The organism is Flavobacterium sp. 28YEA47A (assembly GCF_041262125.1).
Taxonomy (GTDB): domain Bacteria; phylum Bacteroidota; class Bacteroidia; order Flavobacteriales; family Flavobacteriaceae; genus Flavobacterium.
Genome location: NZ_JBGCCI010000001.1, coordinates 115,343 through 230,685, shown reverse-complemented (window position 1 = coordinate 230,685; position 115,343 = coordinate 115,343). Strand labels below are relative to the sequence as shown.

Genomic DNA, 115,343 nt, shown 5'->3' with positions numbered 1-115,343 from the left:
TGATGAAAAAATTGGGCAGCTGGTGCAGTTTACAGCTGACGGGACCATAACCGGGCCAGCTGCCGGAGATAATTTTATCGAACAAATCAAAAAAGGAAATGTAGGTTCCATATTGAATGCGACTACCGTTAAATATACAGCCGAACTCCAAAAGATGAATCTTGACAATTCAAGGCTCAAAATACCATTGCTCTTTGGATATGATGTGATCCACGGTTATAAAACTATTTTCCCGATTACTTTGGGAGAATCGGCTTCATGGGATTTGAATGCTGTTGAGTTAGCAGCGAAAATTTCTGCTGCCGAAGCAGCTGCCGGCGGCGTTCACTGGACGTTTTCTCCAATGGTAGATATTTCCCGCGATCCGCGTTGGGGAAGAGTATCCGAAGGTGCCGGAGAAGATACATATCTAGGCTCAAAATTAGCAATTGCCCGTGTGAGAGGTTATCAGGGAAATGATCTTTCGGCAATCAACACCATTTTAGCCTGTACAAAACACTTTGCAGCTTATGGAGCTGCCGAAGCCGGACGCGATTACAATACAGTAGACATGTCAGAAAGAATGCTAAGAGAAGTTTATCTGCCGCCATTCAAAGCTACTGTTGATGCCGGAGTCAGGACTTTTATGACTTCCTTCAATGAAATTTCAGGAGTTCCGGCTACCGGAAATAAATTCCTGGTTAATGGAATTCTAAAAGACGAATGGAAATTTGACGGCTTTGTCGTAACCGATTATACGGGAATGAACGAAATGATACCTCACGGCTATGCAAAAGATGAAAAACACGCGGGCGAATTGGCTCTGAATGCAGGTGTTGACATGGACATGGTTGGCGGAATCTACATGAAGAACCTTAAAAAATCATTATCAGAAGGAAAAGTTACCGAAGCCCAAATTAATGATGCCTGCCGAAGAATACTCGATGCAAAATACGATTTAGGCTTGTTTGAAGATCCATACCGATACAATGATGCCAAAAGAGAAAAGGAAGTAACCTATAAAAAAGAATATTTGGATGCTGCTTTGGATGTGGCAAACAAATCACTGGTATTGCTTAAAAACAACAACAATACACTTCCGTTGAAAAAAGAACAAAAAGTAGCATTTGTTGGACCGTTAATTAGTGATGAATACAATATTATTGGTTCTTGGGCGGCATCAGGCGACAGACACGGATTTGCCGTTAGCGTTGAAGAAGGAGTAAACAAGATCATCACAGACAAAAGCAAGATCAGTTTTGCAAAAGGTGTTGAAATTCTGGATAAAAAAAGAGACATGATGCAGGCTGCTATCGACAATGCAAAAAAAGCAGACGTTATCGTTGCCGTCATGGGCGAATTTGAAAATATGACAGGAGAGGCCGCTTCACGTACCAATATTGACCTGCCTGGAATCCAAAAAGAATTTCTGGCAGAATTAAAAAAACTGGGCAAGCCAATTGTTTTGGTGTTGCTAAACGGACGACCTCTGACATTAGAATGGGAAGACCAAAACATGGATGCTATTATTGAAGCCTGGTGGCCTGGAACAAGAGGTGGTGATGCAATTGCACAAACGCTTTATGGAATCAGCAACCCAAGCGGGAAACTGCCAATGACTTTCCCTAGAAATGTAGGACAGATTCCATTGTATTACAACCATAAAAGTACCGGACGTCCGTATTTAGGAAAAGCAGACAACGAACAAAAATACAAATCACGCTATATTGATGTAGATAATTCTCCTTTATATGAATTCGGTTATGGACTAAGCTATACAAACTTCACCTATTCTAACTTCAAAATTTCTTCACCTAAAATCAACTTCAATCAAAAATTAAAAGTTACAGTTGAGGTGGGCAATACAGGAAATTATGATGGAGAAGAAGTAGTTCAACTATATATTCGTGATAAAGTAGGATCTGTAACCAGACCGGTAAAAGAATTAAAAGGCTTTCAGAAAATCTTCTTGAAAAAAGGAGAAAAGAAAACGGTTGAATTCGAAATTTCTTCCGAAGACTTGAAATTCTACGGAATTGACATGCAATTTGCTGCTGAGCCTGGAGATTTTGAAATCTTTGTCGGCGGTACATCGGCGACAGACATGAAATTAGAGTTTGAGTTAGTTAAATAATTTTTTTTGTGAGTTTTAAAAAGCCCTTTAGGTTTCTCTAAAGGGTTTTTTTCTAAAACCGATTAGCTACCTTTAGCGAAATTTTTACATTATGAAAAACATCTTTACCCTATGCCTTCTCGTATTCGCAGGATTTTTAAATGCACAAACAGTCCAATCTCCATCTAAAGAAATTACTGTCGCTTTTAAATTAACAGCTAATGGACAACCGTCTTACTCAGTAACCTACCAAAACAAGCCTGTCATAAAAGAAAGTCTGTTGGGAATTACTTTGAAAGATACGGAAGCATTAGATTCAGGATTTGAAATAACAAATACCCAAAACAAAAGCGTTGACGAAAGCTGGAAACCGGTACTTGGCGAACAGTCCGTGATTCGCAATAAATACAATCAGGCCATTTTTTCATTGGTACAGAAAGCTACGGGAAGAAAACTGGACATCGTTTTCAAAGTATACAACGAAGGAGTTGCCTTTAGATATGAATTTCCAAAACAGGACAAGCTGAATTATTTTATCATTTCTGATGAAAAAACAGAATTTAACCTGACAGGAAACCATAAGACTTTTTGGATTCCGGGTGATTATGATAGCCAGGAATATGTGTACAACGAGACAAAATTATCAGAAATTGATAACGACAAATTAAACCTGAACAATGGTATAGCCGTAAAATCTATCGGAGGACGTTATGTCGTTCAATCGCCATTGATGATGAAATCGGCAGATGGCCTTTATCTTAATATTTTTGAAGCAGCCGTAGTCAATTATCCGGTAATGCATTTGGATGTTACTACCTCTAACTATAAAATAAAATCGCATTTGGTGCCTAACGCTATAGGTGATAAAGCCTATTTGCAAACTCCGGCAGTTTCTCCATGGCGTACGATTATGGTAAGTAATGATGCAAGAGCTATTGTCAGCTCAAAAATGATCTTAAACCTGAATGAACCATCCAAAATAGATGATACCTCATGGATTAAGCCTATGAAATATGTAGGCGTTTGGTGGGAAATGCATGTGGGTGTTTCAACATGGGATTTGAGCGGTACGCAAGATGCATCTCAAAAAAGCGTAGGTAAGAAGCCTCATGGCGCTACTACAGAAAACACAAAACGTTATATCGATTTTGCTGCCAAGCATGGTTTTGACGGTGTATTGGTTGAAGGATGGAACGTAGGTTGGGAAGATTGGTTTGGAAATTGGAAAGAAGAAGTTTTTGACTTCACAACACCATATCCGGATTTTAATATACAAGAAATCAGCGATTATGCCAAGTCAAAAAATGTAAAGATGATTATGCACCATGAAACTTCAGGTTCTGTTGCTAATTATGAAAGACGTCTGGACAGAGCCTTGAATGTAATGAAAAAATACGGCTATCCGGCAGTAAAAACTGGCTATGTTGGAAGAATTATCCCAAGAGGCGAATTCCATGACGGACAGAGTATGGTGAATCATTTCAATTATGTTCCGCAAAGAGCGGCAGAATATAAAATTATGGTCAATTCTCATGAATCATCACGTCCTACTGGTGTAAGCAGAACATGGCCAAACTATATTGCTGCTGAAGCTGCAAGAGGAAACGAATTCAACGGTTGGAGTAACGGAAATCCGCCAACACATGAAACTATTCTTCCTTTTACACGTCTTTTAGGAGGGCCAATGGATTATACGCCGGGCGTTTTCGAAATCAAGATGAGTCATTATGATCCTAGTAAGACAGAACAGGTACATACAACGCTTGCCAAACAATTGGCACTCTATGTTACGATGTATTCACCATTGCAAATGGCTTGCGACCTGCCAGAGAATTATGAAAGATATGCAGATGCTTTCCAATTTATCAAAGATGTTGCAGCAGACTGGGACGAAAGTAAATATCTGGAAGCAGAACCGGGCGATTATTTGACGGTTGCCAGAAAAGCCAAAGGAAGTGAAAACTGGTTTGTTGGTGCAATTACAGACGAGAATCCTAGAAATACTACAATTTCACTAGACTTCCTAACACCTGGAAAAAAATATAAGGCTATTATTTATCAAGACGGAAAGACAGCCCATTGGGAGAAAAACCCAATCAATTATGAAATCAAGACGATTGACGTGACTTCTAAAAGCAAATTGAAGTTAAATATGGCAGCTGGTGGCGGGACAGCAATCAGCATCTTTCCGGTAAAGTAAACTATGAAATGATTTTTTTTAAAAGACAAAATTTAAAGAAAGTAACTAAAGCAGTAAGTCTTGTGGGAATCTTGCTCGTTTCAGGGCAAGGTTTCTCGCAACAAAAAACGTATTGTAACCCTATCAATATAGATTATGGATATTGCCCGATTCCAAATTTTGTAACACAAGGCAAACATCGTGCAACAGCCGATCCGGTAATCACAAATTTTAAAGGAGAATACTATCTGTTCTCAACCAACCAATGGGGCTATTGGCACAGTTCTGATATGCTCGATTGGAAATTCATATCCAGAAAATTTCTCCGTCCTGAGCATAAGGTTTATGATGAACTCTGTGCGCCATCGCTATCCTTTGTAAATGATACGCTATTGGTTATCGGTTCGACGCATACTAAAGAATTTCCGCTATGGATGAGCAAAAATCCAAAAACAGATGATTGGAAAGAACTCGTACATAAATCAGAAGCAGGAGCATGGGATCCGCAAATCTTTTGGGATAAGGAAAAAGATGAGGTTTATATGTATTACGGATCGAGTAATTTGTATCCGCTATATGGCGTGAAACTAAACCGAAAAACCTTCCAGCCTGAAGGCGAAAGGGTTCCGGTTTTGGCGCTTAATGACGATGAACATGGCTGGGAACGATTTGGCGAATATAACGACAATACTTTCCTGCAACCTTTTACCGAAGGTGCTTTTATGACGAAATATAAAAACAAATACTATCTGCAATACGGAGCACCGGGAACCGAATTTAGCGGTTATGCAGATGGTGTTTATGTGGGATCAAATCCGTTAGGACCATTTGAATACCAATCCCATAATCCGTTTTCCTATAAGCCGGGTGGATTTGCAAGAGGAGCCGGGCATGGAGCCACGTATCAGGATACCAATAATGACTATTGGCATGTGTCTACAATTGTAATTTCGACAAAGAATAATTTTGAAAGAAGAATAGGAATCTGGCCTGCCGGTTTTGATGAAGATAATGTATTATATTCGAATACGGCTTATGGCGATTATCCGACTTTTCTTCCGTCACAGAAAAAGAACCATCTGGATGCAAATTTCTCAGGATGGATGCTTTTAAATTACAACAAACCGGTTCAGGTTTCTTCTACTTTGGGAGGCTTTCAGCCTAATTTTAGCAATGATGAAGATATAAAGACGTATTGGTCGGCTAAAACTGCGGCAAAAGGCGAATATCTGATTTCTGATTTGGGAGAAAAATCCACAATCAACGCCATACAAATTAACTATGCCGATCAGGACGTGGAGCTGATGGGCAAGCCGGAAACAACAACAGGACATAAGTATATTATTTATTCCTCAAACGATGGCAAGAATTGGAAAATAGCCGTCGATAAAAGCAAAAACACCAAAGACGTGCCACATGATTATATTGAATTAGAAAAACCGGTAATTGCCCGATATCTGAAATTAGAAAACATCCAGATGCCAACAGGAAAGTTTGCCATAAGCGGCTTTAGGGTTTTTGGAAAAGGAGCAGGGCCAAAGCCCAATGCGGTGCAAGATTTTGTTCCGTTACGAGCCGAAGCCAGGAAAAAAGGAGAGAGGAGAAGCGTCTGGTTCAAATGGCAACAAGAACCTAATGCAGATGGATATGTTATCTATTTTGGAAAATCGCCTGAAAAACTATACGGTTCGATAATGGTATATGGCAAAAATGAATACTATTTCAGCGGATTAGACCGCTCAGATACTTACTATTTTCAGATCGAGGCTTTCAACAATAACGGGATAGGTCCCCGATCCGAAATAAAAAAGTCAGAATAAGAAAAACTTTGTGAAAAAAGTTACGCAAACGTTGTATTTTGATTAAAAAACGACTTAAGAAATCGTTTTCGTTAATAACTAAATTATAATCTGTTGCCAGGTGTTTTCATATAAATGTATATTTATCAAAAATTAATTGTTTTTATTAAATAGAATCCTATTTTTTATTGCTTTAACTAAACTATCTTAATAAATGAGTTCAGAAACTAAAACAAATTATCCTGCGCTGTATACACTAATTACAGTGTTTTTTTTCTGGGGATTTATTGCTGCCGGAAACAGCATCTTTATTCCTTTCTGTAAAAACTATTTTTCATTAGACCAATTTCAATCACAGCTGATTGATTTTGCTTTCTATACCGCTTATTATCTGGGTGCGCTCCTGCTTTTTATCTTTGGAGCCATAAACGGAAAAGACCTGGTAGGCAAATGGGGATATAAAAGAAGTATAGTGTACGGATTGTTGTTTTCAGCATTAGGAGCCGGAGCTATGATAGTTGCAGTTGAAGCGAATGTATATGCAGGAATGCTAGTAGGATTGTTTATTGTTGCCTTAGGTTTCTCATTACAACAAACAGCGGCAAATCCTTTTGCTGTTTTGCTAGGTGATCCGAAAACAGGTACCAGCCGTCAGAATTTAGCGGGTGGAATTAATTCCTTTGGAACGACAATCGGGCCAATTATTGTAGGTTTCGCCCTATTCGGAACAGCAGCAGCAGTTAGCGATGACCAGATTAAAGGATTAGGTTTAGATAAAGTAATCCTGTTATATGTTGGAGTAGGAATCTTATTCTTAATAGCAGCAAGCGTTTTCTTTTTCTCGAAAAAACTTCCATCCGGAATTTCAAACGAGCCGATGGAAAAAGCAAATAAAGCCATGACGACTTTGATTATCATGACCGGTCTTTTGGCAACAATGTTTGCACCTGTTTTTAACAGCTATAATTCACCGGAAGCAAAAAAGATAGTTGAAATTGAAAAGTCAATCGAACCGATAACGAAAGACATCAAAAAGTTAAGCGATAATCTGGTAAAGATTAAAAAAGACAAGGTACTTTCTGAAGAAGAAAAAAATTTCGCTTCTGAAGCAATCAAAAGCGAAATCAAAGTATTAGAATTAAGCGTAGAACCACAACATAAAGAAATTCAGGAAATCAGACATCCGCTTGAAAAATACAGGATGTATTGGTTGGGTGGAGCTTTGTTAGTGATCGTGGGCGGACTTTTATTCGCTAACCGCAGTGCACAAAAGAAAAATGATGGCTGGGGCGCTATGAAATACCCGCAGTTAGTTTTAGGAATGCTGGCTATCTTTACCTATGTAGGAGTTGAGGTTGCTGTAGGAAGTAACTTGGGAGAACTGTTAAAACTGCCTGAATTTGGAAGTTTCCAATCGTCTGAAATTGCACCTTATATCTCTATGTATTGGGGAAGTTTGATGATTGGCCGTTGGGCAGGAGCTATCAGCGTTTTTAACCTGACTGCAAGCAAAAGAAAACTAGCCCTGATTATTGTTCCATTAATTGCTTTTTCGGTTATCATCGGTGTAAATACATTGGCACAGCAGGATATGTCATCACTATACTATTATGTAATCTGCGTATTATTGCAGATTTTGGTTTTCTTCCTAAGCAAAAACAAACCGGCCAGAACATTGATCTTGTTTGGACTGATGGGCGTTATTGCAATGCTGGTAGGATTATTCTCTACCGGAACAGTTGCAATTTATGCTTTCCTTGCAGGAGGATTGGCATGTAGTATTATGTGGCCATCTATTTTTACATTATCAATTACAGGTCTTGGAAAATATACAGCACAAGGTTCTGCCTTTTTGGTAATGATGATTCTAGGTGGAGGAATTATTCCGCCAATACAAGGAAAACTATCCGATATTATCGGAATCCACGCTTCGTATGTAATACCGGTAATCTGTTTCTCATACCTTACTTTCTTTGCGATTGCCGTAAAAGGAATACTGAAAAGACAGAATATTGACGTTGATGCAATTGAAGCCGAAGGAGCCCATTAATTTATTCTTAATGAATTCATAATAACGAATCCGAAGCAGATATATTCCCTACATTTGCTTCGGATTTTTTACTTCTCATGAGACTTTCAAAATACTATCTGGCAGCCATTACAGCCTTTACAATCTGGGGATTTTTCAGCTTGGCTTTAAAGCCTTTGCATCTGTATCCGTCATTGGATATTTTATTTTACAGAGTATTTCTGTGTGTCGTTCTCATGATGGGAATTAATCTTCTTTTTAGAAAAAAGACATTAAGAGAAACGAAGGAAAATTTCAAGCTGATGTCGGCTACTCAAAAAAGAAATGCTGTACTCCTTACTTTAGGAGGTTCGTTGCTATTATCAGCCAACTGGTTTTTCTTTATTTATGTAATGAACCATGTTAGCGTAAAGGCGGCTTCGTTTGCTTATCTGGTCTGCCCGATACTCACGACTGTTTTTGCCTATTTTATACTAAAGGAAAAATTAAATAAATGGCAATGGACAGCCGTAGGATTGAGCGTTTTTAGCTGCCTGTTATTGTCTTTTAATCATTTTATGGATATTTTTTACAGTCTGATTGTGGCAGCTACGTATGCTTTGTATTTGGTTTCACAAAGAAAAAACACGGCGATCGACAAGTTTCTGTTACTTACCTTACAGCTAACCACGACAGCAATTATCTTATTGCCTTTCTATCCGTTTTATAGTTCTGAAGTTCCAACGGCCTTTAACTTCTATTTTTATCTGGTTATCATTGTGGTTTTGTTTACAATCATTCCACTTTTCCTGAACTTATATGCACTGAAAGGAGTCAATTCGTCAACAGTAGGAATATTGCTTTATATCAATCCGCTGATTAATTTTTTCCTTGCTATTTTTTATTACAAGGAAGACATTACTACGTTTCAAATCATTGCCTATTCCTTAATTCTGCTGTCGATTATTATTTTTAACAGCAAGCACATCTTCAAACTGAAAGCAAAAGAACTACTGGCGAAAGATGTGTAATTCATTTTATATCCCGATTTTTGCATCATGAAAAAAGTATATTTAGACAATGCTTCCACAACAGCGTTACGACCTGAAGTTATTGAGGAAATAGCCCATGTTTTGCAGGAAGAATATGGAAATCCGTCCTCAACGCATAGTTTTGGTCGGTCAGCTAAGAACATACTGGAATCTTCAAGAAAATCGATTGCCAAGCAGTTAAATGCATCGGCACAAGAAATTATATTTACTTCCGGCGGAACCGAAGCAAACAACTGGATTCTTCGTTCGGCAGTAAAAGATTTAAAAGTAAAAAGAATCATCACGAGCAAGATTGAGCACCATGCCGTACTCAATACGGTTTTGGCCTTACAGGCTGAATATGGTATTGAAGTAGATTTTGTCAATCTGAAATCCAATGGCGAAATAGCTATCAATCATTTGGTAGAACTGCTGTCTGAGGGTAAGTCTACATTAGTAGCCTTAATGCATGTGAATAATGAGACAGGAACCGTTTTAGATATAGAAAAAGTAGCCAGGTTATGCAAGCAATACAAGGCTTATTTCCATTCGGATACGGTACAGTCTGTAGGAAAGACAGAAATGAATCTCCAAGAGGCAGAAGTCGATTTTATTGTTGCCAGCGCTCATAAATTTCATGGACCTAAAGGCATAGGATTTGCTTTTATAAGAAAAAATCCAGGCATAAACCCGATGATTTGTGGCGGCGAGCAAGAAAAAGGACTTCGTGCCGGAACAGAAGCTGTCCATAATATTGCCGGTATGGCAAAAGCTCTTGAAGTTTCTTATGAAAATTTAGAGTTGGAAAGAAAACATATCCAAAACCTAAAGGATTATTTTGTTGAAAAATTAAAAATCGAATTCCCAGATTTTAAAATAAATGGCAATCCGGAAGGATTTTACAATATCATCAATGTCTTATTTCCTTTTTCTGATGAAAAGACGTCTATGATTCTTTTTAGTCTTGATATGAAAGGAATAGCTGTTTCCAGAGGAAGTGCCTGCCAATCCGGAAGCATCAAACCATCACACGTATTAAAAGAAATGCTTTCGGAAGAAGACTTGAAAAAGCCCAGCTTAAGAATATCATTCAGCCATTTTAATACACAGGAAGACATCGACTTGCTGATAGAAGCCTTAAAAACAGTTTAATATTGTTAAAAGCCCCAAAACCCAAAATCTCAAATAGCATTCATAAAAAACGTTTTGAAATCCAAAACGTTTTTTTTATTTATTCTTTCTGCAAATCAAAAATCTCAAACCTCAAATCTTTAACACTAGATTCTAATTAATTTTCTAAGTTTGTGTAAAAACAAACTTTATGAAAAGAGTACTAATTACTTCGATGGCTATTTTTGGCTTTATTGTTACTTCTTCCGCACAAAACAAAGGGAAAATAGAACTAGGACTTAATATTGGATTGAACTCTTCTAATGCCAGTACAACATACGATTCGGCTGATCCGAGTATAGGTTTTAATTTAGGAGCATCAGCTGATTATTATTTTTCTAATAGCTGGAGTCTTAAAGCAAAATTGATTTACGACAGAAAAGGTTGGGATAATGATCTTATAGAGGTTACTGATCGATTTGATCCCGTTTCACGATATGCAAGAACAGATATCAATTTAGATTATCTTACTGTTCCTGTAATGGCAAGCTGGCATTTTGGTAACAAAAAGAACTGGTACCTAAACTTTGGCCCGTACATAGGCTTTTTGGTGAATGCAAAAGATACGAGATTTGATACTGATATAAAGCAAAGTTTTAATAATGTAGATGGTGGTCTTGCATTCGGAATAGGCGTAAAGATTCCGGTATCGGACAAGTTTAAGGTTTTTATTGAATATGAAGGACAAGGCGGTATGGCTGAAATTTTTAAATATAATAGATATGATGATACTATTGTGAATATAAGAAACTCCTTCAACGTAGGAATAAACTTTTTACTTTATTAATCAAAGCAAATCAGATAGTAGTAGGCAGAAAGCTGTAAGCGTAAATCAGAAATCAAAAATCAGAAATCGTATTTGCCACAGATTACAGGATTCATACAGATTTTTTATTTACGAAACCCAAATCAAAAATCTAAAATCCTAAATCAAAATAGATTCATAAAAAAAACCGTTTTGAAATCCAAAACGGTTTTTTTTATTTATCATTCCTGCAAATCTTAAATCAAAAATCTAAAATCTGCAGTCCTAAATCTTATAAATGTATCACTTCGCCATAAGCATCAGCAGCAGCTTCCATAATAGCCTCGCTCATTGTTGGGTGAGGATGGATTGACTTGATGATTTCATGACCTGTAGTTTCTAATTTTCTTGCTACGACTGCTTCAGCAATCATATCGGTTACACCAGAACCAATCATGTGGCAGCCTAACCATTCGCCATATTTAGCATCAAAAATAACTTTTACGAAACCATCAGGAGTTCCGGCAGCTTTTGCCTTACCTGAAGCAGAGAAAGGAAACTTACCAATTTTTAATTCATAACCTTTTTCACGTGCTTGTTTTTCTGTCAAACCTACAGAAGCAATTTCAGGAGTAGCATATGTACAGCCTGGAACGTTTCCGTAATCGATTGGCTCTACATGTAGGCCAGCAATTTTTTCAACACAAAGGATTCCTTCTGCAGAAGCTACGTGAGCCAATGCCTGTCCAGGAACTACGTCACCAATAGCATAATAACCAGGAATGTTAGTCTGGTAATAAGAGTTAACTACAATTTTATCTCTGTCTGTTGCAATTCCAACTTCTTCAAGTCCTATATTTTCAATGTTAGATTTGATTCCAACCGCAGAAAGCACGATTTCAGCCTCAAGGATTTCTTCTCCTTTTGAAGTCTTTACAGTAGCTTTTACGCCATTTCCAGAAGTATCTACTTTTTCAACAGAAGCGTTAGTCATGATTTTGATACCTGCTTTTTTCAAAGAACGCTCAAATTGTTTTGAGATATCTTCGTCTTCAACCGGAACGATGTTTGGCATAAACTCAACAATGGTAACTTCAGTTCCCATAGCGTTGTAGAAATGTGCAAACTCAACTCCGATAGCTCCAGAACCAACAACAATCATTGATTTTGGCTGTTCAGATAATGACATAGCCTGACGGTAGCCAATTACTTTTTTACCATCTTGTGGAAGGTTAGGCAATTCGCGTGAACGTGCTCCAGTCGCAATAATAATATGGTCTGCAGAATATTCTGCCGTTTTTCCATCTTTACCAACAACATCAATCTTTTTTCCAGGTTTTACTTTTCCGGTACCTTCAATAACATCAATCTTGTTTTTCTTCATCAAGAATTGGATACCTTTGCTCATTCCGTCAGCAACACCGCGTGAACGTGAAATAACAGCATTAAAATCCTTGTCAAATTTTTCAACAGTCAAACCGTAGTCAGAAGCATGTTTTAGGTAATCAAAAACCTGTGCTGATTTTAATAACGCTTTCGTTGGGATACATCCCCAGTTCAAGCAGATACCACCTAGATTTTCTTTTTCGATAATGGCAACTTTAAAGCCTAATTGCGATGCTCTGATGGCTGTTACATAACCTCCAGGTCCGCTTCCTAAAACAATGATATCGTATTTCATTAGAATGTAATTTTTTCTTGTTATTTAAGAGTACGAAAATAACTAATTATTTGGTTATGGAAAAGTTTAGCTGTTGCAAAGTTTCCACAACCGCTGTTAGTATTAATTTTTCTTTTTTGTGGTAATTCTTATAAAAGCAAACAGGATTAATGTTTGCAGCAAAACATTTATCAAAACGAGCATAAAACCGAAGTTTGCAGAGCCATCAGCATAAAACGGATAGCTTTTGTCTATCAGATAGACAGGAAAGCTCAGGAAAATAATAATTAGATTGGACAGATTGACTAAAAACCGACTTGAAGATTCTTGAATAATATAGGTGCATGAAATGGAAATAATTATTTCAAGAATAATTACAACAAAAAGAAGCTTGAAAAATAGTTTCATGAATATTGTATTAGCTCTCAACTGCAAATTGAGAATAGTATAGGTTTTTATAGTAACCTTCTGCCTTGTTGATTAGTTCGTAATGCGTTCCTTGCTCAACGACATTTCCTTTTTCCATAACAATAATCTTGTCAGCATTCACAATAGTTGCCAATCGGTGAGCGATTACGATAGAAGTTCTGCCTTTGGTAATAGTTTCTGTAGCTCTCTGAATCAGATCTTCTGAATACGAGTCGATAGATGAAGTTGCTTCATCAAGAATCAATATACTCGGATTGCTGACAAAAGCCCTTAAGAAAGCAATAAGCTGTCGCTGTCCAGAAGAAAGCATTACACCACGTTCTTTTACGTTATAATCATAACCATGTGGCAATGTCATTATAAAATCATGCACGCCAATTTCTTTTGCTGCCTTAATAACGTCTTCTCTTGAAATATCCGGATGTTCAAGCGTGATGTTGTTATGGATAGTATCGGCAAAAAGAAACACATCCTGAAGCACTACGGCAATCTGGTTGCGAAGGCTTTTTAGCGTAAAGTCTTTTATGTTGGTACCGTCAATCAATATTTCGCCTCCGTTAATTTCATAAAAACGGTTGAGCAGATTTATAATTGTAGATTTTCCTGCTCCGGTAGCTCCAACTATTGCGATAGTTTCTCCTTCCTTGACATGAATATTGATACCTTTTAGAACTTCTTCCTTGTTGGTATAGCTAAAATGTACATTGTTGAAATCGATATTGCCTTTAAATGTAGGTGCAGTAACTTTTCCTTTGTCCTGAATATGTCCTTCCATATCCAAAACTTCAAAAACACGATTTGCCGCAATCATTCCCATTTGCATCTCATTGAATTTATCCGCAATCTGGCGCAATGGGTTATAAAGCATTCCGATAAACATGGTGTAAGAGAACAAATCTCCAAAAGTTGTCGTTCCGTTGCCTGCCAGGATATTCATTCCGCCATACCAAACAACCAATCCTAAAGAGATAGAAGAAACAATATCGGCAATAGGAAAGAATATGGAGTTGTACCAAACGTTTTTGACCCAGGCTTTTTTGTGCTTGTCATTGATTACCTTAAATTTTTCGTATTCTATGTCTTCTCTGGAAAAAAGCTGTACGATTTTCATTCCGGTAACGCGTTCCTGAACAAAAGTATTCAGGTTGGCAATCTGTGTTCTTACTTCTTCAAAAGCCACCTGCATTTTTTTCTGGAAAACACGCGTAGCATACACCAGAATAGGCATAGCACACATTACGATAATTGTGAGTTTCCAGTTCATGTAGAACATAAAAAGCAATACAACTACCATTTTCAAGAGGTCACTTATAATCATAAATAATCCCTGGCTGAAAATTTTTGAAATGGATTCGATGTCGAATACAGAACGGGTTACTAATTTCCCGACCGGTTCATTGTCAAAATATTTCATTTTAAAACTCATCATGTGTCCGAAGAGTTTTACCCGGATATCTCTGATAATGTCCTGTCCGAGCCAATTGGCAAGGAAAACGAAATAAAATTGGGAAATTACTTCAACAATCAGGGCGGAGCCCATTAATAAAATAAAAAATAACAGACCGGTAGCGTCTTCCGGTTGTATGTAATTGTCAACAGTCCGTTTTAGCAAAAAAGGACGGAGTGCAGCGAAAACAGATAAAGTAACCGCAAAGAAAATAACCCAATAATATCGGGTTTTGTACGGTTTGGTGTACTCCATTATTCGCCTGAATATCTTGGTATCTGATGCTTTCATTTCTTTTTCTCGAGGCTATTTTTTGTCAGCGGCATAGTGCCACAAATATAAGGATATTCTACTTTGGTTAGAAACAAACCGTGGGCTGGGGCAGAAGCTCCGGCTTCATTTCGGTTTTTACTTTCAATGATTTTTCTGAAATCGTCCAGACTTAATTTGCCCATGCCAACATTTACCAGTGTTCCTACAATGGCGCGTACCATATTGCGAAGGAAACGGTCGGCAGTAACGGTAAAAACCAGTTTATTTCCTGTTTTTGTCCAATTCGCTTCCATGATTTTACATTGGAAGGTCTTTACATCCGTATTTACTTTTGAAAAACATTGGAAATCGTCGAATTCAAAAAGGATATTTGCAGCCTGGTTCATTTTTTCCACATCAAGATTATGATGGCAATACCAGCTTAAAGGCTCTTCAAAAACGTCTTTTACGTTAGTGATGTGGTATTCATATGTTCTTTTTACCGCATCAAATCGGGTATGCGCATCATCAGTAACCGTATGGATTTTGATAATGGCAATATCTTTTGGGAGATACGAATTCAGCTTGTTTTTAAAAATATCGGCTTCAAAAGAAATATCGGTATCAAAATGAGCAAACATCTGTTTGGCATGAACACCCGTGTCTGTTCTTCCGGCACCTGTAATTTCAACAGTGCTTCGAAGCAGGACAGAAATAGCCTTGCCCAGCGTTTCTTGTACAGAAGGAGCGTTAGGTTGTTGTTGCCAGCCGTGATAATTTTTGCCGTTGTAAGCAAATTCGATGAAATATCTCAAGGTGAAGTGAATCCAAAGTTTTGAAGAACAAAGATAGTCATAAGTTTTATAGGTGCGAGAATGCAAGGTTTCAAATTTTTCTTAAAGTTATGAACCAAAAGAGTTTCACTTTTTAGATTTAAGACCCGAGAAACTTTGTAATTTTATCCGCCTAATATGAATAATTGATGAAAAAAATTCTTTTGCTTTCCGATACCCACGGCCATATCGATGATACTATTTTAAAATATGTCGATCAGGCAGACGAAGTATGGCATGCTGGTGATATAGGCGACCTGATTGTAACAGATACTTTAAAAAAACATAAGCCATTGAGGGCTGTTTTTGGGAATATCGATGGTGATAAGGCAAGAATGGAATTCCCGCTTAATAACCGCTTTATGTGTGAAGGCGTAGATGTCTGGATTACTCATATTGGAGGCTATCCGGGAAAATACAGTCCGGCTGTAAAAAATGGAATTGCTTTAAATCCTCCAAAGCTTTTTATAACCGGACACTCGCATATTCTAAAAGTAATGTTTGACAAAAAACTGAACCTGCTCCACATGAATCCCGGAGCCTGTGGTATTTCTGGTTTTCACCAGATAAGAACAATGCTTCGTTTTGTTATTGAAGGCGATAAGATTAAGGATTTGGAAGTAATTGAAATAGGGAAGAAGTCTTAGTAAACTATTTAGGGATCTGAAGCTTGATGTAAATCAGGGTTCCGGCGTTGATTTTTGAATTAATAGTAATAGAACCTTTTAAGTGTTTGATCCTTGACTTTATCTGTGTAAGTCCAAAGCCGTCACTCAACAATTCCTTGCTGGTATCAAAACCTTTACCGTCGTCTTCAATAGTAAGCAAAAGTTGGTTGTTGTTTTCCTCTAGTGTAATATAGGCTTTGGAAGCCTTGCTGTGCTTTATGATATTATTGAAAAGTTCGGCAGTAATAAAATACACACGCATTTCAAATTCTTCATTATAGCGTCTTCCTTGTGGAACATAACTGGAATATTCAAATTGAAGGATGGAGTTTGAATTCTTCTCACACAAATCCTGTAAGGCATGAAATAGTCCAAACTTGGCCAATAGGGGCGGAATCAATTCATGTGATAAATCCCTTACGTTATCATGTGCTTCTTTTAGTATAGCCCTGGTCTTTTGAATCTCTTCGGAATTTTCTGTAGGATTATTTGCGGCATAAGCAGAAAGATGAAGTCCCGCCGACGATAAAAGGGCACTGATGCTGTCATGCAATATAGTAGCGATGTTTTTTCGTTCAATTTCCTGGCCGTCAATAGTGGCGTTGATAATGTTCTGCTTGATTTGCCTGTCCAGATCGATAAACTTGTTTTTCTGTTTCAGTCTTAAGTTTTGGTAGAAGAAATAAAATAAGATGGTACTAAAAGCAAAAAGCGCAATAAAAATCAGGATTATTTTTTGGTTGTTTTTTTGCTTTTCCTCCATCAATCGCTGCTGTTCTTTATTCTCATTCTCGATTTTTTCAATCTTGTATTTTGTCTCTATATCTGAGATGGCTCGTTTGATATTATCTTCATAAATTGTTTCGTTGACATGAAAATATTTGTTCATGTAATTGATAGCGCTTTTATAATTCCCCATCATTTCATAACCGTAAGAGAGGTTGAGATAGGTATCGCTAACATTTTGTGAAACAGTATCGCTTGGGTTTATTTCCAATATTTTCAAATATTGTTTGATCCCTTTCTTATAATTTTTTTCAACCGTAAGAGAATGATAGCCAAGATTGCTTAAGCTTGTTACAATACGTTCTGTGTTTTTACTTTTTTCTGCATAGTAAGCACAACTATCAAGATATTTTTTTGCCAACACATAATTTTTCTTATTTGAATAATATGTATAGTAATTATTATAACTCGATGAAAGTCTGGAAAAGTCTCCTGACTTTTTCGCACTTCTCATTATTTTACTCATGTAAAATGTAACACTGTCTGAATTTAAATAAAAAAGAGCTTTATAGAGCCTTTGATAAACGAATAAATCATCACTTAAAAGATTATTCTTTTTTCTTAAATTTAAAGATATTTCATAGTATTTTTTTGCTTTTTTGAAGTCCCTAATAGAAGCATAACGATGACCAATATCCTCCATGATTTTTATTCGCGACTCAACTATATGATGGTTTTCTGCAATTTTCAGAGCCTTGAATAAGGTCTCAAAAGATTTCGGATTATCATTAAGCATAAAATAGATGTCAGCCTTTTTGAGGCTGACATCGCAATACTTTTTATAATCCTTGTTTTCCAGATAAAATTTAGACTTCTCTCTTGAATATTTCAAACCTTTCAAGTAGTCTTTATTGTCTATATAGTAGGATAAAGAATCTTTGGTTTTATCTTGAGCAGTTGCAAATCCGGAAAATAAAATGAATAGTAGTATTGTCCAAAATGACGATTGAAAATTAGGACATTTTAAGATCATCTATTCTCAATCTTGGTTTTTTTGTTACTGGATCGCCATCACCAATTCCACCGCCGCCGCTGTTTCCGTCAGGAAGTTCAAAATCTACATTTAGGATGTTGTCTATACAAGAAAAATATTCGTAGTATTCTACAAAATCTGTTGAAGGGCTTTTCTCATACGGTTTTAAATTAACGGCAATAATGTTAACTTCATAAGGATCTACAAAGGTGGTGTACTCGCAATTGTCTGGAATTTGAAAAGCTACTTTAAAAGTTTCGTCCTCTTTTCCAATACCATAGTTTTTTAAGAATAATGACATAGTTTCTGATTTATAGATTAATTAATTAAGTTATGTTTCAAGGCGTATTTTACCAATCCGATGGTTGTTTTTACATTAAGCTTTTTGATCAGGTTCTTGCGGTGGGTTTCTACAGTATTAGTACTGATATTGAGTTCTTCGCCAATTTGAGTACCGCTATATTCCATAGTGATAAGTTTCAGTACTTCCAGCTCTCTCTCTGTGATTGAGGAAAGTGGCATGGCTTCATTAATGTAGCTTTGTTGTGGTATTTTGGAAAAAGACTCAAAAATCCGATCCCGTATGGATTGCGAAAAATATTCTTCACCATTTGCGACTGCATTTATGGCTTCAATGATATTTTCTCCTGCACTTTGTTTGCTAAGATAACCATTTGCTCCCAATTTTAGCACTTCTTTTATGATTTTTACATCATCATAACTGGAAAGGATGATTACTTTGCAGCAAAAACCTTTTGTAGCGAACTCACGAAGCACTTCAATACCGTCTTTTTTGGGCATATTGATATCCATTACAAGGACATCTGCCTTGCTCATTTGTACATCTTCAATCAGATTTTCGCCATTTAGTGAGTATCCGGCAACCTCAAATTTAGGATTAGTCTTCAACATTGAGAGCATGCCGTCAATGAGAACTTGGTGATCGTCAGCGAGATATATTCTAATTTTTGTGTCCATTTATGGGGTAATTGGCTTAACCAAATTTAACCTTTTTTTTGAAGTAATCCCATAGCAAATTAATTTACCTTACAAAATGCTGTAAAAATCGATGAAATACAAAAAAAGCCCGAACAAGGTTCGGGCTTTCTTACGCACTAAATAAAACTAAGTTTATAGGTTTATCTCAATCGATCCACTGATTTTACGAGATCTTCATCCTTTTTTATGGCTTTGTTTGCAAGCACTAAAAAAACGATAGAAAAAATAGGTAGAAACATCCCAATACCCTTCTTTGAGGTCGCCACCTCTCCGGATAAGCTTAGCGAATGATATACAAATAATCCTAATAAAATTAAATTCAATATGATGTTCAATCTGCACAAGACAAATTGCAGTTTTCTATTCTTAAACAAAAAAATAGTAATCAGGGAAAGCAAAGCGCTCAATGTAAACAGACTTATATCTACCAGATGATCTGCCGCAAATGTCTTTACACCGGTAGAAGAGGTTTCCAAAGGGAAAACAAATGGCAGATTCCCCATAATAATAAAGGCAATCACAAGATAGATAGTCTGTATTCTCTGAATCATTATTCATTGATTTGTTCCACAAAAATATATTTTCTTTTTCATAAATACTATTGCGTGATTAAAATTTATTCGTATTATTGCATAAGAAATCCGTAAGCACTTCATTTAGCGGGTTATCCATTTTCAAAAAAAATAGAATCACAACTACTCTTTCAAAGATTCCAAACAATTAATTCAAAACATGCATGTTTGATATTTCTGTATTAAAAGAAATGAAGCTGTCTGAGCTTCAGGATATTGCTAAAGCAACAAAAAAAATAAAGATTAACGGAGTAAAAAAAGAAGCCCTGATATATCAAATATTAGATTATCAGGCAGCAAATCCTGAAGTTATTCCGGCTCCAGCGGCTGAAACAGAAGCTAAACCAAAGAGAGCGAGAATAATCCCTGAAAAGAAACCTAAAGCTGCTATAGAAAATACAAATACTCTTTTTTCTGAACCTGAACCGGCTGCCGTAAAAGAACAGCCAATACAAGAAAAAAAGAGACCTGTTGCAAAGCCAGCAATCGCTGCAAAAACGGCAGAAACAAAAAGCCCGGATGCTATTGCAGCTCCAGCACAAAAAGACAAAAAACAGCCCCGATTTAATAAAAATAATTTTGAGAAACCTCAAGCTGCTAAAGAAGAAATAACTGAAAAAGAAGCAAATGAAGTAACTCAGCAGCCTGTTGAAAATCAATCGGCTCCTTCTCAAAAAGGTCAGGAAAAAACTGCAAGGCAACAACCGCAGCAGAATCAAAAGCAGAATCCTAACCAAAAACAAAATCCAAACGGAAATCAAAATCCAAACGGAAATCAAAATTCAAATGGTAATGGAAATCAAAATCCTAACCAAAATCCAAATCAGAATCAGAACCAGAATTCCAATCCCAACGCTAATCCTAATTTCAAGAACAACAAAAAGACTAATTTCAGAGATGCTGATTTTGAATTTGACGGCATAATTGAAAGTGAAGGTGTTTTAGAAATGATGCCGGACGGTTACGGATTCCTGCGTTCATCAGATTACAACTATTTGGCATCTCCTGACGATATTTATCTTTCTACTTCTCAAATACGACTTTTCGGATTAAAAACAGGTGATACCGTAAAAGGTGTTGTACGTCCGCCAAAAGAAGGTGAGAAATATTTTCCTTTAGTAAGAGTGTTGAAAATCAACGGACATGATCCGCAGGTTGTAAGAGACCGAGTTTCTTTTGAGCATTTGACACCACTTTTCCCGGATGAAAAATTTAATCTGGCAGGAAAACAAAGTTCTATTTCTACACGAATTATCGATTTGTTTTCTCCTATAGGAAAAGGACAGAGAGGAATGATCGTGGCGCAGCCAAAAACAGGTAAGACAATGCTTTTAAAAGACATTGCCAATACCATTGCTGCAAACCACCCGGAAGTATATCTTATTGTATTATTAATTGACGAAAGACCTGAAGAGGTAACCGATATGCAGCGAAGTGTTAGGGGAGAAGTAATTGCTTCAACCTTTGATGAGCCTGCAGACAGACACGTAAAAGTTGCCAATATTGTTTTGGAAAAAGCAAAAAGATTGGTAGAATGCGGTCATGATGTAGTGATCCTTTTGGATTCAATTACCCGTCTGGCAAGAGCTTACAATACTGTTCAGCCGGCTTCAGGAAAAGTATTGAGCGGTGGTGTGGATGCGAATGCATTACAAAAACCGAAACGTTTCTTTGGAGCAGCAAGAAATATAGAGAATGGTGGATCGCTGAGTATTATTGCAACTGCCTTGACAGAAACAGGTTCTAAAATGGACGAAGTTATTTTTGAAGAATTCAAAGGAACCGGAAACATGGAATTACAGTTGGACAGAAAGATTGCCAACAAACGTATATTTCCGGCTATCGACCTTACTTCGTCAAGTACCAGAAGAGACGACTTGCTTTTAGACGAAGGAACTATACAGAGAATGTGGATTATGAGAAAATATTTGGCTGATATGAACCCTGTTGAAGCGATGGACTTTATCAATGACCGTTTCAAAAAGACAAGAAATAATGAAGAATTCCTGATTTCGATGAATGACTAATCAGAATAAAAATAAAAAAAACTCCAATTGCTAAATTGGAGTTTTTTTATGTCCTTATTTTTTTGTTGCGACAATACTATATACCATCGGAATTTTATTTCCTAAATGTTTGATACGGTATTTACCGGGTTCAAACTCTTCTGTCATGCTGAAACAATCATAAGGAGAATAGTCATATTCTCCAAAAGAATTCAGTTCTAAGCCGTTTGTGATAAGGCTGTTAAGGGTTTCACTGGTGGCGTGGTTCCAACTGATTGTTTTTGATGAAATTGGAGCCTCCTTATCAGCATAGGTGCCATTTACAATTTCTACTATTGGATCTTCCTTGAAATAATTATAGCCTATCCCTTCAAAATTATCATCAAACATCCAGACAACCGGATGAAAATCTACCATAATAAATTTGCCACCAGGTTTTAAAAACCGTTGGATGACCTTAGCCCATTTATCTAAATCCGGTAACCAGCCAATAGTTCCGTAACTCGTAAACACAATATCAAATTCTTCGCTGAGATGTTCTGGCAAGCTGTATACGTCACAATTAATAAAAAGTGTGTCTAAGTTTAATTGGTGTGCTATTTCCCTTGCCTTATCGATTGCTTTATCAGACAAATCGACTCCAGTAGCTTTTGCTCCAAGTCTGGACAACGACATTGTATCTTGTCCGAAATGGCATTGCAAATGAAGGATTTTCTTGTTTCTGACATCACCAAACAAATCCAATTCAATCTGTTTTAGCGTATTGTTTCCTTCTAAAAAACCTTTCTGGTCATAAAATTCTGAGCCTATGTGGACTTCTGTCTTTTTATTCCAAGTTTCCCTGTTTATTTCTAAGTAATTATCTTCCATTGTTTTTTTTAATAAATATATAAAAAAAAGCCTTTCTGGTTTTCAGAAAGGCTTTCTTATGTTACTATTGGTAAAAGTTAGTTCACGATTACTTTTTTGGTAGCCATCTGATTTTGAGAAGCCAATTTCAAGAAATAAAATCCTGAAGGAAGATTCTCCAATGTGTATGTATTGTTTTGTGAAGCAGGATTTTTGATTTCCTGAACAATCTGCCCATTGATATTAATCAATTGAATTTCATCCAAAACAATATCTGAATCAATATTGATTTTATGATTGCTTGCCGGGTTTGGATAAACTGAAACGGCAGAAAGCGGATTGAATTCATGCGTTGAAAGCGATGGCCAACGGTTTTCTGCTACAGGGCCTCCCCAGATTATTGTTGCCAGATATGGGTTATCGATAAAAGGATTTCTATTTCCTTGTCCGTAAGCATTGCTGGCATTACCTAAATAAGTATTTCTATTGTCTTCGTATTGTGATACAGGATCTTCTGCATTCCATTGAAGAAATAAATCAATCATGTTAGCATCTGATGCTACAGGAGTTCCTACGCCAACATTTTTTGGAAGGCATCTATTGCCATATCGGAGATACATGTACATCATCATACGGGCAACATCGCCTTTCCATTCATCACCAGGATACCATGTTGATGAAGTAATATCGCGTGAATTTCCAGAACCGGCTGTGAATTTTTCACTTCCTCTGTCGCCATTTCTTTGTACATCGGCAGCTCTCAGGTGATGTGCATCTGCACCAGGCCCTGAAGTTCCTAAGTCCGGAGTTCCCAACGATTTTGCATACGTATGCTCTCTGTTCCATTCGCAAGTAGCGCCACCACCATCACTGTTTTTACTTCTGCGTCTGTGGTCGTTATCGTCAGCCTGAGACGATGGACAGATTGAATTACTGAAGCCATACAAAAGCAGGACATTCGTGTTTGTGGCATCGGCCGGGTCAAGATCGATAATTTTGATAGCTTGTTCTGCACCATCATAACTTAAGTTTCTGGTGTGTGTCGATGTAATTTTTTGCGCAAGAGCCGTTTTTAAAGCCATTCCTGTTTGACTAAAGTCAAATCCATTGTAGTAAGGAGCAGGCGCACCGGCTTGAGCAAAGGCAAAAGATGCAGTGAACACCATTGCCAGAGTGTAAAATTTCTTCATTAAATTATAATTAAGGGATGGCAAATGTAATTGGTTTCCCCTATAGAATTTTAAAATTTAACGTATTAAATCAACAAAAAATGCCTGATTTTTAAAAATCAGGCATTTTTTGTAAGAATTATATGTAAATGTAACGTTAGTTTACTATTACTTTTTTTGTAGCCGATTGGCTGTCAGAAGTCAGTTTTAAGAAATAGAAACCAGAAGGAAGATTTTCTATAGTATAGGTCTTACCTTGTGATGACGGATTCTTGATTTGCTGCATGATTTGACCGTTGATATTGATTAGCTGTATTTCATCCAATTGCAATTCTGTATCGATATTGATTTTGTGATTGCTGGATGGATTTGGATATACAGTAACAGCTGCAAGCGATTCATATACAGGTACTGAAAGCGGTGCGCCCCAAATCATTGTTACATAAGCATTATTGTCAATATATGGGTTTCTGTTGTTTTGACGTGCATAAATAGCATTGTTTCTCGCTATTTCTTTGGCACTTACAGGATCTTGTTGGTTCCATGTAAGCAAAATATTTAAGAAAGTAGGAGAGAATGTTCTGTCACTTGAGCCATCGAACATTGCTTTTGCGGTAGATGAAGATGAAGTGTAAAAACCTGCCAATTGTGTTTCATAACGCGTTGCAAAGTAAAATAGAAGCCTTGCGAAATCGCCTTTATATTCATCAATAGGTTCAAAAACAGTAGAGGTATATCCTGCTGAATATCCCGAGTTAAGATTGTTTCCTAGTTTAGAACCGTTTTGTGAAGTATATGTAGCATTTTGTACAACTCCAAAAGGATAATCATCTCTTCGGGCGTTGACTACTTTGTCTGTAGGTAATACAAAGTGCGCATCTGAATACATGGGTACAGTTCCATTACCGAAATAACTTTGAGGAACGGTATGCTCACGGTTAAAGAAAATACATTCTGTTGTTGCATTTGTTCCGTTGTCTTGGTTTCCGCCATCCGCTACTGTACCAAAAGTAAAGTCGCAGTTGGAGTACATATCCCAAACCTTACCATTCGCTTTTTTATCAGATGTCTGATACGTAGTATAAAGACCGGCATAACCTCGGTCATTATGGTTTTTGATAATATTGTAAAGCTGGGTTTTTAAGGTATATCCTGTACCAGTTGCAGTATTATAATAGCCGGCCGGAGCTTGGGCAAATCCTATTGTCGCTACAAGCAGTAATAGGAAGGAGTAGCTTTTTTTCATTTTATGATTCTTTTTTTTCTTTTCGTTCAAACAACGCCATATAAAATCCGTCAAACCCTGATTCTGAGGCCAGGATCTTCACATCTTTAACAAAGGTAAAGTTTTTCCCGGTATCCGTTGTTAAGAAACGTTTAACTTGCTCCTGATTTTCAGAAGGAAGGATAGAACAGGTAGCATATACCAATTTTCCTCCAGGCTTTACTATCTTGGAATAATTCTCTAAAACTTCAGCCTGTACTTTTCGAATATTGTCTATAAATTCAGGTTGTAATTTCCATTTGGCATCCGGATTTCTTTTTAATACGCCCAAACCGCTACATGGAGCATCAATTAAGACTCTATCCGCTTTTTCATGTAATTTTTTAATAACTTTAGTGGTATCAATAATTCTATATTCGATATTGAAAGCACTGTTTCTTTTAGCCCTTAGTTTTAATTGCTTTAGCTTACTTTCGTACAAATCCATGGCAATTAACTGACCTTTGTTTTCCATCAAAGAAGCCAGGTGGAGCGTTTTTCCTCCAGCGCCCGCACAGGTATCCACAACTCTCATTCCTGGTTTTACATCCAGAAAAGGAGCTACTAATTGAGAACTGGCATCCTGAACTTCAAAAAAACCTTCTTTAAAAGCATCGGTCAAAAATACATTGGCTCTTTCTTTTAGTACCAAAGCATCAGGTTGATCTTTTAAAAACTCGGTTTCGATATCCTGATCCATCAAAATTGCACGAAGCTTTTCTTTGGTGATTTTTAGAGTATTCACTCTTAAAATGACTTTTGCAGGTTGGTTTTGGGCTATAATTTCTTTAGACCAAAGTTCTTCACCAAGTTCTTTTATACCTAATTCGTCCATCCAATCCGGTATAGACTCTTTGTATTTTCTAATTTTGGAAAGCTCATCAAAGCGGCCTTTTATTTTTCTTTCAGGAGTTCCTTCCAGCTGTCTCCAATCTGGAATAGGGTAACCTCTTAAAACTGCCCAAACAGCAAAAACTCTCCAAAGGTCATCTCTGTCAAAAGGTTCTTTTACTTCTGCAATTTCCATGTATAACCTTTTCCAACGAACAATATCGTAGATAGTTTCCGCTACAAATTTCCTGTCACTGCTTCCCCAACGTTTGTCTTTCTTTAAGGCTCTTGCAACAACCTTATCTGCATATTCTCCTTCATTGAAAATAGCATGGAGGGAATCAATGGTCGTATAAACTAAATTTCTGTGTAATCTCATTTTATGTAATTGAGGGGCAAAGGTATCACATTTTTTGCTTGTTGCCAACGTACAAAGGTACAATGAAAAAGGCGATCATTTTTTGACCGCCTTTAAAAAAAATCTATTTTATTTTAACCTCTGGAACCTCCGCCTCTTGAGCTTGAATTTCCTCGTGATCCGCCTCCATCATTGCTTCTTGACTGTTGTGGAGCACTTTGTCTTGGAGCTGAATTGCCTCGGCTTATATTTGTATTAGAAGGAGCACTGTTTCGGGTTGGTGATTCAGTTCTACTAGGTGTAATTGTTCTGGTAGGCGTTTCATAACTTCTTGTTGGCGTAGTTCGGGTGTTTTCTACTCTGGTAGGAGTTTCAACACGAGTACCTGTAGTTCTTGTTGAATTAACAGGAACTGTTGTAGCTTCAGAACGTGTTGTATTTCTCGTTGATGAATTCAGATTACGATCTGCATTTCTAACTTCATTCGTTCTGGTTTCATTTGTTCTTGTCTGGGTAGAATTACCTTTGTTTATTGTTGCAGAATTTCGTGTCCCTGTTGTCATATCACGTGTTCCTGCCGCATTACGTGTTCCGTTTGAATTACGTGTTCCGTTTGAATTACGTGTACCCGTCACGTCAGCATTTCTGGTTGATCCGCTTCTTGATTGAACCAATTCATAACGGTTGCTCACATTGTTGTTTCTTTGGGCAAATGATCTGTTAGGATACAGTCTTTCATATCCGTCAGAACGTCGGCCATTGTTGTATATTGATGCAGCTCTTGGATTTCTTCCTGAGTTTACATAATAATAGTTGTTATGTACATTTATATGGGTATGAACATTTCTCTGATATCTGTAAATCGGATAAGGATTCCAGGTATGGTAATAGGTTGGATAATAACTCCAATACCACGGAGAATAGTAAGGTCTGTAATGATTTGTCCAAAATACATTAAAAATTATAGGTCTTGTGACATATACCGGCTCATAGATATAGTTTGTTCCATACATATAAACGTCACCTACTACCTGAACTTGTACATTATTGTTGTTATCTCTCTCAACTTCAATGGTTGCGACATCTTGATAAACATCACGATCTAAAACAGATTGGATAATTATCACGTGGATATTGTTTTCTACAGTTTCGATAACTCGCAGATAATCTACTTTATTGTCACCATTCAGGTCAAGATTTGAAATCTGCGCTTTTGGGTCGTTCAACCTTCTTTCAAAATCTGCCAAATCCTTAGAATCTCCAAAGATGGAAGCTACGGCTCTAAGATCAAGGTTGTCGCTAATATCACGGCTATTGGCTGTGACTGTCGTCCTGTCTTGTGCCTGGATTTGTGTCGCAAATAAAAATGCGAATAGGGCAGATGTTATAAATTTTGCTTTCATGATTTCTACTTATTTTAAGTGTTCTTGACTGATAATATTTTTCTTTACATGCTAATATCCAATATCCGTGCCAAGTTTTTTATTAAGACTAGTATAGTTTTAAAAACCCAGTAGGAGTAAGGCCTGAATTCTTCTTAAATAATTTTGAGAAGTAGGCATAATCATCATACCCTAAGGATTCCGCAATGGCCGAAAAATTATTTTTAGTATGTAAAAATCTTCTTTTTGCTTCAAGGATAATCCTATCCGTGATAACCTCAGAAGCTGTTTTTCCAATTGTATTTTTTGTAATTCGATTTAAGTGTTTTGGACTGACGTTCATCCAATCTGCATATTGCGAAGGTGATTTTTCTGTGATATAATTTTTTTCAATGAGATCTTCAAATTGTTGAAATTTTTCAGAATAAGTGCCTGATGTTATGGTTTTTGGAGCGTTTTCTGTTAAATATAATCGCGATAGCTCGATGTAAATAATATCTATATAGCTTAAAATAAGCTGCTGCTGAAAAGGTTTATCACTTTGGTATTCCATCAAAAGCTTTTGGAATAAAAATTCTGTTTCTTCTTTCTGCTTCTTGTCTAAAGCTATATGAGGCGTATTCTGGATGGAATAGAAAAACGGGAACTGGTGCATTCTGTTGTGAGAATAGTGCAAATCGTAAAAATTAGCAGTATGTGAAAAAATATAGCCGTCAATATCTTCAGAAAGTTCCCAATGGTGCGTTTTGCCGGGAGCAAGAAGGAACAGGCTTCCAGGTTTGATTTCGTAGGAATTAAAATCGATTTCATGTCTTCCTGAGCCTTTTGTAAATAGTATGGTCAGGTAAGAATTGTGTTTGTGTGGCCTTGTAATCTTGCTGTGGTTCTCTAAAATATGTGGCGGAATCTTATTGACATAAAAATCCTTTTGGCCTTTGCCTAGCTGTAATTGGCTGATGTCTAAAACGCTGATCATTTCCATATCATAAAGATACAAATAAAACTCATATAATGTCCGAATAGTACAAATATTAGCGTAATTAACCTATTGTAAGATGCTGATTCCTTTCGGAACTTTGTCCTAATAAAACAATAGAGTTATGTCATTCTTAAAAAATGTAATTCAGAATAAATGTCCCAATTGTGGAAAAGGTAAAGTGTTTAAAACAAACGGTAATCCGTTTTTGTTCCAGATGCCCGAAATGCATCCTGAATGTTCAGAGTGTGGCCATAAGTTTGTAAAAGAACCTGGTTATTTCTTTGGAGCGATGTATGTGAGCTATGCGTTGGCTGTTGCAGAAATGGTAGCTACATTTTTTATTTCAAGATTGTTTGTAACGAGTTTGGTACACAGTCTTTTGTTTATCGTTGCTGCAGCATTCCTGCTTTGTACGATTAATTTCAGGTATTCCAGATTATTATGGATTTATATGTTTGACAGTAAGGCTAAGGCTAAAGCTAATTAGCATAAAATACTAGAGAATAATTTTAATTTTTTGCCGCAGATTACAAAGATTTCCACTGATTTTTCGACATGAATCATTTTAATCTGTGTTAATCTGTGGCATTATAGTATCAACAGATTTATTTGTAAATCATGTTAACTAGCTCGAGTTGCTTTTTTCTTGAATTTGCGACCATACCAGATTAAGAATCCCGTTACAGGAAGCATTCCGCAGATAAGGCTTGCTATGAAAGCGATTATTTTGCCGGGAATTCCGAGGATTGCCCCAACATGCAGGTCATAATTAGCCGTAATTAATTTTTCTCCGAAATTTTTTTCTGAATGGTTTCTGTTCAAGAGAATTTCTCCTGTTTTTTGTGCAAAACGCATTTCGTGTGAAACATAATAAGTGTTTTCGTTTTGCTGCACATAAATATCCACGGTTGCTAAAGAATCGGTTGGTTTTCTTAAACTGAAAGCATCGGCATCAGGATAAGCCAATTTTGTTTTCTCTAAGGCAGTTTCCATCACATCAGAAATTTTCGGAAGGTTTTTATCGGCTTCTTTTGCTATAACTTCAGGTCGTTCAGTAGTACCGGAACCTACTGCATAAACACCCGCCTGAAACCAGGAAAATGCCCAAACCATTCCGGTAAAAGCGATGATTAATGCAATTGTGGCTATATAGAATCCGAAAATGTTATGGATGTCATAGTTTTTTCTTTTCCAATTTGTCGTCTCTTTCCATTGGAATCGAAAACGCTGTTTGCGTGCGGCTTTGTTTTTTGGCCACCATAAAATAATTCCGGTAATAAGCATGATGACGAAAATAAATGTCGACCAGCCAACAATTTGCTGCCCGAGGCCTATTTCCAGTAAAAGACTCCAATGGATGTATTTCACAATATTGAAAAAGTCCATTTCTTCATCATAAACGGCTACGATTTCTCCGGAATAAGGATTTACATAAATGGATTTATAATAATCGATCGCCCCAAAATAAGTAATTGCATTTTCGTTTCCTTTATAACAGCCAAAAATCCATGCTTTTTCCAGATTGTTAGAAACCTTTACGCTTGAAATTTTAATATCATTTCCGATTTTTTCCTGAGTATCGTCCCAAAGTTTTGAAATAGGAATAGTAGTAGATTCAACTTTTGGAACATACATGGCGTCCTTGCGAAGCGCTTCTGTGATCTCAACACTAAAAACATAAATACAGCCCGTTACAGAAAGCAATAAGACAACTAAACCTGAGGCCATACCGAGCCAAAGATGTATTTTTCCTATCCAATGCTTAAACCCGTATTTGCTTTTCTTTTTTGCCAAGGGAACTATTTTTTTGATTTTTTATTTCTTCTTCCCCAGAAAATGATAAATCCTGTAACTGGCAAGGCTGCTGCTAACAAACTCAATACAAAAGCAATTATCTTTCCGGTCAGGCCAAAAAACTGTCCAGTGTGCAATCCGTAATTCATTTCCTGAAGTTGCATTCCCGGGCTTTTATTCTCGTATAAGTCAGAATTTAGGAGCTGTCCGGTTTTAGGATGGAAATATAAATTGGACTGATGGTCAAAATCCAGAGCATCAGGATAAGAACCGGTTACGATTGCATCTTTTTCACCCTGATACCAAACAAAAAACATTTCATCGTTAGGTTTGGTTTTAAAGGCCTGTGAAAGCGCAATATCCATAGGATTCGCTTTTGATGTAGGCACCAATGTAGAATCGATTACCGGCGTAAAATTGTCTTTAGGATATTCCTGTCCAAGATTTCCAACAAAATACATTGTCTTGTGCATCCATTCATAAGAAAAAGTCAGTCCTGTTAGGGCAATAATCAGCACAAACAGCGAAATATAAAATCCGGTTACGTTGTGCCAATCATAATTCACACGCCGCCATTTAGCGTTCCATTTGATTTTGATCCTGTTTTTTAAATCCTTACGTTTTTTAGGCCACCATAAAATGATTCCGGAAATAAGCATTGCGATAAAGATGATCGTTGAAATCCCAACGACTTGCTTTCCGATTTCAGGAGGCAACCAAAGATGCATATGCAGGTCTTCAATGATGGCAAAAAAATCATCTTCGATGTTTTCCTGCTTTAAAAAAGCTCCGGAATAGGGATTAAAATATAGATTATAAGGTTTGCCATCGATTGTTGAATAAACAATGGCCGGCCTGTCTTTTCCATTAAAAACAACCATATCTGCTGTTGCTTTCGGAAATAATTCTTTGGCCTTGAATTGTAATTCTGAAGCTAAAATATAAGACTTGTTTTCGATGTTTACTTTCCGGTACGCTCTCGTAAGATCTTTGATCTCGTCATGGAAGCAGAAAATTGAACCGGTGATACTCACTATAAACACAATAAGCCCGGAGGTTAGTCCGAGCCATTTGTGTAAGAATCTTATATTTTTTTTAAAACTCATTTAAAATTTATACGATACGCTTCCCATGAAAGTTCTTGGAGCCTGTACGTTGATTGTGGTATAACCGTTAAAATACAATTCGTCTGTCAGGTTATTTACTTTTAGGGAAAGCCTGTATTTTGGTTGGTCATAATACAATGCCGCATTGATAACCGCATATGATGGCAAAGAGAAAGTCTGGACATCGGCATTATTTCCTGAACCGGTTGGGTTTCGGTTGTAAATAAATGTCTTATCGGCATAATTACCACCAAAACCAAAACCTAATCCTTTCAATTTTGTAGTTTGTAAGCTATAACTAATCCAATAGTTAATCATGTTTTCTGGACCTGCTGTTTCTGGTCTAAGTCCATTTACATCGGCTGAAGCATTGTTGATTTTGCTATTGTTGAATGCATAGCCAATGATAAAGTTTAGCCCGGGAATTGGATTGGCTGTTACTTCAGCCTCAAAACCTTTACTGGTCTGATTTCCGTCCTGTACGCTGGTATTGGCTAATTGTCCGGCTCTAAGGATATCTTTAACTTCAATATTATAATAGCTGAAAGTTGCACTTAGTTTGTTCTGGAACGTATTGATTTTTACTCCGGCTTCAAACTGATTGGCCTGTTCCGGGTCAAAAGCTTTCAATTGCGGTGTTCCATTAACGTCTGCCAATTGGTAACCAATATTTTTAAAACTGTTCTGGTAATTTCCAAAAACAGAAACCTGATCTTTTATGACCTGATATACCGCTCCGAATTTTGGAGATAATGCATTTTGGGAAAAAGCACCAGAAGTTGTATTAGCAGCCGGATCAAAATTTCCATCGTTGTTATAGTGGTCAAAACGCAATGCTGCTGAAAGAATAAGCCTGTCGGTTACATTAATAACGTCAGAAATGTAAGCACTGTAAGTTGTCAATGAATTATGCGTCTTATAATGTGTTCCCTGTGCAAATAATGCTTCTGCGGCTTGAGGCGTGAAATTATAATAATTGTCGTTAGCACCTGCATAGTTTACCGTATCAAAATAGAAGAAAGTAGGCAAGTATCCATAACCGACTTTACTTTCTAAACGATAGATATCACCGCCTAGCAAGAATCTGTGTTTCATTCCGAAAAGGTCAAATTCTCCATTGAAGTTTTGTTGGAATTCGATGATGTTGTCTCTTCCGTCTATATTCCATACGTTTCTTGACATTTCATTATTTCCCAATAAGTAAAACCAGGTTTGCGGCCCAACAGATTGGTTAGAACTGGTACTAAAAACAGTCTGTGATTTCCAGTTGTCAGACATCTGGTAGTTTGCCTGTGCAAAAATATTAGCTGTTTTTGTATTCATCATAAATTCGTCGCCTACAAATGATCTTTTCCAGTTCATTTTGATATCACTGGCACTATGAAGTCCCAGACTGTTTGGCGTTTTGTCAAAAGGGATGTAAATCAGCGGCATAGAAGAAGCATCAACATTCGATAGCTCTGCATCGATAGAAATTGAAAGTTTTTCATTTACCTGATACGAGAATGATGGCGCAAAAAAGTAGCTTCTTGTATGTCCATAATCCTGAAAAGTATTAGCGTTATTATAAGCTGCATTTACTCGTAATAAAGCCGTATGGTCATCATTAATTGGCGTATTGACATCTACAGTTAAGCGGTTTAATCCAAAACTTCCTGCCTGATATGAAATTTCCCCACCAAAATTATCGTAAGGTTTTTTTGTCACACGATTGATTAAACCTCCATAAGAAGTAAGCAAGCTGCCAAAAAGAGTTGCAGATGGACCTTTAATACTTTCCACTCTTTCCAGGTTTGAAGCATCAACGTTATTTGTGATTTTTCCGGCAATACCGTTTCTTAACAGGCTTTGCGTAATAAATCCACGGGATGAAAAGTAAGAACCACCATCGCCAACACGACCTGTTGAAGCCCATAATTGATATAAACCCGGAATATTTTTTAAGGCTTCATCCTGATTGACTACTAACTGGTCTTTCATTAATTCTTTGGTAACAACACTGTAAACCTGAGAGTTTTCAAGGTTTTTGATTGGCATTTTTGAAACATAATTACTTTCTGCTTTAGTATATCTGTTGATGTTGCCAGTAATTACGACTTCAGCCAATGTTTCATTTTTGCTACTCAATAGAATGTTTTCCAAAGTTGTTGTTACATTTTCTGAAATAATAAAAGCTACTTCTTTAGAAGTATAACCTACAAAAGCAATTTTTAAGGTATAATCACCCGGCTTTATATTTTGTATTTCAAATTTACCATCAGAACCGGTTTGTGTTCCGAATCTTGTGCCATTTACCGTAACTGTTACTGATTCAAGTGGTGTATTGTCTGTTGAGACAACTCTACCATTTAAAGTTCCGTTCTGTGCAAATGCAATGGCGCTAAAGAGAACAATGGAGAGTGTCATTATAAACTTATTCATTGTAAGTGAGATTTGTTTGAGTTTAAAAATTTGATGCAAAAGTAATTCTCAAAAAATAAGCAGACAAGATTTATTTAGAACAATTAAAAATAAAAACAAAGATTTGTAGTTTTTTTAAAATATAAAGAGTATAATTGTGTTAATAGTTTTTTTATTCTTTATATCCTGCAATATGTTTATCGAATGTTTTTCTTTTATGAGAAAATGTTTTTTTAATGTTTTGATTATGTGGATTTAAGGTAATCTTGCGTTTTAGATAATAAATGCATTTCAACGAATTTTTATGCTTTTTGCTGGTTGTCAGCGGCGATTTTGAGATTCTTATGAGTTCTTTTGTTTCTTTGTACCTCTAACCAAAAACAACTATGAGAAAAATACTACGTATTTTTTTATTGCCCCTTGTATTTGCCCAATGCAAGCATGAAATAATAACACCAGAAAAAAGCAATTATTTTTCAGGTGTTATGATTGATACACTTTGGCAGGATAATTTTAGTATAAGGGCAATTCTGATTGACAATGATAAGATATGGTATGCCGCTGATCAGGGAAAATACGGATATTATAATTTAGCCTCAAAAGAAAAATTTCAAAAAGCGATTTTCAGAGACAGTATCCATCCTGAATTCAGAAGCATTGCAAAAAATAGCAACGCTATTTTTGTGATGAGCGTTGGTACTCCCGGATTACTTTATAAGGTAGCAAAAGATGGTTCTGATACAAAGCTGGTCTATAAAGACGATCACGAAAAGGCATTTTTTGACTCGATGCAATTTTGGAATGATAAGGAAGGCATAGCAGTTGGCGATCCTATTGGCGACTGTTTTTCTATAATTATTACTAAAGATTCAGGAAATACATGGCAGAAAATACCATGTGATAAACTTCCAAAAATAGCCGAAGGAGAAGCTGCTTTTGCAGCCAGCAATACAAATCTTATCGTAAAAAATAATATGGCATGGATTGTTTCAGGAGGAAAAAAAGCACGGATTTTTTATAGTTCAGATAAAGGAAATTCATGGGAAGTTGCGACAACTCCAATTATTCAGGGTGAAGTCATGACAGGTATATTTTCTGCCGACTTCTATGATGAGAATATTGGATTCATAGTGGGAGGAAATTATGAAAAGCCGGAACTGAATTCAAAAAACAAAGCATTGACAATCAATGGCGGTAAAACCTGGACATTAATAGGTGAAAATACAGGTTTTGGCTATGCTTCCTGTGTGCAATTTGTCCCTGAATCGGGAGGAAAGCAGCTAGTGACAGTAGGCTATTCAGGATTGCAGTATTCTTCAGATAATGGAGCTACCTGGAAACAGTTTTCTAAAGACAAAGACTTGTATACGATTCGTTTTATTGATAATCACACAGCAATTGCTGCCGGTAAAAACAAAATTATCCGCATACTATTCAAAAAATAAAGCCCTATTTTTTAGGGCCTTTATCTTTATATTGTCGTAATAGTTTTCGGTTAAAATCGTCTTCTGCTTTTTTCAGTTTTAAGATTTTTACAGGCGATAGTATGGATTTCAAACTACTGACCAGTTTTCTCCTGTTTTGGAACAATTCGTTTTCATAATCTTCCATCTGGTTGATAACTGCTAACGCTTCTTTATCCGTCATGGAATCAATAGCGTCAATTTTTTTCCCCAAGGCGCGCATTTTCTGATGCTTTAATTCGAATTGTTTTTCATCAAAAGCATTATAAACAGGCCAGAATTTTGCAGCTTCATCAGCAGTAAGCGAAAGTTCCGTAGTTATAAAAGCCGTTTTTAAAGACTTGATTTGTTCTCTTTTATCGTCTTGGGCAGAAGCGGTCAATCCAAAAACGAGCAAAATAAGAAATAGATTTTTCATAATTATTCTGTTAAGTAGTTCTCTAAATTAGTATTGTCAGACAAGGCGCTTTCAACAACAGCATCATCAATTTTCAGGTCAGATTCCAAAGCCTCGATATCTTGTTCATCAAGAAGATTCACCAGATCATATTGGCTTATATTGGATTGGTAGGCCAGATAATTTTCTAGGGCTTCACCATCAATTGATGGATTGTTGCTGGATTTGTTTAGAAAAGGAATTGAAATTCCAATAACTAGTACAGCTGCAGCAGCCACAATCCAATTGCTTCTTCTCTGAAAAATAGAGCGTACCGGTTTTTCATCGGCATCGATCCTCGCAAGCATCTGTTCCGAAAAATTTTCAAAATAGCCTTCGGGAGTTTTAAATCCCGGCTTTATTTTTGGTCCGTTTTCTAAATTAAATGAGTTCATATTCTTTTGACTTTATAAAACCGAAAAGGTTTAATGTTTGAGCATATATTCTTCCACTTTCTTTACAGCATAATGATAAGAGGATTTTAAAGCGCCTACAGAAGTGTCCAAAATTTCAGACAGTTCTTCATATTTTAATTCTTCAAAATAACGCATCTTAAAAACCAGCTGCTGTTTTTCCGGTAATGTTGCAATAGCTTCCTGAAGTTTTAGTTGAATTTCATCACCTTCAAAATAATCATCGGCTTTTAGGCTTTCGATTTGTTTTTGCTGGAAATTTTCACTGGTCATGCCATTTCGTTTGGCCTTCGCATTCAAAAAGGTTATGGCTTCATTGGTTGCTATCCGATACAGCCAGGAAAACAATTTGCTTTCTCCTTTAAAATTTTTCAGATGCTGAAATACTTTCAGAAATGTATTTTGCAAAACATCATCGGCATCATCATGGTTTAGGACGATATTACGAATATGGCTATACAAAGGCTTCTGATAAGAAGACAACAGTGTTTGAAACGCCTTATTCTGCGTTTTCGGATCTAAAAGATCTTTTATGAAAGCCTGTTCGTCCAGCAAAAGCAATTTCTTTATAAGTAAGACTAAAGATAAGCGAAAAGGTTTAATCTATCAGGATACTTTAAGAAAATAGGAATTACAAGGTGATAAACCCTACCATAAAAAAGCCAGGCAATAGGCCCGGCTTTTTAATATTTGATACTTTTTCTATTCTATGACTTGAGCTTCTCTAACAACAGGTTTGGCAGGAGTTGCCGCTTTTTTAGTGCTTGTTGGAGGCGTAGTAGTTGTACTCGTAGAAGTTCCAGTAGCAGCTGGATTTGGAACTGCTTCTGTTGTGGTTGATTGGCCAACCGGAACATAAATTTCAGTTACCCATTTTGATGGATTTTTAATCTGGGCGGCAGAAGTTACATAAACTTCAATATAGCTCCCGGATTTATTTTCTGTCAGGTTGTTCTTTTTGATATGAGCCAAAGCTTTATCCCAGGCTTCTTTTCCGTGTGAATAGTCGCCTTTTAAAGTTGTTTTTAGAGCCTGGAAAGGTTCAAGCTTGCCGCTGGTATAGTCGCTTCCTTCTGCAGTAAAAATTTCTTCGCGCATTGGAAGGCATACAGAGAGGCTTGCCTTGTTGTTCGGAACATCATAAACATTATATAAGATAAAAGGACTTCCAGTCAATGCAATGTTGTTGTCTTTAAAAAAGCGAAGCATGCTTGGCAATATCAATCCTACATTTTTTTGAACCTCCGAAATCTTACAGGTCACTTTTTGCTGGAAATAATAACCTCCTGATTTTTGGACAACACCATCTACCTGTATCGAATAGGTATTGATTTCAAAGGAAATTACCTTGTCAAGTTTAGCAAGTGTACGCTCCTGCATGTTGCCAATCATTTTTTCTGCTCCACCTTTTAACACGGCATAGGCTTTATCCATAAAGCTAAGTTTTCCTTTAGAATGCCAAGTGACTTTTGTTCCGCCAACCGTATCTTTAAAAGTTAGGTAGGCTTTACCTTCATTGCCTGAAAAAGTAACTTTTTGGACAATACTGTCATTTTCTTTTTCAAATACTGTTTCGGTCTTTCCTTCACCATAACTGCCTTTCCATGTATAAAATGCACCTTTTCCAATAGTAGTGTCGGAATAGGCAAACTGCATAGAAGGATCGTCGTCTTTCCAGGAACCAAAATCCTCCCAGTTTTTGTAATCGTTGACATAACTGAAGACAACCGATTTTTGCGCCTTGATGACTCTGCTCTGTTCGGATTCGTATTCACCCGGCTGTGTTGCCACATAAACAGTTATTCCGACAACGGCTAGAATAATAAGAAGCAAGATGTATTTCAGTATTTTCATAAAATTTTTTATTAGGCGCTTTTCGTACTGCAAAAGTAAGAAAAATAGTTTGATATCGATTGGAAGATTATCTCGTATCAGTTCCGTTAAGAAATCATTATATTTGTTTTTTAGTAACTAAAACTGAGCATATGAAATTAAAAACCATTGCAGGAATGTTTCTTGCATCGGCGCTACTTGTCTCTTGCGGAAAAGACAAAGAAGAGCCGAAAGAAGTCACGGCAAACACAGGAGATTTTCAATATGAAGTCGAGCAGTTTGCAGATATAAAAGTATTGCGTTACCAGGTTCCGGGTTGGGAAAAACTTACCCTTAAGGAACAGAAACTGGTTTATTATCTGACGCAGGCTGGTATGGCGGGCCGTGATATTCATTGGGATCAAAACTACAAGCACAATTTAAAAATCAGAAAAGCCTTAGAGAATATCTATCAAAATTATAAAGGAGATAAGGCTTCAGAAGATTGGAAAAACTTCGAAATCTATCTGAAAAGAGTGTGGTTTTCAAACGGAATCCACCACCATTATTCCAGCGATAAGATTAAACCGGCTTTTTCAAAAGAGTATTTCCAGACCTTGCTTTCTGAAACAAAAACAACTCTGGCTCCTGAAGTTGTAGAAATATTGTTTAACGATCAGGATGCTAAAAAAGTAAACCTGGACGAATCAAAAGGATTGCTTGCAGGTTCTGCAGTAAACTTTTATGATAAGGGAATTACAGACAAAGAAGCTGAAGAGTATTACAAGACAAAGAAAAGTCCGGATGCAAAAAGACCGTATTCTTTTGGATTGAACTCAAAATTGGTACGTAATGCCAAAGGCCAGATTGAAGAGAAGGTTTGGAAAAGCGGCGGCATGTATGGGCCAGCTATCGATAAGATTGTTTATTGGTTAGAAAAAGCTCAGGGTGTTGCTGAAAATAAAAAACAAGGCGATGCGATTGGCTTATTGATTAAATATTATAAAACCGGAGATTTAAAGACATGGGACGATTATAACATCGCCTGGACAGAAGCTACGGAAGGAAATATTGACTATATCAATGGATTTATTGAAGTATACAACGATCCGTTAGGATACAGAGGATCTTACGAATCAGTTGTACAGATAAAAGACTTCGATATGTCTAAAAAAATGGAAGTGATTTCTTCTAATGCACAATGGTTTGAAGACAATTCGTCTTTGATGCCGGAGCATAAAAAGAAAAATGTTGTAGGTGTTTCCTATAAGGTGGTTGTTGTAGCTGGTGAATCTGGCGATTCTTCACCTAGTACTCCAATTGGTGTCAATCTTCCAAATGCGGACTGGATTCGTGCTGAACATGGCTCAAAATCGGTTTCATTAGGAAATATAGTAGATGCTTATAACCATGCTGGCGGTACTGACCGTTTGAAAGAATTTGCAAACGACAAGGAAGAAATCGAACTGGAAGAGAAATATGGTGAGGTTGCAGATAAATTGCATACGGCACTGCATGAAGTGGTAGGACATGCATCAGGGCAAATAAATCCGGGTGTTGGAACGCCAAAAGAAACTTTAAAAAGTTATGCTTCGACTTTAGAAGAAGGAAGAGCTGACCTGGTTGGATTGTATTACTTATACAGCCCAAAATTACAGGAGCTGGGTCTGGTTGACGATTGGAAAAAAGTAGGTATGGCAGCTTATGACGGTTATATCAGAAATGGATTAATGACACAGTTGATTCGTTTGGAACCGGGAGCTGACATTGAAGAAGCGCATATGAGAAATCGCCAGTGGGTGAGTGCCTGGGTTTTTGAAAAAGGTAAAAAAGATAACGTAATCGAGAAGATTACCCGTGACGGTAAAACGTACTTTAATATTACAAACTACGAAAAACTTCACGAGCTTTTTGGACAGCTTTTGAGAGAAACGCAACGTATTAAATCTGAAGGTGATTTTGCAGCTGGAAAAGCATTAGTAGAAAACTACGGTGTAAAAGTAGACCAGAAACTGCATAAGGAAGTTTTAGAAAGAAACAAGAAATTCAAATCGGCTCCTTATAGCGGATTTGTAAATCCGGTTTTGGTTCCTAAGACAGATGACAAAGGAGAAATCATTTCTTTTGAAATCACACAGCCTAAAACATTTGCAGAGCAGATGCTTTATTATTCTAAAACGTATGGTTTCCTTCCTGAAGAAAACTAACAGAAATTAAAGCATAAAAATCAGCCCCAAATAGGACGTAACTATTTGGGGCTTTTTTATTTAGTTTTTTTTGAAAACATTTTTGTTTATATTTGAACATCTCCCATGCCAAAATAAGTATCTAAAAGCTAATAACATGAAACAGCTTAAACGCACACCTTATTTTTTCGTGTCGGGAATATTCCTCTTCCTAAGTTGCCAGACCGAAGAAATTCCTTTCAATACTACTTTTGAAATTTCCTTAAAACAACAATGTCCAAAAATTGAGTGACATAATGCTGCAGGCAAATTAATTTGAAGTGCCTATTCGATACTATTCAAAATTTAACAACCTAAATATTATACACCACATGAAAAAAAATTATCTTATAATAGCCATGTTATCTCTGCAATCCTTACATTGTCAGATTTCAGGAGGATTAGCTTCTAGCTCAGAAACCTTCTCTTCCAATGGGATATATAAACTAAAATCATTTTCATATGATGATATGGTACCCAATTTAAAGGGAGAATCTTTTGTTGTCTATAATGATAAAGGCGAACGTAAAAATTTCTATAAAATTAACCGCTCGTTTGATTTATGGGATAGTGAGCCCTTTTTTGTGGCAATAAGCAATGATGGAAGAAAAATCATTTATATTAAAAACAAGGTTTATTACCGTGGTGAGGAGCATAAAGATGTAACTATATATCTTGATGGTAAACTTACAAAAACGTATACTACTGAAGAGTTTATCGATTGTGACCGTCAAAAAGAAAAATGTGAAATGTTTTACGAAAATAGAGATCAATTGTTTAAACCTTCTAGGGCAACCTTTTTGGAATACAATGAGAGTGTCACTGAGCAGGATAAATTCCTAAATAAGAATTATGTATTCAATAAAAACGATACAATTTATATTACAGATGGTAGAAAAAAGGTCACTCTGTTTGATTTAAATAACCTGAATATTATTCAGTCAAAAATAAATTTTGATTCTCTCTATCCCAAAATTAAAAATGTTGAGGTAAAGCGAAGCCGTACATCTTTTTATAAGTATCCCTATAAGTATATTACTGATATAGAAGATACTCAAAACATGAAAAAACTATCTCAAATAATAAGTGAAATATCAAATCTAAAGTATATTTCATCACGTGCTGAGGATTATCTTAAATATAAATTGCATAAAATAAAATTATCAGGCTATATGAACCGCAGCGGAAAATTTGAGATAGATAGTATCTCAACAGATCCGATTTTTGATCAGCAAAAAATTATTAACTACATTAATAATACAGTATTCAATACCGATTTCATTACTGAAGGGATTGATAAAATTTATGTTGATAATTTTTATGGTGGTTACAGAAGTTTTGATGATAAAATTGCAGAGAAAGAGACTATAGAAGCGAAGAAAAAAGAGGGGGAAGAATACAAAAAACGCCTTACATTAGATAAAATAGGTAACTTTTATATTCCAAAAAATCTATATGAATGCAATACTGAATTGGATAAAATATTGGATTTTGAAAGCAAAAAAAAGCTCACCGAAGCCAAAGACTCCTCTAGATTTAATTATCATGGCGGGGGATTAGGCATTTGGATCAGAAATAATTGGGGAATCAATGGAGGTTCCCGATTACTTAAATATTTTCAGGATCGGAATATTGGGAAAGAAGCATTTGAAAATGACTTCATATCCGCTACTATTATAGTGCAATATATTAAATGGTTGAAAGGTGACAAAAACGCTTGGGAAAAATGGGAAAAGCAAAATCCTGTTAAAAAAATTAAAGGCAGTAGTAAAACTAAATAAAGGATAAAAGAATTTTGCTTACAAAATAGCCGTATAAAGCCGAAATAACATAATAGGTTTAATGCTTCAAATAAACCTTTATAACAAAAAGTAAACCGATAAAAGCTAAAAAGCCTAATAAAACCAGATAACTTCTTTTGTAAAATATCTTGTGTAGTTTCAAATCTTTTCGGTAGGCATAAATCATCGCTACTATAAATGCGATAACAAAGAAGCCGGCAAAAGTCCATTGACCTTGAGTAAACATAGTGGATAAGTTTTTATGCAAAAGTAATTATTTGTATCCAAAAGTCAGTATTTTGCAGTACCATTTAATTTTTTAAAATCATGCAAAAACAACTCAACGCAGTAAAAGAATTCCACCAGGCATTTGGCCTTGGCGTAAGCGAAACACCAAAAGGAGATTTAGGCGAAAGCAAAAATATGCTACGCTATAATTTGATGAAAGAAGAAAACGAGGAATATCTTGAAGCCGTTCAGAATGACGATAAAATTGAAATTGCAGATGCTTTAGGTGATATGCTTTATATTTTATGCGGAACTATTATTGAGCACGGATTACAACATAAAATTGAAGAAGTTTTTGATGAGATCCAACGTAGTAATATGAGCAAGTTAGGAGAGGACGGAAAGCCAATCTATCGTGAAGATGGAAAAGTGATGAAAGGCCCAAATTATTTTAAGCCTGATTTCTCCCTGATATTGAAATAAAAAAAATCCCGAAACTATTTCGGGATTTTTTTATGAAATTATCTAAAAGCCAGAAAATACAAACCGACCCAAACTGAGATAAAAAACAATCCGGGATAAACGACTGTACTAATGTTCTGCTTTAATTTTTTCGTTATGGCTAAATATAAAACATAAACAATAAACGCAATTAAAAGCCCGATGGTCATAAATGGATATAGCATATTTTTATATTTTTAAAGTTTCTAAATCTTAACCGTCCAGCCAAAAGGATCTTCAGCCAGTTTGTATTGAATATTGGTCAGTTTTTCTTTCAATTTCAAAGCAATAGAGTTCTCTACTTTTGGAAGCTCAAAATATTCGCCTTTATATGAAAATCCAACAATCGGATTCACTACGGCAGCAGTTCCTGCTCCAAATATTTCTTTTAAAGTTCCGTTTTTAGCTGCTTCAACCAGTTCCCAAACCAAAACAGAACGTACCTGCATATCAATACCTTCTTTTTCAGCAAGAGTAATAAGGCTTTTTCGGGTTACGCCATCCAGGATTCTTTCGCCTGCCGGTGCCGTAAACAAAGTATCGTTGATTCTGAAAAAAACGTTCATGGTTCCCGCTTCTTCCAGTTTTGTATGCGTTGCATCGTCTGTCCAGATAATCTGCTGAAAACCGTCTTTGTTTGCCAATTGTGTAGGATAGAACTGTGCAGAGTAATTTCCGGCTGCTTTTGCTGCGCCAATACCGCCATTGGCAGCACGACTGTAATGTTCGGCAATAATTACTTTTACTTCTCCAGAATAATAGGCTTTTGCAGGAGAAAGAATAATCATAAAACGATATTGTGATGACGGGGCAGCTACAACACCTGTGCCTGTTGCAATCATAAACGGACGGATGTAAAGCGTATTGCCTTTTCCTTTTTTAACCCAATCCTTTTCTATTTTTAAGATTTCATGGAGACCGCCTAAAAATACTTCTTCAGGAACTTCAGGCATGGCCATTCTTACCGCCGATTTATTGAATCGGTCAAAATTTTCATCAGGTCTGAAAAGCCAGATAGCATCATTATCGTCTTTGTAGGCTTTCATACCTTCAAATATGGCTTGCCCATAGTGGAATACTTTTGCTGAAGGATCAAGAAGGAAAGGCTCATAAGGCTTAATGACAGGCTTTTGCCATTTTCCATCTTTGAAATCGCAAACCAGCATATGGTCAGTAAAGATGTTTCCGAAGACAAGATTTTCAAAATCCACATCATTTATTTTGGTCGATGATGCCCTAATAATGTCAATTTCGGTATTATTTTGTAAATTCATTGGTTGAGGTTGGTTTAGGTTTTAAATAATTGAAAATCAGCAAATATGATTTATGGTTTGATGCCAATTTCCAATAACACTTATTAATGCTAAATTAATAAAAATTGGAAAGTTTTTGGACAAAAAGGGAATTATATTCCCTTGGGCAGTTGCTTTTCCTGAATTGATCGCCTAAGGTTCAAAATCTTGTATATTTAGCAATGAAATTTAAAATTTATTAATCAGGAAGAGGCTACTTTTGAGGAAACTCTCTATTTTTGTAACGAATTAAAAAACCAATACCAATCATGAAAAATATATTTGTTTTGGCTTGTTCGCTGGCAATTTTTGCAAGCTGCGCCGATAAAAATAAAGAAGTAGAAAAAACGGAAGAAACTATTGAAGCTCCTGCCGATAGTCTGCCTAAGACAGATTCGGTTGCCGTAGCACCTGTAGAAGCAACACAAACTGTTGAAGTTGAAACTAAAACTACAGCTAAACCAGAAGAAGTAATTGAAGTAACTCCGGCTAAAGAAGTCAAAGTAGAGTATGCCTCATTTGGAAATAAGATTTTAGCTGATAAGGCTTTGAGTAAAGAACAGATGTTCCAGAAATACAAGTCTATGAAAAAAGGAGACACGATAGCGGTGAAATTCAAATCGAAAATCAACTCTGTTTGCAAGAAAAAAGGATGCTGGATGAAAATGGAATTGCCAGGTCAGGCAGAATCTTTTATACGTTTTAAAGATTATGGTTTCTTTGTTCCGCTAAATGCAGACAACCAGGAAGCCATCGTAAGCGGAAGAGCTTTTGTTGACGAAATTTCTGTTGCTGAGTTAAAACACTATGCAAAAGATGGTGGAAAATCACAAGAAGAAATCGATAAAATTACTCAGCCAAAAATTACCTATGCTTTCCAGGCTGACGGAGTTTTAATCAGTAAATAATGAAGAAATACCTTTTGATTTTTGGAATTATTATAGCACTTTCAAGCTGTAATAAGAAAGAAGAAGTACAGCCCGTTGTTAAAAAAGAAGTTCCTGAAAAAACCGCAGGAGCAAAAGAGTTTGAGATGTATGAGATGTCTGAAATGGCAGCGCTTATGGAACAGATGTATGTGGATAACCAACGTTTGAAAGAACGTATTAAAAATGGTGATACTATTGGCAAGTTTCCTTCTCATTTTTTAGAAATTCATAAAAGAGCCATGACGGATGAGGCTGAAAACGATGCTTTTTTTAAAGAACAGGCAGCCGTTTTTATTAAAGCCCAAGAGCAGATTTATCAAGATCCTAAAAATGCCAAAGCTCATTTCAACAAAGCTGTCTCAGCTTGCGTTACCTGCCATGAAGTGAAATGTAGCGGGCCGATTCCAAGAATCAAAAAATTATTTATAGAATAACAAATTCATGCGGCTATAATGAAAAGAGAAATTATCCAGACTTCGGATGGTTCGACATCAATTCTGCTTCCTGAATGGAACGAAACCTACCATTCAAAACACGGAGCCATACAAGAAGCTAAGCATGTGTTCATACAAAACGGACTTTCCTTATTTCAGGGTCAGTCCGTTTCCATTTTAGAAATAGGTTTTGGTACCGGACTCAATGCATTTATAACGTATCTGGAAGCGCAAAAGATTCAGCAAAAGATAGAATACACCGGAATTGAAGCCTATCCGGTAGCGGCAGAAGACGTGCTTAAAATGAATTATGTTGCAGAATTGGATGCTGTAAGCGAAAAAGGCATTTTTTTAAAAATGCACGAATCGGATTGGAACCAAACAGAAATACTGTCTCCTGATTTTTCGTTAGAAAAACGGAATATCAAGTTTCAGGAAATAACCGATACCAACCAATACGACCTGATATATTTCGATGCTTTCGGATTTAGGGTACAGCCGGAATTATGGAGTTTGGAAATTTTCCAAAAGATGTATGCGGCATTAAAGCCTGAGGGCATTTTGGTTACCTATGCTTGTCGCGGCCCTATAAAGAACGCAATGATAGGAGCAGGGTTTACAACTGAAAAGCTGCCTGGGCCGCCTGGAAAAAGGGAAATGCTGAGAGCGAGGAAGCTAAGCTGATTTTTAGTGTTTGCAAATCGAAAATTAAATGTTAATTAATACAATACTTTCTGTGAATTAACGTTTTTTTAGGGAATTGAGTGTTTAATTTCTGTAAATTTACCAAACGTTCTTACAAAAGCATTAACCTCCAAATTAAATTTTGACTATGACAAGACCTATGTTTGCTTATACGAAATCTATCCTAGAAAGAGTGAGTTTCGACCCCTTGTTGTTCTGCAAAGAGCTTGAAAAAGCAATAAGATCGCTGCTTCCATATGAAATTGAGCAATTAACGGAATGGCTTTTAAGCTACACAGTCGAAAAACCGGAATTGAAACAATGTCTATTAATTGTTAACAAATAAAAAAAGGAGCCAATCGGCTCCTTTTTTATTAATTCTTTTTTGACAGCGGACTTATGATCTGTACGTTCTGAAAAACGATAGCTCCTTTTACAACACCGGCAATAACCTGGCGCAAAGCATCAATAATGTGTATTTTTAGCTCACTTTTTGGAAATATAAGGCTGACTTCACGTGCAGGCTTTGGTTCCTTAAAATGACGTAATTTCAGTTTGTCTTTTTCTTTTAAATCTAAAGTATGCAAATAGGGAAGGAGCGTAGTACCTAATCCTTCATCAGCCAGCTTAATCAAGGTCTCAAAACTTCCGCTTTCAATCTGGAACGTTGACGATTCAGAATTGTTTACGTTTTTGCACAAGTTTAGGATACCGTCTCTAAAACAATGTCCGTCTTGCAAAAGCAATAGCGAATCCACATCAATATCTTCAACTTCTATTTCTTCTTTATGGAAGCTATGATGACTTTCAGGAAAATAAGCAACAAAAGGCTCATAATACAGGACGATTTCTTTAATTTTCTCATCTTCCAGCGGAGTAGCAGCTATGGCAGCATCTAAATGACCATTTTTCAGACGCGTGATGATTTCCTCTGTATTATGTTCTTCAATAATCAGTTTTATTTTTGGATATTTCTTGATGAAATTATTCAAAAACATCGGCAATAGCGTTGGCATGATGGTTGGAATAATCCCTAATTTAAATTCACCGCCAATAAATCCCTTTTGCTGGTCAACAATATCCTGAATCCTGTCAGACTCATTAACTATGTTTTTGGCCTGCGTTACTATTTTTTGTCCTATTTCAGTAAGCTGTATTGGTTTTTTGCTTCTGTCAAAGATTAAAACGCCTAGTTCGTCTTCAAGTTTTTGGATTTGCATACTCAGTGTAGGCTGAGTAACAAAGCATTTTTCGGCAGCAAGCGTAAAGTTTTTATTCTCGGCTACTGCCAGGACATAATATAATTGTGTGATAGTCATTGTTATAATATTTTGTGATGCAAATATAGAAAACTATAATATTTATTTATGATATGGATTGCCTTATTTTTTGTAACTTTATAGTAGATAATTTTAAGAACCATTAAAAATAACAGAAATGAAAACGAATATTTTAGGACTGCCAGTTAAAGAAACCGAAGAAATATCAAACGATTTAAACATATTGCTATCCAGCTTCCAGGTATATTACCAAAACCTGAGAGGAATACATTGGAACATTAGAGGAAAGCGTTTTTTTGACCTTCACGTGAAGTTTGAAGAGTTGTACAACGACGCGCAGCTAAAAATCGATATGATTGCAGAAAGAGTACTTACAATTGGCGGTAGGCCATTGCATACTTTTGAAGATTATATAAAAAACAACAAACTAAAAGTTGGGAAAAATATTTCTGTCGATGAAGAAGCAGTACATTTAATTGTTACTTCTTTATCGGATCTTCTAAAAATTGAAAGAGAGCTGTTAACAAAATCAGCTGATGCGAATGATGAAGGTACCAACTCAATGATGAGTGACTTTATCAAAGAACAGGAAAAAACAATCTGGATGATGAAGGCATGGCTGGAAGAAAAAATATAAGTCAGTAAAATTTTGGAAAATTAATTCCATGATTTCTATGAAAAATGCAACAACTAAGTAACTTTAGCTGTTGCATTTTTTTTTGCTGTTAAAATTTGATTAAATTAATTTGTCTTGTTTTTAAATAAGGATTGAAATTTCTAATTTCGCGGTTATGAAACTGGCTGTTAAATTAGTATTGTTAATGTTTATGACTTTTATTGTCACTCCTACTGTTGTAGGGTTGATAAAGGAGGACGTTGACACCTCTATGGTTTACAGTATGTCAGAAGAAGAGCAGCACAACCACAATAGCTGTAAAGAATTAAAAGCGGACTTAAAAGTTGCCGACTATCTTACTTTCTCTAATTACACAGAAAGTTCTTCAAGCCTTATCATTTCACAGCATAGCCTGAAACATGATAATGCCGCTTCTACTATATTTTCTCCTCCACCTGAACAGGTTTAATACAATTTTAGGATTTTGAAAACTTCAAAATCTGAGGTCGTGTTTTTTAATACGGCTAAAATCCTTGTATTAAATTTTTTTAGGTATGACAAAAAAAATCAATCTTTTTGCTAACCTTAAATCAGATTTTCCTTCTGGTTTAGTGGTTTTCTTGGTAGCATTGCCATTATGTTTAGGTATAGCCTTAGCTTCTGGAGCGCCACCATTATCAGGTATTATTGCTGGAATCGTTGGAGGTATTGTTGTTGGGTTTTTAAGCCGATCACATATCAGCGTTTCTGGCCCTGCAGCCGGCCTGACTGCAATTGTTCTTACAGCTATCACTGATTTAGGTGCTTTCAATATATTCCTGACTGCTGGATTAATCGCGGGTATGCTTCAATTGATATTAGGTTTTATTAAAGCGGGAAGTATTTCTAATTATTTTCCGACCAATGTTATTGAGGGAATGCTTGCAGGTATCGGTGTTATCATCATTTTAAAGCAGATTCCGCACGCTGTTGGATACGATAGCGATTTTGAAGGTGATGAGACTTTCGCAGAAAATGGAGGAAATGCCTTAGGATCTTTGATGGATTCGTTAGGACATTTGCAATTTGGCGCTATCCTGATTACCTTGATATCGTTGACAATCTTGATTTCTTGGGATAAAATAGCCTTCTTAAAAAGGCTGAAATTGGTTCCAGGAGCTTTAGTAGCTGTTATAGTAGGAGTTGTGCTGAATGAAATCTTTACCGCTTCTGGAAGTTCACTGGCTATTTCTAAAGAACATTTGGTTTCTTTGCCGGTTCCGCAATCTTTTGATGATTTCAAGAATATCATCGTTACTCCTGATTTTTCTGCATTCATGAATCCGAAAGTTTGGATTGTAGGTGCAACAATTGCAATCGTAGCCTCTATTGAAACGCTTTTATGTATAGAAGCATCAGACAGGATGGATTCCCAAAAACGATATACTGATACTAACGTTGAGCTAAAAGCTCAGGGAATTGGTAATATGTTGAGTTCATTTATTGGAGGTTTACCTATGACTTCGGTTGTTGTAAGATCATCTGCAAACGCAAATGCCGGAGCAAAATCCAAGATGTCGGCTATAATTCATGGTGTTTTGTTGCTAATTAGCGTAGTATCTATTCCGTTTCTTTTGAACAAAATTCCTTTGGCAACATTGGCAGCCGTTCTTTTAATGGTAGGATACAAATTAGCAAAACCTACAATAATTATGCATTTCTGGCATAAAGGGAAATATCAGTTTGTTCCTTTTATCATAACATTACTTGGAGTTGTTTTCCTGGATCTGTTAAAAGGTGTTGCTTTGGGTATCGCTATCAGTGTTGTCTTTATCTTGAGAGGTAATCTGAAAAGAGCTTACCGTTTTAGAAAAGAAAAATTTGAAGATGGTGATGTTATCAGAATCGACCTGGCACAAGAAGTATCATTCCTGAATAAGGCAGCAATAAAGACGACTTTGGCTGAAATACCTGAGAATTCTAAAGTAGTAATCAATGCATCTGATACGGTTTATATTGCCCATGATGTATTGGATTTGATTCATGAGTTTGCCACCATCAGGGCAGCTGATGAAAACATTAAAGTAAAACTAAAAGGCTTTAAAAAGGCGTATGAATTGAATGATATTGATGACAAGGCAAACCATGTTTTCTTTGAAAATTATGAAGAAGCCAGAGCCAGAAAGCAAGCCAAAGCTGATTATGACCGATGCATGGCATTAGTCGGAAAAGAAAAAGAAAATTAAAAAGAAATAAAAAGTGTCAGCAGGGCTGGCAAAAATTTAAAAACTATTAATAAAAAAACAATGAGCGATTTTTATAAAAAAATAATTGACGGAAACAAGAAATGGGTTGAATCTAAAATTAATCAAGACCCAAAATATTTTGAGAAATTAGCAGAAGGCCAATCACCACCTTTATTATGGATTGGATGTTCTGATAGCCGTGTTCCTGCAAACGAAGTTATTGGAGCACAACCGGGAGAAGTGTTTGTACACAGAAACATTGCTAATATGGTAGTGCATTCAGATATGAACATGCTTAGCGTTTTGGATTATGCTGTAAACGTTTTGAAAGTGAAGCATGTTATTGTATGCGGACATTACGGGTGTGGAGGCGTAAAAGCTGCTATGGGCAATGATTCTATCGGTTTGATCGATAACTGGATTCGCCACATCAAAGATGTTTACAGACACCACCATCATTACTTAGATTCAATTCTTGATGAAAAGGAACGTTTTGATGCTTTTGTTGAATTGAACGTTAAAGAACAGGTTTATGATTTGGCTAAGACTTCAATTGTTCAGGGAGCATGGAGAAATGGACAGGATTTATGCCTTCACGGATGGGTTTACAGACTGAATTCAGGAATTGTAAAAGACCTGGAAGTAAATTTATGCGGGAACGAAGATTTAGATCAGGTATACCAATTGAAATTCTAAATAAAAAAAGCCTCTTGAAAAAGAGGCTTTTTTTATTCTTCAGATTCCAGATTTTCGTTAAATGTGGAAGGCAGCAGTTGCGGAATAAATTTGATTAATATCGGCAATAACAGACCACCGCCAGGCAGAAGGAAAATAGTCAATGACGGAATGGTTTTGCAGATTTCCAAAAGCTGTTTCTTCACCTTTTTCTTTTCTTTAGCATCCAGGCTTCGATGTGTAGATTGCGTAAGCAGAAGCATCAAATCGCCATTATTGGACAGTTCCTTAGCCAATCGGGTTTTGTTTCTTGTAATCAGTATTTTTACATTCTGTGTAGCCTGGTCGTAAAAATGCTTGACCGGATTGGAATAATTGAAATACGGAATCTCCTTTTTGTACTTATTAATAAAATTATCAGTAGAGGTAATGCTTTCAGTGACAAAATTATCCGGGACATTCATGATTTTAGCCAGTTCATATAAAAAATAAGCCTCATTGCTTTCCATTTCCATATCGCTCCAAAGTGCCATTCCGGCCATATCAATCAGATATAGTTTTTCCAATTTCTGTGTAAAAATATCAAGTCCCAGTGCTTCCATATCCTGCACATTGACTTTTGAGAATTTGGTGTAGCGTACAGATGCTTCAAACAATTTGATAAGCAAATCGTCATATTTCGATTTCTTTAGCTTGGTATTCAGAGCCAGAGAAATAATACTTATGATAGTTTCTTCCAGTTTTTTTAAATAATTATCCGGAATAGAATGGTTCATAAGATATTGCTGAAAAGCCAACACATCTACAAACAGCAAAGCATTTGTCAGGATATGCGAAAAGTTTTTGCTGATGATATCCTCATTTGTCTGTATTCGTTCTGCTATAATCTTTTCCAGATTATGAGAAGGCGTGCTTTCGGGAAGCATCTTATCCAAAAGATTAAAGCCTTTTGGATGCATCTCTTTATAAAAAGCAATCGCTTTTGTAATAAAAATTTTTGGATCAGGATCATGAGTAACCAGACCGTAAACGCGATATAGCGTATTCAATAAGGCAACTTTTGAAAACTCCTCAGAAATCCAGCCTTTGGTATCGATAGGCTGCGGCGTATCAAACGAAACCACATGGCCATAGATAAAACCGGTGTCGCGCGTATTTTTGTAGAATTCCAGCGGATAACCCACAACAGGAAATTGCAGGTACTTTTGTTCTGCAAAAAACTTGTCAATCCAGCCGTGTGCCGAAGGGTTAATCATGATTCAAATTTATGATACAAAGCTATGTTTTTTATTATGAAGTCAAAAAAATAAAACGACTTGTTGGAAGTACTTACTAAACATATAAAAAAGGTTCTGTTTCAAAGAAATTTCGCCTTATAAACTTTGCGGCTTCGCGTCTTTGCGAGCCATTTTTTCAAGCAAAGACGCAAGGATGCAAAGCATGAATTCCTGATAAATGTTTGAAAAACATCAACCCTTAAACTTAAATTACTCATAACAATAAAGGCTTTTAAATGCTTTATGCTTATTTTTAATAGACTAAATAGCACTTATGAACCTAAAATCAGGAATGCCTTTCTGGCTGATCAAAGATGGACTGCCTTATACTTTTCCAAAATTGGATAAAGACATCAGGACTGATGTTGTCATTATTGGAGCCGGCATTTCCGGTGCATTAGTACGCTATTATTTAATCAATGCAGGAATCCAATGTGTGATGATTGATGCCAGGACGATAGGCTTAGGAAGTACTTCTGCCAGTACTTCACTTTTGCAATATGAAATCGATACGCCACTCCATGTATTAACCGAAAAGATTGGAAAAGAAAAAGCAGAGAGAGCCTATCAATTATGTAATTATGCCATTGATAAATTGGAAGAAATAGCAAAAAAACTAAAGATTGAAGAATTTGAAAGAAAAAAGAGCCTTTGGTATGCTGCTTACAAAAAAGATGTGCCTTTATTGGAAAAAGAATTCCAGGCCAGAAAGCAGGCTGGTTTTGATGTCAAGCTCCTTACTGAAAAACAAATTGATGAGCAGTTCGGGTTTAAGGCTCCTTTGGCTATTCTTTCTGCACATGCCGCCGAAACGAATGCTTATGCTTTTACCCATAAATTGTTACAAGCAAAAAAAGGTAGTAATCTTGATATTTACGACCGGAGTCCTATTGTGAAAATCGATACCAGGAAAAATGGGGCAGTCCTTAAAACAGAATCCGGTTTTACAATCGAAGCAAAAAAAGTAGTGTATGCTACGGGTTATGAAGTTGTAGAATTCATTGACAAAAAAATTGTCGACCTGAAATCGACCTATGCGGTGGTAAGCGAACAGTATAACGAAAAGAAGTTTTGGAAAGACGAAGTCCTGATCTGGAATACGGCTAATCCTTACCTTTATGTCAGAACCACGCCAGACGGCAGAGTGCTTGTTGGTGGCAGAGATGAAGACTTCCATGATCCTGATAAAAGGAATAAATTGATTTCTAAAAAGACGAAACAGCTGACGAAAGATATCAATACACTATTTCCATATTTGGACTTTAAACCTGAGTTTAGCTGGACTGGAACTTTTGGAGCTACAAAGGACGGACTTCCTTTTATAGGCATCTACGACAGACTGCCTAATAGCTATTTTGCTTTGGGTTTTGGAGGCAATGGGATTACTTTTAGCCTGATTGCCGCAGAAATCATAACAGACCTTTTGTTAGGAAAGGAAAATAAAGATGCTGACCTTTTCTCTTTTGATCGCATATAATTTTGTTTAAATGGAGCTTGTCTGAATCGTATAACATTATAGGTTAATTCTGTAAGTAGGATAATTTTTTTATTGGGTAATTTAGATAAGTTAGAAAAAATTACGAACCAACTAAAAATCTATATCGTATGAAAAAGCCAACAATTTTTGGAAAAGCAATCCTTAGTCTGGGTGTTTTAGCACTGTCTTTAGGAACAATTTCTTGCAAGAACGAACCCAAAACGGAAGATCCTAAAGAAGTTGCAGAAGACGAAAACGAAGCCAAATTTGACACTATTAAAGAGGCAGAAAAAGACGCTGAAATTCTTGTCGATGCTGCTGATTTTGATTTAGAACAAAGAGAACTGGGCAAGTTAGCGCAGTCTAAAGGTGTTTCAACAGCCGTCAAAGATTTAGGCAAGATGATGGAAAAACATCACAATGAATCTTTTATGAAACTTTCTGCTTTGGCTAAAGAAAAACAAATTTCTATTCCAACAGCAATTACGGAAGACGGGCAGAAAGAATATGATAAGCTCAGCAAAACCGACGCAAAAAATTTTGATAAGGACTATCTGGATCGTATTTATAAAGAACATCATGATGCCATAGGAGATTTTACTCAAGATGCACAAGCAACGAAGAGTGTTGAAATCAAAGCCTACTTGGAAAGCATGATTGTTACTTTACAAAACCATCATGACGAGGTAGCAAAATTGCAAGCCACACTTGCTAAGAAATAATAATCCAATTTAATATTTACAGTCATGGGAAATTTACTTTATACAATTGCCGTAATTCTTGTTATTGTCTGGGCCATTGGTTTTTTTGGGGGAATGGTTACCAGTAGTCTTATTCACGTTTTGCTGGTTATTGCCATCATTGTCGTGCTTTTGAGAGTAATACAAGGAAGAAAGCCTTTAGAATAACCTCTATATAAACAAATAGTCTAACCAATAAAAACACTATCATGGGAAATTTACTTTATACAATTGCAGTTATTTTAGTAATTATCTGGGCATTAGGATTTTTCGGAATTCTTGGTGAAGGAATCGCAACTAATGGCTTGATACACATCTTGCTAGTGATTGCGGTTATTATCGTACTGCTTAGAATTATCCAAGGAAAGAAGCCTCTATAAGTTTTGAACCCGCCAAAAACAAAAAAGCCCGGACAATTTGTCCGGGCTTTTTCCATTTACCAACTATTTAAAACATAACTAAAAACAATACTGATTTTCCTGAATTAATTTGGAAGCAATGGTTTCACGCAAAGCAACCACATTAGGAAGATTGGTGTATTTAGTGAAACGTCTTAAGCCCATAAGCATCATTCGCTGTTCGTCGCCTTCAGCAAAGGAAGCAATACCTTCTTTTCCTTTGGCATTGATGATATCAACGGCTTTGTATAAATATAATTGCGCCATCGCAATTTGTTCTTTTACATTTTCTGCGCCTTTTGATTTTGCCAGTTTTTCCGTTCTTAAGATTGTAGATTCTGCCATATAGATTTCGATAAGAATATCAGCAGCAGCCATTAGCAATTGCTGGTGTTCATCTAAATCCGGTCCGTACTTTTGTACAGCACTTCCGGCTACCATAAGAAATGCTTTTTTCAATTTGCCGATTAGCTCTTTTTCTTCTGCAAACAATTCGGAATAATCCGGTGTATTAAAATCAGGAATTCCCATAAGTTCTTCAGCTACTTTCATAGCAGGACCTAATAAATCCACATGACCTTTCATGGCTTTTTTAACCAACATTCCAACAGAAAGCATTCTGTTGATTTCGTTTGTTCCTTCATAGATTCGGGCAATTCTAGCATCTCTCCAGGCACTTTCCATTGGAGTGTCTTCAGAGAATCCCATACCTCCTAAAATCTGAATTCCTTCATCGGAACAATTTTGTATATCTTCAGAAATTGCCACTTTTAGGATAGAGCATTCGATTGCAAATTCTTCTACACCTTTCAGTTCTGCTTCCTGATGTGAAGAACCTTCTGCTACTCGTGCATTGATTCGGTCTTCAATAGATTTTGCTGCACGGTATGAAGCACTTTCTCCTGCATAGCATGAAGTTGCCATTTCAGCAATTTTGGAACGGATAGCGCCAAAATTAGAAATAGCCGTATTGAACTGTATTCTTTCGTTAGCATATTTTATAGCGCCAGAAGAAACCCTTCTTTGTGCATCAAGACAGGCAGCACCTAATTTGATACGGCCAACGTTAAGAGCGTTCATGGCAATTTTAAACCCATTTCCTCTTTCAGAAAGCATATTTTCAACCGGAACTTTTGTGTCACTGAAAAATACCTGACGGGTAGAGGAGGCACGAATTCCTAATTTGTGCTCTTCTTCATTCATTGAAATTCCGTTAGACGGGTCATTTTCAACAATGAATCCTGTGATGTTTTTGTCGTCTCCGATTCTCGCAAACACAATAAAAAGACTGCAAAATCCGGCGTTGGAAATCCACATTTTTTGTCCTGTGATTTTGTAATGTGTACCATCATCTGATAATACTGCTTTTGTCTTACCTGAATTGGCATCAGAACCTGCGCCTGGTTCTGTCAAACAATAGGCTCCAAACCATTCGCCTGAAGCTAATTTTGGGACGTATTTTTTCTTTTGTTCTTCGGTACCGTATAATGTAATAGGCATTGTTCCGATTCCGGTGTGTGCACCAAAAGCGGTAGAGAACGATCCGGTTGCTCCGGAAATATAGTCACAAACCAGCATGGTAGAAACAAATCCCATTCCCAATCCGCCATATTCTTCAGGAACAGCAACGCCTAATAGTCCCAATTCTCCTGCTTTACGCATACATTCTTCCGTAAAGGCATAGTCTTTATTTTCGAAACGGTTTTTGTTCGGCCAGATTTCTTTATCCACGAATTCTTTTACCGTTTGCTTCATCATTAATTGTTCTTCCGAAAAATCTTCCGGAGTAAAAATGTCCTCACATTTTGTTTCTTTTACCAAAAACTGCCCGCCACGGGTAACGTCTTTTTCGATAGTATCTGCCATTGTATTTTTTGTTTTTTGTTAGACATTAGATTTTTAGATGAGAGAAAATAGATGATAGACTTTAAGAGGATTGCAGGGAATTTTGGAAACCCATAGTCATTTTTTGAAACTCTTCAATTCTATTTTCTAAATCTGTTGTTACTTCATCTGTGATATATTTTCTGTGATTTGCAAGCAATAATTGTGTATGTAATTCGAAAGAAGAACCTAGAGAAATATCTAAGAAATGACTAAACGATTTTGATGTTCTGCTTGAACCTTCGGCAATATTAGAAGGAAGAGAAACACTACATCTGTCCATTTGGCTTTTCAATCCAAATTTTTCACTCTCAGGAAATGTATCCGTCAAGTCGAGAACCATTTTCGTAATATCCATTGCCATCTGCCAAATTTTAAGCCTTTTAAAATTATGTCTCTTAAACTCAGCCATACTCTCTTATCTATCGTCTATCCTCTATTATCTATCTTCTTTACAATAACTCATAAATCCCAGCAGCTCCTTGTCCAGTACCTACACACATGGTTACAATACCGTATTTGTTGCCTCTTCGTTTCATTTCATCAAATAATTGTACGGAAAGCTTAGCTCCGGTACAACCTAGAGGATGGCCTAATGCAATAGCACCACCGTTTACGTTTACGATATCAGGATTGATTCCTAATTCACGGATTACGGCTAATGATTGTGATGCAAATGCTTCGTTTAATTCGATCAGCTCGATGTCGTTTAAAGACATTCCAGCCTGCTTTAATGCTTTTGGAATAGCCTTAATAGGGCCAATTCCCATGATTCTTGGCTCAACTCCGGCAGCAGCATAGCTTACCAGTCTTGCAATAGGCTGTAGGTTCAATTCTTTTACAAGCTCTTCCGACATCACCATCACAAAGGCGGCACCATCGCTCATTTGTGAAGAAGTACCGGCAGTAACGCTTCCGTCTGCTGCAAACACCGGTTTCAGTTTGCCTAAAGCTTCTAGTGAAGTATCAGCTCTTGGGCCTTCGTCTTTGGTAACGGTATAGGATTTGGTTGCTTTTTTCCCGTTTTCATCAACATAGGTTTGGTCAACGGTAATTGGCACTATCTGTCTGTCGAATTTGCCTTCCGCCTGTGCTTTTAATGCCTTTTGATGTGAATTGTAACCAAATAAATCCTGGTCTTCTCTGGATACTTTGAACTGTTTTGCAACAGCTTCTGCCGTCAGTCCCATTCCCCAGTAATAATCTTCATGGCCTTCTTTAGCCACGGCATAATCTGGCGTTGGTTTATAGCCTCCCATTGGGATAAAGCTCATGCTTTCGGCGCCACCTGCAATAATACAGTCAGCCATTCCTGATTGGATTTTTGCAGTAGCCATTCCAATAGTTTCCAAACCGGAAGCACAATAACGATTAACGGTTACTCCCGGAACATCGTCTATCTTTAGCCCCATAAGAGAAATCAGACGGGCAACATTTAATCCTTGTTCGGCTTCAGGCATGGCATTTCCAACCATAACGTCATCGATTCTTTTTTTGTCAAAATCAGGCAGCTCATTCATAATATACTGAATGGTTTCTGCGGCAAGCTCGTCCGGACGCTTAAATCGGAATACTCCTTTTGGCGCCTTACCAACGGCTGTACGATATGCTTTTACGATATATGCTGTTTTCATTTTCTAGTCTCTTTAATCTCGATTAGTTTCTCAATGGTTTCCCTTTGGTCAGCATGTACTGGATTCTTTCCAAAGTTTTTCTTTCGGTACATAGTGATAAAAAGGCTTCTCTTTCAATATCCAAAAGATATTGTTCAGTAACCAATGTCGGTTCAGACAAATCGCCACCAGCCATTACATAAGCCAGTTTGTTGGCAATTTTCTTGTCGTGTTCAGAAATGTAATGCCCGGCTTCCATACTATCTGTTCCAACAAGGAACATTCCTAGTGCCTGTTTTCCTAAAACTTTTACATCTTTGCGTTTTACAGGTTGAGTGTAGCCGGCTTCTGCCATAATCAAGGCGTGTTTCTTGGCTTCTGCAATCTGACGGTCTTTATTTACGACCACCACATCTTTTCCGTGCTGCAAGACACCTAAGTCATACGCTTCATAAGCTGAAGTAGACACTTTTGCCATAGCAATCGTTAAGAAATATTCCTGAAGAACATTTAATTCTACGTCATTTTTTCTGAAAAGGTCGGAAGCTCTTAAAGCCATTTCTTTAGAACCGCCACCACCAGGAATAACACCTACTCCAAATTCTACCAATCCTATGTAAGTTTCTGCTGCAGCAACAACTTTATCAGCGTGCATGCTCATTTCGCAACCGCCACCCAAAGTCATTCCGTGCGGTGCTACGACTACAGGAATACCAGAATAGCGAACACGCATCATAGTGTCCTGGAATAATTTGATAGCCATATTCAGTTCGTCATATTCCTGTTCAACAGCCATCATAAAGATCATTCCGATATTAGCACCTACAGAGAAATTAGCTCCCTGATTTCCAATAACCAGTCCGTTGTATTCTTTTTCGGCCAAGTCGATGGCTTTGTTGATTCCTTGAAGCACATCGCCGCCTATGGTATTCATTTTGGATTGGAATTCCAGATTCAGGATTCCATCGCCTAAATCATGGATTACGGCTCCGCTGTTGCTCCATACTTTTTTGCTTTCGCGAATATTATTCAATATGATAAAAGCATCTTGTCCCGGAACTTTTTTCTGGGATTTGGATGCTCGGTCATAAAAATAAGTAGCACCGTCTTTAATGGTGTAGAATGATTTATTTCCGGATGCTAGCATTTCTGTAACCCAAGCCGCAGGCTCGTATCCTTCTGCTTTCATCAGTTCGATTCCTTTTTCAACACCAACAGCATCCCAAATTTCGAATGGGCCATTTTCCCAACCAAAACCGGCTTTCATGGCATCGTCTATTTTATAGAAATCTTCTGTAATTTCAGGAACCCTGTTGGCTACATAGGCAAACATTCCGGCAAAATTCTTTCTGTAAAATTCTCCTGCTTTGTCCGTTCCTTTTATCAGAACCTTAAAGCGGTCGATTGGCTTGTCAATTGTTTTTGTAAGTTCCAGTGTTGCAAAAGATGCTTTTTTAGGAGCTCTATATTCTAAAGTATCTAAATCAAGTGATAAGATGTCTTTGTCTACTTTTTTATAAAAACCTTGCCCGGTTTTGCTACCAAGCCATTTGTTTTCCATCATTTTGCTGATGAATTCCGGTAACTTGAACAACTCGTGGGCTTCATCATTAGGAACACCTTCATAAAGTCCGTTGGCTACATGCACCAAAGTATCAAGCCCTACAACATCTACTGTTCTGAAAGTAGCTGATTTTGGTCGGCCAATAACCGGTCCGGTCAACTTGTCAACTTCTTCTATAGTAAGACCTAGTTCTTTCACCTGGTGGAAAAGGCTCATAATACCGAAAATTCCGATACGGTTTCCAATAAAAGCTGGCGTATCTTTCGCAATGACCGAAGTCTTACCTAAGAATTGTTCGCCATAATTATTTAAGAAATCCAATACTTCTGCTGAAGTTTTAGGACCTGGAATAATTTCAAAAAGTTTAAGGTAACGTGCCGGATTAAAGAAATGCGTTCCGCAGAAATGTTTCTGGAAATCTTCGCTTCTTCCTTCGCTCATAAAATGAATTGGGATTCCGGATGTGTTTGAAGTAATTAGAGTGCCCGGTTTTCTGTATTTTTCAATTTGTTCGAAAACCTGTTTTTTGATATCGAGCCGTTCCACAACTACTTCGATAATCCAATCAGCTTCTGCTATTTTTGACAGGTCGTCTGTAGTATTTCCGGTGGTAATCCTGTCAGCAAATTTTATATTGTAGATAGGCGAGGGCTTCGATTTCAAGGCATTCGCCAAGTGTTCGTTTACTACCCGGTTTCGGACAGCCTTGTTTTCCAATGTCAGTCCTTTTTTCTGTTCAGCCTCTGTCAATTCTCGAGGAACAATATCTAGTAAAAGTACTTCTACTCCGATATTAGCAAAATGGCAGGCAATGCCCGATCCCATGATTCCTGAACCTATGACAGCAACTTTTTTGATCAGTCGTTTCATTCCTTACTATTATTTGTTTGTTGTTTGCATCTGTTTTTCTTCGGGTATATCTGAGAAGATACTTTTGTCGGCAATCAGCGTATTGATAGTTTCAGCAACTTCAATAAAGTGAAGCAGTTTTTCTTCCGGTATATGTTCCCTGATTTTTTCATTAAATTTAAGTACGGTGTTCTTAGAAAGCTCTCTTTTTTCTTTTCCAAACTTTGTAAGATGTATCAGTACACCACGTCCGTCGACAGGATTTTTCTTTCGGGTTATAAGTCCTTTATCTTCCATAGATTTTAGGGTACGGGTCAGGCTCGTAGGCTCCATGCCCATTTTTGGACCCAATGTTGTTGATGGCGACCCTTTATCTTTGTCAAGGCTGAGTAAAGCAAATCCTGTGGCCATAGTAGCACCATATTTTGCGGCTTCTTCATTATACATTCTGGAAACGGCTTGCCAAGTCGCTCTCAGTATATAGTCTATAGTTTTATCTTTCATATACGAATTAGGTTATTCCAAATATACAAAATAAAATATTATGCATGCATAGTAAATGAGTTTATTTTTATTTTTTAACAGAAAAAAAATATTTTTAAAGTTTTTCTAACTTTTACATGACCATCTAAAAAGAGCTAAGGGATGGATAGTTCGATTGAAAAGGAAAGCATATAAAAAAAGCCAGGCTATAGACCTGGCTGATTAGTTATTTTATAATTCCTTAAGATTATTGAAATGACATTTTCTCTTCTTCAATATCCAGACGACGTAAATGTTTGCGTACGACTTCTTCATTGACATGATGATCCTGATTCCAGTCACGTAGCCATTGGCGTTGTTGGTCGAGTAAGGATAGGTACACCATTTTACATTCTATTACCATCGAAGCATCATCTGGAAGATAATTACTGTCTTCCCATTTGCGAGCCATCTGCTGTAAGACTACCTGTTCTTCGAGTTCTTTTGCAAAGTTGGCTTTCAGATGTTTCAGGCTCTGTTGCGTAAGCTGTTTGTACATTTGGTGGTAGGATTCTTCATCGCTTAACGGATGGTCGTATTCCGGCAGGTTGAATTTTCGGATAATGTAAGGCAATGTAAGTCCTTGCAATACCAAAGTAAGAAGGATGACGACAAAAGTGATAAACAAGATAAGATGGCGTTCCGGAAACGGCATACCATTTTTTAAATGAACCGGTATAGACAAAGCTGCTGCCAATGACACCACGCCTCGCATACCTGCCCATCCTAAAACAAATGGGCCTTTAATGCCAGGGTTTCTGGATTCGGCTACGGGAATAAAATTGCGCGCAATCAAAGTAACGATAACAGCGCCATAAGCAGAAATAATCCTTACGACAATTAGCACTCCGGTAATCAGCACTCCGTAACCTATAGCAGTAGAAAGTCCTATATTACCTATACCGTCAACAATTTCCGGAAGTTCAAGCCCGATAAACATAAATACCAGTCCGTTAAGTACGAATACCAAAGACTCCCAAAAGTTTACAGCCCTCAATCGGCTACTACTTGATAAAAACTGGTGACTCCTTTTAGATAGGAATAATCCGCCACTTACCACAGATAATACACCTGAACTATGTACTTCTTCAGCAACCATATACATAATATAAGGAGCAACGAGAGTGAGTACGATATCCATATTGACATCAGTAGGTAGAAGTCGGTGTGTTTTGAAGAATATATAAGCGATAGACACGCCTATGGCTATTCCACCAAAAACCATCCAACTGAAATCTACAACAGCTTCCCGAAATACAAAATGCCCAGTTCCGATGGCTATTAAGGCAAATCGGAAAACAATTAAGCTGGAAGCATCATTCAGCAAACTTTCGCCCTCCAGCATTGATGCTAATCGTTTGGGTACTTTTACGAATTTTAATATGGCACCTACGCTCACGGCATCAGGTGGTGAAACAATACCGCCTAATAGAAAACCTAGCGCCAGTGAGAATCCGGGAATAAAATAATTCGAAACAATTGCTACAGCAAAAGCCGTAAGGAAAACAATCAGAAAAGCAAAGCTGCCAATTATTCTACGCCATCGCCATAGCTCTTTCCACGAAGTTGACCAAGCCGCTTCGTATAAAAGTGGAGGTAAAAAGATAATAAATATCAATTCCGGATCGATTTTGACTAATGGAGTTCCTGGAATAAAACTGATTGCAAGACCGGCGAGAACTAATAGAATAGGATAGGCGACCTTGATTTTGTTGGCAAGCATTACCAAAAGTACAATTGCCAAGATCACAGCAAGATAAAAAGGAAATTCGTGCAGCATTGAGATTGTTTTGGTACAAATATATATAAATTTGAAAGTGTCTTTTGTAAATGTTAAAAAACACTTTATTTATATTTGATATCATAATATGTATTACAATTAAAAATTGAATAATGACCCTACTCAAAGTGAAGAATAATATTTGGAAAGAATTTGCCAAAGAGACTGGCGGTAGTTTTGTGAAGGGCTATTCGTGGCATTCCGACCGAACAGAAATTGAGCATAATAAATGGCTAATTGTCTTTGATAATTATACTATATGGTCAGGAAAGTTGAGTACAAAAGTGACAAGAATAATTGCCCCGATAATTTCGGCAGATAATTTTCAATTTGAAATTTACAGGGCAGATTTTACCAGAAAAATTGAAAAGTTATTTGGTGCTCAGGACGTAGAGATTGGTTATCCTGAATTTGATAAAGCATTTATTATAAAATCAAATAATGAATTTAAGACAAAATCTCTTTTACGAAATAAGAAAATACGTGATTCTATTGCATTACAAAAGGATGTAAATATCTTGATATCTGATCAAAAAGGAATCTGGGAAGAAAAGCTTCCAGATAATAATTTTGAACTAAACGGTAAGGGATAGCACTGTCTTGAAATCGTTACAGCACCTTTTTGTTGAAATGTTAGATAAATTAGATCAATTACAATTAATTACTCCTAGACGATAATATGGCTTCCTACTAAACTTTCTCCAAATGAACCTTGCCCTAATGTATTTTTCTACGGGATCGTGCTTCCTTCTGAGTTTCTTGCTTTTTTTCCATCCGTTGGGACAAAACAGCAAAGCAAACAGATGGCTTGCCTTTTTTGTATTCCTTATGGGCAGTTCTTTTTTAGGAATTAGTTTTGGAGAAGCAACCGGTTATCTGATTCTATTTATAAATGCAATACAATTTCTAATGGCGCCAAGCCTTTTACTGGCAACGCTTTTCTTTGTAAATCCGACCAAGACTCTTAAACCAAAAGATTGGCTGCATTTTTTACCTTTTCTATTCTATGTGCTTATTGAATGCTTTCTTTTTTCAGGAGATGGAAACCTGATAAGACAAAAACTGTTCAGTATTGGATATACCGATTTCCTTGTCCGTGACTTGTTGCCTATTCAGCTATTAGTATACATCAGTCTGAGTTATTTTGCCTTAGTACGCCATCAAAAGAACTTACGCCTGATAACTGCCTCAGTCAAAGAAATCAATCTCAATTGGCTTCGGTATTTTTTACTGATTTTGGCTCTTGTTCTGATATTCTGGATAAATGATGCTTTGATCGGAATGTCTTTTATGCTAAAAGTAATGCCGATAGCTTATGCAATTTCTGCTTTTTTTCTGGCGTACTTTTCTATCAGACAGCGAACCATTTTCGCTTTTGGAAAGAAAGAATTGCAAGACATTTCAGAGCTTTTTGAGGCACCGCAAAATAATTCAAAGAAATCAGCCCGTCTTGAAAAAAATGAAGTAGAAAGACTATCGGAACAACTGAATAGGCTGATAACTGAAGAAAAGATTTTTTTAGACAATGAGTTAAGTCTTCCGGTTCTGGCTGATAAACTCAAAATCAGTATTCATGATGCATCTTATCTGATTAATGAAGTGACAGGCAATAATTTTTACAGTTATATCAATAGCAAAAGAGTAGAAGAAGCACAACGATTGCTGTTGTCTGACAAGTCCGAAGAACTGAATATGCTGGGCATTGCCTTTGCTTCAGGTTTTAATTCAAAAACCACTTTTAATACGGCTTTTAAAAAATATACCGGTTTGTCGCCAACCCAATATCTAAAGCAAAATAGTCAACGATAAATCGGTTCGGCTGGATAAACACGAACAGGCAGGCAAGTTTTTCAGGCTAATTTTGGCCTTTTAAACTGCTATTTATGAAATCCCTTCTCCTCTTTTTAGTATTGATTTTCTTCGGCATAGAATTATCAAATGCCTGTACAATTTTTATGGCTAACGACGGACGAAACGTCTGGATTGGAAACAATGAAGATGAAGATTCGTCTCTTTCGTATCGATTATGGTATTTTCCTGCTACGGGGAAATCATACGGTTATATGATTTGGACAGAACTGTCGGTCTATGAAAAAATAAACAGCCTCATGTATAAAAATCCGCAAGGAGGAATGAATGAACATGGTTTGTTTCTGGATTACACTGCAATTGATGCAGTGCCTGCTTCCCATGATCCTAAAAAACAGAATAGGGAAGAAGAAGTAGTTACTTATATCCTAAGAAACTGTAAAACGGTCAAAGAGGCTCTGAAATTTATTTCAAAATTTAACCTGACCCGATTGACAGGCGCACAACTTTTCATAGGTGACGCCAGCGGTGATTATGCTACCGTTCATGGAAGTTTTATAGAGCGGAAAACTACAGACAACTTCACACTGACCAATTATTGTATCAAAAACGGGCATCACGAAACTTGCTGGCGTAGGGATGCAGCCAATGATTATTTAGGGAAGAACAATACTTATGCTTTACAAAATATCGTAACTATTCTTCAACGAACAGCCCAAAAGAAACCCAGCAATATTGTGACTAATTATTCTATGGCTGTGGAGCTAAAAAAGAAAAGCTTTCACTTGTACTATAAAAACGATTTTAAAACACCAGTTATAATTTCATTAGCTGAAGAATTAAAAAAAGGGAAACATTTTCAAGATATGGCTTCTTATTTTCCTAAAAGTATTAGTGAGATTATACTCGATAAGTATAGCATTTCGGGTATTGATGGTGCTATTTTAGTCTATGATTCTTTACGGAAATACCATCCAAAAGAATACAATTTTAATAACCATGACGGCATTGAACTAGGGATACAAGCTATAGCGATTGGCAAGGCAAGTGATGGTATTCATTTTCTTGAATGCCTGAAAAAATACGAACCGGAAGATAAAGAAATTGATACATGGCTGGGTGTTGCCTATAGAAAAGAAGGGCGAATTGAAGAAAGCAATCACTATTTTGCTAAAGTATTTGGTACTGATCCTGAAAATTATGTAGCCGTATTACTTGGAAAGCAGCAAAATCAAACCGTAACGTTTCAAATAAATGATTTTGAAGGAGCAGAACAAGTCTTGTTATCAGGCGATTTTTCAGATTGGAAACCGATATCGATGCAAAAGATAAACAACAGATGGATCTGCACTTTTACGCTACCAAAAGGTGAATACCGTTATAAATTTATTGTCAATGGAATTTATCTGGCAGATCAGCTTAATTTATTATACACAGGCTCTGGGCCTTATATTAACTCTATTCTTTACGTTTGGTAATTCTTTTTCAACTGTATTGTCTTAAAAAAAATACTAAAATATTTTGTGCAACCAAAAAGTTGCTTATATTTGCAACTGAATGGTTGCTGATATGTGACAGATTAAAGCAACTTTCTAAATTTTTGCATAAAGTATTTTGCTAACCGGATAATATTGAATAACTTAAATCAAAAAAAAAATGAGAAACAATCTTTTAATGAATTTTACTGTTGATAAGGAAAATAAGAAAATCAGAGTAGAAAGAGAATTTGCAGCAACTCGCGACAGAGTATGGGCTGCCTGGACAAAAAGTGAACTTTTAGACCAATGGTGGGCGCCAAAACCATGGAAAGCCAGAACGAAGTCTATGGATTTTACAGAAGGAGGATTTTGGCTTTATGCAATGGTAGGGCCAGATGGTTCAGAACATTGGGCAAGGGCTGACTTTCAAACCATCAAAGAAGGTGAAAGTTTCTCTACTTTTGATGCTTTCTGTGATGAGAATGGTACCATAAATACGAGCTTCGAAAGGTCGTTCTGGACTAACACATTCAAAGAACATTCCGGGTCGACGATTGTAAATATTGAAATTGTTTATAAAGCATTGGAAGACCTTGAAAAAATTATCGAAATGGGCTTCAAAGAAGGATTTACTGCCGGATTGGAAAATCTGGATGCACTTTTGGAGTCGTAATACGATTTATATAAAGGATATCATGGGCTGCTAGTACAACTTGGCAGCCTTTTTTATATATTAGTAGGACATTGGAACATATCTGAAATCAGCTATAACCAATAGTTTTTTTGAGCTTTACAACAAAACGATTTGGACTTTCTAACAAAACAATAGTTTTGCTTTGTAGTGAACTTTGCAAATAAATAAAGAGACAATTTAATCTATAATTGAAATGAAAGTAATCATTACAGGTGCTACGGGAATGGTAGGTGAGGGCGTTTTGTTAGAATGCCTTGAAAATTCAGCCGTAACTAAAGTGTTGATGGTAAATCGCAAGCCTTCGCCCATCAAACATTCTAAATTAGAAGAACTGATCGTATCTGATTTTATGAAATTGGAACAGCATGCTGAAGCCTTAAAAGGCTATGATGCCTGCTTTTATTGTGCAGGAATCAGTTCTATAGGTATGAATGAAGCTGATTATACACACATTACGTATGATACGACCTTGGCTTTTGCCCAAACACTGGTTTTAGTCAATCCGGATATGGTTTTTACATTTGTGTCTGGCGGACATACAGACAGTACCGAAAAAGGGAAGATAATGTGGGCAAGGGTAAAAGGCAGGACAGAAAATGCGCTGCAAAAGTTGCCTTTTAAAGCCGAATATAATTTCCGACCGGGATTTATGAAGCCTTTTAAGGAACAGAAAAACGTAAAGAGAGTCCTTAAAATTATCATCCCGCTATTCCCAATCTTTTTTCCTAAAAGTTCACTTACTATGAAACAAGTAGGTCAGGCTATGATTAATGCTGTCAAGAAAGGTTATCCAAAATCTATTTTGGAAATAGAAGATATCAGGGAACTGGCAAAATAGTATCATCTTTTTGTACTTTTGATGCTCCTTAAAATCAAACGCTTTTATGAAATACACTGTAGAAATTGAAATTGACCAACCTATTGACAAGGTTATTGAACTGTTTGATAATCCTGATACGATGGGTCAATGGATGGAAGGCTTACAGAGTTTTGAACATTTGAGCGGTACTCCGGGACAGCCTGGCGCAAAATCAAAACTTAAGTTTAAGATGGGCAATCGTGAATTTGAAATGATTGAAACCGTCACGGTACGCAACCTGCCGGAAGAATTTACGGGAACTTATGAAGCCGACGGCGTCTTTAATAGCGTAAGAAATAGTTTTATTAAACTTTCCGATACTAAGACCAAATATGTAACGGAAAATGAATTCCAACTAAAAGGTTTTATGAAAGTGATGGCTTTTCTGATGCCGGGTGCTTTCAAGAAACAGTCGCTTAAATTTATGGGTGACTTTAAAAAGTTTGCAGAAAGTCAAAACTAAAAATCAAGGTTTATTTTCTAAGGAATTCTTTTTTCAAACTTTGCGGCTCTGCGCCTTTGCGTGAAATAGTTGCTCGCAAAGGCGCAAAGGCGCAAAGTAAAATAGGCTTAGTAAGAAACTTTTACTGTATTATAAAAACAGCCAGTTTATCGTAGCATTTTCCTGTAAAGAAACCGACTTGAAAAATGCCTTAGGAGTTAATCCTGTAAATGCCTTAAAATCTTTAATAAGGTGCGATTGGTCATAAAAAGTACTGTCATAGCTCAATGTACCTTTGCTTTTATCCTTATTGGCAAGCTCGGTGTTTTTAGCCATCGTTTCCCTAAATCGTTGTATTTTTTTAAATTCTGAAGGTGTCTTGCCTATGTGAATATGAAACTGTCGCGCAATATTTTGTCGGCTTGTATGGTGTTTTGCCGCAAGCTGTTCGATAGATGCTTCTCCTGCATTTTCTATCAGTTCCAGCACTACATCCTGTATTAGCGGATTTTCAAAACCGATTAGCTTAGACAACCAATATTTTTCAATCTGGTTTCGCTGTTCCTCCTTATTATTTCCATTCAATATTGATTTCATAGTCGCCTCATAATCTTCGAAAGGGGCAAAAGAACTGGAAAAATTTTTAAGATAATACTCTAACGGTTTTGAAATAAAAGCATTCAGTCCTAAAGGCTTAAAGTAAAAGGTAATTTCTCTAATCTTGCCTTCGTAATGTATTTTGAATGGTTTTTTATAATGGCAGATGAGTGTGGAAAGAAAAGGAGTTCCTTTTTTTTCTTCGGCAAAAATACCCGTATTATCAATCATTAGCCGGGTATCATCAATGACAGATACGATACTGAAATTATTCGGGAAAGTAAAATATTCAACCCTAGGTTCATCTCTTTCCTTTTCTAAGAAATAATAACCTTCAATATATTGGGCTAGGATTTTGTTTTTTGGACTGAAATACTGTAGCTGCATAAGGCTAAATTCTGTTTTTATCTGATATGTACGATATGTATTGGGATTTATTTAACGGGCTGGTCGTATTTTCTCAATGCTTTTTTATGTTTTTCTCTAATTCGTTGTCTAAGGCTTTCAGGAGCCAGTACTTCAATTCCTTCAGCAAATCCCATAATCAGCCTTTCAAATTCATAATTGATGTTTAACATCAGGCTGATTACAATACTTCCACCTCTCTGATGTTCTTCAACTTTTTGGGAGTGGTGAAATGGTTTTGTTATTACATAAGGCGCATTATGAGCATCTACCCACAAACGGATATTTCTGACTCTTTGGCCTTCGCTAACCGAAACGCCGATCACGTCTTTGTAGAAATCTTCTGCATTGAAATTCTCTTCAGCATACGGATGGTTAAAATCAAAATCGACTGCTTCGATACGGTCTAATGCCAGGTTGACAATAGGCAACGCTGCTTTTTTCTTACCAACCAAAAACCAGCGGTTATTGAATTCTTTTAAAATGAACGGATGAAAGATAAACTGTTGAGATTCTCTGGATTTAAACGATTTATAAGTAAGTATCACTACAACTTTCTTGATGATGGCCTGGTATAGTATGTCCAGAAAATGCAATCCTTTTAAGTTCTCATTTTTATCCAGATAGATAACAGGTTGGGTATGCGATTTCTCTGCATAAATCTTATCTTCAAGACGCTGTAATATATCGGATACATCATTGAATAAAGAAAAATCTTTAAACTGCTTGAGCATTGAAACGGTTTCGGTCAGTACATTGATATCCGTTTCGGTTAGTGGAATATCGGTTATGGTATATTCCTCGTCTTCATATTTATAATACTTTTTGTCATAGACCACAATAGGCGCATTATAACCTAATTTTTCACTACGCATAAGCTGAATATCGAGCTGAGTGGTTCTTTTGCTTACGGAATTTTCTTTGCCTTCGTATTCAAACAATGCTTTAGAACAAGCCTCCATCAAATCTTCCAAAGTCCATTTCCTATATTGGTTTTGCAGGCATTTATCAATGGTTTTATAACGGATAAGGGCATTCTTGTTTTGAGACATTTTTTCTTAGTTTTAAAGAGTAAGGAAGTAAAAAGTATTTACCAGTTAGCCAAAAATAAAAATTCTTTTTTACTGCGCAAAATAATTGCGTAGTAGTGTAATCATCTTTGTACCATCAAAATAATCTAATAAGGCCTTGTAGCTTAAAGGGAAAAGCCTGTGGCAAAATTTACTGGCCATTGAGTTTACGGATATTCCGGTTAGACCTGCGCGGACTAATGGGTAGAATTTACAGAAGCACCGAAATCGTTAGGGAAAGTAGGGAAGCGTATTTGCAGCCGTAATGCCTGAGAGGGAATGTGAGTTCGAATCTCACCAAGGTTACATTCAGAAACCAATCAAAACTTTTTTGATTGGTTTCGTTTTTTATATATGGTTGCTATCAGCTTTATTCCTGTTTGTTTAGCTTGGAATAATCTGTTAATCCTAGCTTATTGCCAAACGGGTCGTTAAATTCTACAGCTAAGCCGGTCATTATCTCAAATGGCTCGCTCAAAAACGTTACTCCTTTTTGTTTTAGGCCCTCGTATGCTTCCTGTACATTATCTACAGTAAACCAAATAGCCGGTTTTGCATTTTGCATAGTACTAAGAATAATAGCAGGCTCATTTTTACCTACTTTAAAGGCTGTCATACCTTTATCTGAAAAATCAAATTTAATCTCAAGTCCAAGTTTGTCTTTATAAAATTCCTTTGCTTCATTAAGATTTTTGGCAGGAAGAAAAAAGTTGTCGAAGTCGCGTATATTCATAGAATTCAAGATTTAATTTGTGATAAGTCAATACCTAATTTTGTAAACTCAAGTATTCCCTTGTCGGTAATGTAAAAATTTTTGTCATCCGGTTTCTCTTTAGCTAACCAGCCTTTTGCTGTAAACTGTTCTAATAAAAGCATTCCAAGTTTTCCTCCAATGTGTTCGTAACATGCCTTAGCAGGCTTTCTGTCTAATGTCTTGCTCATTTTTTTAATTTTAATTTATTCTAAAATGTTCTAGATTGTTGAATATTAGGATTATTGAAATCAAAATTAATCAAAGTTGAAAAATAGAAACGTGATATTAGTCATACTTTTTTACTTTTAAAAAATCAATAATTCAAGTAAGAGAAGAATAAAAAATTACTACGCAAAATAATTGCGCAGGTGCATGTGCATCTTTGTACCATCAAAAAATGGAAAACATGAAAACACCAATCAACGGAACCGATTTGCTGGAATTGGGATATCCTCAGGGAAGCGTTATCGGGATTGCCCTAAAAGTAAATAAAAAGAGAACTGGCTATACAAAAGACCAGATGTTCGATAGGTATAAAAAGGTATTGGAAGCTCCAGAGGAGTATATCGAAGATGCGCTTTTTGGAAAATTGGCTATAGCATTAATCGAAAAGTTTGCAGAAAAACCAGAAGATTTTATTGCCCTGAATCCAAACCCGAAAGCCTTTTCATCCTATGGACTAAACCATATTGAAGCAGGAGCCATAGATCAGATGAAAATTGCGATGCAATTGCCAGTTACGGTTGCCGGTGCCCTGATGCCAGATGCGCACCAAGGTTACGGATTACCAATTGGAGGCGTATTGGCTACGCAAAATGCTATTATTCCTTATGGAGTAGGTGTGGATATTGGTTGTAGAATGGCCCTGTCGGTTTATGATATTCCGGAAGATTTCTATTATGAGAATGAACACAAATTCAAGAGAGAGCTGATAGCGCATTCTAAATTTGGTGCAGGTCACGGTTTCCAGGGACAATACAGAGCAGATCATGCTGTACTGGAAAGCCCTAACTTTGAAACTAACCCGTTTATCAAGAATTTAAAAGATAAGGCTTGGTCACAACTAGGGTCTTCCGGTGGAGGAAACCATTTCGTTGAATTCGGAATTTTAGAATTTGAATCGGATGATGCCGTTTTGGGTATTTCCAAAGGAAAATATGTTGCGTTGTTGACACATTCCGGTTCCAGAGGTTTTGGTGCTACTGTTGCCGGACATTATACTAAAATTGCAAAAGAGTTATGCCCATTACCGGAAGTGGCAAGAAATCTGGCTTATCTGGATATGAACTCGGAGATAGGACAAGAGTATTGGATAGCCATGAATCTGGCGGGAGATTATGCTTCGGCCTGCCATGAAATCATCCATAATAAGATGCAACAAGCATTGGGTGCTGAGGTGTTGGCGAAAGTGGAGAACCATCATAATTTTGCCTGGAAAGAAATCTGGAATGGAGAAGAAGTAATCGTACACAGAAAAGGAGCAACTCCGGCCGCAAAAGGTGTGATGGGAATCATACCGGGAAGTATGACGGCACCTGGATTTCTGGTTAGAGGAAAAGGAGAAGAAAACGCCATCAACTCGGCTTCGCATGGTGCCGGACGACAGATGAGCAGAGGTCAGGCTTTTAGGACGATTACCAAAAATGAAATGCAGGCCGTTCTAAATCATCATGGCGTAACGCTGATTGGTGCCGGACTGGATGAAGCGCCTATGGCCTATAAAGATATCAACCAGGTCATGGCATCGCAACAGGAATTAGTAGATGTAGTAGCAAAATTTACTCCTAAAATGGTGCGTATGGCAGATGACGGAAGCAGAGAAGATTAAAAATAGCAGGCAATTTCAGCCTGCTATTCTTTTATAAACTTACCATTCCAATTACCACGATCTGTAGAAACCGAAATCTGGTATATTCCCGAAGCTAGTAATGAAACATCTATAGATTTTGGATTTTCGGTAATGGTATAAATTGTCTGTCCCAACATATTGGTAATGGCAATTTTTTGTATTTCCGAATTTTGGCTATCGGTAAATTCAAAATGCAGTTGGTTTTTGGCAGGATTCGGATACATTTTTATGGCTAAAGATTTTGATCTATCCGGAACAGATAATTCAGGAGCTAGCGAACCTTCCTGTGTTTTTGCATACAACCCGATAGTGCCTGTTTTGGATAAGCGAAATTCTACAAAAGCGATACCATTTTCTGAGCCAGAATTGAAAGGAATAATCTTTTCTGCATCAGGCAGGGCATATGTACCGGCAGACATAGAGGCAATTACTGCTGCTGCGGTATTGCTGTCTGACAAGAACCATCCGGCATCTACGATATCTCCGGTAGGTGGTGCGTTTACAACCAGATTGGTATATTCGGATATGGAATAATAAACCCGTACAATAATACCATCATTTGCAGTATGGTTTCCGCTATCGGTAATAGAAACAAGGCGATTGCTGACTCTGGTGCTGTTAGTACCGTTGCTGATTTGGTAATATCCATCGGTAGAAGTAACACCAGGCGGAAGGGTTCCTATATTGTTGTTATTAATTTGTACGTTGGATGGCGAAAAGTTATTGCCATTCGGATTGACAGTCAGCATTTTTCGGGCACGATTTGTTGGATTTGACCAATCGTAGTTACATCCTGAATAGGTCAGCGTTGTCGTTGTACGTGATACTGCCAAAAGCGGAGTTGATGCAGCCAGCGAAATATCACCTGTAATGTTCCAGCCTTTTCCACCGTTGACAACAGGTAATAGGAGGTTGGCACGGGCAGCTGCTCCGTCATTGCAATAATAAAGCCCTGCTGCGCCTAAAACCCGGCTCTGAGGACCATTGGCACTAAATCCGACCAGTGTTGCATCATAATTGGCAATGCTCATGCCGCAATTATCAAGCATACCGCCAAAAAAACCTCCTAAAGAAGAATTTAAATTTAAACGTGCTCCCCATGGTCCCAGATTTTGGTTAAATGCGGAGGCATCTTTAAACATGGCTTCCATAGAAATTGCTGAAGAAATGTCCCAATTGCTAATGTCCTGATTGAAGGAAGTTGCCCCTTGAAACATATTCAGCATATTGACAGCTGAAGAAACATTCCAGTTACCGATATTTTGATTAAAAGCCGAAGCTCCTTTAAACATGGCATTCATATTAATAACATTACTCATGTTCCAATTGCCTATGTTTTGGTTGAAGGCCGTGGCTCCGGAAAATAGGGTTGACATATCTACAACAGCGGCTGTATTCCAGTTTCCGATAGGCTGGTTGAAAGCTGTAGCATCACTAAACATGCCATTCATTGTAGTAACAGCGCTTGTATTCCAATTTCCGATAGGCTGGTTAAAGGCAGTAGCTGCTGTAAACATGCTGCGTGTAATCGTAACAGCTCCCATATTCCAGTTGTTGATATTCTGATTAAAGGCAGTAGCTTGAGAAAACATACCGTCTGCATTAGTAAGACTGGCAGTATTCCAATTCCCGATGGGCTGGTTAAAAGCCCTGGCGGCATAAAACATATACTCCATGTTGGCAACGGCTCCTGTATTCCAATTTCCAATATTTTGATTGAAATTAGTAGCATTGGCAAACATGTTACTCATAGTTGTAACGAGAGCCGTATTCCATGTTCCGATATTCTGATTAAAAATTGTTGCACCGCTAAATAAATAACTCATATTGGTTACGGTAGCTGTATTCCAGCTTCCAATATTGGCCGGGCCATTTAAAGCGATACAAAATTGAAACATCTGGCTCATGTTAGTCACACCTGAAAGTACGGGAACATCGCTTGCCATAATGTTCATAGTGGTACAGCCATAAAAGGCACCAGCAAAGTTTGTCCAGGCAATGTTTCCCCATTGCGCAATGTTTTTCAGTTTTACTTTATCACCTGAATTATTGAAATAGATTCTTGGAAAAGTTCCGGTAATTTTAACCTGATAATTGGTGTTGATTGTCAAACCGGTAAATTGAGCATTTCCGGTAACATTATTCAATGTCGTAATGATGGTTGCCGGAGTATCAAGTCTTGCAATGGTGGCGGTATAGTTATATCCTGTCCCCGTTGTCGGAATTGTAATTGTTGTGCTGGCACCCGTATTCCATTCAGTTATAAACTGCCCGAAACAGGGAAAAGCAGCCATTAGGAAAAATGTAAAAAGAAGTAGTCTTATTTTCATAGGTAGTTTTTGGGTGTAAGTAGGTTTTGTCTAAATATTATTCCTTTACAAATTTGCCTTTCCAGTCGCCTTTATCAGTAATGAGATGGAGTTGGTATATTCCGGCTGCCAAAAAGTTGATATCGACTGACGGATTTTTATACGCCTCATTGTAGACAGTTTGTCCTAGCATATTGCTTATTAAAATCCGTTTTGTTTCAAAATTAGGCGTATTTGGAAGTTGTATGTTCAGGACATTAGCTGCTGGATTTGGGTACAGTTTTATAGTATTTTTCCAAGTGAATTCATCAGTACCCAGACAGCCATCCACAGTAAGTTGTAAAGGCATGGTTATGGTAGTACCACAGGAATTGGTCATCGTGCAAGTATAAATACCGCTGTCTGATACTACAAGATTGGAAATAGAGAGTATGGCGGTCGTTTGTGAAGGCAATACGGTTGAGCCTTTTTTCCAGACATAACTGATGGCATTGGTATTTTGTACGTCAAATACAAAAGGATTGTTCTGACAAACGACAAAAGAAGCAGTATCAAAAAAGTGATAAGAAGGCTTGCGGCAGATTTCGATAAGATCTTTTGGTTCATAGGTATTATTAGCAATTATTTTTCGGTTGACTGTATTTGTTGTCAGGTTAAGTTTGAAGTTTCCTTGACCGCTGCTGCCATAAATAGCACCATCGCTGGCTTTTAGCAATGTGCCATACGGAGCTCTGACCATATCATCTGCAACATAAGAAAAAGGACGAAGGATAGACATGGTTTCTGTGGAAAGGTCGTATTCAAATACGAGACCGTCTGGATTAGGATAGCTGCTATTATTGTTTCCACCTAAGGTACCATAAAGCTTATTGTCGGTGCTTTTGATAATTGGACTAGGATTAGCACCGTTTACAGCATAGTTGAAGTCAAACTTTTTAACCATCGTATTGGTAGCAATTGTATATTCAAAGAGTGTCCCGCTGCCCAATGGAGCTACGCCTTGAGGGCCTATATTAGCTCCACCCAATGCCGTACCGTATAATTTTCCTGGAAGAGCTTCCACCAGTTTGGTTTCATAAATAGTATGAATGACATCAGAACCAGAACCGGGTGTACCAAGAACATAAACTTTAGTCAGTTGGTTGTTTGAAAGATTCAGCCTATAAATACCACCAGGAAAAGGAATATTTTGTGCAGATGGCGCCATAGAAGTTACACCATATAAATTTCCATCGGATGCTTTCATAAGCTCTCCGGTAAATTTAGGATATTGGTTACTGTTATTATAAGAAAAAGGGGGAATGGTTGCAACGATGCTCATTTCTTCCGTATTGATATTGTATTTGAAAATGGAAGAACCGCTATTGGTAATGCCATATAGAATGTTAGGCTGAGGTTCTATAACACCATGCATTGCACCTGTTAATGTTGTAGAAAGTACTTTATATTGGTCGAGTATAAGATCGTATTCAAATAGTACTCCTAATGGTACTCCAGGGCCTGGTATACCGCCATCGTAACCAGTCACACCATATAATTTTCCGTTGGAAGCCTGGAATAGTCGGCCTCTTGGAAACTTTCCCAACATACCGTTAGGATCAAACTCATGCATGGTTTCAGGATTTGAACTATCACCTGCCAGAGCAGTTTTGATAATAACGCCATTGTTGCTTCCGGGAGTTCCTAAAGGCGTCATCCGATAACCCCAAAGTTCTTTTTGGGCATAAGAAGAAGAAAAAATAAAAAACAGGCAAGCTGCAAACAGGGTAATTTTTTTCATGTTGTTCCTCGTTTGGTAGGTTTGTGGCAATGCTAATACTACGAGAAAGCTATTGTATGGCGGGTTCGTGATTTGTGGGCGTGAACGTAAGGTAGTAGCTTAGTTGTAAGGGTACTAGTGCAAACTTAGGCTAATAAATTAAATTTTATGTTTTCTGAAGGATAAATTTTGAGAGAGGAGGATTCTTTCAGAGCCATAATGTAGGTTGAAAGAGAATTTATTTTAAAATATTTTTAAATTTGAGAAATTACTTATTATGATAGACAAAATACTAGATAAATTAAAAACGATAGAAAAAGAAAAAGGTGTAGAAATCCTTTTTGCTTGCGAATCGGGAAGCCGTGCGTGGGGATTTGCATCTCCTGATAGCGATTATGATATACGCTTTATTTACAAACATGATCTTGACTATTACCTGTCACTTTGGGAACAGCCTGATGTGATTGAATTTATGACAGAAGAGGATTTGGATGGCTCTGGTTGGGATTTAAGGAAAGCCGTAAAGTTATTGGCAAAATCCAATGCAACTTTGTTGGAGTGGCTACATTCGCCTGTAATATATTACAGAAATGAAACTTTTATGAAAGAAATATTGCCTTTAGCCGAAGCTTGCTTTTCGCCTGTGGCATGTCTGCATCATTATTTGGGCACGACCAAGAATTTCATGGACGTATGCTCAGTAGAGAAAGTCAAGCTAAAAAGTTATTTCTATGCATTGCGTACAGCATTGGCTGGCAAGTGGATTATAGAAAAGAATACGTTTCCGCCTGTGGCTTTTGCAGAACTGTTGCCTATTGCTCCCATAGAAGTACAAGAAAAGATAGCGGAATTGTTGGATATCAAAGCACAACAAGATGAAGGCTATCTACATCCGAAAGAAGTTTTGATTACAGACTTTTTAATGGAAACGATTAGGTTTAATCAGGAGAATGCTGGGAGTTTGGCTAGTGGAAAGAAGGTAAGCAGGGAGTTGGATAGTTTTTTTAAAAACTGTATTAAATAGAATAATTGTTGAATTAAAATTTATAAATACTGTTTTATATTGCAGAAGAATTTTACAAAGAAGCATGACCATCCAAGACCTTAAATCACAAAACCTAATTCTCTTTGAAGTCATTTCAGGAAGCAAGTCCTTTGGGTTAGATACGCCTACATCAGATACTGATATTAAAGGAGTATTTTACTTGCCCAAAGAAAAGTTCTATGGATTGGATTATATTCCACAGGTTGCTAATGAAACCAACGACGAGGTATATTATGAAATCGGCCGTTTTGTGGAATTACTACTCAAAAACAATCCAAATATTTTAGAAATCTTGGCTACGCCTGAGGATTGTATTCTTTACAAACATCCGTTAATGGAGCGCTTACGGCTAGAAGACTTTCTGTCCAAGTTATGTAAGGACACTTTTGCTGGCTATGCCGTAACGCAGATTAAAAAGGCAAGAGGATTGAAAAAGAAAATCGTGAATCCAATGGCTAAGGAAAAGAAAAGCCTTTTGGATTTCTGTTATATACTGCAAGGTTACGTAAGTATACCGCTACGACAATGGCTGAATGAACGGAACTATCAGCAAGAACGATGCGGTTTAATTAACCTGTCAAATTCACGGGACATGTTTGCGTTGTTTTATGATGTAGAAGGAAACCTGGGCTATAAAGGCATTATCCAAAAAGAAAGCTCTAATGAAGTTTCGCTTTCATCTATTCCGAAAGGGGAAGCTCCTGTAGTTTATCTTTCTTGCAATAAAGATGGCTATTCTAAATACTGCAAAGAATATACGGAATATTGGAACTGGATTGATAAACGCAATGAAGACCGATACCAGACTAACCAGCAGCACGGAAAAAATTATGACAGCAAAAATATGATGCATACAATCCGATTGTTACAAACTGCTGAGCAGATTCTTTCTACCGGAAAGTTAAATATTCGTGTTTTAAATCGCGCAGAGTTGCTGGCTATTAAATCAGGAGAGAAAGAGTATGATGAGTTATTGAGATTGGCAGATCAGCTGATTATCTCAATTGATAATTATTATAAAACGTCAATTTTGCCAGACTATCCAGATGAAAAAAAAGGATTAGAAACTTTGATTGATATCCGAAAAAGTTTGTATTCTTGATTGAATATTTTTGACTAATAGGAATAATCCTTATTACTTTCTCAAAAAAACAATTACATTTGTCCTCGAAATGAATACAATATACCAACATAGCGCACCGTCATTTAGATTAATAAGCGATCGTATTGGAGCAAAGCTTCTGGCGAAATGCCAGGGATGTGGTATGTATTGTAAAGATTTCAAGCAAAATTTGTAATTGATAATCCGAAACTATATAAAAAGCGTCCTGACATCAGGGCGCTTTTTTTGTTTTACAGCTATTTTGAAGACAAATAAGACAGATTAAGCAAGGTTTTGGAAAAAGAAATTAAAGAAAAAACAATAAAAATGATATAAAAACAAGTGCCTTACAAAGCACAGCCTAAAAAAAGTAAAAAAATGTTTCATGCCTAGTATAAAAAATAGAAAATAAGACTTGGAAACTAACCAAATGAGAGACAGTCATTTGAATATTGTAAAGATATCTGCAACCCAGCGGACAGGATTTATTTTGTTTAAAAATAAATGTAATTAATTGATTATCAATAAAATAAATTAAAAAATAATTTGGAAGTTTAATTTTTTCGACTTTATCTTTGCCGAAGAAAAATGGAAGGATTTCTGATTTGAGATTTAAGATTTTTGATTTAAGATATGCCAACTATAAACTATCAACTAACAATTATAAACTATAAAGATATGTTTGCTTTTAGATTACATAACATTCATCAAGCTTTCCCGAGACTGGATAGCAAATTTTATAAAACACAGGTGTATGATCATTACAGGCTGATAGGATAATTTTATCCTGTAGTATGATATGAAGCACCTTTAACGAGGTGCTTTTTTTATGCCCAAAAGAGGGATAGACCCTCTGCCTTCTAAGCAGGTGGTCGCAGGTTCGAATCCCATCGTGGTCACATAAGTTCTGGAAAGGAACTGGCTCATTGGGGTTACTGGCTAACCTTCCTAACTGTCTCTCGGGAGAAAGCTGTGAGTAATCCCATATGAACCGTATACGGTGCTTTTAGTTTATTAGGTAAAACCTCAGATTGTGGTTCTGAAGAACAGGGTTCGATTCCCGAAAGCACCCAAAAAAAACTGGGAAGATAACGAAGGTTGTTTACCCGCCTTGGACGCGGGAGGTCGCAGGTTCGAATCCTGCTTTCCAGACTTATCAATTGCAGGAATGGCGGAATGGTATACGCGGCAGATTTAGGATCTGTTTTTTGAGAGTTCGAGTCTCTCTTCCTGTTAGTTTGAAGCACTAAAGGTATTCGTTCAACTCGAATCTGTTCCACAATGTTTAATTAAAAAAAATACTAATCATGAGAAAAGACATCTTAAAAAGGTTTTTGACAAACACGGATGAAACGGGACGCTTCCTGATGAAGTCTAGGCTAACAGGTATTATTTATTTTGTTGAGCCAATTTATAATGGGAAAACACCCGAATGGGGCGATCTTGATCCGGCAACCAAAAAGCTCACGGGCAATTATGGTTCTAAATATACAGGAGCCGTTACCAAGAAAGAGTCGCTCATAACAGAAGAAAATGGCTTTGTTAATATAGGCTATTTTAAAGGAAGTCCTTTCGGAGCCATTGAACAAAGAGACCGTGAACACCAGAAAAGACTAGGACTTCTATAAATTTAATTCACTGCGCAAAATAATTGCGCAGTAGTTTTGAAATCTTTGTCATGTAATAAAACAATAAGTTCATTGAAATATAAAATAGTTAGCAAGGTCAAGTGTGAGTTACTTCGAATAACCTTCCAAGATAGCACTTACCCGATTACCGGCTAACTTTTTTAAAATTATGGGGCAGTAGCTCAGCGGTTAGAGCAGGTCAGTTTTTGAAATTATCTGAAAAGGTCAACAAAAACTTACTTCTTACACTTTTGATGTCCGGGTCGCGGGTTCGAATCCCGCCTGCTCCACAAATTAATGGTCAATAAAAACTTACTTCAGAAAATTGGTATTTCCGGTTCGAGTCCGGCAAGTTTTTAAATCACCATTAGTTTAGAAGGTCAAGATTAGCTTACTCCTGGGGAAGCCCACCAAATTACATTGATTCAGCTATTCCATTATCTTCAAGAATAAAATAAGGTCAAGTGTTTCTTACTTCAAAACTCTTTCAGGTAGAACCCAGAAACACAATTATCTAATTTAAAACCAAAAACAAAATGAAAACAAAAGAACTATTAAAAATCAGTTTGCGCCAGAATGCAATCTTTATCCCGAATGAATTGATAGCAAACGATAGTAAAGTATTGTCTGCTCCAACAGCAGTATTATTAGCGAATGTTTCGAAACTGGGATTTACTTTTTCAGAAACTTTATTGCATGCTTTGAATAATGTTAATCCAGGCTATAAAATAGAAGTCTTAGAAACTTTAAAAACAGTTTTAGGTATCGATAAAAATTGGACTCCGTTGGTTAAGGAATGGAATGTTCCAACCGGTGAATCTGCTTTTGATCATATTGTTACGATGATTGCTAATGTTTTCAAGACAGACAAAGGAACTACTCTGCAGTGCGGCCATAGTATTCCAAAGAATACTTTTCCTTTAGAAAGATACAATGGCTGCCCGTTTTGTGGTACTCCGTTTGAATTTGGTACTATTGAAAACTTTGGACAGGGAAGCAAATTAAAAGTATTGGAATTGTGGACAGAAAAGCAATTGAATGATTATTTCAATTCATTATTGCAATCTAAGACAGCTCTTGACGCTACTCAGGTGGAAAGCTTGAAAGTATTATTGCATTATTTGCCTTTGCCAAAAGTAGAAATCGGAATAAAAGAGACTTTAGTTTTAGTGATCGATACTTTGATTGAAGAAGATAAAGAAGAAAAAGCAGTTCAATATTTCAAGTCTCCAACAGATATCTTACGATACTTATGGTTCAAGAAAACAGGCTTACTGCAAATCATAGAGCCTAAAACTATCATAAAGAGAGTTGAAGAAAACGGAAAGCATATTTTTATACCAGCAGATAATAGCGCTCAATCTAAATTGATTGCCAAAAAGGATTTGAAGCTTAAATACTCTAGAAAAGAATGTCTGATGGTCGCCAATTGGCTAAACAATTTGGATATGGATGTGCAGGCTATGTGTGAAACCATGCATCCGAAAAGAGGAATGTGGATTCGTTTTATCAGAGCTTTGCGTTTGGCAGAATACGCTAAAAGAAAAGGCTTTGGAAAACTAAGCGAATTGTTGGATGTATTCTATAACCAGGCGTATGATGTTTGGCAGGCAGACGTAAACCGTTACCGTTTAAAAATGGATGTTGAAAAAACATTTGCTTTGCTGAAGCAGCGTCCAGGTCTATTCGCACGTTCTTTATTCTCGAATATGCTTTGGTTTGGTTCTGACGAAACAATTGTCCACTTTACGGAGATTATCGATAAAATTCCTGCAAGGCTACTATTCACACTAAACATGTATGCTCAAAATTATTTTGATAAAAACATACAAAGAAGCGTGAAGCCATTAGGAGGAACTAATAAGAGAATTGGTGCCAACATCTTATTAGGTTTATATGATGAAAAGCAATTAGAGGCGATGAAAAGCCAGATTGAAGATTTGTGTATTCTGGCAATGAAAAAAAGATTCGCTGCTGTTGCAAATGATAACAAGACGATGTATATCGATCCGCAATTATTCAACATTCCTGTTTCTATTGGAGATAGAAGTGATACGGTTCAGGATTTACCTGTTGCCTTGATGGGTACTCGTTACCCAGTTAAAGGTAATGAAGTGAGACTGTTCATGCAATGGGGTAAAGATTTGCCAGCCCAGCATTTGGATATGGACTTAAGCTGCCATATTGCTTATGAAAACAAGTTGGATATGTGCTCGTTCAGCAGATTAAATACAATCGGTTGTAAGCATAGTGGTGATATCAGAAGCATACCGAATAAAATTGGTACGGCAGAATATATCAACATCAATATCGATGAGTTGAAAAAGGCAAGAGCAAAATTTGTGACCTTTACGTGTAATGCGTATAGCAATGGAAACATTACTCCGAACCTTGTTGTAGGATGGATGAATAGCAAATACCCGATGAAAATATCGGAAAGAACAGGCGTAGCTTATGATCCGTCTTGTGTTGACCATCAGGTAAGAGTAACTCAAAACGTTGCAAAAGGTTTGGTTTTTGGTGTGCTGGATGTTGCCAAAAAAGAAATCATTTGGTTAGAGATGACTTTTGGTGGTCAAATTGTCCAAGGTCTGGACTATAAAGGAGTTCAGGCTCTATTATCAAAACTGAGCAGTAAATTGAATATCGGTAGTCTGCTACAACTTAAAGCAGAAGCTCAAGGTTTGGAGATTATCGAATCCTTAAATGCGGATGAGGTTTATGATGCTCAATGGGCGATAAATGCAGCTGCTGTAACGCAGTTATTAATAGATTAAGTTAAAACCACGAATTTGTTTTCAATGAGTTCGTGGTTTTTAAAAAGTAAAACAAAATGAAAACAACAGATAAAATTATAATTATAGACCTTGAAGCGACGTGCTGGAAAGGTCAGATTCCCGATGGGGAAGCAAATGAGATTATAGAAATAGGCTTGAGCCTGTTAGACACGGCTACAGGTGAAATTTCTAAGAGCCAGGGTATTTTAATCAAGCCGCAGCGTTCAACAGTAAGTCCGTTTTGTACGGAGCTTACAACAATAACCCAGGATTTATTGGATAAAGAGGGCGTATTGTTTGAAGAAGCCATTGAAAAACTTATTGACGAATACAATCCGGATTTATATACCTGGGCGAGCTACGGCCAATATGATTTAAATATGCTGAAAAGGCAATGCATGTCCTTTGGCGTGAACTATCCAATGGGCAACGACCATATTAATGTGAAGGTTTTGTTTGCTGAAACAAGAGGACTGTCAAAACCAACAGGCATGAACGGTGCTTTGCATATTCTTGAAATACCACTTGAAGGAACACACCACAGAGGTGTTGATGATGCAAAGAATATTGCTAAAATATTACATTGGTGCCTAAACAACCAATAACAAAAAACCATGAATCATCACGATTCATGGTTTTATAACTTAAAGACATAAAACAAAAATTCAACCGGTTTATGATTTTTTCAATTCCAGCCATTTATCATAGGAAAGTACGCCTAATTCAGGTTGTCCGTTTCCTTCTAAAAGCGATATGAATTCCAATTGGTTGCCGTCAGGATCGTTGAAATAAATAGCCAATGCAGGCATCCATGCAAATACCATAGGTGTTGATGAACCGTTTTTAAGGAAATTATAAGGCTGAAGCTGGTTGTTTTTTAAAAAGAGCTCAGAATGTTGCTGTATAAATTCAATATCACAAGTAAAGGCAAAATGTCGTGTCTGTATAGATTCCTTTTGTTCCCATAGTCCCAACATGGCTTTTTTTCCTTCGCCAATCCATAGGAAGGCTATTGGTCTGGTTTCGTCGTAATGTGCCAATTGTAATCCCAGTATTTCGGTATAAAATTGCACTGCTTTTGCCAGGTCACTGACTTGGACATGGGTTTCGTATAGTCCGGTTATCATAAGAATAGTAATTTATTGATAATCAAAATTAGCTATTCTTCGAGGCATAGAAAGCGCTTTTCTATAATAAAAGTCTATACGACTATTGAGTACAATTAATCAGTTTCAAGCAGACAGAGCGGATTATTATGATAAGCTATTTAAAACAAAAACCGCAAACAGGACGTTTGCGGTTTTTTGTTTTTTAAGCGTCTTTATATATTTTGTCGTACAGGTCTTGGTATTTCTCCTTAACGTTCTTACGTTTTAATTTTAAAGTAGGAGTAAGTTCTCCACCGTCAATCGACCACACTTCAGGTGTCAATTCAAAACGTTTGATCATTTCCCAATGTCCGAATTTTTTGTTGATATCATCAACTTCTTCCTGAAAGCGTTTTTTTACATCTTCGTTGGCAACAATCTCCTTGTTTGTTGAACCAATGGATAACCCTTTTTTAGCTGCCCATTGTTTTACGAAATCAAAATCAGGCTGTATGAAAGCACCCGGCATTTTTTCGCCATCGCCAATAACCATAATTTCGCCAATAAAACGGGACTGTTTCATGGCATTTTCTATCAGCTGAGGTGCAATATATTTTCCACCTGAAGTTTTGAACATTTCTTTTTTCCTGTCGGTGATTTTCAAGAAACCTTCTTCGTCAATTAAACCAATATCGCCTGTATAGAAATAGCCATCTTTGACAGCTTCTGCCGTTTTTTCAGGATCTTTATAATATCCCATCATTATATTTGGGCCTTTGCAAAGAATCTCTCCGTCTTCGGCAATCTTTACTTCAACATTGTCAATTACTTTACCTACAGTTCCTATTTTAAAACCATGATTACGCATATCGTTTACGGCAATCACAGGAGAAGTTTCAGTTAAACCATAACCTTCCATTACAGGAATTTGAGCTGCGGCAAATACTCTTGCCAATCTTGGCTGTAAAGCGGCACTTCCTGAAACCATCAATTCAAGATTATTACCCAAACCTTCTTTCCATTTACTAAAAACCAGCTTTCGGGCAATTCCTAATTGAAATTCATACCACCAGCCATTTTTTCCATAAGGTTCAAATTTGAGCCCAAGCTCGATAGACCAGAAAAAGAGTTTTTTCTTGATTCCGGTAAGTTCGGCTCCTTTGGCATAAATTTTATCATATACTTTTTCTAAAAGCCTTGGAACTGCCGTCATAACGTGCGGTTTGGTTTCTTTCAGATTGTCGCTTAGCTTGTCAATCGACTCGGCAAAATAAATTCCAACACCATAATATTGGTAGAGATATACCACCATTCTTTCAAAAATATGACAGATAGGAAGAAAACTCAATGCCTTACTTTTTCCGGCTTGAAACGGAATTCTTTTTTCACTTCCCAATACGTTGGAAACAATGTTTTTATGGGAAAGCATAACGCCTTTTGGCCTTCCGGTGGTTCCGGAAGTATAAATTATTGTTGCCAGGTCTTCTGTAGTTACGCTTTGTTTGCTGGCTTCGACTTCATTCTGGTTGCTTTCGTCTTTTCCTAAATCCAGTAATTCTGTCCAGTTTTTACATCCTGAAATGGTATTGAAAGAAAAGACATCTTTTAGGTTAGGAACGTTATTTTTAATCGCATTTACTTTTTTCAAGACTTCTTCATCAGAAACCAAGCAGTAAATAGCACCTGAATGATTCAGGATATATTCATAATCTTCTTCAGAAATAGTAGGATATATAGGAACATTTTGTGCTCCGGTCTGCAGAATCCCAATGTCTACAATATGCCACTCGGTTCTGTTGTTTGATGAAATGACCGCAATCTTATCATCTTTTTGTATTCCCATTCTCAAAAGAGCCCTTGAAATGGCGTTCGCTTTTGAAATATATTCGTCAGTAGAAGTTTTCACCCATTCTCCATCATACTTTGTAACCAACGAATCGGGAATGCTGTATTTTTCCTGTTGATGGTAAGGAAAATCAAACAAGCGTGTTATTTTGTTCATTGAGGTAAATTTTACCTGCAAATTATAAAAATATATTAAGAATGCCAATACTTTTCGAGCAGCTATATGCTATTTTAATATAAGTTTAGTAATACGACTTTATCAGGCCGGTTATTTAGTTATTTTCTTCTTAAAATTAGAATTGTGCTATTTTTTGATAGAATAATGCTATAATTCGTAATTAGTAATACTCAAATTTGATAAAACTAAAAAATATTAAATTATGAGCGATATTCTAAAAAGACCCCAGTTTAAAGAAAGATATGATAATTATATCGGAGGGAAATTTGTGCCTCCGGTGCAAGGGAAATATTTTGATAACGTTTCTCCCATTGATGGAAAAGTATTTGCCCAGGCGGCACGATCTACTAAAGAAGATGTAGAATTGGCTTTGGATGCGGCACATGAAGCGTTTAAGTCATGGAGCAAGACTTCGCCTACCTACAGAAGCAATCTGCTTTTGAAAATTGCCCAGGTTATAGAAGATAATTTAGAATACCTGGCTATTGTTGAAACCATTGATAACGGAAAAGCTGTCAGAGAAACGTTGGCGGCAGATTTGCCTTTGGTTGTTGACCATTTCAGGTATTTTGCAGGCGTAATAAGAGGAGATGAAGGCACTATTGCGGAACATGATGAAAATACCGTTAGCATTGTCCTGCATGAACCTATTGGTGTTGTCGGACAGATTATTCCATGGAACTTTCCGCTTTTGATGGCAACCTGGAAAATAGCTCCTGCTCTTGCCGCGGGCTGTTGTACGGTAGTAAAACCGGCTGAACAGACTCCGGTTTCAATTATGGTTCTAATGGAACTGATTGGAGACCTATTGCCTCCAGGTGTCCTAAATATTGTCAACGGTTACGGAATTGAAGTAGGAAAACCATTAGCTACATCTTCAAGGATTTCTAAAGTTGCCTTTACAGGAAGTACCACTTCAGGCAGGCTTATTATGCAGTATGCAGCTGAAAATATTATTCCTTCCACTATGGAATTAGGAGGAAAATCACCTAATATTTTCTTTAAATCAGTAGCTGATGCCGATGATGAATTTTTTGACAAAGCGATTGAAGGTGCCGTTTTGTTTGCCTTAAACCAAGGTGAAGTATGTACCTGTCCGTCACGAATGCTGATCCATGAAGATATTTATGATAAATTCATCGCTAAAGTAATCGAGCGTACTAAGGCAATCAAAACTCTGCATCCTTTGGACAAAACAAGTATGATGGGAGCACAGACGTCAAACGAGCAATACCAAAAAATACAATCCTACTTGAAAATAGGAAAAGAAGAAGGGGCGGAAGTGTTATTAGGAGGAGAAGTCAACCATTTAGATGGCGATTTGGATGGTGGTTTTTATATTGAGCCTACAATTTTCAAAGGACATAACAAGATGCGCATTTTTCAGGAAGAAATTTTCGGCCCGGTGGTTTGCGTGACTACTTTTAAAACAGTCGAAGAAGCAATAGAAATAGCAAACGATACTTTATACGGATTAGGAGCCGGAGTATGGACTCGCGATGCCCATGAATTGTATCAGGTTCCGAGAGCTATTCAGGCTGGGCGTGTATGGGTAAACCAATATCATTCGTATCCGGCCCACGCTCCATTTGGAGGGTATAAAAAATCAGGCTTCGGTCGTGAAAACCATAAAATGATGCTGGATCATTACAGAAGCACCAAAAACATGCTGATTTCTTATGATAAAAAGAAATTAGGATTCTTTTAATAGTTGATTGTTGGCACCGCATTTAAAAATGCGGTGCTTTTATTCTCCAAAAAATATAAATAAAAACTAGTATAAAATGACAAATATGAAAGCAGCCCGCTGGCATGCGGCTAAAGATATTCGGGTTGAAGAAACAACAGTGCCATCGCCCGGAAAAAACCAGGTACAGATAGAAGTACAATTTGCAGGAATTTGTGGTTCCGACCTTCATGAATATACACATGGGCCAATGCTGATTCCTTTTGACAAGCCTTATCCGCTTAACGGACATAAAGGAGTGACGACATTGGGACATGAATTTGCAGGAATCGTAAACGAAGTAGGCGAAAATGTAAAGAATATAAAGAAAGGCGACAGAGTTGTCGTTGAGCCTATTTTTAAAAATCCAGAAAGCCCTTTTATAGCAAATGGGCAATATAATCTTTCAGAACCTCTGGGTTTTGTGGGATTGACTTCCAATGGAGGTTTTGCAAAATATACCGTGGTTGAAGATTATATGGTACATAAAATTCCGGATTCCATGAGTTTTGAGCAAGGAGCCTTAGTAGAACCGGCAGCAGTCGCTGTTTATGCGGTTTTACAAAGCGGCCTTAAAATAGGTCAGTCCTGCGTTATTTTTGGAGCAGGACCTATTGGACTTTTATGTGTACAGGCAGCTATTGCAGCCGGAGCGACAACAGTTGTAGTTGTTGATGTGGCTGAAAAGCGTTTGGAAAAAGCACTTTCTATTGGTGCCAGTTACGTAATCAACGGAAAAAGCGAAAACATTCCGCAACAGGTAAAAGACTTGACAAATGGTGGTGCTGATATTTATTTGGATGCGGCGGGCGTACAGGCAACTTATGATGCCGGCCTTGCCAGCTTAAAAAATGGAGGAACGGCCGTGCTTGTCGCTTTGTTTGGAAAACCGGTAAATCACGATGCTTTTACACAAGTTGTTCGTGAAATTACTATTAAAGGAATTATCGCTTATAGAAATATTTTCCCTGAAGTTATCAATCTCATAGCCACCGGACGAATGCCGGTTGAAAAATTAGTGACCAGCAAAATAAAACTCGATAATATAGTGAAAGATGGTTTTGAAGCTCTTGTGACTAACCCGTCAGAAGTAAAAATATTAGTCGATATTAACAATTAACTCCGTAAATGAGCTTTCCGATTCAGGAAAGCTCATTTCTTAATTAACTATGGCTACAAAAAGAGTACTGGCTACCGAAAAAGCCAAAGAAGTAATTGCAAAGCTAAAAGCAGAATATGGTGAATTGATGTTTCATCAAAGCGGAGGTTGTTGCGAAGGATCGTATCCGCATTGTTTTGAAAAAGGCGGCTTTTTAATCGGTTCAAACGATGTATGCATCGGAGAAATTGAAGGTTGCAAGTTTTATATGGCTGGCGACCAGTTTGAATACTGGAAACATACTCAGCTCACTTTGGATGCTATGGAAGGCAGGGCTGCAAGTTTTTCGCTTGAATCGGTTTTAGATGTTGGCTTTTTTATCCATTCCCGATTGTATACGGAAGAAGAAGCCAAAGATTTAGAACCTGTAGAACGGTTTAATTGATGGTGAGTTTCTGGTATTGCTTAGGCGTAATGCCTTCATGTTTTTTGAACAAGCGTATAAAATAATTGCTGTCGTCGAAACCTAGTTCATAGGATACTTCGTTCACGTGAATGTTCTGCCCGCTCAAAAGGGCTTTTGCCATCTTGATTTTTTCCTGTACAATGAATTCTACAGGAGTGATTCCTAATTCTCTTTTGAAAAAACGGTGGAAGGCTGTCGTACTCATACAAGCCACATCCGATAGTTTTTTCATATTGATATTGTTATTGATATTCGCCTTGATATAGGCTATGATTGGAGAAAGTGTCGGATTGGAATCTACAAGAGTGTTATCCTGAGCTCCTTTTTGAGTTTGGAGCTGTATGATCTGAATTAGCATTTCCTGTAAGGTCAGATCGGCAATGATGTCTTTGGTTACAGAATTGCTCAGGCATACTTTAATCAGTTTTTGTATGGAAGCAGCCAATTCTATATTGTTGTAAAAAAAGTAATTGTTAGCATTCAGCTGCCAGGAATCATCCAAACCTTTAGGGTATTTTTCGTTAAGCAGATTTAATATTTCACTGATTTTAGAATGATCCAATGCCAAGGCAAGACATTGGGTTGGATTTTGCTTGGAAGCTTCGGGAAAATCAATCTTCATTTCTACATTGGACGGAACAATAACGGTTTCACCCGGTAGGTAATCAAAACCTTCCTTATCAAAAAGATGCATTACCTTTTTGCCTCTCAACATGCTGGTGACAACCAAATCGTTAAATTTTAAAGGAACCAGTTGTGCTTCCTGATAGGTTTCAAACAGATTCAGCTCACAATGATTTAAGGTATGTATCGTTCGGTTTTCGACCAACGTCTTCAACGAATTTTCTTTAGAAAGATCAGGAGCATCCAGAATTATTCCATTTTTTAAAGCCATAACGATCAAAGTTTTTTAGGAGTAATGACTTTCTTTTTAGAAGAAAAGCCATTCCTATAAAAGTAAAGATTTTTTTCCTTTAGACAATGAACATTAACTTTTTTGCAAGCTGTCAGTAGGCTTCTTTAAGAAGTTTTCGATTATAAAAACAATCCCGATTCCAAAAGTATAGGCAAGAATATCACTCCACAGAAAACCTTGCCCTAAAACAAGATGTCCTATAGTGGTTGAACGGATGTTTACAATCCAATGGGCCTGATACAACTGTAGTGTTTCTATAACATAACAGACTAAAAGCGAAACAAGAGCTATTATTTTGGTTGCGGCTTTTGGAAAAAGAAAATGCATTATAAAGTAAATCATTATGGCATAAAGCATGTCTCCAATAAATAAAGGGATGCCTTTTATAGTTCGAGATGATAGGCCCAGAACTATTGTTCCTAAGAAGAATAAAAAATAGTAGAGTCCTGGTTTTTTCATAGTATGAATTCTGCCCTCTAAAATACAGTGTTTTTACTTATTAAAAATAGGGAATTGCCTGATAATCATCAAAATAACTGTTTCTACATTTGATTATGATTAATGCGTAAGCCGAAAAGCAAAAAAGAGTAGGCATCATGTAAAACATAATTAGTATGGGAATATTATTTTACTTAGCAATTGGCTGGTGTTGGTAATAAATTCCAAGACTGGTGCCGTTTTTGGGCATCTCTGTATCAAAATCTGGAATCATGGAGAGATTTTTTCTACTTTGTTAGTAAGTGGTATGTTTGCAGGCATAGTAGGAAGAACATTATTTAGGAGTACAATTTCACAAAATACCCTGCTTGTTTATATAAGTAAAGGGAAACTTCAGAAATGCTTGCCTTTGCGGCTTCGGGTATAAGTTACCGGGATCAGATCAGTAATGATGAAAAAGAAACAATAAAACAAAGAATCCTTTCTGTACAGAAAGGATTCTTTTTATTTTAAGTTAGCTTTTATTTTCAATCCATTTTCTTGCATTTACAAAGGCTTCATGCCAAGGAGAAACTTCATCGTTTCTTCCTTCCGGATAATTCGCCCAGTTCCATTGGAAAGTTGAGCGCTCGATATGCGGCATCATAGCCAAATGTCTTCCGGTTTTGTCACATAACATGGCAATATTAAAGAAAGAACCGTTAGGGTTAGCCGGATAATTTTCATAACCGTATTTTCCAACTACATGGTATTTGTCTTCGGTATATGGCAGGTCAAATTTTCCTTCCCCATGCGAAATCCAAACACCTAAAGTGCTTCCTGCCAATGTGGATAACATTACAGAATTATTTTCTAAAACACTCACAGACGTAAAGGCGCTTTCGTGTTTGTGAGAGTCGTTATGTCTTAATTTTCCGTGTACTTCATGTTCTGGATTGATTAATTCTAACTCCATGAACAATTGGGCTCCGTTGCATATTCCAACAGACAGCGTGTCTTCTCTTTTAAAGAAATTATCCAAAGCCGTTTTTGCTTTTTCATTATACAAAAACGCACCAGCCCAACCTTTAGCAGATCCTAAAACATCAGAGTTAGAAAAACCTCCAACAGCTCCAATAAATTGGATGTCTTCTAAATTTTCGCGACCTGAAATTAAGTCGGTCATGTGGACATCTTTTACATCAAAACCGGCCAGGTACATAGCGTTTGCCATTTCACGTTCGGAATTACTTCCTTTTTCACGTATGATAGCAGCTTTTGGTCTTGGTTTTGAAGCATCGATTACCGGTTTTTTTCCTGTGAAATGTGCTGGAAACGCAAACTGTAATGGCTGTTTTTTATAGTTTTCAAAACGTTCTTTAGCTTTCAATTCTCCCGATTGTTTTTTATCTAACAGGTAAGAAGTCGTATACCAGGTATCGCGTGCTTCAGCCACACCAACAGAAAGATTTTGGTTTCCGTTTTTGATAGTTACGGTGTTGCCTTCTTTTACTTTTCCGATAGGGAAGAAAGTGATGTTGTTTTGCGCCAGGACAGCTTCTACAGAAGCATCAGCCTGGAAAACAATTCCGATGTTTTCAGAGAATAATATTTTTATAGTATCGCTTTCATTCAGATTGCTCAGGTCAAAATCAGCCGCCAGATTCACATCTGCAAAACACATTTCAAGCAAAGTAGTAATCAATCCGCCGCTTCCGATATCGTGTCCGGCTTGGATTTTTCCATCTTTAATCAGTTCTTGTAAGACATTAAAAGTCGTTTTGAAATTTGCTGCATTTTTGATGGTTGGGGCATCGTTGCCGACTTTGTTCAAAATCTGTGCAAAAGAAGAACCTCCTAATTTGAAATTATCTCCCGAAAGGTTGATATAATAGATATTTCCTCCGTCTTTTTTCAGTACAGGTTCAACTACTTTTCGAATATCGGTACAATTACCTGCTGCAGAAATAATTACGGTTCCAGGAGCAATAACATCTCCATCAGGATATTTCTGTTTCATCGAAAGAGAATCTTTCCCAGTTGGGATGTTGATTCCTAGTTCTATAGCGAAATCAGAACAGCTTTGCACTGCTTCATATAATCGGGCATCTTCACCTTCATTTTTACAAGCCCACATCCAGTTTGCCGAAAGCGAAACTCCTTTTAAACCGTCTTTTATAGGTGCCCAAATAATATTGGATAATGCTTCTGCAATTGCCGTACGACTTCCCGCTGTCGGGTCGATTAATGAAGCAATAGGGGAATGGCCCACAGTTGTTGCGATTCCTTCTTTTCCTAAATAATCTAACGCCATAACACCAACATTGTTCAGTGGCAACTGTAGTGGCCCTGCACATTGCTGCTTGGCAACTTTACCACCCACACAACGGTCTACTTTATTGGTAAGCCAATCTTTACAGGCCACAGCTTCCAATTGCAAAACCTGATCCAGATAATTTTTGAAATTTTCCTGATTATAAGCTAATTCAGTATAGTTTCTGTTTACAGTAGTATCGGTCATCACCACTTTTGGCGAACTTCCAAACATATCTTCCAAGGCAAAATCCATTGGTTTTGCTCCTGTAGTTTTTGACTCAAAAGTGAATCTGTGATTTCCGGTTACATCACCCACCTGGTACATAGGGGAACGCTCACGGTCTGCAATTCTTTGTAAGGTATCGATGTCTTTTTGGCCAATAACCAATCCCATTCTTTCCTGAGATTCATTTCCGATGATTTCTTTGGCAGAAAGCGTAGGATCACCTACAGGCAATTTGTCCAAATCAATTAAGCCTCCTGTTTCTTCAACCAATTCAGAAAGACAGTTCAAATGTCCTCCAGCTCCATGATCGTGAATGGAAACAATAGGATTTGAATCGCTTTCTACCAGGCCACGAATAGCATTTGCAGCACGTTTTTGCATTTCCGGATTGGAACGCTGTATCGCATTCAGCTCAATTCCAGAGCTGAAAGCACCGGTATCAGCAGAAGAAACTGCAGCACCGCCCATTCCAATTCTGTAATTCTCACCACCAAGGATAACAATCTTGTCGCCGGTTTTTGGCTTTTGTTTGATAGCCTGGTCTTGTTTTCCGTAACCAATTCCTCCGGCAAGCATGATGACTTTGTCGTAACCAAGTTTTGTTTCTTCTTCGTGTTCAAATGTCAAAACAGAACCGGTAATTAACGGCTGTCCGAATTTATTTCCAAAATCAGAAGCTCCGTTTGAAGCCTTGATTAAGATATCCATTGGAGTTTGGTATAGCCATTTTCTTTCTCCCATCGCTTTTTCCCATGGACGGTTTTCTTCCAAACGGGAATAAGCTGTCATGTATACAGCAGTTCCTGCCAAAGGCAAAGAACCCTGTCCTCCAGCCAAACGATCTCGGATTTCTCCTCCTGAACCGGTTGCTGCTCCGTTGAAAGGTTCAACGGTTGTAGGAAAGTTATGTGTTTCTGCTTTAATCGAAATAACAGAATCAAAGTCTTTTGTTTCGTAAAAATCAGGTTTGTCTGCTGATTTAGGTGCGAATTGCTGAACCTTTGGCCCTTTTAAGAAAGCCACATTGTCTTTATAAGCCGAAACAATATCGTTCGGATTTTCTGATGATGTTTTCTTGATTAGTTTGAATAGGGAAGATGGTTTTTCTTCTCCATCGATGATAAAGGTTCCGTTGAAAATTTTATGACGGCAATGTTCTGAATTGACTTGTGAAAATCCAAATACTTCAGAATCGGTTAGTTTCCGACCTAATTTTTTGGATAAATTTTCCAAATAATCAACTTCTTCTTTGCTTAATGCCAGTCCTTCTTTTGTATTGAAGCCTGCAATATCTTCAATTTCAAGGATAGGTTCCGGCTGTATATTTATGCTATATATTTCTTGTCCTAATTCGGAATACTTCTGAGAAAGCATCGGATCAAAATCAGAAAAATCGGCAGTGACTTTTTTAAATTCCTCAATACGGATAATGCCTTCGATGCCCATATTTTGAGTAATTTCTACGGCATTTGTACTCCATGGAGTAATCATTGCAGCTCTAGGACCAACAAAAAAATCCGCTAGCACGGATTTTTCTATTTTATGTGTATTGCCAAAAAGCCAGTTTAACTTTGAAATGTCTTGAGCAGAAAGTTCGTTTTGCGTCTGAACGGCAAAAACGGTATTGCTTTCGTTTCCGAAGAAATGAATCATTAGTTCTTATATTTAGTTGTTGTTGTGGCGCAAATTTAGTTCAAAAAGTCCTAAAAGTCAAAAGCCTTACGCCAAAAGTTAGTAAACATTCTCTGTAAATAAAAAAGACTGTCCGAAGACAGCCTTTTTCGCATTGTTTTTAGGTGTTATTTCTTTCTTTTGAGCATGATTTCCATACTTTTAAATTCTTTTCCATCAGGAGTCATGTCATACATTTCCATTTTTTGGGTGTTAGGATCGACTATAGTAATGACTTCACGAACTTTTTTAGTTTTTTTCGTCATTGGGTCAGTAACTTCTCCTTCCATTTTAATCGTTTTTGAAGCTTCGTCATAATTTCCTTTCATAATCATAATCCCTGATCCCATATTGTCAATCCATGTAGAAACGTATTGTTTGGCAGCATTGTCATATGCTAAAGTACTGCGTCCTTCAAAAGGCTGTCCCATCATGTTTCCGGTATGTACTGATTCCTGATAAAGACCGTTTAGAATCATCTTGGTATTGGAAGTTACATTGGTTTTTTGTGGTTTAGTATCATCAGGTCCTTTCCAAAAAGTAATTTCTTCTTCCCAGGTTCCTACGTCAGCAGCCATTTTTTTGTGCATTTCACCTGGTGTCATGTATTCCTGCCAGGCCTTTTGCATGGCAATCGAATCCATTGGTTCCGATTTTACGGTTTCTGTTGGAATTGAATCTTTTACTGCTGTTGTTGTTTCATCAACCTTGACTTCTTTTTTACAGGCCGTCAAGCATAGAAGCAATGCTCCGAGATAAATGTAGTTTGTTTTCATAATTATATTGATTTTGTTTTATTCGTATAAAATTATGAAAAAAATACATTTAATCGTATTTTTAAAGCTATGTTTTTAAGAATGATTATCGTTCTTCAAAAGTAATAGACTCATAAGCGCCCAGGTCAGGACTTGTCAGATTTCTTGCCGTTCCTTTGATATCGGTAGGAACCTCGGCTGCCACGCTTGGATCTCCAAAACCATTTGCGCTCGAATCCTCGCCAATCATTAGCTTATTTTTATTAATGTCCAGGAAGTTCGGATTTCCATTTCGGATAATATTTGTATTATCATTTACAAATGAATAAATGTTGTTGGTCGTATTAATAGAATTGCTGAGCTTGATCTGACATTTCGTAAATACGGTATTGAAATTATCAGTACCCTCTTTTTTGTTGAGTAATAATCCGGATTGGTTCGAACTATAAATAATACAATTTTTAAAACTTGCATCTAACGGCTGTACTTCCGGTGTCGCTCCTTGTATGTAATTGTCAAGCGCAACAGCATATTTTCTGGAACCTGACCAGTTGTTGTTGAATGTACATTGCTTGAAGTCATATTTTCCACCGTAACTACCTACAAAGCTGGAAGAACCGCCCCAATTGATAACTACATTTTCTCCCTGAATATATCCTGTCTGCGCTAATATTCCGGCATTAGAAGAGTTATAAATCTGTACATTTTTCAATTTTAAATCAGGAGCGGGATTGTTAATTCCGGAATTTCCGGAAACTAAAACTCCTACGGTTGCATTTTTGATGGTAAGGTTGGTAAATTCATGTCCGGTACTTCCATTGGTAAGCCAGATAGCAAGCCATTGCCCGGGCGAGTCAGAAAATGCGGGTTCTAATCTATCACCTTCAAAAATAACTTCGTTTTCTAATCGGTCTGTAAATGATTGGCTTCCATTTACTTTGATTGAACTGCCGTTATAAGCAATAAGGGCAGAACCGGAATGGAAATGTACCCGAGTTCCTGCATCGATTGTCAATGTTTCATTGGCCGGTACACCTGCGTAGCCATAAATAACATAGGGCTTATCTTTAGTCCAATGGAGCTCCGTATTATCAAGGAAAAATCCTCGTCCTGTTATAGGGTTTCCTTCTTCGTCAACTCCAATAGGGATTTGTTCGTAATTACCTTCATTATCACGGTTAGGATAGAGGAATACGGCGTCTTTTACCAACGTGACTAATTGAACTTTTTGCTGTTTTGTTCCATTATCGAATAAAATCTGGTCTGTGTAAAGGTATTCTGCATCCGGATTGGCAAAATCATTATAATCGATAGTCGTTTCAATAAAAATAAACAAGCTGTCCTTTGCCAGAAGTTCTACATTATTAAAAATTTTACCATCTGTTCCCTGCATTCCGTCAACCATCATTCGGTATTTTGAATTCATTCCTTTTCCAAGCTGTATAGTTGGGATGCTGATGTCCTTGTTGCTGCGGTTGTATACTTTTAAGGTATATGTACTGGATCCGATGTTAGTGAAAACAGTATCGAGAAAAACCGTATCTTTTGAAAATCCAAGATTACCGCTACTAGGCTCAAAATCAAAATCTTTTCGACAAGAAGTCAGTGAAATAACAGCAACTATGAATAAAAATATAAAGGAATTACGCATCGGTTTGAATTTTGGTAAAAATAGTAAAAATCTTATTTGTCGGACAGGTTAATTTTTAAAATTGAGCCATGTCTTGCATCTGTAAACTCAAAAATGTTAAAATTAGTATACGTCTTTTAACTTTTCTAAGCATAATCTGCTGTCATGTTCCGTATTAATTTCCTTAATTTTGGAAAAACAAATTTTAATAATGGCTTTCGATAAAAATACAATGCTTGAAAACTGCAAAAAATGGTGTGAAAATACCCTGATGCAGACTTTAGAAATAGAATTTATTGATGCCGGTGAAGGCTTTTTAAAAGCCCAAATGCCGGTTAATTCAAGAGTTCATCAACCAATGGGACTGCTTCATGGCGGAGCTTCCGTTGCTCTTGCTGAAAGTGTAGGAAGTGCGGCTTCACTGATGTTTATCAATCCGGAAACTCATGAAGTACGTGGCATCGAAATTTCGGCAAACCACGTCAAAAGCAAACGTGCGGGTATGGTGTATGGAACCGCAAAAATTATCCACAAAGGGCGTATGGTGCATCTTTGGGAAATCAGGATAACTGATGAAAACGATATGCTGATATCGTTATGTAAGATTACCAATATTGTTTTGGAAAGGGCTAAAAAATGATGTCCGGATTATACCAAAAAGCGGAAGAACATCTGAAAAACAGGCTTCCTTTTGTAGTGTATTCAAAACCAGGAGAAACAGTTGCTATTGGAATTTTCCAAAAGGATGCTTCATTGCATTTTACAACCAATTTTAAAGAAGAAGGTTTTGTATTTGCTCCTTTTTCAGGCGGGCAATTTGTATTGTTACCAAAAGAAACATCTGAGGTTCACGCAGAAGAGTATACCCGAAGCACAATTGAAAATAGCAGTAAGGGTTTCGAATTTGATGATACGGCTAAAGCGAATTTTGAACGGTTGGTAAAAAATGGTGTAGACGCTATCTGCAAAGGCGATTTCAAAAAAGTCGTCCTGTCGCGTACAGAATCTGTTTCTTTAGAAAATACTTCTCCTTTTGCATTATTTAAAAAACTGCTTTCAGCATATCCAACTGCTTTTAAATACTGCTTTTTCCATCCGGAAATAGGAATGTGGCTTGGTGCTACTCCGGAACAGTTATTAAAGGCTTCAGATGATCGTATCAAGACCGTAGCGCTTGCCGGAACGCAGGTATATCATGATGGAGAAATAAAATGGGAAAATAAGGAACAGGAAGAACAGGAATTTGTCACGGAATTTATTCTCGACGGATTGGAAGATTATGCTTCCGAAAAAAATAGTTCTAAACCTTATACTTTCAGAGCGGGAAATATTGTGCATATCAAGACGGATATTGAAGCGCGTTTGCATAACAGACAGGATTTGGGAGAAATAATTAAAATGTTACATCCAACTCCGGCTGTATGCGGACTTCCAAAAGAAGCATCAAGGAAATTTATTCTTGAAAACGAAGGTTATGACCGGGAATATTATTCAGGATTTTTAGGAGAATTAAATCGGGATTTTGCAAAAGACATGCAGCATAATTCAGATTTGTTTGTAAACCTTCGTTGTATGAAGTTGCAGGAAACTACGGCCAATTTGTATATAGGTTGTGGTATTACAAAAGACAGTATTCCTGAAAAAGAATTTTTCGAAACCGTGAATAAATCATTAACACTGAAGAATATTCTTGGATAATAATTATTCTTCGTATTTTTAAAAAACAAACAAACACAAACAATGAAATTAGATATACTTTTTTTTGGCGCACATCCTGATGATGTTGAATTGGGTTGTGGTGCTACGGTAGCCAAAGAAGTTTCGCTAGGGAAGAAGGTGGGTATAATTGACCTGACAAGAGGTGAATTGGGAACCCGTGGAACTGCGGAAATTCGCGATGAAGAAGCAAAAAATGCTGCTGCTGTTTTAGGAGTAGAAATTCGGGAAAACCTGAATATGAGAGATGGTTTTTTTATCAACGATGAAGAGCATCAGATTGAAGTTATTAAAATGATTCGAAAATACAGACCGGAAATTATTATCTGTAATGCTGTCGATGATAGGCATATTGATCACGGTAAAGGCAGCAAGCTGGTTTCAGATGCTTGCTTTTTGTCTGGATTGATTAAGATTGAAACCGAAATTGGCGGCATAGTTCAGGCTGCCTGGAGGCCAAAATTGGTGTATCATTATATCCAATGGAAAGACCTTAAGCCGGATTTTGTAGTTGATGTTAGCGGTTTTATGGATAAGAAAGTGGCTTCTCTAATGGAATACAAATCTCAATTTTATGATCCTAATTCTAATGAACCAAGTACGCCTATAGCTACAAAAAACTTTAAGGATAGCATCATATACCGCGCTCAGGATTTAGGAAGATTGATAAACTCCGAATATGCGGAAGGATTTACCGTTGAAAGATATTTGGCAGTCAATAGCTTAGGGGATTTGATATAATTTTTTGAATTTTTTGTTTGCAGGAATCAACTTTTGCAGTATATTTGCACTCGTTAAACAAATGGTGGTTGTAGCTCAGCTGGTTAGAGTATCGGTTTGTGGTGCCGAGGGTCGCCGGTTCGAACCCGGTCTGCCACCCATTTTTAAAGCCTTGGATTTTTCCAGGGCTTTTTTTATTTCTTCTCTTTGCTAATTAAAACTTAAATAGGCTGTGCCTGTAGACATTATTTTCTAAATTAGAGATAAAAAGTGCCATGTCACAGCAAATAATTATAGGAAATCCGATTTCCTTCAAGTCTATCCGGGATTATATTTTTAATCATAAAGTCAATAAAGGCGATTGTATTGTCCTAAATCCTTTAAACTATAGAAGTTTGATTGAAGAGATAAAACATTCCCATGAAGAAACAATTGAAATACCTATCAATGTTTTTGGCGTGTTGCTTGTTCAGGATGAAACGGACAGCGTTGAATTGGGAAAAATTCAGATTGTAAAAAATGAGAATCTTAATTCATGATTGTTTTAAGAAAAAATAATCTTAAATCGTTATAAAATTTGATAAAAATGTTATATTTTGGCTTATATTATTCTTTTGAATTGCATAAACTAAAATTAGTATAACTTTTAAATTAAATTTTATGGGGACATTCTTGATTTCAAAAAGAAAAAATGACGAGTTTCAATTTGTGTTAAAAGCTGGAAACGGAGAAGTCATTTTAACCAGCGAAGGCTACACAAGTAAGGCTGGATGTACGAATGGTATCGAATCAGTGAGAAAAAATTCTCAGGACGATACTAAATTCGATAGAAAAGAAGCTACTAACGGCAAGTTGTATTTTAACCTAAAAGCTACTAATGGGCAGATTATAGGATCAAGCCAAATGTATGCTTCCGCTTCGGGACGCGATAACGGAATTGAATCAGTAAAGAAGAATGCACCAGATGCAGAAGTAAAAGAAGATTTGTAGAATAAGAATACATCAAAGATTTAAATAAGTAAAACGATTGTAGATAAAGACTTTACAATCGTTTTCTTTTTTTGCAATGCGGTAAAAAGTAGAGTGAAGCTAACTTGACATTAGTAGTACTAAACTACTAAACGCTTTGTAGGAGCTATAAAAATGAGAAAAATTATATAATAAAAAAGCTCCGATTTCGGAGCTTTTTTTTTATTTATTTTCCATCCCTGTCAATAACAGGTCTTTCTTTGCGGTTTGCCAATTCCCATGCCGTAACGAAAACGAGCTGCGCTCTTTTTTGCAGTAAGTCGTATTCGATTTTATCCGGCGTATCGGTTGCTTTGTGATAATCTTCATGGACTCCATTGAAATAGAATAATGACGGGATTCCGTTCTTAGCGAAGTTGTAATGATCAGAACGGTAATAAATTCGTTCCGGATCGTTCCTATCGTTGTATTTATAGTCTAATAGCAACTTAGTATATTCTGAATTTGCATTTTCAGATATTTTATGCAAGTCTGTACTCAAGCGGTCAGAACCTATCAGATAGACATAATTTCCGTTGTCTTTGTGTTTGTCATCACGACGGCCAATCATATCGATATTCAAATCGGCAATCGTATTTTTTAATGGAAACAGCGGATGTTCTACATAATATCTTGAACCGTGCAAGCCATGTTCTTCTCCGGTTACATGAAGAAATAAGATAGAACGTTTTGGGCCGTGTCCATCTTTTTTTGCCAACATAAATGCCTTGGCAATTTCTAATAAGGCAACAGTTCCGGAACCGTCATCATCAGCGCCATTAAAAACCTGTCCGTTTTTCATCCCGACGTGATCGTAATGTGCTGAAATAATCAGAATTTCATCCGGCTTTTCAGAACCTTCAATAAAGGCCCAGATATTTTCAGAATCATTTAGCTTAGGACTGAATGCTCTTGACATAAATTCAGCAGGAACCTTCTGATAAAAGTCGGTGGCTCCTTTTGGATACGAAACACCTATTTTCTCATATTGTGCGATCAGGTATTTTCCAGCCTTTTTTTGTCCGGGTTCGCCAGTATTTCGGCCTTCCATTTCATCTCCTGCAATCACATAGAGATTTGTTTTTAAGTCAGCAGCAGATATGGCTTCCATATATTTTGTAGGCTTGACAGAAGAACAGCTAACCATAAATAATGAAAGCAGAAAACCGGAAACAAACATTTTTTTCATCTTCAAATTTTTATAAAAATACGAATTTAATGTAAACTCCATAAACTGTAGAGGAATAGTATCGTTGAAAAAATAATAATAAGGAACATGTTTATGAAAAACAGCACAAAGCCCTTTATTCTTGAAATAGCTTTATGTTCTCCAAAAAAGTTGCTGTGGGCTCTAAAAAAGTAAAAAAACATATAGAACATTGCAGCAAGATTATAAAGGTAGGAGAAGATACTAAAATACGGAATCAGACTCATGATCCAGCCAAAAAGCATTCCGATAGCAATGACAAGCAAAAGGAATGAAAAATAATGCAGAGTGAACACACCACTGTCAAAATAATACCATTTTTTCTTATTATGCATGAGCCAGAGGAAAAAAGCAAAAACCGGCATATATAAAAACAAGACTTTTGGAAGCGTATGAACAAAGGATTCTGCAGCCTTTTCAAAAAACTCTTTTTTGTTTCTGGTCTTGAGAATATTTGTTATTTTTTCAGTAACATAATATTCAAAATAGGAAAGTTTTCTATCTTTTCGAGACTTTGTTTGAAGAGAATCTTGTTGCTGTACGTTTTTAACGGGCTGTCCGTTAGGAAGCTGTATTGCAGAAAGCACCTTTTCTACTTCTTGTTTCACTTCCTGAACTTTCTTTTCATCACTTTTATCTGCCTCCTTTTCTGCTGGTGCTGTCACTTTGTTTTCTATAGCTTCCTTTTCTCCTTCTGTATTTACCTCCTCCTCTTTAGTTGCTTTTACTTCTTTCTTTTCAATCGGTTCCTTTTCATTAAACTTTATGAGTGAAGGTCCAGGCAAAAGCGTAGGGAGCAAGAAAGTTACAAAACTGATGAAAATATAAAGTTTTACCGGAGGTACGAATTTTTTTCTTTTGCCTTCCAGATAGGTTTTTGTCAGATAGCCGGGCTTAAACAATAAGCCTTTTATGGTTTTCCAGAAACTGCCATCATAGTGGGTAAGATCTTCTACAAAATGCGTAAACAGATAGTGAAATGATTGTCTTGTTTCTGTATTTTCCTGACCGCAATTAGGACAGAATTTATTTTCGACTACATAGTTGCAGTTCAGGCAGGTTTTATTTTCTCGTAGTTTTTGGTGTCCCATTTCTAAGATGAATGCTTCTGTGTTTTATGGAAGCTAAAACTATAAAAAAAACCAAAACATTTTAGAAAGATTTTAAGAAACTTCAAAAAAAAGCAAGGCTTCAACATCTTCTCAATGCTAAAGCCTTGCACATGAATTACAAGCTACTCTAAATTAACGTGATTGCAATTCGTGTATTTTCTATCAAAATGTATTGATAGCCAATTCTGAAATATACATTCAAATAAATTGGACTATAAAATTACATCATAATTCGTTTTTATAAACAGGAGACAGTATTAAATTTCTCTTAAAAATTCGCAATCTGCGTAGTATAATTAGTAAATTCAAATAAAAAAGGGCTATAAAATGGATAGTATTTTTGAATGGGAAAGGCTGCTTATCAATAATCACCCTTTCGAATTTCTTTTCGAGGTAGTTTTCAGGTCGGTAATTATGTTTATTGTCCTGTTGATTACATTGCGTTTCACCGGAAAAAGAGGAGTGAAGCAGCTTTCTATTTTTGAAACGGTAATCATTATTGCTTTGGGTTCGGCAGCCGGCGACCCGATGTTTTATGAAGATGTAGGATTGATTCCGGCCATTACTGTTTTTATTGTTATCATTTTGCTGTACCGATTTGTGACAATGCTTACCGGGAAGTTCAAATGGTTTGAAAACCTGGTTGAAGGAAAAACAGAATGCCTGATTGAAGACGGAAAATTTTCTATAGCAAGTTTTGAAAAAGAAGGATTAGCGCAAGATGAGTTTTTTTCTGAATTGCGACTGCGTTCTATTGAACATTTGGGACAGGTCAGAAATGCTTATCTCGAAACGTCTGGAGAGGTCAGCATTTTTTTCTTTGAAGACAAGGATGTAAAATATGGATTGCCTATCTTGCCGCAATTATTTGAAAAAAAGAGCCAGGCCATTCCTAAAGCAGGTTTTTATTCATGTACTTTCTGTGGACATACCGAAAAAGTTCAGGCTGGTAAAGCACATTGTGAAATTTGCAATAAAACCGAATGGGTCGAAGCGATTAACACTATACGAAAAGCATAAAAATAAATGATTACGATTACCAAAACTACCGATTACGATACCGTACGAAAGATTGCGGAACAAACATGGCCTAAAACTTACGGGCATATTCTTTCACCAGAGCAGATTGACTATATGTTTGACATGATGTATAATATCAATGCATTAAAAGAACAGGCTGATTTGAAAGGACATCATTTTATTCTGGCTGAGGAAGATGGAATTCCATTAGGTTTTGCTTCCTATGAGTTCAATTATGGAGGAGAGCCAAAAACTAAAATCCATAAAATTTATATTCTTCCCGAAACTCAAGGAAAAGGAATTGGTAAAAAGCAGTTGGATTATATTGCAGAAGAGGCAGCAAAAAATAAAAACAGCGTCCTTTCATTAAATGTCAACCGTTATAATACGGCCTATGAATTTTATGTCAAAATCGGATTTGAGAAAAAAGGAGAAGAAGACATCGACATCGGAAATGGCTATCTGATGGAAGATTATATAATGGAAAAACAGCTATAGTTATTTAGGATTTTGTTGGCAAACATTATGAAATCAATAACATAGCGCCCATTTTATAAGGCGTAACTTTGAGTATAACCCCTACCAAATACTCAATGTTATGATAGAACAGATCTACAATCTGCCAGACAATATGGTAGGTTTTCGCTCCAGTGGCGAAGTTACATCAGACGATTTCAAACTTGTAAACGCAAAAGTTTCTGAGCTTGTCAATACAACAGGCAAGCTCAATTACTTACTCTTTTTAGACAATTCACCAGCCAATTTCACCTTTGGTGCCTGGATTCAGGATGCCTTGCTTGGAATCAAAAATATCACAAAATGGAATCGGGCAGCTATCATTTCAGATTCGGAAACGGTTGACAAATTCACTTCTTTTTTTAGTAAAATCATGCCCGGAGAATATAGAGTTTTCCGTAAGGATGATATGTCTCGTGCTGTTGACTGGACCTCAGAAAAAATCGATATAGAAGAATAACCAACTAAAAAATAATGTCATGGGAGATCATAAGAATTTAAGCAATGAAGATGCTGTTTCAAAATTGAAAAAATTAGCAGAAGATATTCGAGTCTGTATGTTTTGTACTGACTTGACACATACGCCGTTTTCAACACGTCCGATGAGCGTTCAGGAAGTAGATGAATCAGGAAATATCTGGTTTCTTAGCGGTGCAGACAGTGATAAGAATTTTGAGATAAAACAAGACGAAAACGTGCAATTGCTTTTTGCAAAAAATTCAAGTTCAGAATATCTTAATGTATATGGAAAAGCATTCATATACAAAGATAAATCTACGATTGAAGACAAATGGAGTCCTGTTGCAAAAGCCTGGTTTTCGAAAGGAAAAGACGATCCTAACGTTACTGTAATCCGCGTTCAACCGGAATATGTATATTATTGGGATACCAAAAGCGGCAAGATGGTATCATTGCTGAAAATAGCAGTAGGGGCGATTATCGGAAAGCCATTGGACGATGGTATAGAAGGAAAACTTTCTGTATAATTGATTTTAAGTGATTACGGAATATACATTTAAATATTTAATGCCTTGCGGCTCTGCACCTTTGCGAGAAAATAATTGCAGCAAAGGCGCAGAGCCGCAAAGTTTCTGACATTTATTAATCTTATTAGGAAAAAGCAAAGGCTTCTAAAAACAGAAGCTTTTTTTATTTTTATACTAATCTTCAATGATTTATTGTAAATTTAGGTGTTGTTGCCTGCCATTACTAATGATAGTCTATGCAAATAAAAACTTTAGTTTCCAGATTCCTTGAAAAAATAAGCGGCCTGCCTCGTTGGGTCAAGATTTCGTTTAGGGTTTTGTCAGGGATTTTTTTGCTAATTGTCATTACGTATTTGGGCCTTGCTTTTTATGTCAATACCCATAAAGAAGAAATTTTAGCATCTGTCAATCAAAAAATCAACGAGAACATCAATGGTAAATTTACAGCAGAAAGTATCGAGCCTACTTTCCTGAAAGGATTTCCGCGAGTTTCACTAAAAATAAAAAATGCGGTTTTAAAAGATAGCCTTTGGGATTCTCATAAAAATACGCTGCTGGAAGCCGAAGATTTTAATATTTCGATCAATGTACTGGCTTTTCTCAGAGGCACGCTGGAGGTTAAAAAAATAGATATCAATGATGCGAAGATTCATTTATTTATTGCCGAAAACGGTTATAGCAATACGGCTGTTTTTAAACCAAAAGATGAAAAGGAAGCCACAAGTGAAAGCAGCTCTTTTGCAGAAATAAAGGCTTTTGATTTGCATAACGTTGTTTTTATCTCAGAGAACCTTAAAGGAAAAAAGCTTTTTAAATTTTCAATCGACGACCTGAAAGGCAGACTGGATTATAACTCAAAAGGATGGGAAGCTGCAGTAAACCTAGATGCTTCTGCTCAAAGTCTGGCTTTTAATACGGAACATGGAAGTTTTATCAAAGACAAAACACTCAATGGAAAATTTGATATTACGTATGATGAAAAAGCAGAAACGATTGCATTTGAACCCAATGATTTGAAAATAGGCAGTGATAACTTCAATATTGGAGGAAAGTTCAGTATTGGTAAAACCAGATCCGATTTTTCACTGCACATCATAGCCGATAATATTCTATGGAAGAATGCTTCCAATCTGCTTTCAAACAATATTAGCAGACAGTTGAACCGGTTTGATCTGGAAAAACCTATTGATGTCAATTGCGATATTATTGGCGATTTGAACGCAGAAGGCGATCCGTTATTTCTGGTAAAAGCAGTTGTAAAAAACAACCGCCTTCATATTCCTGACGGAATTATTGACAATTGCAGTTTCAATGGAATGTATACCAATGAATTGGTGAAAGGCAAAGGGTTTGATGATCCTAATTCTGTCGTAAAACTCATGAATTTCAAGGGCGATTATAAAGAAATTCCTTTTGTAATGGATTCTGCGATAATTAATGATTTTACCAAGCCTATTGCTTCTGGCGTTTTTAAAGCCAATTTTCCACTTGAGAAATTGAAGAATTGTATTGATAAAGACCTGATGGCATTTTCTAAAGGCAATGCTAATGTTGAACTTCACTTCAAAGCCGATATTGTTGATTTTGAAATAACCAAACCTTTTGTTTCAGGATTGGTCAGGATAGATAATGGAGATATGTGTTATGTGCCCAGAAATCTGGTGTTCAAAAACACGAATGTAGCTTTGAATTTTACTGAAAAAGATTTATTCATCAGCAATATCAGGTTGCAGAGTGGCAAAAGTATTGTAAATATGGAAGGAAGTATTCAAAATTTCCTAAACCTCTATTATACAGAACCTGAAAAGCTGGTGCTCAACTGGAAAGTAACAAGTCCTCAATTGTATTTGGGAGAATTTCTAGGTTTTTTAGAAAATCGTAAAACCGTGAAGCGTGCGCCTGTGAAAACAAAAAAGGGAAATGGTAACGATAAATTGGATTTTCTTTTTGAAAAGAGCAATGTTGCCCTAACGGTTCAGATAGATAAATTTTACTATAATAAATTTACTGCCACCAATACAAAAGCGGCTATTTTGTTATCAGAAGCAGGAATCACGATACAAAATGCAGTAATAAATCATGCTGGCGGACAAGTAAACCTTAGTGGTTCTGTAGAGCAAGGGAAAACAAAAAATCATTTTTCGATGAAAGCAAACGTGTCCAACGTGGCAATAGAAAAGTTTTTCTATGCGTTCAATGATTTTGATATGGAGTCATTGAAGTCGAAAAATCTTAAAGGCTACCTTACGACGACAGCTGCCATTTCTGGGACGATTTCAAATGAAGGCGAACTACTACCTAAGTCTATGGATGGAACGGTTGGTTTTACACTTAAAAATGGTGCTCTGCTTAATTTTGACCCGATTAAAAGTGCCGGGAAATTTGCCTTCCCTTTTCGGGATTTGGATAATATTACCTTCAGCAACCTGAAAGGTAATTTAGACATAAACGGAGAGAAGATAACCATCTATCCGATGCAGATCAATTCCAGCGTATTGAATATGGATATAGCCGGAATCTATTCTTTTGGAAAAGGCACAAACATAGCACTTGATGTGCCGCTCCGAAACCCTAAAAACGACAAAGACATAACCGACAAAGAAAAGCTGGAAGAGAGAAGGAATAGGGGAATAGTGCTACATCTCTTGGCATCAGACGGTGATGACGGAAAAATAAAAATCAGGCTCGTTAGTAAGAAAAAACGGGATGAAGAAGTAGATTTAAAAAGCAATAAGTAATAAGCTTTGCGCCTCTGCGTCTTTGCGTGAAATAATTGCTCGCAAAGACGCAGAGGCGCAAAGGTATAGTACTAGAAAGGATAACCTATCGCTAAGTTAAAAACCAAATTTTCTTTTCGCCAATCCGGATCTCCAAATCGGACTTTATCAATTACCCAACGGTCTCCTTCAGGAAGATAAGGCTTACGTAAAGGAAAAGCCAAATCCAGTCGCAGGACTAAAAATGAGAGGTCAAATCGCAGACCGGCACCGGCACCAACCGCAAGTTCATCAATAAATTTACTAGAGAAACGAGATCCTGCCTTATTTTCATTATTATTCATCAACCATATATTCCCGGCATCTACAAAAAGAGCGCCATGTACAATGCTAAATAATTTGGCTCGGTATTCCGTATTGAGTTCCAGCTTTAAATCCCCGGATTGGTCGGGCAGGAAGGAACTTTCTTCTACATTTGGGTTGTAAGTTCCCGGACCAATAGAGCGCGCCCTGAATGCCCTGATACTGTTTGTTCCTCCTATAAAGAACTGTTTGATAAAAGGAAGTTCTCTGGAATTTCCATAAGGGATTCCTACTCCGACGATAATTCTGCTGGCGAGTTGGGAATCGTTTCCAAGTTTTAGATAATGGCGGAATTCATTTTCCAGTTTCACGAATTGACTGAATGGGACACCTAAAATTTGTTTCGGATTGTCTGAATTGCCGCCCATAATTAATCCCGTTGCGGTAGCAGAAAGGTCGATGCTGCCTTTGTAATAAAAAGTGTTGGTGCGTCTTCTGCGCATCGTATTGGTGTATGTATACGAATAGGTAGGTCCAAAAATCAACTGTTTTTCAATGACACGGGCTAAGGAAGGATTTCCGGGCGTTTCATCTGTTCCTTCAATTTGTGCCCGATATTCGGCTGAAACATTGCCGGAGCTTACATAGGTGATTTCCGTGAGATTCAGCTGGTGTTCCTTGCGCGCATTTTCTTTCCATAAATACCCAAAAGAACCTTTAAAAGTATTCAAGGTATAAAGGCGTTGGCGTTCCTGATGTTCGTAACCAATCAACGCCCTGGTTTTTGGTACAAATCCGCTACCGGATTGAAATTGGAAAGGCGAAATAAAGCGGGGCCATATCAAGCTGGTTTCACCTCCAAAACGGAAAACATTATAGCCTTTGTTTTGGCCGGAAACTTGCACTTCCATACCGCCAAAGGCTGTAATAGTAAGCAGTTCGGCTCCTTTAAAAGTGTTTCTGTTCAGCCAGTTCACATTGAGTTCCGTTCCGGTGTAATTGGCTGAATTCGTTTTGCCCAATACTTCTACACGGATGGATTTTTTAGGAAGTGGCGTGAGGTAATAATAAGCGTCCAACGCATCATCGATGGAATCAGAAACCCGAAACTCATTTTTTACGAACTTAAAGGTTCCGAGATTAACGAGGCGATTGAGCGAAAGATTGTGATCGGCTCTGTTATAAACGTCGCCTTTTTTGAAATATAGTGTCCTGTCGTAAATACGCGGATTAAAAGTTTTTATCGTATCGATGATGGTAAAGTCTTTGTATTTTTCAGCATACGATTTATCTATAACAACACTATCTGTGGTTATGGAATAATTCGGATAGATATAGATATCATTAATCTTGTAAATTTTTTTGGAACGCTCCGGAGTCTCTTTTTTTACCTTAACGATCAGATCGACTTCTTGTTTTCCTACCGTACTATCGACTTGTACCAATATAAAATCAGGACTGAAATAATAGTAGCCTTTTTCTTTTAAACGGGTGTCGATACGTTCTCTTTCATCTTTGATATTGTCCAGGCTATAAGCATCACCTACTTTTAATCGGCTACGGCGTTGCAGTTGGGCAATATTTTTTGACAGTTCAGAAGAATCAGATGGAAACTTTACACTTTTGATTTTGTATTGTTTACCCGGACGTACAATATATTCAGCAGTAACCTTTCTATTACGGCTGGTTCCTGTTGAATCAGATTCTGTTCTTACTTTAAAATAACCTTTATTTTCGGCATAGTTTTGAAGAATGCTTTCGTTGTATTCGAGGTCAACCTGACTGAATAGCACAGGCGGTTCACCCACTTTATTACGGAGCCAATAACGGAATCCTTTGTCTTTTGTAGGTTCACCAGCAATGTTATAGAAATAAAGTTTTGGACGAAGTCCCAGGAATTTTTTATTAGGCAAAGGGCGTAATAAAGGTTCCAGTTCTTTTTCCAGATTTTTCTTTTCTTTACGGGACAGGAGTGAGTCTTCTACTTTTACTTTTCCGCCTACATAGAGCGCTTCACCTTCTCCCAGATATTTCAGATTGCTACAGCCATACAAGAAGAGTAAGGTAAAAAAGAGCGTATATTTTAGGCTAGTTTTCATTTTCGGTTTCATTTTCTTCTTTTTCTTTGGCTAATCTTTCTTTTTCTTTTTGCTTTTCCCGCAGTTCTTTTTCACGTTTTCGGGTTTCTTTTATCATTCTTTTTTCTTCTTCGGTTCTATGAAAAAGTTCTCGGAATTTGTTGTAATCCATTGTAATGATAAACGCTACTCCGGTTTCTACGACTTGTCCTTGCAGTGCTACCTGATATTGGTTTTTTCTGTAGGCACGAACCATATAACGTCCGTCTTTTGTGAGTTGGTAATCTGCTGAAACGTCGCCCGCAATGTTTGTAGTTTCTTCATTGGCTTGCTGCGGACCTTCAATACCAAAACTGCTTCCTACGGTTACTTTAAGTCGGTCGTTCAACAATCGTTTTGACAAGCCTACATTAAGGTCGGTTCTGTCTTCTCTGGAACCGGTTGTATAATCTTCTCTGGATTGCAGGTCGAAGTCAAGTTCTACACCTTGTATCAGGTCGCTGGCCAGATTATTCAATTGTTGTGATAAAATTTTGCTCACACTTTGTCTGGCAAGTGCTCCTGCACTTGTTCCTCCTGCATCACTGGCAAAAGGATTTTCACCAATAAAGCGGCCTAACAGCAATAGTGCAAAAACCTGTTTGTTAAGTTCTCCTGGTTCCTGACGTAGCTGTGCCAATTTTGTTTTTGATGCAGAAATAATTTCTGTGGCTACACCATAATTTCCATCAGGAAGTACGATATCAAAAGAAATTTCAGGTTTCAACAACTCGCCATTCATTTTTAGCAGTGTCTGGAACGGGATTTTTTGTTTGTAAGTATTTCGAACGGCAGGAGCTGCATTATTCAACTGATTGTCTAATAAATCGATAGGAGCGGTTTCTATTTCATAAACGGCAGTAATATTGACATCTGCCGAAGTAGGTTCTCCTGTCCAAAGGATATAACTACCATCTTTGATATCAAATTTTCTTTTAATCAGGTTGTAGTTCATTTGGTAGGCGCCCTCATTGAATTCATATCTTCCGGTTAGTGTAGTTTTCCCTGATTCGTCTATACCTCCTGTAAGTTGGGCTTCGCCTTTAAGATTCAGGTAATCACCGTTTCCTTTGTCGATAATCATAGTGAATTCAGCTTCTTTTACGATTTCGATATTTATGGAAACATCCATTCCTTTGAATTCGGTCTGTGTCAGAGCCTCCGTTTGAGCTGTAAATCGTTTATCAATTTGTACTTCATCCTGGTCGATGAATTCTACAATTCCTTCACGATCAGCCAAAGACGGATCAGACTGAGGAAGCACAATTGTTAAATCAGTGTCTTTGTTAATTTTGAGTGTCCCGTTAACGACAGGTTTGTTTAAATCTCCTTTTATGCTAAGATTTGTGTCCAGTACTAAGACGCCATAATAAAGGTCGTTGTCTTTTTCTTTAGAATTTAATGCCTTGAAATTATCGGCTTTGATTTTTAGGTCAAAACCAAAATCGCTGTAATTAGTAGTAAGTACACGACCGTTGACTGTCAAAAGATTGTCTTCGGCATCGGATATTGAAAAATTATTAAAGCCTATTCCTGTATTGGTAAATGAAATCTTATCGTTTATGGATTTAAATTTGGAAGCAAGCTGTTTTACTTTGAATCCGACTTCATTAAACTGCAATTCACCTAAAACACTCGGTTGTTTCGTGCTTCCGGAGATTTTGAAATCTCCTGAAAGAAATCCGGTACTTTCAGTAAGATTGCCCATTGTAAATCCTTGAATGGCTTTCATATTGAGCTTTTCAATATCCAAAGTCATGTCAAAAGTACTGTTGTCTGTTCTATAAATTCCATCAAGATTTACCTGATTTCCGTCACCTGTAATAGCTACATGGGCATCAAGTGTATTGGCCATTTCATTATCTACTTTGATACTGATGTTTCCTATAGTGTCTTTTTTGAAACTGAAATCCTCGATATTCAGGTCAGCAGTAAAAGTGGGATTAGCTGTCAGGTTTTTTAGTAATACGTTACCATCAATTTTTCCGCCAGCCAAGAGTGTATCTTTTTGAATGGCACTTGTAATGGTTTCGATTTTGAAATCATTAAAAGTCACATCCACAGGTGCGTTTGGCTTTTCGGATTGGGATTGGATTTTTATAGAGCTTCCTTCATTGCTTAATTCGAAGTTATCCGCATAGATGCCTTTATCTCCAAAGCGTATAATATTGTCTCTTTCAATATCCCACGGTTCGTAGTTTAGAATTAGTCCATCAGGTTCCAATGAAATTTGCGTATAACCTTCAGCAGACATCAAGTTTCCGGCTATCAGATAGTGGTCTTCATCTTTTTGGTTTCTTACGAGCAGCGTGTAATTGACTTTATTGTTTTTTACTTCACCCGAAAGGCTGGTATAAGGCAGATTGATCTGCGAATTTTTGATGTCGTCAATAACAAGATTATAAACTAATGCATCATCAGCGGTTTCAATGTCCAACTGACCATTTGTAATGGTGTTGGTGCCATATATTATTTTTGGAATTTTTCCGGTTATGGTAATGCTATCGCCTTCACTATTATATCGTCCGTTAATTTGGATAGGAGAGAGGCTTGTGAGTTCCGGTACCAATTTTACTAAAATAGGATCTTCCTTAATTCCTATTTTTAGGTCGAATTGTTGTGGCTTGGTTGTCTTTTTCGGTGCTTTTGGATTGGTATCGTAATATTTGGCAATTGAATTGGCTAATGCTGTTGGTGCCTGGTCAATTTGGAATTTTCCTGTAATTAAAGCATCTATAAATTGTGATTTCAATGTAATACTATCTCTTTCGGCAGTTGATACGGCAGCAATTTTTATAGAATCTAACGCATAAGTTTCTTTAGCATCCGCAATCAGGATGTTATGGATATCGATTTTTCCGTTTAGAAAAGTAGGATCAGAACTGGTAATGTCTGCATATACATTGCCACGGATTTTTAAAGGACCGGCATGCAGGTTGAGTTTTTCCAAATCGGCAATATCGGTATTCAGCTTTAGTTTTACAGCCGGATATTTGTCTTTAAAGTTTCCTTCAGCGTCCAGAACAAATGTGAGGTTGGCATCATCCATTCCGGCTTTCACGTTAAATTTCCCGTTTTGTATAGCACCTTTTAATTTCAGGTCACGATAAGCATATCGGTTGAATTCTGCTTTTACCAGCCTGCCGTCAACCGTTGCATTTGCTGTTTTAGGATCTAAACCTGTTCCGTTGACTTTGGCCCTAAGGCTTATTTTTCCCAGCGAATCGTTTTTGAGTAGTTTACCGATATCAAAATTATCGATTATAGCATCAGCATTGTACTTTTCATGATTTTTTCTTCTTTGGTCAAAAGTGGCTTTTATTTTTGCCTTTCCAAAACTACTAGCCAAAGCCATGTCTGTATTAAAATTATGGACTGATCCTTTAAAAAAGCCATTTAAGGACAGTTGCGAAGGAAGTTGTATATTGGAAGGAATTGTTCCTTCTGGAATAAACGTATTGATGTCTTTTGATGAGGTTTTGAATTCACGTATTTTTAAATCGAAGTAGGTTTTCTTTGGATCCGGAAGTCCTGTAATTCTTCCGCTGGCTGCAACAACTGTTGTTCCGATACCGCTAATTTCAAGGTTAGGAATAATGATATCGCTCACTTTTCCATAGACTTCACTATTAATATACATTATCGCGTTCGGGTTGGTTTTGAACGGATTGGTGTTTTCCAAAGTTGGAACAAAAAACAATATGTCTTTAAAGCCGATACGGCTGTCTTTAAGAGAAGCCTTGATTCCCAAATTTCCTAAATTGTCTGCAATGGTGGCAATGTTGTCATAAGTGACGTTGATTTCGTCCTTGACTAACGTTTGTGGTGTTTTTAGGTATAGTTTTTTAAGTGAGGCTCTTTTTGAACCATAGAAAAAGTCGGTTCGAAATGATTCGATAGTAACACCGCTATGGTCATTCATAGTGAAAGCCTGTATGTTTCCGGAAATAGTATCCGAACTATAATACAGTTTTTCGCCTTTAAGCTGTACATTGTCAAGATTAAGGTGTTTGTAATCGATTCCTTTTTTGGCTCTAACAGCATTTTCATCATCAAAACGGAAAGCAATATTTTTTAGTGAGGTTCCATCTAGTTTTACTTTCCAGTTTGGAGCAGTTGCTTTAAGAGAGTC

98 protein-coding genes and 5 tRNA genes (2 of these 103 running past the window's edge) are annotated in these 115,343 nt (G+C 37.0%); 56 read left to right on the top strand and 47 right to left on the bottom strand.

The window, feature by feature from the left end; genetic code table 11:
- The 7 genes from bglX to ABH942_RS01020 form a co-directional block, all read left to right on the top strand.
- Window positions 1-2,113, top strand: the 3' portion of a protein-coding gene (bglX, locus tag ABH942_RS01050) for a beta-glucosidase BglX (RefSeq protein ID WP_370029096.1). It extends 128 nt beyond the left edge of the window; 2,113 of the gene's 2,241 nt are visible here — the last part of the coding sequence; the start codon falls outside the window, past its left edge; it ends in the stop codon at window positions 2,111-2,113.
- Window positions 2,114-2,204: 91 nt separating this feature from the next.
- Complete coding sequence (locus ABH942_RS01045) at window positions 2,205-4,292, top strand: glycoside hydrolase family 97 protein (protein WP_370029094.1); 2,088 nt, start codon at window positions 2,205-2,207, stop codon at window positions 4,290-4,292.
- An 8-nt stretch (window positions 4,293-4,300) separates the two neighbouring features.
- Window positions 4,301-6,091: a discoidin domain-containing protein gene (locus ABH942_RS01040; RefSeq protein WP_370029092.1), complete on the top strand. Its 1,791-nt coding sequence runs from the start codon at window positions 4,301-4,303 to the stop codon at window positions 6,089-6,091.
- Between the two features lie 193 nt (window positions 6,092-6,284).
- The gene (locus tag ABH942_RS01035) at window positions 6,285-8,120 is read left to right on the top strand and encodes an MFS transporter (RefSeq protein WP_370029091.1); all 1,836 of its coding nucleotides are present in this window, start codon (window positions 6,285-6,287) and stop codon (window positions 8,118-8,120) included.
- A 77-nt stretch (window positions 8,121-8,197) separates the two neighbouring features.
- Window positions 8,198-9,109 carry an EamA family transporter gene (locus ABH942_RS01030; RefSeq protein ID WP_370029089.1) on the top strand — a complete coding sequence of 304 codons (912 nt, stop codon included), beginning with the start codon at window positions 8,198-8,200 and terminating at the stop codon, window positions 9,107-9,109.
- A gap of 27 nt (window positions 9,110-9,136) precedes the next feature.
- Entirely contained in the window at window positions 9,137-10,261 is a 1,125-nt protein-coding gene (locus ABH942_RS01025; protein ID WP_370029087.1) for a cysteine desulfurase family protein, read from the top strand.
- 169 nt (window positions 10,262-10,430) lie between these two features.
- Window positions 10,431-11,066: a porin family protein gene (locus ABH942_RS01020; protein ID WP_370029085.1), complete on the top strand. Its 636-nt coding sequence runs from the start codon at window positions 10,431-10,433 to the stop codon at window positions 11,064-11,066.
- Window positions 11,067-11,316: 250 nt separating this feature from the next.
- Here the strand turns inward: ABH942_RS01020 and lpdA are convergent, their stop codons facing one another.
- From lpdA to truA, 4 genes are all read right to left on the bottom strand, one after another.
- The gene (gene lpdA, locus ABH942_RS01015) at window positions 11,317-12,705 is read right to left on the bottom strand and encodes a dihydrolipoyl dehydrogenase (RefSeq protein ID WP_370029083.1); all 1,389 of its coding nucleotides are present in this window, start codon (window positions 12,703-12,705) and stop codon (window positions 11,317-11,319) included.
- A 102-nt stretch (window positions 12,706-12,807) separates the two neighbouring features.
- Complete coding sequence (locus ABH942_RS01010; protein WP_370029081.1) at window positions 12,808-13,092, bottom strand: hypothetical protein; 285 nt, start codon at window positions 13,090-13,092, stop codon at window positions 12,808-12,810.
- Between the two features lie 10 nt (window positions 13,093-13,102).
- The gene (locus ABH942_RS01005) at window positions 13,103-14,851 is read right to left on the bottom strand and encodes an ABC transporter ATP-binding protein (RefSeq protein WP_370029079.1); all 1,749 of its coding nucleotides are present in this window, start codon (window positions 14,849-14,851) and stop codon (window positions 13,103-13,105) included.
- Window positions 14,848-15,627, bottom strand: coding sequence for a tRNA pseudouridine(38-40) synthase TruA (truA, locus tag ABH942_RS01000; protein WP_370029431.1), 780 nt, complete (start codon window positions 15,625-15,627; stop codon window positions 14,848-14,850). Before truA ends, ABH942_RS01005 begins: the two co-directional genes overlap by 4 nt.
- 167 nt (window positions 15,628-15,794) lie before the next feature.
- Here truA and ABH942_RS00995 point away from each other — a divergent pair, with 167 nt between their 5' ends.
- Window positions 15,795-16,292: a metallophosphoesterase gene (locus ABH942_RS00995; RefSeq protein WP_370029078.1), complete on the top strand. Its 498-nt coding sequence runs from the start codon at window positions 15,795-15,797 to the stop codon at window positions 16,290-16,292.
- A gap of 4 nt (window positions 16,293-16,296) precedes the next feature.
- On the opposite strand, the gene ABH942_RS00990 is transcribed toward ABH942_RS00995, so the two are convergent.
- The 4 genes from ABH942_RS00990 to ABH942_RS00975 form a co-directional block, all read right to left on the bottom strand.
- Complete coding sequence (locus ABH942_RS00990) at window positions 16,297-18,072, bottom strand: ATP-binding protein (protein WP_370029076.1); 1,776 nt, start codon at window positions 18,070-18,072, stop codon at window positions 16,297-16,299.
- Window positions 18,053-18,373, bottom strand: a complete 321-nt coding sequence (locus ABH942_RS00985) for a hypothetical protein (protein ID WP_370029075.1) — start codon at window positions 18,371-18,373, stop codon at window positions 18,053-18,055. The genes ABH942_RS00990 and ABH942_RS00985 overlap by 20 nt, the downstream gene beginning before the upstream one ends.
- Window positions 18,374-18,390: 17 nt before the next feature.
- Complete coding sequence (locus ABH942_RS00980; protein WP_370029073.1) at window positions 18,391-19,050, bottom strand: response regulator; 660 nt, start codon at window positions 19,048-19,050, stop codon at window positions 18,391-18,393.
- Between the two features lie 161 nt (window positions 19,051-19,211).
- On the bottom strand, window positions 19,212-19,622 hold the full coding sequence (locus ABH942_RS00975) for a DUF4293 domain-containing protein (protein WP_370029071.1): 411 nt from the start codon (window positions 19,620-19,622) through the stop codon (window positions 19,212-19,214).
- A gap of 185 nt (window positions 19,623-19,807) precedes the next feature.
- Here ABH942_RS00975 and rho point away from each other — a divergent pair, with 185 nt between their 5' ends.
- Window positions 19,808-21,670, top strand: coding sequence for a transcription termination factor Rho (gene rho, locus ABH942_RS00970; protein WP_370029069.1), 1,863 nt, complete (start codon window positions 19,808-19,810; stop codon window positions 21,668-21,670).
- A 54-nt stretch (window positions 21,671-21,724) separates the two neighbouring features.
- Here the strand turns inward: rho and ABH942_RS00965 are convergent, their stop codons facing one another.
- From ABH942_RS00965 to ABH942_RS00940, 6 genes are all read right to left on the bottom strand, one after another.
- Window positions 21,725-22,519 (bottom strand): class I SAM-dependent methyltransferase, encoded by a 795-nt coding sequence (locus tag ABH942_RS00965; protein ID WP_370029067.1) that lies wholly within the window; start codon window positions 22,517-22,519, stop codon window positions 21,725-21,727.
- A 77-nt stretch (window positions 22,520-22,596) separates the two neighbouring features.
- The gene (locus ABH942_RS00960) at window positions 22,597-23,688 is read right to left on the bottom strand and encodes an endonuclease (RefSeq protein WP_370029065.1); all 1,092 of its coding nucleotides are present in this window, start codon (window positions 23,686-23,688) and stop codon (window positions 22,597-22,599) included.
- A gap of 136 nt (window positions 23,689-23,824) precedes the next feature.
- On the bottom strand, window positions 23,825-24,913 hold the full coding sequence (locus ABH942_RS00955; RefSeq protein WP_370029063.1) for an endonuclease: 1,089 nt from the start codon (window positions 24,911-24,913) through the stop codon (window positions 23,825-23,827).
- A 1-nt stretch (window position 24,914) separates the two neighbouring features.
- Entirely contained in the window at window positions 24,915-26,141 is a 1,227-nt protein-coding gene (locus ABH942_RS00950) for an RsmB/NOP family class I SAM-dependent RNA methyltransferase (RefSeq protein ID WP_370029061.1), read from the bottom strand.
- A 113-nt stretch (window positions 26,142-26,254) separates the two neighbouring features.
- Entirely contained in the window at window positions 26,255-27,523 is a 1,269-nt protein-coding gene (locus tag ABH942_RS00945) for a hypothetical protein (RefSeq protein WP_370029059.1), read from the bottom strand.
- A gap of 88 nt (window positions 27,524-27,611) precedes the next feature.
- On the bottom strand, window positions 27,612-28,484 hold the full coding sequence (locus ABH942_RS00940; protein WP_370029057.1) for a helix-turn-helix domain-containing protein: 873 nt from the start codon (window positions 28,482-28,484) through the stop codon (window positions 27,612-27,614).
- A gap of 118 nt (window positions 28,485-28,602) precedes the next feature.
- On the opposite strand from ABH942_RS00940, the gene ABH942_RS00935 reads away from it, so the two are divergent.
- A complete protein-coding gene (locus tag ABH942_RS00935) occupies window positions 28,603-28,968 on the top strand; it encodes a DUF983 domain-containing protein (RefSeq protein WP_370029055.1) in 366 nt (121 codons plus the stop codon).
- Window positions 28,969-29,102: 134 nt separating this feature from the next.
- On the opposite strand, the gene ABH942_RS00930 is transcribed toward ABH942_RS00935, so the two are convergent.
- Genes ABH942_RS00930 through ABH942_RS00920 form a run of 3 tightly spaced genes read right to left on the bottom strand, consistent with a single transcriptional unit; the run spans window position 29,103 to window position 33,802 of the window.
- On the bottom strand, window positions 29,103-30,275 hold the full coding sequence (locus tag ABH942_RS00930) for a PepSY-associated TM helix domain-containing protein (protein ID WP_370029053.1): 1,173 nt from the start codon (window positions 30,273-30,275) through the stop codon (window positions 29,103-29,105).
- A 5-nt stretch (window positions 30,276-30,280) separates the two neighbouring features.
- Window positions 30,281-31,381, bottom strand: coding sequence for a PepSY-associated TM helix domain-containing protein (locus tag ABH942_RS00925; protein ID WP_370029051.1), 1,101 nt, complete (start codon window positions 31,379-31,381; stop codon window positions 30,281-30,283).
- Window positions 31,382-33,802: a TonB-dependent siderophore receptor gene (locus tag ABH942_RS00920; RefSeq protein ID WP_370029050.1), complete on the bottom strand. Its 2,421-nt coding sequence runs from the start codon at window positions 33,800-33,802 to the stop codon at window positions 31,382-31,384.
- A gap of 365 nt (window positions 33,803-34,167) precedes the next feature.
- Between ABH942_RS00920 and ABH942_RS00915 the strand changes: the two genes are divergently transcribed.
- Window positions 34,168-35,226 carry a WD40/YVTN/BNR-like repeat-containing protein gene (locus ABH942_RS00915; protein WP_370029049.1) on the top strand — a complete coding sequence of 353 codons (1,059 nt, stop codon included), beginning with the start codon at window positions 34,168-34,170 and terminating at the stop codon, window positions 35,224-35,226.
- A 4-nt stretch (window positions 35,227-35,230) separates the two neighbouring features.
- Here ABH942_RS00915 and ABH942_RS00910 read toward each other — a convergent pair whose 3' ends face one another.
- The 4 genes from ABH942_RS00910 to ABH942_RS00895 all read right to left on the bottom strand — a co-directional run bounded on the left by ABH942_RS00910 (window position 35,231) and on the right by ABH942_RS00895 (window position 37,947).
- The gene (locus tag ABH942_RS00910; protein WP_370029047.1) at window positions 35,231-35,662 is read right to left on the bottom strand and encodes a sensor of ECF-type sigma factor; all 432 of its coding nucleotides are present in this window, start codon (window positions 35,660-35,662) and stop codon (window positions 35,231-35,233) included.
- A 2-nt stretch (window positions 35,663-35,664) separates the two neighbouring features.
- On the bottom strand, window positions 35,665-36,075 hold the full coding sequence (locus ABH942_RS00905) for a hypothetical protein (RefSeq protein WP_370029046.1): 411 nt from the start codon (window positions 36,073-36,075) through the stop codon (window positions 35,665-35,667).
- Window positions 36,076-36,105: 30 nt separating this feature from the next.
- Window positions 36,106-36,648 (bottom strand): RNA polymerase sigma factor, encoded by a 543-nt coding sequence (locus tag ABH942_RS00900; protein ID WP_370029044.1) that lies wholly within the window; start codon window positions 36,646-36,648, stop codon window positions 36,106-36,108.
- 147 nt (window positions 36,649-36,795) lie between these two features.
- Complete coding sequence (locus ABH942_RS00895; protein WP_370029042.1) at window positions 36,796-37,947, bottom strand: SRPBCC family protein; 1,152 nt, start codon at window positions 37,945-37,947, stop codon at window positions 36,796-36,798.
- 131 nt (window positions 37,948-38,078) lie between these two features.
- Between ABH942_RS00895 and ABH942_RS00890 the strand changes: the two genes are divergently transcribed.
- From ABH942_RS00890 to ABH942_RS00880, 3 genes are all read left to right on the top strand, one after another.
- Entirely contained in the window at window positions 38,079-40,112 is a 2,034-nt protein-coding gene (locus ABH942_RS00890; protein WP_370029040.1) for a dihydrofolate reductase, read from the top strand.
- 350 nt (window positions 40,113-40,462) lie between these two features.
- Complete coding sequence (locus tag ABH942_RS00885) at window positions 40,463-41,911, top strand: DUF6794 domain-containing protein (RefSeq protein WP_370029038.1); 1,449 nt, start codon at window positions 40,463-40,465, stop codon at window positions 41,909-41,911.
- A gap of 327 nt (window positions 41,912-42,238) precedes the next feature.
- The gene (locus ABH942_RS00880) at window positions 42,239-42,622 is read left to right on the top strand and encodes a nucleoside triphosphate pyrophosphohydrolase family protein (RefSeq protein ID WP_140001342.1); all 384 of its coding nucleotides are present in this window, start codon (window positions 42,239-42,241) and stop codon (window positions 42,620-42,622) included.
- 224 nt (window positions 42,623-42,846) lie between these two features.
- Here ABH942_RS00880 and ABH942_RS00875 read toward each other — a convergent pair whose 3' ends face one another.
- Complete coding sequence (locus ABH942_RS00875; RefSeq protein WP_370029036.1) at window positions 42,847-43,914, bottom strand: branched-chain amino acid aminotransferase; 1,068 nt, start codon at window positions 43,912-43,914, stop codon at window positions 42,847-42,849.
- Window positions 43,915-44,201: 287 nt separating this feature from the next.
- On the opposite strand from ABH942_RS00875, the gene ABH942_RS00870 reads away from it, so the two are divergent.
- The 4 genes from ABH942_RS00870 (at window position 44,202) to ABH942_RS00855 (ending at window position 46,325) form a co-directional block, all read left to right on the top strand.
- Window positions 44,202-44,840, top strand: coding sequence for a DUF4920 domain-containing protein (locus ABH942_RS00870; protein ID WP_370029034.1), 639 nt, complete (start codon window positions 44,202-44,204; stop codon window positions 44,838-44,840).
- Window positions 44,840-45,295, top strand: coding sequence for a lipoprotein (locus ABH942_RS00865; RefSeq protein ID WP_370029032.1), 456 nt, complete (start codon window positions 44,840-44,842; stop codon window positions 45,293-45,295). Before ABH942_RS00870 ends, ABH942_RS00865 begins: the two co-directional genes overlap by 1 nt.
- Before the next feature lie 18 nt (window positions 45,296-45,313).
- On the top strand, window positions 45,314-45,979 hold the full coding sequence (gene mnmD / locus ABH942_RS00860; RefSeq protein WP_370029030.1) for a tRNA (5-methylaminomethyl-2-thiouridine)(34)-methyltransferase MnmD: 666 nt from the start codon (window positions 45,314-45,316) through the stop codon (window positions 45,977-45,979).
- A gap of 148 nt (window positions 45,980-46,127) precedes the next feature.
- A complete protein-coding gene (locus ABH942_RS00855) occupies window positions 46,128-46,325 on the top strand; it encodes a hypothetical protein (RefSeq protein WP_056070947.1) in 198 nt (65 codons plus the stop codon).
- A 28-nt stretch (window positions 46,326-46,353) separates the two neighbouring features.
- Here ABH942_RS00855 and ABH942_RS00850 read toward each other — a convergent pair whose 3' ends face one another.
- Window positions 46,354-47,298 (bottom strand): hydrogen peroxide-inducible genes activator, encoded by a 945-nt coding sequence (locus ABH942_RS00850; protein WP_140001346.1) that lies wholly within the window; start codon window positions 47,296-47,298, stop codon window positions 46,354-46,356.
- Between the two features lie 118 nt (window positions 47,299-47,416).
- Between ABH942_RS00850 and ABH942_RS00845 the strand changes: the two genes are divergently transcribed.
- The 4 genes from ABH942_RS00845 to can all read left to right on the top strand — a co-directional run bounded on the left by ABH942_RS00845 (window position 47,417) and on the right by can (window position 50,796).
- Window positions 47,417-47,896, top strand: coding sequence for a Dps family protein (locus ABH942_RS00845; protein WP_370029028.1), 480 nt, complete (start codon window positions 47,417-47,419; stop codon window positions 47,894-47,896).
- 154 nt (window positions 47,897-48,050) lie between these two features.
- Window positions 48,051-48,344, top strand: coding sequence for a hypothetical protein (locus tag ABH942_RS00840; protein WP_370029027.1), 294 nt, complete (start codon window positions 48,051-48,053; stop codon window positions 48,342-48,344).
- 85 nt (window positions 48,345-48,429) lie between these two features.
- On the top strand, window positions 48,430-50,100 hold the full coding sequence (locus tag ABH942_RS00835; RefSeq protein ID WP_370029025.1) for a SulP family inorganic anion transporter: 1,671 nt from the start codon (window positions 48,430-48,432) through the stop codon (window positions 50,098-50,100).
- A 60-nt stretch (window positions 50,101-50,160) separates the two neighbouring features.
- Window positions 50,161-50,796 carry a carbonate dehydratase gene (can, locus tag ABH942_RS00830; protein WP_140001350.1) on the top strand — a complete coding sequence of 212 codons (636 nt, stop codon included), beginning with the start codon at window positions 50,161-50,163 and terminating at the stop codon, window positions 50,794-50,796.
- Window positions 50,797-50,828: 32 nt separating this feature from the next.
- Here can and ABH942_RS00825 read toward each other — a convergent pair whose 3' ends face one another.
- On the bottom strand, window positions 50,829-52,031 hold the full coding sequence (locus tag ABH942_RS00825; protein WP_370029023.1) for an LETM1-related biofilm-associated protein: 1,203 nt from the start codon (window positions 52,029-52,031) through the stop codon (window positions 50,829-50,831).
- A gap of 295 nt (window positions 52,032-52,326) precedes the next feature.
- On the opposite strand from ABH942_RS00825, the gene ABH942_RS00820 reads away from it, so the two are divergent.
- From ABH942_RS00820 to ABH942_RS00805, 4 genes are all read left to right on the top strand, one after another.
- Entirely contained in the window at window positions 52,327-53,529 is a 1,203-nt protein-coding gene (locus ABH942_RS00820) for an NAD(P)/FAD-dependent oxidoreductase (RefSeq protein WP_370029021.1), read from the top strand.
- 128 nt (window positions 53,530-53,657) lie between these two features.
- The gene (locus tag ABH942_RS00815) at window positions 53,658-54,251 is read left to right on the top strand and encodes a DUF4142 domain-containing protein (RefSeq protein WP_370029019.1); all 594 of its coding nucleotides are present in this window, start codon (window positions 53,658-53,660) and stop codon (window positions 54,249-54,251) included.
- A gap of 24 nt (window positions 54,252-54,275) precedes the next feature.
- The gene (locus tag ABH942_RS00810) at window positions 54,276-54,437 is read left to right on the top strand and encodes a lmo0937 family membrane protein (RefSeq protein ID WP_140001354.1); all 162 of its coding nucleotides are present in this window, start codon (window positions 54,276-54,278) and stop codon (window positions 54,435-54,437) included.
- A 41-nt stretch (window positions 54,438-54,478) separates the two neighbouring features.
- A complete protein-coding gene (locus tag ABH942_RS00805) occupies window positions 54,479-54,649 on the top strand; it encodes a lmo0937 family membrane protein (protein ID WP_370029017.1) in 171 nt (56 codons plus the stop codon).
- Window positions 54,650-54,727: 78 nt separating this feature from the next.
- On the opposite strand, the gene ABH942_RS00800 is transcribed toward ABH942_RS00805, so the two are convergent.
- The 6 genes from ABH942_RS00800 to ABH942_RS00775 all read right to left on the bottom strand — a co-directional run bounded on the left by ABH942_RS00800 (window position 54,728) and on the right by ABH942_RS00775 (window position 62,879).
- Window positions 54,728-56,533, bottom strand: a complete 1,806-nt coding sequence (locus ABH942_RS00800) for an acyl-CoA dehydrogenase family protein (RefSeq protein ID WP_370029015.1) — start codon at window positions 56,531-56,533, stop codon at window positions 54,728-54,730.
- 61 nt (window positions 56,534-56,594) lie between these two features.
- Window positions 56,595-56,963 (bottom strand): four helix bundle protein, encoded by a 369-nt coding sequence (locus tag ABH942_RS00795; protein WP_370029013.1) that lies wholly within the window; start codon window positions 56,961-56,963, stop codon window positions 56,595-56,597.
- 40 nt (window positions 56,964-57,003) lie between these two features.
- Window positions 57,004-58,185 carry an acetyl-CoA C-acyltransferase gene (locus ABH942_RS00790; RefSeq protein WP_370029011.1) on the bottom strand — a complete coding sequence of 394 codons (1,182 nt, stop codon included), beginning with the start codon at window positions 58,183-58,185 and terminating at the stop codon, window positions 57,004-57,006.
- 22 nt (window positions 58,186-58,207) lie between these two features.
- A complete protein-coding gene (locus tag ABH942_RS00785) occupies window positions 58,208-60,598 on the bottom strand; it encodes a 3-hydroxyacyl-CoA dehydrogenase NAD-binding domain-containing protein (RefSeq protein WP_370029009.1) in 2,391 nt (796 codons plus the stop codon).
- Window positions 60,599-60,607: 9 nt separating this feature from the next.
- Window positions 60,608-61,081: a MarR family winged helix-turn-helix transcriptional regulator gene (locus ABH942_RS00780; RefSeq protein WP_370029008.1), complete on the bottom strand. Its 474-nt coding sequence runs from the start codon at window positions 61,079-61,081 to the stop codon at window positions 60,608-60,610.
- A 226-nt stretch (window positions 61,082-61,307) separates the two neighbouring features.
- On the bottom strand, window positions 61,308-62,879 hold the full coding sequence (locus ABH942_RS00775; protein ID WP_370029006.1) for a Na+/H+ antiporter: 1,572 nt from the start codon (window positions 62,877-62,879) through the stop codon (window positions 61,308-61,310).
- A 113-nt stretch (window positions 62,880-62,992) separates the two neighbouring features.
- On the opposite strand from ABH942_RS00775, the gene ABH942_RS00770 reads away from it, so the two are divergent.
- The 6 genes from ABH942_RS00770 (at window position 62,993) to ABH942_RS00745 (ending at window position 68,182) form a co-directional block, all read left to right on the top strand.
- Window positions 62,993-63,472 carry a hypothetical protein gene (locus tag ABH942_RS00770; RefSeq protein ID WP_370029005.1) on the top strand — a complete coding sequence of 160 codons (480 nt, stop codon included), beginning with the start codon at window positions 62,993-62,995 and terminating at the stop codon, window positions 63,470-63,472.
- 112 nt (window positions 63,473-63,584) lie between these two features.
- The gene (locus ABH942_RS00765; protein WP_370029003.1) at window positions 63,585-64,688 is read left to right on the top strand and encodes a helix-turn-helix domain-containing protein; all 1,104 of its coding nucleotides are present in this window, start codon (window positions 63,585-63,587) and stop codon (window positions 64,686-64,688) included.
- A gap of 74 nt (window positions 64,689-64,762) precedes the next feature.
- Window positions 64,763-66,166: a hypothetical protein gene (locus ABH942_RS00760; protein ID WP_370029001.1), complete on the top strand. Its 1,404-nt coding sequence runs from the start codon at window positions 64,763-64,765 to the stop codon at window positions 66,164-66,166.
- Between the two features lie 178 nt (window positions 66,167-66,344).
- A complete protein-coding gene (locus ABH942_RS00755) occupies window positions 66,345-66,839 on the top strand; it encodes an SRPBCC domain-containing protein (RefSeq protein ID WP_370028999.1) in 495 nt (164 codons plus the stop codon).
- Between the two features lie 214 nt (window positions 66,840-67,053).
- Window positions 67,054-67,698, top strand: a complete 645-nt coding sequence (locus ABH942_RS00750) for an NAD-dependent epimerase/dehydratase family protein (RefSeq protein ID WP_370028997.1) — start codon at window positions 67,054-67,056, stop codon at window positions 67,696-67,698.
- A 46-nt stretch (window positions 67,699-67,744) separates the two neighbouring features.
- Window positions 67,745-68,182: an SRPBCC family protein gene (locus tag ABH942_RS00745; protein WP_370028995.1), complete on the top strand. Its 438-nt coding sequence runs from the start codon at window positions 67,745-67,747 to the stop codon at window positions 68,180-68,182.
- A 129-nt stretch (window positions 68,183-68,311) separates the two neighbouring features.
- Here ABH942_RS00745 and ABH942_RS00740 read toward each other — a convergent pair whose 3' ends face one another.
- From ABH942_RS00740 to ABH942_RS00725, 4 genes are all read right to left on the bottom strand, one after another.
- Window positions 68,312-69,145, bottom strand: a complete 834-nt coding sequence (locus tag ABH942_RS00740; RefSeq protein ID WP_370028993.1) for a helix-turn-helix domain-containing protein — start codon at window positions 69,143-69,145, stop codon at window positions 68,312-68,314.
- Window positions 69,146-69,192: 47 nt separating this feature from the next.
- On the bottom strand, window positions 69,193-70,215 hold the full coding sequence (locus ABH942_RS00735; RefSeq protein ID WP_370028991.1) for a helix-turn-helix transcriptional regulator: 1,023 nt from the start codon (window positions 70,213-70,215) through the stop codon (window positions 69,193-69,195).
- Window positions 70,216-70,603: 388 nt separating this feature from the next.
- On the bottom strand, window positions 70,604-70,966 hold the full coding sequence (locus ABH942_RS00730; RefSeq protein ID WP_370028989.1) for a VOC family protein: 363 nt from the start codon (window positions 70,964-70,966) through the stop codon (window positions 70,604-70,606).
- Between the two features lie 5 nt (window positions 70,967-70,971).
- Window positions 70,972-71,175 (bottom strand): ArsR family transcriptional regulator, encoded by a 204-nt coding sequence (locus ABH942_RS00725; RefSeq protein WP_370028987.1) that lies wholly within the window; start codon window positions 71,173-71,175, stop codon window positions 70,972-70,974.
- Between the two features lie 218 nt (window positions 71,176-71,393).
- Here ABH942_RS00725 and ABH942_RS00720 point away from each other — a divergent pair, with 218 nt between their 5' ends.
- Entirely contained in the window at window positions 71,394-72,815 is a 1,422-nt protein-coding gene (locus ABH942_RS00720) for an RtcB family protein (protein WP_370028985.1), read from the top strand.
- A 23-nt stretch (window positions 72,816-72,838) separates the two neighbouring features.
- On the opposite strand, the gene ABH942_RS00715 is transcribed toward ABH942_RS00720, so the two are convergent.
- Window positions 72,839-75,166, bottom strand: coding sequence for a BspA family leucine-rich repeat surface protein (locus ABH942_RS00715; RefSeq protein WP_370028984.1), 2,328 nt, complete (start codon window positions 75,164-75,166; stop codon window positions 72,839-72,841).
- A gap of 37 nt (window positions 75,167-75,203) precedes the next feature.
- Window positions 75,204-76,925 (bottom strand): T9SS type A sorting domain-containing protein, encoded by a 1,722-nt coding sequence (locus ABH942_RS00710; RefSeq protein WP_370028982.1) that lies wholly within the window; start codon window positions 76,923-76,925, stop codon window positions 75,204-75,206.
- Between the two features lie 256 nt (window positions 76,926-77,181).
- On the opposite strand from ABH942_RS00710, the gene ABH942_RS00705 reads away from it, so the two are divergent.
- The 9 genes from ABH942_RS00705 (at window position 77,182) to ABH942_RS00665 (ending at window position 84,061) form a co-directional block, all read left to right on the top strand.
- The gene (locus tag ABH942_RS00705) at window positions 77,182-77,928 is read left to right on the top strand and encodes a DNA polymerase beta superfamily protein (RefSeq protein ID WP_370028980.1); all 747 of its coding nucleotides are present in this window, start codon (window positions 77,182-77,184) and stop codon (window positions 77,926-77,928) included.
- A gap of 64 nt (window positions 77,929-77,992) precedes the next feature.
- Window positions 77,993-79,051, top strand: a complete 1,059-nt coding sequence (locus ABH942_RS00700) for a DNA polymerase beta superfamily protein (RefSeq protein ID WP_370028978.1) — start codon at window positions 77,993-77,995, stop codon at window positions 79,049-79,051.
- 1,000 nt (window positions 79,052-80,051) lie between these two features.
- Window positions 80,052-80,122 (top strand) — tRNA-His (locus tag ABH942_RS00695).
- A 9-nt stretch (window positions 80,123-80,131) separates the two neighbouring features.
- Window positions 80,132-80,203 (top strand) — tRNA-Pro (locus ABH942_RS00690).
- A 10-nt stretch (window positions 80,204-80,213) separates the two neighbouring features.
- Window positions 80,214-80,286 (top strand) — tRNA-Leu (locus ABH942_RS00685).
- Between the two features lie 72 nt (window positions 80,287-80,358).
- Complete coding sequence (locus tag ABH942_RS00680) at window positions 80,359-80,679, top strand: hypothetical protein (RefSeq protein ID WP_370028976.1); 321 nt, start codon at window positions 80,359-80,361, stop codon at window positions 80,677-80,679.
- Between the two features lie 171 nt (window positions 80,680-80,850).
- Window positions 80,851-80,969, top strand: a tRNA-Gln gene (locus tag ABH942_RS00675).
- A gap of 246 nt (window positions 80,970-81,215) precedes the next feature.
- Window positions 81,216-83,456 (top strand): hypothetical protein, encoded by a 2,241-nt coding sequence (locus ABH942_RS00670; protein WP_370028974.1) that lies wholly within the window; start codon window positions 81,216-81,218, stop codon window positions 83,454-83,456.
- Between the two features lie 56 nt (window positions 83,457-83,512).
- Window positions 83,513-84,061, top strand: coding sequence for an exonuclease domain-containing protein (locus ABH942_RS00665; protein WP_370028972.1), 549 nt, complete (start codon window positions 83,513-83,515; stop codon window positions 84,059-84,061).
- Between the two features lie 69 nt (window positions 84,062-84,130).
- Here the strand turns inward: ABH942_RS00665 and ABH942_RS00660 are convergent, their stop codons facing one another.
- Both ABH942_RS00660 and ABH942_RS00655 read right to left on the bottom strand, forming a co-directional pair.
- Complete coding sequence (locus ABH942_RS00660; protein WP_370028970.1) at window positions 84,131-84,583, bottom strand: VOC family protein; 453 nt, start codon at window positions 84,581-84,583, stop codon at window positions 84,131-84,133.
- Between the two features lie 184 nt (window positions 84,584-84,767).
- A complete protein-coding gene (locus tag ABH942_RS00655; protein ID WP_370028968.1) occupies window positions 84,768-86,546 on the bottom strand; it encodes a long-chain fatty acid--CoA ligase in 1,779 nt (592 codons plus the stop codon).
- A gap of 223 nt (window positions 86,547-86,769) precedes the next feature.
- Between ABH942_RS00655 and ABH942_RS00650 the strand changes: the two genes are divergently transcribed.
- The 3 genes from ABH942_RS00650 to ABH942_RS00640 all read left to right on the top strand — a co-directional run bounded on the left by ABH942_RS00650 (window position 86,770) and on the right by ABH942_RS00640 (window position 89,837).
- Window positions 86,770-88,275 (top strand): aldehyde dehydrogenase family protein, encoded by a 1,506-nt coding sequence (locus ABH942_RS00650; protein WP_370028967.1) that lies wholly within the window; start codon window positions 86,770-86,772, stop codon window positions 88,273-88,275.
- Window positions 88,276-88,351: 76 nt separating this feature from the next.
- Window positions 88,352-89,413, top strand: a complete 1,062-nt coding sequence (locus tag ABH942_RS00645) for a 2,3-butanediol dehydrogenase (protein WP_370028965.1) — start codon at window positions 88,352-88,354, stop codon at window positions 89,411-89,413.
- 49 nt (window positions 89,414-89,462) lie between these two features.
- On the top strand, window positions 89,463-89,837 hold the full coding sequence (locus ABH942_RS00640; protein ID WP_370028963.1) for a DUF779 domain-containing protein: 375 nt from the start codon (window positions 89,463-89,465) through the stop codon (window positions 89,835-89,837).
- Here ABH942_RS00640 and ABH942_RS00635 read toward each other — a convergent pair.
- The 5 genes from ABH942_RS00635 to ABH942_RS00615 form a co-directional block, all read right to left on the bottom strand.
- Window positions 89,830-90,753 (bottom strand): AraC family transcriptional regulator N-terminal domain-containing protein, encoded by a 924-nt coding sequence (locus ABH942_RS00635; protein ID WP_370028962.1) that lies wholly within the window; start codon window positions 90,751-90,753, stop codon window positions 89,830-89,832. The genes ABH942_RS00640 and ABH942_RS00635 overlap by 8 nt on opposite strands.
- Window positions 90,754-90,846: 93 nt before the next feature.
- Window positions 90,847-91,233, bottom strand: coding sequence for a DUF2809 domain-containing protein (locus tag ABH942_RS00630; RefSeq protein ID WP_370028960.1), 387 nt, complete (start codon window positions 91,231-91,233; stop codon window positions 90,847-90,849).
- A 493-nt stretch (window positions 91,234-91,726) separates the two neighbouring features.
- On the bottom strand, window positions 91,727-95,386 hold the full coding sequence (gene purL / locus ABH942_RS00625; RefSeq protein WP_370028958.1) for a phosphoribosylformylglycinamidine synthase: 3,660 nt from the start codon (window positions 95,384-95,386) through the stop codon (window positions 91,727-91,729).
- Window positions 95,387-95,532: 146 nt separating this feature from the next.
- Window positions 95,533-96,180 (bottom strand): DUF1579 domain-containing protein, encoded by a 648-nt coding sequence (locus ABH942_RS00620; protein ID WP_370028956.1) that lies wholly within the window; start codon window positions 96,178-96,180, stop codon window positions 95,533-95,535.
- Between the two features lie 85 nt (window positions 96,181-96,265).
- Window positions 96,266-97,810 carry a hypothetical protein gene (locus tag ABH942_RS00615; RefSeq protein WP_370028954.1) on the bottom strand — a complete coding sequence of 515 codons (1,545 nt, stop codon included), beginning with the start codon at window positions 97,808-97,810 and terminating at the stop codon, window positions 96,266-96,268.
- A 190-nt stretch (window positions 97,811-98,000) separates the two neighbouring features.
- On the opposite strand from ABH942_RS00615, the gene ABH942_RS00610 reads away from it, so the two are divergent.
- From ABH942_RS00610 to ABH942_RS00585, 6 genes are all read left to right on the top strand, one after another.
- Window positions 98,001-98,429 (top strand): hotdog fold thioesterase, encoded by a 429-nt coding sequence (locus ABH942_RS00610; protein ID WP_370028952.1) that lies wholly within the window; start codon window positions 98,001-98,003, stop codon window positions 98,427-98,429.
- Window positions 98,426-99,487, top strand: coding sequence for a chorismate-binding protein (locus ABH942_RS00605; RefSeq protein ID WP_370028950.1), 1,062 nt, complete (start codon window positions 98,426-98,428; stop codon window positions 99,485-99,487). The genes ABH942_RS00610 and ABH942_RS00605 overlap by 4 nt, the downstream gene beginning before the upstream one ends.
- Before the next feature lie 42 nt (window positions 99,488-99,529).
- Entirely contained in the window at window positions 99,530-100,246 is a 717-nt protein-coding gene (gene bshB1 / locus ABH942_RS00600; protein ID WP_370028948.1) for a bacillithiol biosynthesis deacetylase BshB1, read from the top strand.
- Window positions 100,247-100,309: 63 nt separating this feature from the next.
- Window positions 100,310-100,385: transfer RNA gene (locus ABH942_RS00595), tRNA-His, on the top strand.
- 115 nt (window positions 100,386-100,500) lie between these two features.
- Window positions 100,501-100,764: a hypothetical protein gene (locus ABH942_RS00590; RefSeq protein ID WP_370028946.1), complete on the top strand. Its 264-nt coding sequence runs from the start codon at window positions 100,501-100,503 to the stop codon at window positions 100,762-100,764.
- 121 nt (window positions 100,765-100,885) lie between these two features.
- On the top strand, window positions 100,886-101,215 hold the full coding sequence (locus ABH942_RS00585) for a YegP family protein (RefSeq protein ID WP_370028945.1): 330 nt from the start codon (window positions 100,886-100,888) through the stop codon (window positions 101,213-101,215).
- 205 nt (window positions 101,216-101,420) lie between these two features.
- On the opposite strand, the gene ABH942_RS00580 is transcribed toward ABH942_RS00585, so the two are convergent.
- Complete coding sequence (locus ABH942_RS00580; protein WP_370028943.1) at window positions 101,421-102,422, bottom strand: M28 family metallopeptidase; 1,002 nt, start codon at window positions 102,420-102,422, stop codon at window positions 101,421-101,423.
- A 26-nt stretch (window positions 102,423-102,448) separates the two neighbouring features.
- The gene (locus tag ABH942_RS00575; RefSeq protein WP_370028942.1) at window positions 102,449-103,531 is read right to left on the bottom strand and encodes a DUF3667 domain-containing protein; all 1,083 of its coding nucleotides are present in this window, start codon (window positions 103,529-103,531) and stop codon (window positions 102,449-102,451) included.
- A 348-nt stretch (window positions 103,532-103,879) separates the two neighbouring features.
- Here ABH942_RS00575 and ABH942_RS00570 point away from each other — a divergent pair, with 348 nt between their 5' ends.
- The 5 genes from ABH942_RS00570 to ABH942_RS00550 all read left to right on the top strand — a co-directional run bounded on the left by ABH942_RS00570 (window position 103,880) and on the right by ABH942_RS00550 (window position 108,812).
- Window positions 103,880-104,572 (top strand): DUF421 domain-containing protein, encoded by a 693-nt coding sequence (locus ABH942_RS00570; protein WP_370028940.1) that lies wholly within the window; start codon window positions 103,880-103,882, stop codon window positions 104,570-104,572.
- 6 nt (window positions 104,573-104,578) lie between these two features.
- A complete protein-coding gene (locus tag ABH942_RS00565; protein ID WP_370028938.1) occupies window positions 104,579-105,070 on the top strand; it encodes an N-acetyltransferase family protein in 492 nt (163 codons plus the stop codon).
- A 100-nt stretch (window positions 105,071-105,170) separates the two neighbouring features.
- Window positions 105,171-105,548, top strand: a complete 378-nt coding sequence (locus tag ABH942_RS00560) for an STAS/SEC14 domain-containing protein (protein ID WP_370028937.1) — start codon at window positions 105,171-105,173, stop codon at window positions 105,546-105,548.
- Window positions 105,549-105,567: 19 nt separating this feature from the next.
- Window positions 105,568-106,074, top strand: coding sequence for a pyridoxamine 5'-phosphate oxidase family protein (locus ABH942_RS00555; RefSeq protein ID WP_370028935.1), 507 nt, complete (start codon window positions 105,568-105,570; stop codon window positions 106,072-106,074).
- Window positions 106,075-106,310: 236 nt separating this feature from the next.
- Window positions 106,311-108,812, top strand: coding sequence for an AsmA-like C-terminal region-containing protein (locus ABH942_RS00550; protein WP_370028933.1), 2,502 nt, complete (start codon window positions 106,311-106,313; stop codon window positions 108,810-108,812).
- A 71-nt stretch (window positions 108,813-108,883) separates the two neighbouring features.
- Here ABH942_RS00550 and ABH942_RS00545 read toward each other — a convergent pair whose 3' ends face one another.
- Together ABH942_RS00545 and ABH942_RS00540 are read right to left on the bottom strand one after the other, a co-directional pair.
- The gene (locus tag ABH942_RS00545; RefSeq protein ID WP_370028931.1) at window positions 108,884-111,193 is read right to left on the bottom strand and encodes a BamA/TamA family outer membrane protein; all 2,310 of its coding nucleotides are present in this window, start codon (window positions 111,191-111,193) and stop codon (window positions 108,884-108,886) included.
- On the bottom strand, window positions 111,183-115,343 hold the 3' portion of the coding sequence (locus ABH942_RS00540; protein WP_370028929.1) for a translocation/assembly module TamB domain-containing protein. The gene runs 921 nt beyond the window's last position; only the last 4,161 of its 5,082 coding nucleotides appear in the window; the start codon falls outside the window, past its right edge; it ends in the stop codon at window positions 111,183-111,185. The genes ABH942_RS00545 and ABH942_RS00540 overlap by 11 nt, the downstream gene beginning before the upstream one ends.

Excerpts from the sequence above, each read along its gene's own strand:
- ABH942_RS00865 (WP_370029032.1), top strand. The coding sequence starts at position 44,840 with ATGAAGAAATACCTTTTGATTTTTGGAATTATTATAGCACTTTCAAGC.
- ABH942_RS00940 (WP_370029057.1), bottom strand. The coding sequence starts at position 28,484 with ATGGAAATGATCAGCGTTTTAGACATCAGCCAATTACAGCTAGGCAAA.
- ABH942_RS00945 (WP_370029059.1), bottom strand. The coding sequence starts at position 27,523 with ATGAAAGCAAAATTTATAACATCTGCCCTATTCGCATTTTTATTTGCG.
- ABH942_RS00835 (WP_370029025.1), top strand. The coding sequence starts at position 48,430 with ATGACAAAAAAAATCAATCTTTTTGCTAACCTTAAATCAGATTTTCCT.
- ABH942_RS01035 (WP_370029091.1), top strand. The coding sequence starts at position 6,285 with ATGAGTTCAGAAACTAAAACAAATTATCCTGCGCTGTATACACTAATT.
- ABH942_RS01045 (WP_370029094.1), top strand. The coding sequence starts at position 2,205 with ATGAAAAACATCTTTACCCTATGCCTTCTCGTATTCGCAGGATTTTTA.
- ABH942_RS00905 (WP_370029046.1), bottom strand. The coding sequence starts at position 36,075 with ATGAACTCATTTAATTTAGAAAACGGACCAAAAATAAAGCCGGGATTT.
- ABH942_RS00545 (WP_370028931.1), bottom strand. The coding sequence starts at position 111,193 with ATGAAAACTAGCCTAAAATATACGCTCTTTTTTACCTTACTCTTCTTG.
- ABH942_RS00645 (WP_370028965.1), top strand. The coding sequence starts at position 88,352 with ATGACAAATATGAAAGCAGCCCGCTGGCATGCGGCTAAAGATATTCGG.
- ABH942_RS00710 (WP_370028982.1), bottom strand. The coding sequence starts at position 76,925 with ATGAAAAAAATTACCCTGTTTGCAGCTTGCCTGTTTTTTATTTTTTCT.
- bshB1 (WP_370028948.1), top strand. The coding sequence starts at position 99,530 with ATGAAATTAGATATACTTTTTTTTGGCGCACATCCTGATGATGTTGAA.
- ABH942_RS00570 (WP_370028940.1), top strand. The coding sequence starts at position 103,880 with ATGGATAGTATTTTTGAATGGGAAAGGCTGCTTATCAATAATCACCCT.
- ABH942_RS00845 (WP_370029028.1), top strand. The coding sequence starts at position 47,417 with ATGAAAACGAATATTTTAGGACTGCCAGTTAAAGAAACCGAAGAAATA.
- ABH942_RS00935 (WP_370029055.1), top strand. The coding sequence starts at position 28,603 with ATGTCATTCTTAAAAAATGTAATTCAGAATAAATGTCCCAATTGTGGA.
- ABH942_RS00980 (WP_370029073.1), bottom strand. The coding sequence starts at position 19,050 with ATGGACACAAAAATTAGAATATATCTCGCTGACGATCACCAAGTTCTC.
- ABH942_RS00620 (WP_370028956.1), bottom strand. The coding sequence starts at position 96,180 with ATGAAAACAAACTACATTTATCTCGGAGCATTGCTTCTATGCTTGACG.
- ABH942_RS00790 (WP_370029011.1), bottom strand. The coding sequence starts at position 58,185 with ATGAAAACAGCATATATCGTAAAAGCATATCGTACAGCCGTTGGTAAG.
- ABH942_RS00915 (WP_370029049.1), top strand. The coding sequence starts at position 34,168 with ATGAGAAAAATACTACGTATTTTTTTATTGCCCCTTGTATTTGCCCAA.
- ABH942_RS00995 (WP_370029078.1), top strand. The coding sequence starts at position 15,795 with ATGAAAAAAATTCTTTTGCTTTCCGATACCCACGGCCATATCGATGAT.
- ABH942_RS00745 (WP_370028995.1), top strand. The coding sequence starts at position 67,745 with ATGAAATACACTGTAGAAATTGAAATTGACCAACCTATTGACAAGGTT.
- ABH942_RS00560 (WP_370028937.1), top strand. The coding sequence starts at position 105,171 with ATGATAGAACAGATCTACAATCTGCCAGACAATATGGTAGGTTTTCGC.
- ABH942_RS00870 (WP_370029034.1), top strand. The coding sequence starts at position 44,202 with ATGAAAAATATATTTGTTTTGGCTTGTTCGCTGGCAATTTTTGCAAGC.
- ABH942_RS00735 (WP_370028991.1), bottom strand. The coding sequence starts at position 70,215 with ATGTCTCAAAACAAGAATGCCCTTATCCGTTATAAAACCATTGATAAA.
- ABH942_RS00650 (WP_370028967.1), top strand. The coding sequence starts at position 86,770 with ATGAGCGATATTCTAAAAAGACCCCAGTTTAAAGAAAGATATGATAAT.
- ABH942_RS00965 (WP_370029067.1), bottom strand. The coding sequence starts at position 22,519 with ATGGAAGATAATTACTTAGAAATAAACAGGGAAACTTGGAATAAAAAG.
- ABH942_RS01030 (WP_370029089.1), top strand. The coding sequence starts at position 8,198 with ATGAGACTTTCAAAATACTATCTGGCAGCCATTACAGCCTTTACAATC.
- ABH942_RS00680 (WP_370028976.1), top strand. The coding sequence starts at position 80,359 with ATGAGAAAAGACATCTTAAAAAGGTTTTTGACAAACACGGATGAAACG.
- ABH942_RS00635 (WP_370028962.1), bottom strand. The coding sequence starts at position 90,753 with ATGGCTTTAAAAAATGGAATAATTCTGGATGCTCCTGATCTTTCTAAA.
- ABH942_RS00855 (WP_056070947.1), top strand. The coding sequence starts at position 46,128 with ATGACAAGACCTATGTTTGCTTATACGAAATCTATCCTAGAAAGAGTG.
- ABH942_RS00765 (WP_370029003.1), top strand. The coding sequence starts at position 63,585 with ATGAACCTTGCCCTAATGTATTTTTCTACGGGATCGTGCTTCCTTCTG.
- ABH942_RS00895 (WP_370029042.1), bottom strand. The coding sequence starts at position 37,947 with ATGAAAATACTGAAATACATCTTGCTTCTTATTATTCTAGCCGTTGTC.
- ABH942_RS00705 (WP_370028980.1), top strand. The coding sequence starts at position 77,182 with ATGATAGACAAAATACTAGATAAATTAAAAACGATAGAAAAAGAAAAA.
- ABH942_RS00730 (WP_370028989.1), bottom strand. The coding sequence starts at position 70,966 with ATGAATATACGCGACTTCGACAACTTTTTTCTTCCTGCCAAAAATCTT.
- ABH942_RS00910 (WP_370029047.1), bottom strand. The coding sequence starts at position 35,662 with ATGAAAAATCTATTTCTTATTTTGCTCGTTTTTGGATTGACCGCTTCT.
- ABH942_RS00740 (WP_370028993.1), bottom strand. The coding sequence starts at position 69,145 with ATGCAGCTACAGTATTTCAGTCCAAAAAACAAAATCCTAGCCCAATAT.
- ABH942_RS00820 (WP_370029021.1), top strand. The coding sequence starts at position 52,327 with ATGAACCTAAAATCAGGAATGCCTTTCTGGCTGATCAAAGATGGACTG.
- ABH942_RS00640 (WP_370028963.1), top strand. The coding sequence starts at position 89,463 with ATGGCTACAAAAAGAGTACTGGCTACCGAAAAAGCCAAAGAAGTAATT.
- ABH942_RS00630 (WP_370028960.1), bottom strand. The coding sequence starts at position 91,233 with ATGAAAAAACCAGGACTCTACTATTTTTTATTCTTCTTAGGAACAATA.
- ABH942_RS00780 (WP_370029008.1), bottom strand. The coding sequence starts at position 61,081 with ATGAAAGATAAAACTATAGACTATATACTGAGAGCGACTTGGCAAGCC.
- ABH942_RS01040 (WP_370029092.1), top strand. The coding sequence starts at position 4,301 with ATGATTTTTTTTAAAAGACAAAATTTAAAGAAAGTAACTAAAGCAGTA.
- ABH942_RS00785 (WP_370029009.1), bottom strand. The coding sequence starts at position 60,598 with ATGAAACGACTGATCAAAAAAGTTGCTGTCATAGGTTCAGGAATCATG.
- ABH942_RS00880 (WP_140001342.1), top strand. The coding sequence starts at position 42,239 with ATGCAAAAACAACTCAACGCAGTAAAAGAATTCCACCAGGCATTTGGC.
- ABH942_RS00610 (WP_370028952.1), top strand. The coding sequence starts at position 98,001 with ATGGCTTTCGATAAAAATACAATGCTTGAAAACTGCAAAAAATGGTGT.
- ABH942_RS00920 (WP_370029050.1), bottom strand. The coding sequence starts at position 33,802 with ATGAATAAGTTTATAATGACACTCTCCATTGTTCTCTTTAGCGCCATT.
- ABH942_RS01005 (WP_370029079.1), bottom strand. The coding sequence starts at position 14,851 with ATGAAAGCATCAGATACCAAGATATTCAGGCGAATAATGGAGTACACC.
- ABH942_RS00665 (WP_370028972.1), top strand. The coding sequence starts at position 83,513 with ATGAAAACAACAGATAAAATTATAATTATAGACCTTGAAGCGACGTGC.
- ABH942_RS00720 (WP_370028985.1), top strand. The coding sequence starts at position 71,394 with ATGAAAACACCAATCAACGGAACCGATTTGCTGGAATTGGGATATCCT.
- ABH942_RS00815 (WP_370029019.1), top strand. The coding sequence starts at position 53,658 with ATGAAAAAGCCAACAATTTTTGGAAAAGCAATCCTTAGTCTGGGTGTT.
- purL (WP_370028958.1), bottom strand. The coding sequence starts at position 95,386 with ATGATTCATTTCTTCGGAAACGAAAGCAATACCGTTTTTGCCGTTCAG.
- ABH942_RS00795 (WP_370029013.1), bottom strand. The coding sequence starts at position 56,963 with ATGGCTGAGTTTAAGAGACATAATTTTAAAAGGCTTAAAATTTGGCAG.
- ABH942_RS00585 (WP_370028945.1), top strand. The coding sequence starts at position 100,886 with ATGGGGACATTCTTGATTTCAAAAAGAAAAAATGACGAGTTTCAATTT.
- ABH942_RS00615 (WP_370028954.1), bottom strand. The coding sequence starts at position 97,810 with ATGCGTAATTCCTTTATATTTTTATTCATAGTTGCTGTTATTTCACTG.
- ABH942_RS00575 (WP_370028942.1), bottom strand. The coding sequence starts at position 103,531 with ATGGGACACCAAAAACTACGAGAAAATAAAACCTGCCTGAACTGCAAC.
- ABH942_RS00890 (WP_370029040.1), top strand. The coding sequence starts at position 38,079 with ATGAAATTAAAAACCATTGCAGGAATGTTTCTTGCATCGGCGCTACTT.
- ABH942_RS00955 (WP_370029063.1), bottom strand. The coding sequence starts at position 24,913 with ATGAAAAAAAGCTACTCCTTCCTATTACTGCTTGTAGCGACAATAGGA.
- ABH942_RS00950 (WP_370029061.1), bottom strand. The coding sequence starts at position 26,141 with ATGAGATTACACAGAAATTTAGTTTATACGACCATTGATTCCCTCCAT.
- ABH942_RS00725 (WP_370028987.1), bottom strand. The coding sequence starts at position 71,175 with ATGAGCAAGACATTAGACAGAAAGCCTGCTAAGGCATGTTACGAACAC.
- ABH942_RS01010 (WP_370029081.1), bottom strand. The coding sequence starts at position 13,092 with ATGAAACTATTTTTCAAGCTTCTTTTTGTTGTAATTATTCTTGAAATA.
- ABH942_RS00800 (WP_370029015.1), bottom strand. The coding sequence starts at position 56,533 with ATGGCAGATACTATCGAAAAAGACGTTACCCGTGGCGGGCAGTTTTTG.
- ABH942_RS00810 (WP_140001354.1), top strand. The coding sequence starts at position 54,276 with ATGGGAAATTTACTTTATACAATTGCCGTAATTCTTGTTATTGTCTGG.
- rho (WP_370029069.1), top strand. The coding sequence starts at position 19,808 with ATGTTTGATATTTCTGTATTAAAAGAAATGAAGCTGTCTGAGCTTCAG.
- ABH942_RS00960 (WP_370029065.1), bottom strand. The coding sequence starts at position 23,688 with ATGAAGAAATTTTACACTCTGGCAATGGTGTTCACTGCATCTTTTGCC.
- ABH942_RS01025 (WP_370029087.1), top strand. The coding sequence starts at position 9,137 with ATGAAAAAAGTATATTTAGACAATGCTTCCACAACAGCGTTACGACCT.
- ABH942_RS01020 (WP_370029085.1), top strand. The coding sequence starts at position 10,431 with ATGAAAAGAGTACTAATTACTTCGATGGCTATTTTTGGCTTTATTGTT.
- ABH942_RS00700 (WP_370028978.1), top strand. The coding sequence starts at position 77,993 with ATGACCATCCAAGACCTTAAATCACAAAACCTAATTCTCTTTGAAGTC.
- ABH942_RS00580 (WP_370028943.1), bottom strand. The coding sequence starts at position 102,422 with ATGAAAAAAATGTTTGTTTCCGGTTTTCTGCTTTCATTATTTATGGTT.
- ABH942_RS00655 (WP_370028968.1), bottom strand. The coding sequence starts at position 86,546 with ATGAACAAAATAACACGCTTGTTTGATTTTCCTTACCATCAACAGGAA.
- ABH942_RS00715 (WP_370028984.1), bottom strand. The coding sequence starts at position 75,166 with ATGAAAATAAGACTACTTCTTTTTACATTTTTCCTAATGGCTGCTTTT.
- ABH942_RS00590 (WP_370028946.1), top strand. The coding sequence starts at position 100,501 with ATGTCACAGCAAATAATTATAGGAAATCCGATTTCCTTCAAGTCTATC.
- ABH942_RS00805 (WP_370029017.1), top strand. The coding sequence starts at position 54,479 with ATGGGAAATTTACTTTATACAATTGCAGTTATTTTAGTAATTATCTGG.
- ABH942_RS00775 (WP_370029006.1), bottom strand. The coding sequence starts at position 62,879 with ATGCTGCACGAATTTCCTTTTTATCTTGCTGTGATCTTGGCAATTGTA.
- lpdA (WP_370029083.1), bottom strand. The coding sequence starts at position 12,705 with ATGAAATACGATATCATTGTTTTAGGAAGCGGACCTGGAGGTTATGTA.
- ABH942_RS00555 (WP_370028935.1), top strand. The coding sequence starts at position 105,568 with ATGGGAGATCATAAGAATTTAAGCAATGAAGATGCTGTTTCAAAATTG.
- ABH942_RS00885 (WP_370029038.1), top strand. The coding sequence starts at position 40,463 with ATGAAAAAAAATTATCTTATAATAGCCATGTTATCTCTGCAATCCTTA.
- ABH942_RS00990 (WP_370029076.1), bottom strand. The coding sequence starts at position 18,072 with ATGATCTTAAAATGTCCTAATTTTCAATCGTCATTTTGGACAATACTA.
- ABH942_RS00565 (WP_370028938.1), top strand. The coding sequence starts at position 104,579 with ATGATTACGATTACCAAAACTACCGATTACGATACCGTACGAAAGATT.
- ABH942_RS00925 (WP_370029051.1), bottom strand. The coding sequence starts at position 31,381 with ATGAGTTTTAAAAAAAATATAAGATTCTTACACAAATGGCTCGGACTA.
- ABH942_RS00850 (WP_140001346.1), bottom strand. The coding sequence starts at position 47,298 with ATGACTATCACACAATTATATTATGTCCTGGCAGTAGCCGAGAATAAA.
- ABH942_RS00660 (WP_370028970.1), bottom strand. The coding sequence starts at position 84,583 with ATGATAACCGGACTATACGAAACCCATGTCCAAGTCAGTGACCTGGCA.
- ABH942_RS00760 (WP_370029001.1), top strand. The coding sequence starts at position 64,763 with ATGAAATCCCTTCTCCTCTTTTTAGTATTGATTTTCTTCGGCATAGAA.
- ABH942_RS00670 (WP_370028974.1), top strand. The coding sequence starts at position 81,216 with ATGAAAACAAAAGAACTATTAAAAATCAGTTTGCGCCAGAATGCAATC.
- ABH942_RS00875 (WP_370029036.1), bottom strand. The coding sequence starts at position 43,914 with ATGAATTTACAAAATAATACCGAAATTGACATTATTAGGGCATCATCG.
- ABH942_RS00550 (WP_370028933.1), top strand. The coding sequence starts at position 106,311 with ATGCAAATAAAAACTTTAGTTTCCAGATTCCTTGAAAAAATAAGCGGC.
- ABH942_RS00825 (WP_370029023.1), bottom strand. The coding sequence starts at position 52,031 with ATGATTAACCCTTCGGCACACGGCTGGATTGACAAGTTTTTTGCAGAA.
- ABH942_RS00840 (WP_370029027.1), top strand. The coding sequence starts at position 48,051 with ATGAAACTGGCTGTTAAATTAGTATTGTTAATGTTTATGACTTTTATT.
- ABH942_RS00770 (WP_370029005.1), top strand. The coding sequence starts at position 62,993 with ATGACCCTACTCAAAGTGAAGAATAATATTTGGAAAGAATTTGCCAAA.
- ABH942_RS00755 (WP_370028999.1), top strand. The coding sequence starts at position 66,345 with ATGAGAAACAATCTTTTAATGAATTTTACTGTTGATAAGGAAAATAAG.
- can (WP_140001350.1), top strand. The coding sequence starts at position 50,161 with ATGAGCGATTTTTATAAAAAAATAATTGACGGAAACAAGAAATGGGTT.
- mnmD (WP_370029030.1), top strand. The coding sequence starts at position 45,314 with ATGAAAAGAGAAATTATCCAGACTTCGGATGGTTCGACATCAATTCTG.
- ABH942_RS00975 (WP_370029071.1), bottom strand. The coding sequence starts at position 19,622 with ATGATTCAGAGAATACAGACTATCTATCTTGTGATTGCCTTTATTATT.
- ABH942_RS00605 (WP_370028950.1), top strand. The coding sequence starts at position 98,426 with ATGATGTCCGGATTATACCAAAAAGCGGAAGAACATCTGAAAAACAGG.
- ABH942_RS00750 (WP_370028997.1), top strand. The coding sequence starts at position 67,054 with ATGAAAGTAATCATTACAGGTGCTACGGGAATGGTAGGTGAGGGCGTT.
- ABH942_RS00985 (WP_370029075.1), bottom strand. The coding sequence starts at position 18,373 with ATGTCATTATTCTTAAAAAACTATGGTATTGGAAAAGAGGACGAAACT.